The sequence below is a fragment of the Methylophaga sp. F-2 genome (assembly GCF_056859315.1).
Genome location: NZ_JBSXOF010000018.1, coordinates 230,687 through 346,029, shown reverse-complemented (window position 1 = coordinate 346,029; position 115,343 = coordinate 230,687). Strand labels below are relative to the sequence as shown.

Annotated in this window: 113 protein-coding genes, 1 tRNA gene, 1 other RNA gene and 1 riboswitch (2 of these 116 running past the window's edge); of the genes, 49 read left to right on the top strand and 66 right to left on the bottom strand. The window is 43.9% G+C overall.

The window, feature by feature from the left end; translation table 11 throughout:
* A protein-coding gene (locus tag AC13DA_RS08685; protein ID WP_007146710.1) for a PhoH family protein crosses the window boundary here: on the bottom strand, positions 1–982 show its 5' portion. Its footprint begins 428 nt before the window's first position; only the first 982 of its 1,410 coding nucleotides appear in the window; it begins with the start codon at positions 980–982; its stop codon lies off the left edge, out of view.
* Positions 983–1,562: 580 nt separating this feature from the next.
* Between AC13DA_RS08685 and AC13DA_RS08680 the strand changes: the two genes are divergently transcribed.
* Positions 1,563–1,994 carry a hypothetical protein gene (locus tag AC13DA_RS08680; RefSeq protein WP_284451033.1) on the top strand — a complete coding sequence of 144 codons (432 nt, stop codon included), beginning with the start codon at positions 1,563–1,565 and terminating at the stop codon, positions 1,992–1,994.
* Between the two features lie 324 nt (positions 1,995–2,318).
* On the top strand, positions 2,319–4,670 hold the full coding sequence (locus AC13DA_RS08675) for a putative bifunctional diguanylate cyclase/phosphodiesterase (RefSeq protein WP_284451034.1): 2,352 nt from the start codon (positions 2,319–2,321) through the stop codon (positions 4,668–4,670).
* 79 nt (positions 4,671–4,749) lie between these two features.
* Here the strand turns inward: AC13DA_RS08675 and AC13DA_RS08670 are convergent, their stop codons facing one another.
* Positions 4,750–5,463, bottom strand: coding sequence for a matrixin family metalloprotease (locus AC13DA_RS08670; RefSeq protein ID WP_284451035.1), 714 nt, complete (start codon positions 5,461–5,463; stop codon positions 4,750–4,752).
* A gap of 209 nt (positions 5,464–5,672) precedes the next feature.
* Here AC13DA_RS08670 and AC13DA_RS08665 point away from each other — a divergent pair, with 209 nt between their 5' ends.
* Together AC13DA_RS08665 and rarD are read left to right on the top strand one after the other, a co-directional pair.
* The gene (locus AC13DA_RS08665) at positions 5,673–5,915 is read left to right on the top strand and encodes an MGMT family protein (RefSeq protein ID WP_237701234.1); all 243 of its coding nucleotides are present in this window, start codon (positions 5,673–5,675) and stop codon (positions 5,913–5,915) included.
* Positions 5,916–6,012: 97 nt separating this feature from the next.
* Positions 6,013–6,894 carry an EamA family transporter RarD gene (gene rarD, locus AC13DA_RS08660; protein WP_284451036.1) on the top strand — a complete coding sequence of 294 codons (882 nt, stop codon included), beginning with the start codon at positions 6,013–6,015 and terminating at the stop codon, positions 6,892–6,894.
* Positions 6,895–6,922: 28 nt separating this feature from the next.
* Here rarD and AC13DA_RS08655 read toward each other — a convergent pair whose 3' ends face one another.
* Positions 6,923–7,393, bottom strand: coding sequence for an Lrp/AsnC family transcriptional regulator (locus AC13DA_RS08655; RefSeq protein WP_284451037.1), 471 nt, complete (start codon positions 7,391–7,393; stop codon positions 6,923–6,925).
* A 312-nt stretch (positions 7,394–7,705) separates the two neighbouring features.
* Here AC13DA_RS08655 and leuA point away from each other — a divergent pair, with 312 nt between their 5' ends.
* The 8 genes from leuA (at position 7,706) to AC13DA_RS08615 (ending at position 20,776) form a co-directional block, all read left to right on the top strand.
* A complete protein-coding gene (leuA, locus tag AC13DA_RS08650; RefSeq protein ID WP_284451038.1) occupies positions 7,706–9,403 on the top strand; it encodes a 2-isopropylmalate synthase in 1,698 nt (565 codons plus the stop codon).
* A 226-nt stretch (positions 9,404–9,629) separates the two neighbouring features.
* Positions 9,630–9,899, top strand: a complete 270-nt coding sequence (locus AC13DA_RS08645) for a hypothetical protein (protein WP_007146698.1) — start codon at positions 9,630–9,632, stop codon at positions 9,897–9,899.
* Positions 9,900–10,078: 179 nt separating this feature from the next.
* A complete protein-coding gene (locus AC13DA_RS08640; protein WP_284451039.1) occupies positions 10,079–10,555 on the top strand; it encodes an LEA/WHy family protein in 477 nt (158 codons plus the stop codon).
* A 75-nt stretch (positions 10,556–10,630) separates the two neighbouring features.
* The gene (locus AC13DA_RS08635) at positions 10,631–12,340 is read left to right on the top strand and encodes a potassium/proton antiporter (RefSeq protein ID WP_284451040.1); all 1,710 of its coding nucleotides are present in this window, start codon (positions 10,631–10,633) and stop codon (positions 12,338–12,340) included.
* A gap of 261 nt (positions 12,341–12,601) precedes the next feature.
* Positions 12,602–14,710 carry a methyl-accepting chemotaxis protein gene (locus AC13DA_RS08630; RefSeq protein ID WP_284451041.1) on the top strand — a complete coding sequence of 703 codons (2,109 nt, stop codon included), beginning with the start codon at positions 12,602–12,604 and terminating at the stop codon, positions 14,708–14,710.
* A gap of 125 nt (positions 14,711–14,835) precedes the next feature.
* A complete protein-coding gene (gene metH, locus AC13DA_RS08625) occupies positions 14,836–18,534 on the top strand; it encodes a methionine synthase (protein WP_284451042.1) in 3,699 nt (1,232 codons plus the stop codon).
* A complete protein-coding gene (locus AC13DA_RS08620; RefSeq protein WP_007146693.1) occupies positions 18,534–18,737 on the top strand; it encodes a SlyX family protein in 204 nt (67 codons plus the stop codon). Before metH ends, AC13DA_RS08620 begins: the two co-directional genes overlap by 1 nt.
* A 17-nt stretch (positions 18,738–18,754) precedes the next feature.
* Positions 18,755–20,776, top strand: coding sequence for a tRNA(Met) cytidine acetyltransferase TmcA (locus AC13DA_RS08615; RefSeq protein ID WP_284451043.1), 2,022 nt, complete (start codon positions 18,755–18,757; stop codon positions 20,774–20,776).
* On the opposite strand, the gene AC13DA_RS08610 is transcribed toward AC13DA_RS08615, so the two are convergent.
* From AC13DA_RS08610 to rluC, 9 genes are read right to left on the bottom strand one after another with little or no spacing between them, the layout of a single operon-like run.
* Positions 20,773–21,981 carry a permease gene (locus tag AC13DA_RS08610; protein ID WP_284451044.1) on the bottom strand — a complete coding sequence of 403 codons (1,209 nt, stop codon included), beginning with the start codon at positions 21,979–21,981 and terminating at the stop codon, positions 20,773–20,775. The genes AC13DA_RS08615 and AC13DA_RS08610 overlap by 4 nt on opposite strands.
* Before the next feature lie 41 nt (positions 21,982–22,022).
* Entirely contained in the window at positions 22,023–22,370 is a 348-nt protein-coding gene (locus tag AC13DA_RS08605) for a Rieske (2Fe-2S) protein (protein ID WP_284451045.1), read from the bottom strand.
* Positions 22,367–23,227: a PfkB family carbohydrate kinase gene (locus AC13DA_RS08600; RefSeq protein WP_284451046.1), complete on the bottom strand. Its 861-nt coding sequence runs from the start codon at positions 23,225–23,227 to the stop codon at positions 22,367–22,369. Before AC13DA_RS08600 ends, AC13DA_RS08605 begins: the two co-directional genes overlap by 4 nt.
* A 45-nt stretch (positions 23,228–23,272) precedes the next feature.
* On the bottom strand, positions 23,273–23,920 hold the full coding sequence (locus tag AC13DA_RS08595; RefSeq protein ID WP_284451047.1) for an adenylate kinase: 648 nt from the start codon (positions 23,918–23,920) through the stop codon (positions 23,273–23,275).
* 37 nt (positions 23,921–23,957) lie between these two features.
* Complete coding sequence (locus AC13DA_RS08590; RefSeq protein WP_007146687.1) at positions 23,958–24,809, bottom strand: HDOD domain-containing protein; 852 nt, start codon at positions 24,807–24,809, stop codon at positions 23,958–23,960.
* Complete coding sequence (locus tag AC13DA_RS08585; protein WP_284451048.1) at positions 24,806–24,949, bottom strand: hypothetical protein; 144 nt, start codon at positions 24,947–24,949, stop codon at positions 24,806–24,808. The genes AC13DA_RS08590 and AC13DA_RS08585 overlap by 4 nt, the downstream gene beginning before the upstream one ends.
* 1 nt (position 24,950) lies before the next feature.
* Entirely contained in the window at positions 24,951–25,934 is a 984-nt protein-coding gene (locus AC13DA_RS08580; protein WP_284451049.1) for a S49 family peptidase, read from the bottom strand.
* Between the two features lie 40 nt (positions 25,935–25,974).
* Complete coding sequence (locus AC13DA_RS08575) at positions 25,975–26,637, bottom strand: HAD-IA family hydrolase (protein WP_284451050.1); 663 nt, start codon at positions 26,635–26,637, stop codon at positions 25,975–25,977.
* Positions 26,634–27,590: a 23S rRNA pseudouridine(955/2504/2580) synthase RluC gene (gene rluC / locus AC13DA_RS08570; protein ID WP_284451051.1), complete on the bottom strand. Its 957-nt coding sequence runs from the start codon at positions 27,588–27,590 to the stop codon at positions 26,634–26,636. The genes AC13DA_RS08575 and rluC overlap by 4 nt, the downstream gene beginning before the upstream one ends.
* Positions 27,591–28,147: 557 nt before the next feature.
* Here rluC and AC13DA_RS08565 point away from each other — a divergent pair.
* Complete coding sequence (locus AC13DA_RS08565) at positions 28,148–30,628, top strand: Rne/Rng family ribonuclease (protein ID WP_284451052.1); 2,481 nt, start codon at positions 28,148–28,150, stop codon at positions 30,626–30,628.
* Positions 30,612–30,887 carry a hypothetical protein gene (locus AC13DA_RS08560; RefSeq protein ID WP_007146681.1) on the top strand — a complete coding sequence of 92 codons (276 nt, stop codon included), beginning with the start codon at positions 30,612–30,614 and terminating at the stop codon, positions 30,885–30,887. The genes AC13DA_RS08565 and AC13DA_RS08560 overlap by 17 nt, the downstream gene beginning before the upstream one ends.
* On the opposite strand, the gene kdsB is transcribed toward AC13DA_RS08560, so the two are convergent.
* From kdsB to AC13DA_RS08525, 7 genes are read right to left on the bottom strand one after another with little or no spacing between them, the layout of a single operon-like run.
* Positions 30,873–31,625 carry a 3-deoxy-manno-octulosonate cytidylyltransferase gene (gene kdsB, locus AC13DA_RS08555; RefSeq protein WP_284451053.1) on the bottom strand — a complete coding sequence of 251 codons (753 nt, stop codon included), beginning with the start codon at positions 31,623–31,625 and terminating at the stop codon, positions 30,873–30,875. The genes AC13DA_RS08560 and kdsB overlap by 15 nt on opposite strands.
* Positions 31,626–31,805, bottom strand: coding sequence for a Trm112 family protein (locus tag AC13DA_RS08550; protein WP_284451054.1), 180 nt, complete (start codon positions 31,803–31,805; stop codon positions 31,626–31,628).
* On the bottom strand, positions 31,798–32,784 hold the full coding sequence (gene lpxK, locus AC13DA_RS08545; RefSeq protein ID WP_284451055.1) for a tetraacyldisaccharide 4'-kinase: 987 nt from the start codon (positions 32,782–32,784) through the stop codon (positions 31,798–31,800). Before lpxK ends, AC13DA_RS08550 begins: the two co-directional genes overlap by 8 nt.
* 5 nt (positions 32,785–32,789) lie before the next feature.
* Positions 32,790–34,544 (bottom strand): lipid A export permease/ATP-binding protein MsbA, encoded by a 1,755-nt coding sequence (gene msbA, locus AC13DA_RS08540; RefSeq protein ID WP_007146677.1) that lies wholly within the window; start codon positions 34,542–34,544, stop codon positions 32,790–32,792.
* A 3-nt stretch (positions 34,545–34,547) separates the two neighbouring features.
* Positions 34,548–34,967 (bottom strand): ExbD/TolR family protein, encoded by a 420-nt coding sequence (locus AC13DA_RS08535; RefSeq protein WP_007146676.1) that lies wholly within the window; start codon positions 34,965–34,967, stop codon positions 34,548–34,550.
* On the bottom strand, positions 34,942–35,598 hold the full coding sequence (locus tag AC13DA_RS08530) for a MotA/TolQ/ExbB proton channel family protein (protein WP_007146675.1): 657 nt from the start codon (positions 35,596–35,598) through the stop codon (positions 34,942–34,944). The genes AC13DA_RS08535 and AC13DA_RS08530 overlap by 26 nt, the downstream gene beginning before the upstream one ends.
* Positions 35,599–35,654: 56 nt before the next feature.
* Positions 35,655–37,901, bottom strand: a complete 2,247-nt coding sequence (locus tag AC13DA_RS08525; RefSeq protein WP_284451056.1) for a DNA internalization-related competence protein ComEC/Rec2 — start codon at positions 37,899–37,901, stop codon at positions 35,655–35,657.
* Between the two features lie 44 nt (positions 37,902–37,945).
* On the opposite strand from AC13DA_RS08525, the gene AC13DA_RS08520 reads away from it, so the two are divergent.
* Complete coding sequence (locus AC13DA_RS08520) at positions 37,946–38,482, top strand: DUF2062 domain-containing protein (RefSeq protein ID WP_273179775.1); 537 nt, start codon at positions 37,946–37,948, stop codon at positions 38,480–38,482.
* Here AC13DA_RS08520 and lolD read toward each other — a convergent pair.
* The 3 genes from lolD to rpiA all read right to left on the bottom strand — a co-directional run bounded on the left by lolD (position 38,465) and on the right by rpiA (position 41,124).
* A complete protein-coding gene (gene lolD / locus AC13DA_RS08515) occupies positions 38,465–39,151 on the bottom strand; it encodes a lipoprotein-releasing ABC transporter ATP-binding protein LolD (RefSeq protein WP_273179778.1) in 687 nt (228 codons plus the stop codon). The two genes, AC13DA_RS08520 and lolD, sit on opposite strands and share 18 nt — an antisense overlap.
* Positions 39,144–40,391 (bottom strand): lipoprotein-releasing ABC transporter permease subunit, encoded by a 1,248-nt coding sequence (locus AC13DA_RS08510; protein ID WP_284451057.1) that lies wholly within the window; start codon positions 40,389–40,391, stop codon positions 39,144–39,146. Before AC13DA_RS08510 ends, lolD begins: the two co-directional genes overlap by 8 nt.
* Before the next feature lie 67 nt (positions 40,392–40,458).
* Positions 40,459–41,124, bottom strand: a complete 666-nt coding sequence (gene rpiA, locus AC13DA_RS08505) for a ribose-5-phosphate isomerase RpiA (protein ID WP_273179782.1) — start codon at positions 41,122–41,124, stop codon at positions 40,459–40,461.
* 162 nt (positions 41,125–41,286) lie between these two features.
* Here rpiA and ilvA point away from each other — a divergent pair, with 162 nt between their 5' ends.
* Positions 41,287–42,801 carry a threonine ammonia-lyase, biosynthetic gene (gene ilvA, locus AC13DA_RS08500; RefSeq protein ID WP_284451059.1) on the top strand — a complete coding sequence of 505 codons (1,515 nt, stop codon included), beginning with the start codon at positions 41,287–41,289 and terminating at the stop codon, positions 42,799–42,801.
* Between the two features lie 48 nt (positions 42,802–42,849).
* Here ilvA and AC13DA_RS08495 read toward each other — a convergent pair whose 3' ends face one another.
* On the bottom strand, positions 42,850–43,539 hold the full coding sequence (locus AC13DA_RS08495) for an SIMPL domain-containing protein (protein ID WP_284451060.1): 690 nt from the start codon (positions 43,537–43,539) through the stop codon (positions 42,850–42,852).
* Positions 43,540–43,696: 157 nt separating this feature from the next.
* Here AC13DA_RS08495 and pgl point away from each other — a divergent pair, with 157 nt between their 5' ends.
* The 4 genes from pgl to AC13DA_RS08475 are packed head-to-tail and all read left to right on the top strand — an operon-like array spanning position 43,697 to position 46,417.
* A complete protein-coding gene (pgl, locus tag AC13DA_RS08490) occupies positions 43,697–44,407 on the top strand; it encodes a 6-phosphogluconolactonase (protein ID WP_007146667.1) in 711 nt (236 codons plus the stop codon).
* Between the two features lie 2 nt (positions 44,408–44,409).
* On the top strand, positions 44,410–45,396 hold the full coding sequence (gene glk / locus AC13DA_RS08485) for a glucokinase (protein WP_284451061.1): 987 nt from the start codon (positions 44,410–44,412) through the stop codon (positions 45,394–45,396).
* A 3-nt stretch (positions 45,397–45,399) separates the two neighbouring features.
* Positions 45,400–45,780, top strand: a complete 381-nt coding sequence (gene apaG / locus AC13DA_RS08480) for a Co2+/Mg2+ efflux protein ApaG (protein ID WP_007146665.1) — start codon at positions 45,400–45,402, stop codon at positions 45,778–45,780.
* A 16-nt stretch (positions 45,781–45,796) separates the two neighbouring features.
* Positions 45,797–46,417: a DUF2238 domain-containing protein gene (locus AC13DA_RS08475; protein WP_284451062.1), complete on the top strand. Its 621-nt coding sequence runs from the start codon at positions 45,797–45,799 to the stop codon at positions 46,415–46,417.
* Here AC13DA_RS08475 and AC13DA_RS08470 read toward each other — a convergent pair.
* Entirely contained in the window at positions 46,406–47,287 is an 882-nt protein-coding gene (locus tag AC13DA_RS08470; protein ID WP_007146663.1) for a pentapeptide repeat-containing protein, read from the bottom strand. The two genes, AC13DA_RS08475 and AC13DA_RS08470, sit on opposite strands and share 12 nt — an antisense overlap.
* Before the next feature lie 65 nt (positions 47,288–47,352).
* Between AC13DA_RS08470 and fliK the strand changes: the two genes are divergently transcribed.
* The 3 genes from fliK to AC13DA_RS08455 all read left to right on the top strand — a co-directional run bounded on the left by fliK (position 47,353) and on the right by AC13DA_RS08455 (position 51,332).
* Entirely contained in the window at positions 47,353–49,038 is a 1,686-nt protein-coding gene (fliK, locus tag AC13DA_RS08465) for a flagellar hook-length control protein FliK (protein ID WP_284451063.1), read from the top strand.
* Positions 49,035–49,328 (top strand): EscU/YscU/HrcU family type III secretion system export apparatus switch protein, encoded by a 294-nt coding sequence (locus AC13DA_RS08460; RefSeq protein ID WP_007146661.1) that lies wholly within the window; start codon positions 49,035–49,037, stop codon positions 49,326–49,328. Before fliK ends, AC13DA_RS08460 begins: the two co-directional genes overlap by 4 nt.
* A gap of 186 nt (positions 49,329–49,514) precedes the next feature.
* Entirely contained in the window at positions 49,515–51,332 is a 1,818-nt protein-coding gene (locus AC13DA_RS08455; protein ID WP_007146660.1) for a putative bifunctional diguanylate cyclase/phosphodiesterase, read from the top strand.
* Here AC13DA_RS08455 and AC13DA_RS08450 read toward each other — a convergent pair.
* The 24 genes from AC13DA_RS08450 to AC13DA_RS08335 form a co-directional block, all read right to left on the bottom strand.
* Positions 51,329–51,700: a DUF2802 domain-containing protein gene (locus AC13DA_RS08450; protein ID WP_007146659.1), complete on the bottom strand. Its 372-nt coding sequence runs from the start codon at positions 51,698–51,700 to the stop codon at positions 51,329–51,331. The genes AC13DA_RS08455 and AC13DA_RS08450 overlap by 4 nt on opposite strands.
* 29 nt (positions 51,701–51,729) lie before the next feature.
* Positions 51,730–51,912: a hypothetical protein gene (locus AC13DA_RS08445; protein ID WP_273179807.1), complete on the bottom strand. Its 183-nt coding sequence runs from the start codon at positions 51,910–51,912 to the stop codon at positions 51,730–51,732.
* Positions 51,913–51,924: 12 nt separating this feature from the next.
* Complete coding sequence (locus AC13DA_RS08440; protein WP_007146657.1) at positions 51,925–52,398, bottom strand: chemotaxis protein CheW; 474 nt, start codon at positions 52,396–52,398, stop codon at positions 51,925–51,927.
* Between the two features lie 83 nt (positions 52,399–52,481).
* Positions 52,482–53,243 carry a chemotaxis protein CheW gene (locus tag AC13DA_RS08435; protein ID WP_007146656.1) on the bottom strand — a complete coding sequence of 254 codons (762 nt, stop codon included), beginning with the start codon at positions 53,241–53,243 and terminating at the stop codon, positions 52,482–52,484.
* Positions 53,236–54,024, bottom strand: coding sequence for a ParA family protein (locus tag AC13DA_RS08430; RefSeq protein WP_284451064.1), 789 nt, complete (start codon positions 54,022–54,024; stop codon positions 53,236–53,238). The genes AC13DA_RS08435 and AC13DA_RS08430 overlap by 8 nt, the downstream gene beginning before the upstream one ends.
* A gap of 2 nt (positions 54,025–54,026) precedes the next feature.
* Positions 54,027–54,920, bottom strand: a complete 894-nt coding sequence (motD, locus tag AC13DA_RS08425) for a flagellar motor protein MotD (protein ID WP_284451065.1) — start codon at positions 54,918–54,920, stop codon at positions 54,027–54,029.
* 10 nt (positions 54,921–54,930) lie between these two features.
* Positions 54,931–55,671: a flagellar motor protein gene (locus AC13DA_RS08420; protein ID WP_273179812.1), complete on the bottom strand. Its 741-nt coding sequence runs from the start codon at positions 55,669–55,671 to the stop codon at positions 54,931–54,933.
* Position 55,672: 1 nt separating this feature from the next.
* A complete protein-coding gene (locus AC13DA_RS08415) occupies positions 55,673–56,728 on the bottom strand; it encodes a protein-glutamate methylesterase/protein-glutamine glutaminase (protein ID WP_007146652.1) in 1,056 nt (351 codons plus the stop codon).
* 8 nt (positions 56,729–56,736) lie between these two features.
* On the bottom strand, positions 56,737–58,755 hold the full coding sequence (locus AC13DA_RS08410) for a chemotaxis protein CheA (RefSeq protein ID WP_273179815.1): 2,019 nt from the start codon (positions 58,753–58,755) through the stop codon (positions 56,737–56,739).
* A gap of 11 nt (positions 58,756–58,766) precedes the next feature.
* Complete coding sequence (locus AC13DA_RS08405) at positions 58,767–59,498, bottom strand: protein phosphatase CheZ (protein WP_007146650.1); 732 nt, start codon at positions 59,496–59,498, stop codon at positions 58,767–58,769.
* A 14-nt stretch (positions 59,499–59,512) separates the two neighbouring features.
* Positions 59,513–59,890, bottom strand: a complete 378-nt coding sequence (cheY, locus tag AC13DA_RS08400; protein ID WP_040576613.1) for a chemotaxis response regulator CheY — start codon at positions 59,888–59,890, stop codon at positions 59,513–59,515.
* Between the two features lie 28 nt (positions 59,891–59,918).
* A complete protein-coding gene (locus AC13DA_RS08395) occupies positions 59,919–60,641 on the bottom strand; it encodes an RNA polymerase sigma factor FliA (RefSeq protein WP_284723096.1) in 723 nt (240 codons plus the stop codon).
* Complete coding sequence (locus tag AC13DA_RS08390) at positions 60,638–61,510, bottom strand: MinD/ParA family protein (RefSeq protein WP_330110278.1); 873 nt, start codon at positions 61,508–61,510, stop codon at positions 60,638–60,640. Before AC13DA_RS08390 ends, AC13DA_RS08395 begins: the two co-directional genes overlap by 4 nt.
* Positions 61,503–62,711 carry a flagellar biosynthesis GTPase FlhF gene (gene flhF, locus AC13DA_RS08385; protein ID WP_482945902.1) on the bottom strand — a complete coding sequence of 403 codons (1,209 nt, stop codon included), beginning with the start codon at positions 62,709–62,711 and terminating at the stop codon, positions 61,503–61,505. The genes AC13DA_RS08390 and flhF overlap by 8 nt, the downstream gene beginning before the upstream one ends.
* Positions 62,712–62,732: 21 nt before the next feature.
* On the bottom strand, positions 62,733–64,820 hold the full coding sequence (gene flhA / locus AC13DA_RS08380; RefSeq protein WP_330110276.1) for a flagellar biosynthesis protein FlhA: 2,088 nt from the start codon (positions 64,818–64,820) through the stop codon (positions 62,733–62,735).
* A 6-nt stretch (positions 64,821–64,826) separates the two neighbouring features.
* Positions 64,827–65,960: a flagellar biosynthesis protein FlhB gene (flhB, locus tag AC13DA_RS08375; RefSeq protein WP_284451067.1), complete on the bottom strand. Its 1,134-nt coding sequence runs from the start codon at positions 65,958–65,960 to the stop codon at positions 64,827–64,829.
* Positions 65,953–66,735 (bottom strand): flagellar biosynthetic protein FliR, encoded by a 783-nt coding sequence (fliR, locus tag AC13DA_RS08370; RefSeq protein WP_482945901.1) that lies wholly within the window; start codon positions 66,733–66,735, stop codon positions 65,953–65,955. The genes flhB and fliR overlap by 8 nt, the downstream gene beginning before the upstream one ends.
* A 2-nt stretch (positions 66,736–66,737) precedes the next feature.
* Positions 66,738–67,007, bottom strand: coding sequence for a flagellar biosynthesis protein FliQ (gene fliQ / locus AC13DA_RS08365; protein WP_007146641.1), 270 nt, complete (start codon positions 67,005–67,007; stop codon positions 66,738–66,740).
* A gap of 2 nt (positions 67,008–67,009) precedes the next feature.
* Positions 67,010–67,744, bottom strand: a complete 735-nt coding sequence (fliP, locus tag AC13DA_RS08360; protein ID WP_482945900.1) for a flagellar type III secretion system pore protein FliP — start codon at positions 67,742–67,744, stop codon at positions 67,010–67,012.
* Complete coding sequence (fliO, locus tag AC13DA_RS08355) at positions 67,741–68,163, bottom strand: flagellar biosynthetic protein FliO (protein WP_482945899.1); 423 nt, start codon at positions 68,161–68,163, stop codon at positions 67,741–67,743. Before fliO ends, fliP begins: the two co-directional genes overlap by 4 nt.
* Positions 68,163–68,621: a flagellar motor switch protein FliN gene (gene fliN, locus AC13DA_RS08350; protein ID WP_473797613.1), complete on the bottom strand. Its 459-nt coding sequence runs from the start codon at positions 68,619–68,621 to the stop codon at positions 68,163–68,165. Before fliN ends, fliO begins: the two co-directional genes overlap by 1 nt.
* Positions 68,618–69,640: a flagellar motor switch protein FliM gene (fliM, locus tag AC13DA_RS08345; protein ID WP_007146637.1), complete on the bottom strand. Its 1,023-nt coding sequence runs from the start codon at positions 69,638–69,640 to the stop codon at positions 68,618–68,620. The genes fliN and fliM overlap by 4 nt, the downstream gene beginning before the upstream one ends.
* A gap of 2 nt (positions 69,641–69,642) precedes the next feature.
* Complete coding sequence (locus AC13DA_RS08340; RefSeq protein WP_482945898.1) at positions 69,643–70,140, bottom strand: flagellar basal body-associated FliL family protein; 498 nt, start codon at positions 70,138–70,140, stop codon at positions 69,643–69,645.
* A gap of 50 nt (positions 70,141–70,190) precedes the next feature.
* Entirely contained in the window at positions 70,191–70,601 is a 411-nt protein-coding gene (locus AC13DA_RS08335; RefSeq protein WP_482945897.1) for a flagellar basal body-associated FliL family protein, read from the bottom strand.
* 83 nt (positions 70,602–70,684) lie between these two features.
* Here AC13DA_RS08335 and asd point away from each other — a divergent pair, with 83 nt between their 5' ends.
* The gene (gene asd, locus AC13DA_RS08330; protein WP_482945896.1) at positions 70,685–71,575 is read left to right on the top strand and encodes an archaetidylserine decarboxylase; all 891 of its coding nucleotides are present in this window, start codon (positions 70,685–70,687) and stop codon (positions 71,573–71,575) included.
* A gap of 61 nt (positions 71,576–71,636) precedes the next feature.
* Here asd and zwf read toward each other — a convergent pair whose 3' ends face one another.
* Positions 71,637–73,106, bottom strand: a complete 1,470-nt coding sequence (gene zwf, locus AC13DA_RS08325; protein WP_482945895.1) for a glucose-6-phosphate dehydrogenase — start codon at positions 73,104–73,106, stop codon at positions 71,637–71,639.
* Positions 73,107–73,185: 79 nt separating this feature from the next.
* Here zwf and glgA point away from each other — a divergent pair, with 79 nt between their 5' ends.
* Together glgA and ppc are read left to right on the top strand one after the other, a co-directional pair.
* Positions 73,186–74,649 (top strand): glycogen synthase GlgA, encoded by a 1,464-nt coding sequence (gene glgA, locus AC13DA_RS08320; protein WP_482945894.1) that lies wholly within the window; start codon positions 73,186–73,188, stop codon positions 74,647–74,649.
* 4 nt (positions 74,650–74,653) lie between these two features.
* On the top strand, positions 74,654–77,497 hold the full coding sequence (gene ppc / locus AC13DA_RS08315; protein WP_482945893.1) for a phosphoenolpyruvate carboxylase: 2,844 nt from the start codon (positions 74,654–74,656) through the stop codon (positions 77,495–77,497).
* On the opposite strand, the gene AC13DA_RS08310 is transcribed toward ppc, so the two are convergent.
* The 9 genes from AC13DA_RS08310 to trxA form a co-directional block, all read right to left on the bottom strand.
* A complete protein-coding gene (locus tag AC13DA_RS08310) occupies positions 77,494–77,985 on the bottom strand; it encodes a paraquat-inducible protein A (RefSeq protein ID WP_284451071.1) in 492 nt (163 codons plus the stop codon). The genes ppc and AC13DA_RS08310 overlap by 4 nt on opposite strands.
* Positions 77,972–79,183 carry a DEAD/DEAH box helicase gene (locus AC13DA_RS08305; protein WP_284451072.1) on the bottom strand — a complete coding sequence of 404 codons (1,212 nt, stop codon included), beginning with the start codon at positions 79,181–79,183 and terminating at the stop codon, positions 77,972–77,974. Before AC13DA_RS08305 ends, AC13DA_RS08310 begins: the two co-directional genes overlap by 14 nt.
* Complete coding sequence (locus tag AC13DA_RS08300; RefSeq protein ID WP_273179850.1) at positions 79,184–80,053, bottom strand: SMP-30/gluconolactonase/LRE family protein; 870 nt, start codon at positions 80,051–80,053, stop codon at positions 79,184–79,186. It lies immediately after the preceding gene.
* A gap of 54 nt (positions 80,054–80,107) precedes the next feature.
* Positions 80,108–80,977, bottom strand: coding sequence for a DMT family transporter (locus tag AC13DA_RS08295; protein WP_284451073.1), 870 nt, complete (start codon positions 80,975–80,977; stop codon positions 80,108–80,110).
* Positions 80,978–80,979: 2 nt separating this feature from the next.
* Complete coding sequence (locus AC13DA_RS08290) at positions 80,980–81,489, bottom strand: DUF411 domain-containing protein (RefSeq protein WP_007146626.1); 510 nt, start codon at positions 81,487–81,489, stop codon at positions 80,980–80,982.
* Entirely contained in the window at positions 81,490–81,741 is a 252-nt protein-coding gene (locus AC13DA_RS08285) for a hypothetical protein (RefSeq protein WP_284451074.1), read from the bottom strand.
* Complete coding sequence (locus AC13DA_RS08280) at positions 81,738–82,847, bottom strand: TRAP transporter substrate-binding protein (RefSeq protein ID WP_273179862.1); 1,110 nt, start codon at positions 82,845–82,847, stop codon at positions 81,738–81,740. The genes AC13DA_RS08285 and AC13DA_RS08280 overlap by 4 nt, the downstream gene beginning before the upstream one ends.
* A 15-nt stretch (positions 82,848–82,862) precedes the next feature.
* Positions 82,863–85,031: a DNA helicase II gene (gene uvrD / locus AC13DA_RS08275; RefSeq protein ID WP_284451103.1), complete on the bottom strand. Its 2,169-nt coding sequence runs from the start codon at positions 85,029–85,031 to the stop codon at positions 82,863–82,865.
* Between the two features lie 179 nt (positions 85,032–85,210).
* Positions 85,211–85,537: a thioredoxin TrxA gene (trxA, locus tag AC13DA_RS08270; protein ID WP_007146622.1), complete on the bottom strand. Its 327-nt coding sequence runs from the start codon at positions 85,535–85,537 to the stop codon at positions 85,211–85,213.
* Positions 85,538–85,635: 98 nt separating this feature from the next.
* On the opposite strand from trxA, the gene rhlB reads away from it, so the two are divergent.
* From rhlB to AC13DA_RS08255, 3 genes are read left to right on the top strand one after another with little or no spacing between them, the layout of a single operon-like run.
* Positions 85,636–86,940 carry an ATP-dependent RNA helicase RhlB gene (gene rhlB / locus AC13DA_RS08265; protein WP_482945892.1) on the top strand — a complete coding sequence of 435 codons (1,305 nt, stop codon included), beginning with the start codon at positions 85,636–85,638 and terminating at the stop codon, positions 86,938–86,940.
* Positions 86,924–87,268: a hypothetical protein gene (locus AC13DA_RS08260; RefSeq protein ID WP_284451076.1), complete on the top strand. Its 345-nt coding sequence runs from the start codon at positions 86,924–86,926 to the stop codon at positions 87,266–87,268. The genes rhlB and AC13DA_RS08260 overlap by 17 nt, the downstream gene beginning before the upstream one ends.
* Positions 87,255–87,947, top strand: a complete 693-nt coding sequence (locus AC13DA_RS08255; protein WP_284451077.1) for a hypothetical protein — start codon at positions 87,255–87,257, stop codon at positions 87,945–87,947. Before AC13DA_RS08260 ends, AC13DA_RS08255 begins: the two co-directional genes overlap by 14 nt.
* On the opposite strand, the gene AC13DA_RS08250 is transcribed toward AC13DA_RS08255, so the two are convergent.
* From AC13DA_RS08250 to AC13DA_RS08230, 5 genes are all read right to left on the bottom strand, one after another.
* The gene (locus AC13DA_RS08250) at positions 87,940–88,533 is read right to left on the bottom strand and encodes a DUF502 domain-containing protein (RefSeq protein WP_007146618.1); all 594 of its coding nucleotides are present in this window, start codon (positions 88,531–88,533) and stop codon (positions 87,940–87,942) included. The genes AC13DA_RS08255 and AC13DA_RS08250 overlap by 8 nt on opposite strands.
* A gap of 65 nt (positions 88,534–88,598) precedes the next feature.
* Complete coding sequence (locus tag AC13DA_RS08245; protein ID WP_284451078.1) at positions 88,599–89,813, bottom strand: UbiH/UbiF/VisC/COQ6 family ubiquinone biosynthesis hydroxylase; 1,215 nt, start codon at positions 89,811–89,813, stop codon at positions 88,599–88,601.
* Positions 89,810–91,015 (bottom strand): 2-octaprenyl-6-methoxyphenyl hydroxylase, encoded by a 1,206-nt coding sequence (gene ubiH / locus AC13DA_RS08240; protein ID WP_284451079.1) that lies wholly within the window; start codon positions 91,013–91,015, stop codon positions 89,810–89,812. The genes AC13DA_RS08245 and ubiH overlap by 4 nt, the downstream gene beginning before the upstream one ends.
* A gap of 4 nt (positions 91,016–91,019) precedes the next feature.
* Positions 91,020–92,330: a Xaa-Pro aminopeptidase gene (gene pepP / locus AC13DA_RS08235; protein WP_007146615.1), complete on the bottom strand. Its 1,311-nt coding sequence runs from the start codon at positions 92,328–92,330 to the stop codon at positions 91,020–91,022.
* Positions 92,330–92,878: a UPF0149 family protein gene (locus tag AC13DA_RS08230; protein WP_007146614.1), complete on the bottom strand. Its 549-nt coding sequence runs from the start codon at positions 92,876–92,878 to the stop codon at positions 92,330–92,332. Before AC13DA_RS08230 ends, pepP begins: the two co-directional genes overlap by 1 nt.
* Before the next feature lie 152 nt (positions 92,879–93,030).
* On the opposite strand from AC13DA_RS08230, the gene AC13DA_RS08225 reads away from it, so the two are divergent.
* From AC13DA_RS08225 to AC13DA_RS08210, 4 genes are all read left to right on the top strand, one after another.
* On the top strand, positions 93,031–93,240 hold the full coding sequence (locus AC13DA_RS08225) for a TIGR02449 family protein (protein ID WP_284451080.1): 210 nt from the start codon (positions 93,031–93,033) through the stop codon (positions 93,238–93,240).
* Positions 93,237–93,542 (top strand): cell division protein ZapA, encoded by a 306-nt coding sequence (locus tag AC13DA_RS08220; RefSeq protein ID WP_273179884.1) that lies wholly within the window; start codon positions 93,237–93,239, stop codon positions 93,540–93,542. Before AC13DA_RS08225 ends, AC13DA_RS08220 begins: the two co-directional genes overlap by 4 nt.
* 41 nt (positions 93,543–93,583) lie before the next feature.
* Positions 93,584–93,766: non-coding RNA, 6S RNA (gene ssrS, locus AC13DA_RS08215), on the top strand.
* A gap of 209 nt (positions 93,767–93,975) precedes the next feature.
* Positions 93,976–95,715: an OFA family MFS transporter gene (locus tag AC13DA_RS08210; RefSeq protein ID WP_284451081.1), complete on the top strand. Its 1,740-nt coding sequence runs from the start codon at positions 93,976–93,978 to the stop codon at positions 95,713–95,715.
* Positions 95,716–95,781: 66 nt separating this feature from the next.
* On the opposite strand, the gene aroE is transcribed toward AC13DA_RS08210, so the two are convergent.
* Together aroE and hemB are read right to left on the bottom strand one after the other, a co-directional pair.
* Positions 95,782–96,609, bottom strand: coding sequence for a shikimate dehydrogenase (aroE, locus tag AC13DA_RS08205; protein ID WP_284451082.1), 828 nt, complete (start codon positions 96,607–96,609; stop codon positions 95,782–95,784).
* Positions 96,610–96,636: 27 nt separating this feature from the next.
* Positions 96,637–97,650 carry a porphobilinogen synthase gene (hemB, locus tag AC13DA_RS08200; RefSeq protein ID WP_284451083.1) on the bottom strand — a complete coding sequence of 338 codons (1,014 nt, stop codon included), beginning with the start codon at positions 97,648–97,650 and terminating at the stop codon, positions 96,637–96,639.
* Positions 97,651–97,809: 159 nt separating this feature from the next.
* Between hemB and AC13DA_RS08195 the strand changes: the two genes are divergently transcribed.
* From AC13DA_RS08195 to AC13DA_RS08130, 14 genes are all read left to right on the top strand, one after another.
* Entirely contained in the window at positions 97,810–98,622 is an 813-nt protein-coding gene (locus tag AC13DA_RS08195; protein ID WP_284451084.1) for a carbon-nitrogen hydrolase family protein, read from the top strand.
* A 163-nt stretch (positions 98,623–98,785) separates the two neighbouring features.
* Positions 98,786–99,916 carry a glutamine-hydrolyzing carbamoyl-phosphate synthase small subunit gene (gene carA / locus AC13DA_RS08190; protein ID WP_284451085.1) on the top strand — a complete coding sequence of 377 codons (1,131 nt, stop codon included), beginning with the start codon at positions 98,786–98,788 and terminating at the stop codon, positions 99,914–99,916.
* 6 nt (positions 99,917–99,922) lie between these two features.
* Entirely contained in the window at positions 99,923–103,141 is a 3,219-nt protein-coding gene (gene carB / locus AC13DA_RS08185; RefSeq protein WP_284451086.1) for a carbamoyl-phosphate synthase large subunit, read from the top strand.
* On the top strand, positions 103,141–103,617 hold the full coding sequence (greA, locus tag AC13DA_RS08180) for a transcription elongation factor GreA (protein WP_007146603.1): 477 nt from the start codon (positions 103,141–103,143) through the stop codon (positions 103,615–103,617). Before carB ends, greA begins: the two co-directional genes overlap by 1 nt.
* Before the next feature lies 1 nt (position 103,618).
* The gene (locus AC13DA_RS08175) at positions 103,619–104,083 is read left to right on the top strand and encodes a DUF4149 domain-containing protein (RefSeq protein ID WP_284451087.1); all 465 of its coding nucleotides are present in this window, start codon (positions 103,619–103,621) and stop codon (positions 104,081–104,083) included.
* A gap of 1 nt (position 104,084) precedes the next feature.
* A complete protein-coding gene (gene rlmE, locus AC13DA_RS08170; protein ID WP_007146601.1) occupies positions 104,085–104,702 on the top strand; it encodes a 23S rRNA (uridine(2552)-2'-O)-methyltransferase RlmE in 618 nt (205 codons plus the stop codon).
* Positions 104,703–104,740: 38 nt separating this feature from the next.
* Complete coding sequence (ftsH, locus tag AC13DA_RS08165; RefSeq protein WP_040576611.1) at positions 104,741–106,642, top strand: ATP-dependent zinc metalloprotease FtsH; 1,902 nt, start codon at positions 104,741–104,743, stop codon at positions 106,640–106,642.
* Positions 106,643–106,660: 18 nt separating this feature from the next.
* Complete coding sequence (gene folP, locus AC13DA_RS08160) at positions 106,661–107,500, top strand: dihydropteroate synthase (protein WP_459076685.1); 840 nt, start codon at positions 106,661–106,663, stop codon at positions 107,498–107,500.
* Entirely contained in the window at positions 107,493–108,839 is a 1,347-nt protein-coding gene (gene glmM, locus AC13DA_RS08155; RefSeq protein ID WP_284451088.1) for a phosphoglucosamine mutase, read from the top strand. The genes folP and glmM overlap by 8 nt, the downstream gene beginning before the upstream one ends.
* A 127-nt stretch (positions 108,840–108,966) precedes the next feature.
* Positions 108,967–109,752 carry a triose-phosphate isomerase gene (gene tpiA, locus AC13DA_RS08150; protein ID WP_273179903.1) on the top strand — a complete coding sequence of 262 codons (786 nt, stop codon included), beginning with the start codon at positions 108,967–108,969 and terminating at the stop codon, positions 109,750–109,752.
* Between the two features lie 6 nt (positions 109,753–109,758).
* Complete coding sequence (secG, locus tag AC13DA_RS08145) at positions 109,759–110,088, top strand: preprotein translocase subunit SecG (RefSeq protein WP_007146596.1); 330 nt, start codon at positions 109,759–109,761, stop codon at positions 110,086–110,088.
* Between the two features lie 23 nt (positions 110,089–110,111).
* Positions 110,112–110,196, top strand: a tRNA-Leu gene (locus AC13DA_RS08140).
* 156 nt (positions 110,197–110,352) lie between these two features.
* The gene (gene cysC, locus AC13DA_RS08135; protein WP_482945891.1) at positions 110,353–110,943 is read left to right on the top strand and encodes an adenylyl-sulfate kinase; all 591 of its coding nucleotides are present in this window, start codon (positions 110,353–110,355) and stop codon (positions 110,941–110,943) included.
* Positions 110,944–110,953: 10 nt separating this feature from the next.
* Positions 110,954–111,916, top strand: coding sequence for a DHHA1 domain-containing protein (locus tag AC13DA_RS08130; protein WP_482945890.1), 963 nt, complete (start codon positions 110,954–110,956; stop codon positions 111,914–111,916).
* 33 nt (positions 111,917–111,949) lie between these two features.
* On the opposite strand, the gene AC13DA_RS08125 is transcribed toward AC13DA_RS08130, so the two are convergent.
* Positions 111,950–112,987, bottom strand: coding sequence for an acyltransferase family protein (locus tag AC13DA_RS08125; protein ID WP_482945889.1), 1,038 nt, complete (start codon positions 112,985–112,987; stop codon positions 111,950–111,952).
* Between the two features lie 176 nt (positions 112,988–113,163).
* On the opposite strand from AC13DA_RS08125, the gene AC13DA_RS08120 reads away from it, so the two are divergent.
* Positions 113,164–114,573 carry an undecaprenyl-phosphate glucose phosphotransferase gene (locus AC13DA_RS08120; protein ID WP_417542104.1) on the top strand — a complete coding sequence of 470 codons (1,410 nt, stop codon included), beginning with the start codon at positions 113,164–113,166 and terminating at the stop codon, positions 114,571–114,573.
* A 230-nt stretch (positions 114,574–114,803) separates the two neighbouring features.
* Positions 114,804–114,889: riboswitch (cyclic di-GMP riboswitch) on the top strand.
* 37 nt (positions 114,890–114,926) lie between these two features.
* Positions 114,927–115,343: the 5' portion of a hypothetical protein gene (locus tag AC13DA_RS08115; RefSeq protein WP_482945888.1), read on the top strand. The gene runs 72 nt beyond the window's last position; 417 of the gene's 489 nt are visible here — the first part of the coding sequence; the start codon lies at positions 114,927–114,929; its stop codon lies off the right edge, out of view.

The window sequence follows — 115,343 nt, the reverse complement described above, 5'->3', positions numbered from 1 at the left end:
GTAAGAAACCAATGTCTTCACCGACAGGCACGGTAACCCGTGTCATGATGATTTCACTGTAACGTTTATGTTCGACAGTTTGTGTTAATGCTGCTGCCAATGTCAGCAACGTTTTACCGGTACCAGCCTGACCCAGTAAGCTGACGAAATCAACGTCAGGATCCATTAATAAATTCAGTGCGAAATTTTGTTCGCGATTGCGCGCTGTAATTCCCCAGATGGCATGATTATCTTTACGGTAATCGTTGATAAGCTGGATATCAGCACTGGTTTCAGTGACCGAGCGCACTACCGCTTCAATATTGTGATCTTCACCGGGCGAGTAAATGAGCTGATTGGGATACCAGTCTTTAACCACATCGCCTTCAACTTCATAAAAGGTCTGACCATCAGCCGTCCACGATTCCAGACGATTTAAGTCATCCCAAAAGTCCGCATTCAGTTCGCTTGCACCGCGATAAAGCAGATCGACATCATCCAGGACTTTATCGTTGTAATAGTCTTCGGCACAGATACCTAAAACGGTGGCTTTGATGCGTAAGTTAATGTCTTTTGAAACGAGAATAATCGTGTGATCTTTAATCGCTGCCTGTAATGCAATTGCCACACTTAAAATGGCATTGTCACCTTGATGACTCGGCAACTCTTTAGGTAATTCCTGCTCCATTTGAGTGGTCTGGAAAAACAAGCGACCACTAGCATTAGGCATATCACCGCTATTCACGCTGGGCAGAGGTATGCCTTTGCTAATGGCTTCATTATCTTCAGCCTGTAACAATAAATCATCGAGGAACCGACTAACTTGACGGACATTGCGGGACACTTCAGATAAGCCTTTTTTACCGCGGTCAAGTTCTTCTAATACCACCATCGGTAAATAGATATCATGCTCATCAAAACGGAATAGAGCCGTTGGGTCATGCATTAACACATTGGTGTCCAGAATAAACAGACGTTTACCTTCGGCGGGACGTTTGATCATTGGTTCGAGATCCTCTTTGGTTAGTTGGAGACCTGAGGTTGATTATGGTGCAAGAAATCATTACTGCAAAGAGTGAGCAACGATTATTTTCCCAATGCTATTCATATCAACCGCAAGCCACTTCACAACTGCTTATTTAGTGTTAATATGAAAAGCCTTCCCCAAATGATTTATCTTCGAACGTTTCGCCATTATTCTGCTTTTCTGGGTCGGTATTCCTTTTGGCTTGATCGCATTATCTCGTTGATTCATAAGCAATCGATATTGTTTTTATCCGATATGACTGAATTGCTGAACCCATAATGATTGACCGCGTTGCTCTGACTTAAAGGCGGTTTTCTCCTCCCTAAATAACGGCAAAATTTTTCTGTTTTCCCAGCAAGCTGATATCAAAAACAGAGGCTTTTGCGATATCTCTACATCACCGCATTAGGAGTCAGTCACAATTATCACTAGGACATCTTGTTCTGTCTTACCAGCAAGATTAGTGTTATCGAACGAGTTAGGCGGGTGTTATGAATATTGATGAAGTAATGAATCCTCCTATATCTATGTAGACATCTAAGGAGGGTGATTCCCCATGAAATTAAAAACAATGTTGGCAGTACTGGCTGGTCTATCTATATCAAGCATGGCTGTTGCGGAAGTAAGATTCGATGATTTAATTGGCACCTGGTATGCCGAAACCGATCATGACGGTGAAACTATGAAATGGTTGGTCAAACGTGAAGCGGATCAGAGTTACGCCGCATTGTTTCTGGTCTGTGACGGTGAAAATCTTTCCTGGGTGCAAAAAGAGCGAGGTCAGTGGAAGATGGAGGGCAAAGAGTTACATACGGTCATTGCGGCTTTTCAGGATATGAATGGAAATTCTTCTGATCAGATTGGTAAGCAAATTCATTATGAGAATCTGGAATTAGTTAATGACGAGTTGAACTATGAACAGAAAGGTAATGACAACACTTACAGCTTTAAGCGCGTCAAAGATGGCTATCAAGTCAGTTGTCAATAATCGAGGAAGGTCAGCCTGATTCAGGCTGGCCTTTTTTATAATTTCAATGATTCATCGTCGGCGTTTCCTTCGCTGACATTGTGGTCGTCATTTTCAATCAGCAAAAAGGGGCGAGGGTTCGCCCCTTTTTTTATTTCTAATCGGCTCCAGACAGTGGTTCCAGGCGAATAATGACGAAGCTTTTTATAACGACAGTACTACTTTCACACTCACATCACTGCACAATTAATTTACTACTCAAATGAAGCAAAGCGCTAATATAAACATGTGATTATACAAATCAGTTCAAGGAAACTAATTTGTTTGTTGATGGAGTAAACAACGATGTTTGTAAGGCCATTTAAATTAAGCAGACGGGTCAAAGCATTAACCACAAGAACACGTTTGGAATTATTTTTGTTTACTCTGATGATCTCTGTTGGTATTGCTAGCAGTCTGATTTTTTTTAAACACCATATAGAACACGTCAATACTGAAGTATCCGATACGCACAAAACGACAGTTAAACTGTTTAGGCAATTTCTTGAAGCAGATGCGGTAGGTCTGGCCAGAGCAATTACTGCACTTTCCGGTAATCAAACATTACTCGAAAAAATGCAATCAGGGCAGCGCGATGCGATCTATACTGAATTTGAAGATGATTTTGAGCGCTTAAAAAATCAAACAAAAATCACCCACGCCTATTTTATCGGTCCCAATGGCGATGTTATTTTGAGAGCTCACAAGCCCGACCAGTTTGGTGACCGTTTATCTCGCACTACCTATCTTAAATCTGCCAGAACACAGAAACTTGCCTGTGGCATTGAAATGGGCATGAATTTTTATTCTCTCCGTTGTGTTCAGCCGGTTTATCTAGGAGAGTCACAGGAATTCATAGGTTATATTGAGTTAGCCGAAGAAATCGACCATATCTTTCACGAATTAAAAGAGGCCACGGGTAATGATCTTGCCATTTTATTAGTGGATGACTTTATTACTTTCAGTGAGGCTGATATCCAAGGTCAGGCGTTTAGTCATTACCAGCTGATTTATTCAACTGATTCATCGCTGATGGAGACTCTTTTGCCCAAAGTCGACCTAGATGCTGGATTTATCTCTACAGCAAATAATTTCATTACTGATAAAGAGGAGAAATATGGTATCGGTGTAAGCCCGTTTGAAGATATTACTGGGCAGATATCCGGCGTACTAGTGTCGGTTGAGAACATCACTCGCCTTTATAAAAGTGCAATAAACGAGCTGTGGATCAATGTCGTCGGGGCACTGCTTATTATTTTGCTCACTATCATATTGTTTAGCATCGCCATTAAACGTGCTTTTAAAGCTATGGAAGAGGCGCTGGACGAACGCACGCGCCAGATTGAGTTTATGGCTTTGCATGACGAGCTTACTCAACTTCCCAATCGTGCGATGTTCTGCAAAATGGTACAACATCAGATTAATGAAGCTAAGCGCTATGATCGTCAGTTCTCGCTGTTATTCATGGATTTAGATGGCTTCAAGGCGGTGAATGATAATTTGGGTCATGATGCTGGCGATGAATTACTCAGACAAGTGGCTGAACGATTAAACTTGAGTATTCGTGACAGTGACGTAGCCAGTCGTATTGGTGGTGATGAATTTATTGTTCTACTACCCGAAGTATCTGGTGAGGAAGAACATAAACATGTAGATGTGGTTGCTGGCCGAATTCTGAATGCTATTGCTGACCCATTTATGCTTAAGGACCAAGTCATTCACATCACCGCAAGTATTGGTATCAGCTGTTATCCGGAGCATGGTGATAATGAAGATGAGCTGACTAAACATGCCGATGCCGCTATGTATGCTGCAAAAGAGTCAGGTAAAAATGGAATTCAGCGTTATTCAGCAGAGCTTCACAAGCAATCTTTTGAGCGCAGGGCATTGGAAGCCGACTTAAAGAACGCCCTACATAACCATGAGTTCGAGATGTTTTACCAGGCCAAGCTGGATTCACAGAGCATTGAAATTATAGGTATGGAGGCACTCATCCGCTGGCATCATCCTAATTTAGGCTTGGTAGAACCTGCTGACTTTATCAGTATTGCAGAAGATACCGGGCTGATTATTCCTATCGGTAAATGGGTGCTTGAAACCGCATGCCGCCAAAATATGCAATGGCAGGAAAATGGTAATACATTATTACCCATAGCCGTTAACTTATCGCCAAAACAATTTAATGATGAACATTTATTGGAAGATATTCTAAGGATTCTCTCTGAAACAGAAATGCCTGCACAGTTTTTAGTGATTGAAATTACTGAACGTGTAGTGGTGGAGGATGCTGTAAAAGCCAATAAAGTTCTCAGAGCCTTGAAAGAGCTTGGAGTCGGATTGGCTATTGATGATCTAGGTGTCGGCTATTCATCATTCAGTAGCTTAGAAATTTTCCCTGTCGATAGCGTCAAGATTGATCGATCATTTATCCATGGACTGCCGGAAAATCAGAGCAATAGTGCCATCACGGAGGCGATCATTAACATGGCTGATAGATTAGGGCTTAATGTGATTGCAGAAGGCGTTGAAACCATTGAGCAACTTGAGTTTTTAAGAAAATATCAATGCCCGCAACTTCAGGGATTTTATTTTAATAAACCGATGCCAGCAGATGAGTTTGAGAAATACTTGAATAATTCAAAGCAGAGCTTAGCTTGATGGCCGTTCGAGATACTGTGGTATTGGCAAATAAAGATGTTGAGCCTCTCACTCACATAGAGTGAGAGGCTGATTCATATTAATTTTTAGAAGATGTTTTTCTTCTTAATCCACACAAGCCTACCAAGGCTGAACTTAATAACCAGAATGCTGCCGGAACTGGGACGGCTGAAATATTGGCACCATAGAGATATTGAATACCAGCGATATCATCAGCTTGAAGACCTGTCAGAACAGGGTTGTAATAAGGCCCCATGATAGCGTTAGATTCGTTTGAATGACCCAAGCCCAGGGAGTGGCCAATTTCGTGTAAGGCTACCCAGAAGATGCTGATGCCATCAACCAGATTATCAATACTCCATGTTTCTGATGTATCAAAATGCAGGTCACCTCCAGCAGAAAAATACCAATGGGTATCGGGATAAAATGCATGAGCTAATACGCCGCTCGGCCCATCAATCGTTTCACCACCAATGCGAATATCGCCTGAGGTGGTTAATGTATTAAAGTTAGCGCCATCGTCTGCAACTTCAATAAAATTGAGGTTGGCGACACTGCTCCAGGTATTAAATGCTTTTTTGATTTCTTGCTGAAACCCCAATGGCATAAAGCTATCTAACGCAGAGCAAGTAGATGTATCGCATTGTTCTCCACCCATCATAAAGCTGTAACTGATCGTTGCCCCCGTGCCGAGCGTGGGATCTCCCCATTTCTGTATTGGGCCGGAAGATAGGGTGTAAGCATTGGCTGTTGATAAGAAAAATAAACAGAGTAAGGCTGTGAATGTTTTCACTAAAGTCATCCTTGTCTTGAGTTGATAAAGTAGCGTTCTAGCTAATGTGAAATTTATCACATTTTTTAGCCTTATCGCTTGGCTGAATAACACAAAAAAGTCCCTTGTTTATCGACAAAATAAATCAATCAACGTCTATACTCAGGACAATGAACGAACTTGATACCATGATATGGCAAACCGTTGCCGATATACCTTTCGGAAAAGTGATGACATACGGACAAATTGCTAAGCGTTGTGGCTATCCAGGATATGCTCGTTATGTCGGGACGGTACTGAAAAATTTACCGGCAAATACGTTATTGCCCTGGCATAGAGTCATTAATGCCCAGGGGCGTTCATCTTTTCCTGAAGGCAGCGATAAATACGCTATGCAGATACAGTGCCTTCGCGCAGAAGGCATTGTCATTCATAACGGGAAAATACAATTATCGGTTTACCAGCACCATTAATATGCACCGTAACTCTCTGATAAGGGAAGCTAGCTGATAAAAGTTTATAGCCGTTTGTGTCACTGATACCATATGTATTTAAATTTCTGAGAACACCATGCAAGGTCTAATCTTAGCCATTCTGGCTTATACCATCTGGGGTACTTTTCCACTCTTTTTCAGTTACCTGAGCCACGTGTCACCAATCGAAGTGACCGCGCATCGGATTATCTGGTCACTGGTGGCGACTTTAACAGTGGGCTTGTTGCTAAAGCGCGGTAAGCACCTATGGGAAGCATTGCATAATAAAACGACCTTATTGTGGCTGGGCGCATCAGCGGTATTTATTGCCATTAACTGGTTGGTGTATATCTGGGCCGTTGGTCAACATCGGGTGCTTGAGGCCAGTTTAGGCTATTTCATCATGCCTTTGGTCAGCTTGCTGATGGGGCGACTCTTACTAAAAGAGTCTTTGCATCCGTTGCAAGCCATCGCAGGGGGGATTGCGTTTCTGGCAGTGCTTTGGGAACTGTGGTCATTTGGCAGCTTGCCATGGGTGGGCGTAATTTTGTCATTTGCTTTTGCCTTCTACGGACTTATCCGTAAAGTTCATCCGATTGATGGTATTAACGGACTCACCATAGAAGCTTTGTGGTTAATGCCTTTTGTTATGCTGTGGATTGGCTGGCAGGCCAAAGCTGAGCCGTCAATATTACAATTTGGCGAGGATACAACGACAACTGTGTTGTTGATTAGCTCAGGCTTTTTGACGGCATTACCTTTGGTTTTATTTGCTATGGCAACCCGACGTATCAATTTATCGATTGTCGGTTTTATTATGTATATCAATCCAACCATACAATTTCTGATTGGTGTGTTTGTATTGGATGAGCACTTTCCTCAAGCCAGATTAGTGACGTTTATTATTGTTTGGTTAGCGATGCTGCTGTTTATGGCTGGGATGTGGCAGCTGCAAAAGCAGAAACGACCTGCTGTATGATTTAACTTCAGCTGATGCACTAATTGCATCAGCCAACAGGCAAAGCCGTGGTTTTAATTGGCGACTTCATCACAAAGGAAGTGTGAACACCGGTTACACCTTCAATCCGAGTTAATTTATTGAGCAGAAATTGTTGATAGGCATCCATATCTTTCACAATGACTTTTAATAAATAATCTGCCGATTGGCCGGTGATCAGATGACATTCGAGGACTTCAGGGTAGCTGGCCAGGGTCGATTCAAGTGCTTCGAATCGTTCCGGTGTATGTTTATCCATGCTAATGCCAATAAACGCCATTAAGGTCAGGCCTAATTTTTTGGCGTTGAGTAAAGCAACATAACCATCAATTAAGCCTTTTTCTTCCATTTGTTTAACCCGGCGCAGACAGGGCGAGGGTGAAAGTTTGATGGCTTCGGCTAATTCCTGGTTGGTGATACGTCCGTCAGTCTGTAATTTTTGCAAGATCATGACATCGTATTTATTAAGTTGCTCAGACATGAAATATTCCTGTTGATTTATATTGTGGTTATATATTTCAATATTTCATAAATATAAGCAATATTATTCTTTTATCGTTTGATTTTGTGCAAACTTAGCAATTTAATTCTATTAGCACTTCTTTATACTATTTCACATGGCTGGAACTGATAGCCCATGCGCCAAAAGCGCGGCTGGCACGATGCACGGACATGATCAAAAGTCATGAACGGCACATCGGAAAAGTATCAATTAACCCGATTGATATGGTGAGTCAGGCAAATTTGTTTCAGCATCTTTTGTGTCATTAATGTGTATTGTCAGGAGTCAGACATGATTAGTCAGCCCGCTCAGAAGTATCGCCGCTTTGATGCTATCCAATTGCCGGATCGGCAATGGCCCAATGTGGTACTGGATAAAGCCCCCATTTGGATGAGCACCGATTTACGTGACGGTAATCAGGCTTTGATTGATCCGATGTCTGTCGACACTAAAATGCGGTTTTTTCTGGCCCTTGTGGATATGGGTTTCAAAGAAATTGAAGTTGGCTTTCCATCAGCTTCGGAGACGGACTTTAATTTCGTACGCCGGCTGATTGAAGAAAATCGTATTCCTGATGATGTCACCATTGAAGTGTTAACTCAGGCCAGAGAAGACTTAATTGCCCGAACAGTGGAATCCTTAAAAGGCGCGAAGCGTGCCATTTTGCATATGTACAATCCGATTGCACCGGCATTTCGTGAGATTGTTTACCGTACAGACAAGGCAGGGGTCAAAGAGATTGCTGAACGTGGCACTCGCTGGGTCAAAGAAATGACGGCAAAGCAACCCGAAACTGAGTGGATTTATCAATATTCACCGGAGACATTTTCCAGTGCTGAAATTGAGTTTGCTAAAGAAGTCTGTGATGCAGTGACGGCGATCTGGCAGCCGACTCCAGACCATAAAATGATTATTAACTTGCCGGCAACCGTGGAAATGGCTACGCCGAATACTTATGCCGATCAGGTTGAATGGATGCATCGCCATTTAAACAATCGCGACAGTATTATTTTGAGTGTGCATCCGCACAATGATCGCGGTACAGCGGTGGCAGCAGCTGAATTAGCGGTAATGGCAGGTGCAGATCGTGTGGAAGGCTGTTTATTTGGTAACGGTGAGCGTACCGGTAATGTGGACTTGATCACTTTGGCAATGAACTTGTACTCACAAGGGCTCCATCCTGGTGTTGATTTCACCCAGATGGATCAGATCCGTCAGTTGTTTGAAGAAACTACACAATTGCCTGTACATCCTCGCCACCCGTATGCAGGAGAGTTGGTGTTTACCGCATTTTCAGGTTCACACCAGGATGCGATTAAAAAAGGTTTGGCCGTGCAAAAAGCCGATGATTACTGGCAAGTACCTTATTTGCCGATCGATCCGGCCGATGTAAATCGTAGTTATGATGACGTGGTTCGGGTAAACAGTCAGTCGGGTAAAGGTGGTGTGAGTTTCTTGTTACAGCAGCATGCTGGATTTGAATTACCACGACGTTTGCAGATTGAATTCAGCAAAGTGGTACAGAAAGTCAGTGATAGCAGCGGGCGTGAAATCAATGCTGACAATATCGCGACCTTGTTTGATAAAGAATATGTTCAGGTGAATAGTCCATATCAATACATGGGTAGCCATATTGTCGATGAAGAGAGTCATCAGGTGTTGAGCCATGTGGTGGTGAAATATCAGCAACAACGTATTGAATTAAAAGGTCAGGGAAATGGTCCTTTGGATGCGGTGGCAAAAGCGATATCTGAGCATATTGGTGAAACGGTGACCGTTGCTGATTATCACGAGCATGGAATGAGCGCTGGGTCTGATGCGACGGCTGTCAGTTATGTTGAGGTTAAGGTCGGTGAACATGCCACCGTGTTTGGTGTTGGTCAGGATCAAAATATCACCACCTCGGCGATAAAAGCCTTATTAAATGGCGTGAATCGTTTTATTAACGGTACTAACCCTGAGATAGTTGAGAACGTGGCGGCAGGATAATCAGTCATTTCCCGAGTAAGTGTTAAGGATTATCTGACATGATGCTCGGGATTGTGCCTGATCTAGTGTGATGATTTTTAGTTATTGATTATTAAAGGAAAAATATTTTTTCGTGATTTGAATTCTACTCAATAATTCGTTAGGGTAGGAAACAGTCCTGAATATATAGATATCTGTTCAGGTTCTTCTCACCGATGTTTGACGGAATCAAACAAAGGAGAAAATCATGTTAAAAACACAACTAACAACTTTATTATCGGTTGTAATGCTGGTTTTATTTAGTTCAGGTGCAGCCTTTGCAAATGAACATGAGTCGTCCCATGAGGGTGCAAAACACCCGGCTCATGAAATGGGTGAAGAGCTGGATACCATCAAAGATAAAAAACACAGCGAAGAATATAAAGAAAATATGGAGGAAGCAGAGGATTCTGCTAACTCACCGCATCCGGCATATGAGATGGATGAAAATGAAGAAGTTCAGGAACGCGGTCAATAATCTGAGTTTCTGAATGGACACTGCGTCCATAAGCTTTAACAGGCGCCGTGCTTTTGAAAGAAAGTGCGGCGCTTTTTTTGTGACCTTTCAATTTAATCTGTCTGATAAGCTTGAATTAAGCCTCTGAGGGCATCATTTGTTGTGGGTTACTCGATTCTAAATCATCACAGGAGCATTCAATGCGACACTTTCGTTGGGTCATTCTTTTTATCATGACTTATACCTTATCAGCATGCGCTACATTGTCTCCTCAGTTCGAACAGCCACAGGTCAATATCACCTCCTTTACTCTGGCGCCTCAATCAACAGCTTCAACACCGACATTTCTTGTTGGCTTAAAAGTTATTAATCCCAACTGGAGTGCACTGCCATTGAAAGGTATGAGCTATTCCGTTGAAGTTGATGGCTATCGTATTTTAAGTGGTGCTGAACCTGACTTGCCTCGGGTCGCAGGCTACGGCACGGAGGAGTTTACAATCAGGGCTGTGCCAGACTTGATTGACGGTGCGAAGTTAATCAGTCAATTGATGAGTAATAACAAAGATTCATTTGATTATCGATTTAAGGCACGTCTGGATGTCGGCAGCCTTTTACCTTTTATTGATATTGAAGAGGCCGGGACATTTAGTTTAAAAAATCCCTCATCACCCCGATAAATTCACTGTCATTTCGTGCTCTTCCGAGCATTTGTTGCTATGTTTATGACATAGCTCATATTTAAAAGCGCCCCTATGAATTCGATAAGTATGTTGTTTCTGTTAAGTGGTTCCCTGATTGCTCTCAGCATTCTGGCCAGCCGCTTATCGTCATTATTTGGTCTGCCTCTGCTGATTATCTTCCTGGCTTTAGGTATGTTGGCTGGGGAAGACGGTGTTTTAGGTATTCAGTTTGATAATTATTCTGTGGCCTTTGTCATCGGTCATCTGGCATTAGCGATGATTTTGCTTGATGGTGGTATGCGTACTCGCCTCAAAACATTCCGTGTTGGTTTTAAACCCGCCTTATCTATGGCAACCGTTGGCGTATTTATTACCAGTGGCGTCGTTGGTTTAATCGCAATGTGGATTTTTGATCTGACATTGGTTGAAGGGCTGTTGATTGGTGCTATTGTCGGGTCAACCGATGCGGCCGCCGTATTTTCCATGTTGCGTGGCCAAGGGATTAATATCAACGAGCGGGTTGGTGCTACCCTGGAAATTGAATCCGGTACTAACGACCCGATGGCTATTTTCCTCACCTTGATGTTTATTCAGTTATTGATCAGTGATGAAAATACGGTTTTAGGCAATGTCTTATTTTTCCTACAACAATTTGGTTTTGGCATTGGTATTGGTCTTTTAGGAGGTTGGTTAGTCAAACGTTTATTGAACAAATTAGAGTTGGTACCAGGCCTGTATTCTCTGCTGGCTTTAGCACTGGGGTTTACTATTTTTGGGTTGGCTTCCTGGGTGGGGGGCAGTGGTTTTCTGGCGATCTATCTTTGCGGCTTAATGATAGGCAGTGAAAACACGCGTCAGTTACAACACATTTTACCTGTGTATGACGGCCTGGCCTGGTTAAGTCAAATTGGCTTATTCCTGGTGCTGGGTATGTTGGTCACGCCAACTGAATTGATGAAATATGCTTTACCGTCACTGGTTATTGCCTTAGCCCTTATTTTTGTTGCCAGACCGCTGGCTGTCGTGCTCTCAGTAAAACCGTTCTTTAAGTTCCGCTGGCGGGAAATCGGCTTTATTTCCTGGGTTGGATTGCGTGGTGCTGTACCGATTGTGTTAGCGATTTTCCCTGTTATCGGCGGAGTAGATAATTCGTCAATGTATTTCAATGTGGCGTTTGCTGTGGTCTTGCTATCGCTATTGATTCAGGGGGGAACATTATTGCCGATGGCAAAATGGATGCGGGTACAGATCCCTAAAAAAGCCAGCCCAAGACAGCGTGGATCTCTGGGGATTTTGCCCGAGCGTGATTATGAAATGTTTGTCTATAAAGTAGAAAATCATCGCCTTGATGAGCAACCTATTCGGTTATTACGCTTTCCATCAGGAGCAATGATTTCTGCCTTATTCCGCAATGAGGAAATGATTCATCCCAAAGGCAGTACCCGCTTAAAGCTTGGCGACATTTTATGTGTGATTAGTCGCGAAGAAGATTTAGATAATTTAAATGAGTTATTTAATGGCGATAACCAACTTAATCAGAAACAGTTAGCCTTTTTTGGTTCTTTTGTACTCAATGGTGATGCAATGTTAGTGGATGTGGCTAAGGCCTATGGCTTAACCATCAGTCCTCAGGAAGTCGGCGTCAGTCTGGGGGAATTTATTGCCCGCCGTGTAGGTGGACACCCTGTAGTGGGCGATGATATTGACTGGCATGGTATTCATTGGGTGGTGAATGAAGTTGATGGCGATACCGTGAAAAAAGTCGGCATGAGACTGTATTGAGAAAGAGATATGTGACTGAATCCATGTTTCCTCTCATTAAACATTGTTTTCTATTTCGCTTTCTGTCATATTTTGCACATCATCATTTCTTTGGTGACTTGTCATAACTTATAGAACACGTTTGAGCACTGTTTAATGGAGAACAGTAGCCTGAATTTGTCGTCTGTTTGTGTACATTTTTATAGTGGCGCTTTAGCTTTATTCATCAGCTAACAAACAGGATACAGTTTTGACGGGTGGCTGTATTTCTACGGAGTTAAAATGAATTTATCTATTCAGCAACGCTTTAGCGTTTGGGCTGGGCTGAGTCTGCTGTCTGTTGTGTTGGTAACGGCACTTGTTGTGGTATACAACTTTGGCAAAATTAACGATTCACTAGCAGATTACAGCAGTGAAATAACAAAAGAGCAGGCAGAAAACTATCTCGATCTGCTGGCCAGTGATACCAGTGCCAGCCTACTTGTGCCTCTTGAAAAAGCGTTAAATGTAGCCACTACCACATCGATGTCTATGCAGACACTCGCCGATGCCTCGAATAGCATTGATAAACGTCAACTAGCACTTGATATCCTGAAAAAGACCTTAAATCTGAGCCCTAATTTCTTAGGGACCTATGTCGCTTTTGAACCGAATCAACTCGATTTTTCTGATGGTTTATATCGTTCAACAACGGGTAGTGATGAAAATGGTCGTTTCCTACCTTATGTCATTCACGGTAATGATGAGGGTTTTACTATTGAGAATCTGGTTGGACTTGAAGACCAGAGCCGTGACGAAAATGGTGTCAGAGCTGGCGAATATTACCTATGCCCGAAAGATTCCAACAAAAGTTGTGTCATTGACCCTTATATTTATCCTATTAATGGTAAGGATGTTTTATTAACCAGTATGGTCGTCCCCATTAACAACAACGGACAGTTTATTGGCATGACCGGTGTGGATATCAGTGCTGACTTCCTGCAATCCAAAGTCATAGATGTTGATAAACGGCTTTATGATGGCGCTGGTCAGATGCTGTTATTAAGCCCCAAGGGGGTCATCGTTGCTGATAGCGAGCATCCTGAATTAGTGGGCAAAAACCTGAAGTCTATCGATGCTGATCTGGTCGAAAAAATTAAAGCCGTATCTGCTTCGGGTGAGGGCAAAATATTTGCTGACGACTCTGCATTGAGAGTTTTAAAACCGTTCACTCTAGCTCAAGCTGATAAGCCATGGATTGTCTATATTTCAGTGCCTGAAGCGGTTATCTATGCTGATATTGAGAAGCAGCAGTCATTCATGGATAAACAGCAGTCACGATTTATCACCCAGACAACGTTACTCGGCATCTTATTCGCGATCATCGGAATGGTTATTGTCTGGTTCGTCGCGAAAAGTAGTGTGAAACCCTTACATGATATGACGGGGATTGTGGGTAAATTGGCCGGTGGAGAAGGTGATCTCACACAACGCATTAATATCACTCGCCAGGATGAAACCAGCAAATTGGCTGGTTTGTTGAATACATTTATTGAGAAGTTACAGACGCTCATTAAAAAGATGCTGCCTATCGGTAACCGCATAAGTGAATTGTCCGCACAAGGTAAGCAAATTAGTCAGCAAACCAGTGAGCAGATGAATGAACAAAGCAGTTTATTAGATCAGATGGTGTCTGCAGTTACTGAAATGTCGGCCTCAGCTCAGCAAATTGCCGGTAATGCTGAGCGTACAGCGACACTTGTCAGTGATGCACATCAATCAACCGAAGCCGGTGCCGATCTTGTCAGTCAGAATGCACAGTCAATCAGTGATGTGAAAAACAGTGTTCAACTTTCTGAAGCAGCGTTGGATCAACTGGTCAAAAACAGCGGCGCTATTGCCGAGATTTTGGTTGAAATTCAGGGCATCGCCGAACAAACCAATTTATTAGCATTGAATGCCGCGATTGAAGCTGCCAGAGCAGGTGAAAAAGGACGTGGTTTTGCTGTAGTGGCAGATGAAGTACGTGCATTGGCTAACCGCTCGCAGTCAGCGACCGTAGAAATTCAGAATCGTCTTTCATTATTGAATCAGGGTAATAAAGAAGCCTCTGAAGCGATGAAGAAAAGCGGTCAGCAGGTAGAGCATAGCGTGGAATTAGCGCATTCAGCTGCCAGTGCCTTAATGAAAATTAAAACCGCCATTGATGAAGTCTCTGAAATGACTTTACAGATTGCTTCAGCCACTGAAGAGCAGAGTAATGTCTGTGAAAACGTCAGTGAGAACTTAACCCGTATTTCTGATCTGGTTCAGCAAACGGCGGAAGGCGCAAAACAATTGAGTCAGGTCGGTAGCGATTTGGATGCCACAGCCAATGAGTTGCAAACCGGCTTATCGTCATTCAAGGTGTAAATCGTTAATCAGCCAGCAGCAATGCTGGCTGAACTACATCGATCAGAGTTAAAAAGTCATGGTGAGTATCTGGTATAATCGTGCGATTTTTATAATCGCTTTACCAGATGGGAAATCTGCTTTAAATGACTGTGCTTCAACAAATTAAATCCTTACTCGAACAACGTATCCTGATTCTTGATGGTGGCATGGGCACGTTGATTCAAAGCTACAAGTTGGAAGAGAAAGATTTCCGTGGAGCACGGTTTGCTGATCATCCTTGTGATGTTAAAGGCAATAATGATCTTTTGTCTCTGACCCAACCGCAGATTATTCGCGATATCCACCGCGCTTATTTTGAAGCGGGTGCGGATATTGTCGAAACCAATACCTTTAACGGCACCTCTATTGCTATGGCTGATTACCAGATGGAAGATCTGGTGTATGAGTTAAACAAAGTCTCCGCTGAACTTGCCAAAGAAGTGGCTGCTGAGTTTACAGCGAAAAATCCGGATAAACCGCGTTTTGTCACTGGGGTGTTAGGCCCAACTAACCGCACGGCCAGTATTTCTCCTGACGTAAATAACCCTGGCTTTCGTAATGTCAGTTTTGATGAACTGGTTGAAGCGTATCTGGAAGCCATTCGTGGTTTGGTTGATGGCGGTGCGGATTTATTGCTGGTTGAAACCGTTTTTGACACATTAAATGCCAAAGCTGCTCTGTTTGCGATTGATCAGTTCTGCGAGCAAAACAATGTGCATATCCCGGTCATGATTTCCGGCACCATCACCGATGCCAGTGGCCGCACGCTTTCTGGCCAAACCGCCGAAGCGTTCTGGAACTCACTGGCACATATCCAGCCGTTGAGTATTGGTCTGAACTGTGCGCTGGGTGCGGAGCAATTACGTCAATACGTAGAAGAATTATCCAATGTGGTGACTTGCCACGTCAGTGCTCACCCTAATGCGGGTTTGCCAAATGAGTTTGGTGAATATGATGAGTCACCAGAAGTCATGGCGGCGCAAATTAAAGAATGGGCACAATCTGGTTTCTTAAATATTGTTGGTGGCTGCTGTGGTACAGCACCTGCACATATTAAAGCCATTGCCGATGCAGTGGCAGGCATTAAGCCACGTCAGCCAAAAGCTAATTTACATCATTGCCGTTTAAGTGGTTTAGAACCACTGAATATCACCCCTGACAGCCTGTTTGTGAACGTCGGTGAACGAACTAACGTCACGGGTTCTGCCCGCTTTGCCAAGTTGATTAAAGAAGGTGACTACGACACTGCTTTAGAAGTCGCTCGTCAGCAAGTGGAGAATGGTGCTCAAATCATCGATATCAACATGGATGAAGGCATGTTGGACTCGAAAGAGGCCATGGTTACCTTCCTCAATTTACTGGCTGCTGAGCCAGATATCAGTCGCGTTCCGGTGATGATTGACTCATCCAAATGGGAAGTTATCGAGGCCGGTCTGAAATGCATTCAGGGTAAAGGCATTGTTAACTCCATCAGCCTGAAAGAAGGCGAAGAAAAATTCATCGAACAGGCCAAGCTGGTTCGTCGCTATGGTGCGGCAGTGATTGTAATGGCGTTTGACGAAGTTGGTCAGGCTGATACCCGCCAACGTAAGCTGGAAATCTGCAGACGCTCTTATGAAGTGTTAACTGAAAAAGTGCATTTCCCACCAGAAGACATCATTTTCGATCCGAATATTTTTGCCGTGGCTACAGGTATTGAAGAACACAATAACTATGCCGTCGATTTTATCGAGGCGGTGCATGATATTAAACAGAGTCTGCCACATGCGCTGATCAGTGGTGGTGTGTCGAATGTCTCGTTTTCATTCCGTGGTAATAATCCGGTTCGTGAAGCGATTCATGCGGTTTTCCTTTACCACGCCATTAAAGCCGGTATGGATATGGGTATTGTTAATGCCGGCCAGTTGGCGATTTATGATGATTTGCCAGAAGAATTGCGTGAAGCCGTAGAAGACGTCGTGCAAAACCGTCGTGACGATTCCACTGACCGCCTGCTGGAACTGGCAGAAAAATACAAAGGTGAAGGCGGCAGTGTCGCTAAGCAGGAAGACCTGGCCTGGCGTGAACTGCCGGTGATAAAACGTCTGGAACATGCTTTGGTTAAAGGCATTGCCGATTACGTTGAAGACGATACGGAAGAAGCGCGTCAGCAATATGCCAAACCACTGGAAGTGATTGAAGGGCCATTAATGGATGGCATGAATGTGGTTGGTGACTTATTTGGTGAAGGTAAGATGTTTTTACCTCAGGTGGTCAAGTCTGCCCGCGTGATGAAAAAAGCCGTCGCCTATTTGATGCCCTTTATCGAAGCGGCGAAAGAAGAGGGTGACACCAGCAAAAATAACGGCAAGATCCTGATGGCCACGGTCAAAGGTGACGTACATGATATTGGTAAAAATATCGTTGGCGTGGTGCTGCAATGTAATAACTTCGAAGTCATTGATCTCGGTGTCATGGTGCCAGCACAGAAAATTCTGGATACAGCACGAGAAGAAAATGTCGACATTATTGGCTTGTCTGGCCTGATTACGCCATCACTGGATGAAATGGTGCACGTCGCTAAAGAAATGGAGCGACTGGGTATGGAGACGCCGTTAATGATTGGCGGTGCAACGACCTCATTAATCCATACGGCTGTGAAAATCGAACCGAACTATCATGGCTGCAGTATTTATGTAAAAGATGCGTCACGTGCGGTGGGTGTGGCCCAGCGTTTAGTCACCAAAGACACTCGTGATGCCTTTATTGCGGATCTGAAAAAAGATTATGAAGAGAAGCGTTCAAGACATAAAGGACGTAAGAGCAGTCGCCGTCAATTAAGTATTGCTGAAGCACGAGCGAATAAAACCAAGATTGACTGGGCCGCTTATCAACCTACCAAACCCGCTAAATTAGGTTTGGAAGTGTTTGATGATTATCCATTGGCTGAACTGGTTGATCGTATTGACTGGACGCCATTTTTCCAATCATGGGAACTGGCGGGTAAATTCCCACGTATCTTGACTGATGAAGTGGTGGGTGAACATGCCACGCACTTATTTGAAGATGCGAAAAAAATGCTGCAGCAAATTGTCGATGAAAAATGGCTGACAGCGAAAGCGGTGATAGGTCTGTTCGCAGCCAACAGCATTAATGACGATGATATTGAAGTCTATCGTGATGATAATCGTGATGAGGTGTTGATGATGCTGCATAGCTTACGTCAACAAACCGAACGTCCACCTGGTCGCCCTAATGCTGCTTTAGCTGATTTTATCGCACCAAAAGAAACCGGCGTGAATGATTATATCGGCGCTTTTGCGGTCACTGCGGGTATTGGCATTGATGAACACGTCGCCCGTTTTGAAGAAGATCATGATGATTACCACAGCATTATGCTGAAAGCGCTGGCGGATCGTCTGGCAGAAGCCTTTGCTGAACGTATGCATGAACGGGTGCGTAAAGAGTTCTGGGGGTATGCCAAACAAGAGCAATTAGATAATGAAGCGCTGATTGACGAGAAGTACCAAGGCATTCGTCCTGCGCCAGGTTATCCGGCCTGCCCGGACCACACTGAGAAAGGCTTGTTATGGGATCTGATTGATCCTGTCACACATGCCGGCATGACCATTACGGAAAGCTATGCCATGTTGCCGACAGCCGCTGTCAGTGGTTTCTATTTTGCACATCCTGAATCACGTTATTTTGGTCTGGGCAAAATCGATCAGGATCAGGTGGAAGACTATGCTCAGCGTAAAGGCTGGGATAAGCAAACAGCAGAGCGTTGGTTGGGGCCTGCCTTATCTTATGACGGAGATGATTAATGAATAATGACATTATTGATCTTCAAACCCGTTTAGCTTTTCAGGACGGTTTGCTGGAAGAGTTAAATCAGGTAGTCATCAATCAACAAAAACAGATTGATCGATTGGAACAACGTATGGCTGCTTTCAAAGCGCAAATGGAAAGCATGCAACAGATGCAACTCATGCGGCCGAGCGATGAGCCACCGCCACCGCACTATTAAGCTTTAAATGATAAATGATGTCTTTGCCACAGCGTCACTGTTGGATATTACAAGGCGATTTTGATTGGCTTAATAAACAGGCACAGATTTTTTATCAATCAGTACCCCCGTCTACTTGCTTTTGGCTAACTGACAATACTGCTTCAGATGAAGCAGTATCGGTTAAAAAGGCGCATCAGCATTTAGGACAAGAGTGTGAGCTGCTCATTTTTCAGGTAACAGCGCAGTTTGACGCGGATGCATTTGGTGCTTTGATCGGTTGTGTCAAAGCCGGTGGTACAGTGTTGGTCTTGCTCAACACGGCATTAAAACCGACGCGCTGGTTGACACGATTTTTGGCTATTGCTACTACCTTCCCCGCGATTCAATGCTTTACTCAGCAGCAAACCTTGCCTGATTTAATTCCTTTGGAAGCAGCAAATCCTCCGTCTCCCATTATCCCGACACCGACGGAAGAACAAGGTCTTGCGATAGCTGCTGTGACGAAAGTTGTAAACGGACATCGTCGCCGTCCATTGGTGTTAACGGCAGATCGGGGACGGGGCAAAACGGCTTTATTAGGCATGGCCGCTGCTGAACTTCTGAAATCAGGTAAGCAACATATTCTGGTGACAGCTCCCAGTCCGGCAAGTATCCAAACTTTACTGCTACATGCTCATCAGCAATTAGCAGAGAGTAAACTGGGTAAAACATCTGTTCGCTGGCATGATGCCATCATTGAGTTTATGGCACCCGATGCTATTTTGCAGAGCCAACCAGCCACCGATTTGTTGATCATTGATGAAGCCGCGGCCATTCCGGCCAGTATGCTGGAGCAATATCTGATCAACTATTCCCGCTTAGTATTCAGCTCCACTATCCATGGTTATGAAGGGACCGGACGCGGCTTTGTAATGCGTTTTTATAAAACCTTGGATAGATTAGCTCCAGGCTGGCGGGCATATGTGTTGGAGAAACCCGTTCGCTGGGCTGAGAATGATGTGGTTGAGCAATTTAGTTTTGCCGCATTGCTGTTAGAAGCTGAGCCGGTTGATGGACAAGTAATCTCTGCTGCTGAGCAAAACCAGCTGATTTTTGAAACGCTTGAGCAACAGCAACTGTTGAATGATGAACGTTTACTCAGGCAGGTATTTGGTTTGATGGCACTGGCCCATTACCGAACACGTCCAGCTGATGTGCAGATGTTATTGGATCATCCTGATATGCAGGTCAGTGTTTTGCGTTTCCAGGGGAATGTCGTTGCCACACTATGGACGATTGCTGAGTCAGCACTGGACGGTGAGTTAGCACAACAAGTTTATGATGGTACGCGTCGTCTACAAGGACATTTATTACCGCAATCCTTACTAGTGCACGCCGGAATTGAAGATGCTGGGCAATACCTTTATCAGCGAATAAGCCGTATCGCTGTGCATCCTGATTGCCAACAACGAGGCTGGGGTCAGCTTTTATTACAGCATTATCTTGCTAGTCTTAATGGGGTTGATACGGTGGGTGTCAGCTTTGCACTGTCGGTCGAGTTACTCCGTTTCTGGTCAAAAGCCGGGTTTAAAATTGTGCGTATCGGCCAACACCGGGACGAGGTCTCTGGCAGTCTATCGGTGATGATGTTAAAAGCCATCAATGCTGATGGAGAAAAGCTGGTCAAAAGGGCACATCAAACGCTGGCCCAGCAGTGGACTTTTTTACTGGAAAGGCAGTGGCAAGAACTGGATGTGGAAGCAGTCATGCAAATCAGTCAGTCTTTTGATGATGAAACGTTGATGCTTGATTATCAGCAGCAAGTAAACAGTTTTGCTTTTAAACAACGCCCTTATGAGTCTTCGGAATGGGCATTGTGGCAGTGGCTTGGCGATCAGCTTTCTCAGCCATGTTTTAAGCAACTGCCATTAAAGCAACAGCATCTATTGATTATGCTGATTTTGCAGGGCAGATCATTTGATGCTGTTGCTGAACAACTCAAGCTGACAGGACGTAAACATATCGTTAATGAGCTAAGAGAAGCAGTGAGACATATACTTAGCGCTGAAACAGATTAATTCAGCACTAATTTCACTAATACGCCGCCTGCTAACCAAACCCCTGACAGTATCGTTAGTGAATTCATCACAATGTCAGTCCATGACATGGTTTTGTTATGGTCATGATGATGACTGGATTGCGCGTTTCTCCATGTCAAAAAAAGATAGGCTGAAATAAGTAAGAAACCAATATTCAAAAAGAAATTGTAGTTAAGTTTAAAGTGATCTTGTTCCGCCGGTGATGACCAGTCTTGTGGATTGGGAAGTAAATCGAATACCTGGAAACCATAATGCAGTAACAGAGAGGTCATCACTAAACAGGTGAACAGCATCATTAAAATAAATAATGCCATCTTCCAACCATAATATTTCGCATTGATTCGAAGTACAGGCAAAACAACCATATCTGAGAAGATGAACGCCATCACACCGGCAAATGCTACACCTTGACCATACAACACAGCTGCAAGTGGAATATTACCCATAGAACCGATAAAGGTGAAAAAAGCGGCTATTGGACCCACTAATGTTTGCTGTAATACTGACCAAAAGTCTGGATTTTCTGTGCCTGCACCGATAAATAGCCATTTAAAAAAAGCGTCAGGGACAAACGCAGAGATAATGCCTGCCACAGTAAAGCCAATAAGCACGTCCTTCCATACCATTTGCCATTCCATGACATATTTTTGGCTGATTTTTTGCCAAATTTCTTTACTGAATAAACGTGACCACTTATATCCGTCTGATTCGTTGGCATTCATATCATCAGGTTTATTTTCGCGAGCCTGTTTTATCAGGGACTTAGGATTGGTCAAATAGATAAACAACCAGGCAATCAGGATTAATAAAACGGCACCTATGTATTCTCCAATAACAAATTGCCAGCCGAGAAAGATGGCGATGACAAAGCCGAGTTCAATAACAAGATTAGTGGAAGCAAGCATATAGGCCATGGAGGCAGCAAAAGTAGCCCCTTTCTGGAATAAGGCCCGGGTGGTCGATAATGCGGCAAAACTACATGAGCTGGAGATAAAACCGAACAAGGTACCTGTTGATATGGATTTGAGATCATCACCTCCCATTAGGTCACGCATTTCTTTTCTGGAGACCATCACCTGAATGATACTGCTGAGGATATAGCCAAAAATAAATGCCCATAGCGCCATCCAGAAAAAGCTCAGACTAGTTACCGCAGCTTCGGACCATTTCTCCAATATTTGCACAATAGTCTCCTCTATCGAGTAGTGGTATATAACCTACCCTATCAGGAGGTAGAGATAAGGTAAATCTCGCCTGATGGTAAAACCTTGATATTCAGTGGGGTCAAACTTTCGCCTCGGCATGGCCCGGAAAAGCAGTAACCATCTTCCAGTTGAAACAAAGCGCCATGTGTTGAGCATTGAATATGGGTGCCTTCCAGCGACATAAACTGATCAGGTTGCCAATTAAGCGGAATACCCAGATGAGGACAAAAATTTAAATAAGCTCGAACTTCGCCATCCTGTTTTAGCAGGAAAAAATCCAGTGTTTTATCACCGCCTAGTTCAATATCGAAGCCGCGGGTTTGATATTCCTCAAGCTCGTTTTGATTGCATAGATAGATTTCTGTCATGGTATCGTTAAATTAGTAAGTCCATCGTGACCGCATTTGTGTCCGGCCAGACGACATGCATACTCAAGTGTCTCTTGGTGAGAAAGCTGCTGAGCCAGTCCTGAAATAATGCCTGCATTAAATGTATCACCAGCAGCCAGCGTATCAACTACCTGCCGTGGAGGGAAGGCGGGGCAGTGGATGATTTTATCGTTGGCCTTAAGCCAAGCGCCTGCCTCTCCCCAGCTGCAGGTCATGATATTTTCCTTTGTTAAACTCTGAAGAAAACATTGTGCTGAGCTAAACCCCTGACTGATTGCATAAGGTTTTGAGAACAGGAGTACATCCGCTAAAGAAAACAGCTGCTCTATTCCTTCACGCGGTTTCTCAATTTCCAAAGAGCAAGGTAAATGAGGATAGTGTGTTTTTAACCAACTCAGCATTTGCTTTAATTCAGCTACATTTCGGCCTTCAAAATGCACCCAGTCAAATGTGTTTAAATTGAGTTGCGAAAAAAACGCAAAATCCAGTTCCGGGCAGTCCCGGTAATGCACAATCGTTCTGCTTCCGGTACTTTCGCTGACATTAATATAAGAGGTTGGTAATTTGCCCCGAGAAATGACTTTGCAGTAGTTAAAGTCAATCTGATGCTCAGCTAGTTCATTTTTGACAATGGCAGCATCGGTCTCGTCTATTAATACACCAGACCAAGCACATTGGTGACCTAACTGACTGAGTACAACCAGTGTATTGGTGGCATTACCACCGCGCCGAATGGTCTGACTGACAGCCCGAACTTCGTCATCTTCTTTTGGATAGCGACTCACACGATTGATAATATCAATGGTGGCGATCCCAACAGCTAAAATATTGGCCATAAAGTAAAACCGGCCCAAATGTGGGCCGGTATATGATGCTTGCAGTTAGATAGTGTCGAAGACAGCGCCAACGGCATTGGTGATTTCATCGATGTCACCTGTGCCTGGGATAGCGTGCAGTTTGTGTTGTCTCTGATAATAACCAATCAATGGCGCTGTTTGCTCTTCATAGACTTTCAGACGATTACCAATGGTTTCTTCATTATCGTCAGCGCGTTGAAATAATTCACCACCACAGCTATCACATTGGCCTTCTTTTTTAGGCGGTGACAAGTGAATATTGTAGATAGCACCACAGTCTTTACAGGTGCGACGACCTGTTAAACGTTGCATCAATTCTTCAAATGGTACGTCCAGTAACACAACCCCTTGTAATGGCTGGCCTAATTGCTCAAGCATACTGTCTAACGCTTCAGCCTGAGCGATATTACGTGGGAAACCATCAAGAATGTAGCCATCTAAAGCATCTTCTTCTGACAAACGCTCGCGGATCAGGCCGATAACGATATCATCAGAAACCAGAGCACCGGAATCCATCGCACTTTTAGCTTGTTTACCTAACTCTGTGCCAGCTTTCACTGCGGCACGCAGTAAGTCACCTGTTGAGATTTGAGGGATATTGAATTTCTTTGATAACACAACACCTTGTGTACCTTTACCGGAGCCTGGTGCACCGAGAAGAACCGTTCTCATTGTAAGCCTCTTGAATAGATTAGTCTTATTTCGAAATTTAATGTTCAGTCATCATAACCGATTCCAAACGTTCGATTTGCTTGGCAACTTGTCTGAGCAAATCCGGAATCTGATATTCATTTAAACCCAGTAAGTCCCATGCTGCTGGGTCTAATGGGGGAACATGGCTATCACCACTGTGTCCGAAGGGCACGGAAGATACCAAGATGTCAGCAATATGTACAACTGCTGCATCAATCATATACTCATCAGCTTGCGACGGTGAGTGATGGTAGCGTGCTACTTCCTGCAGTGATTTTGGCAGTCGCCATGCTTTGGTGAGAGCTTCACCCACATGGGTATGATCAAAGCCCATCGCACGTTGTTCTGCTTCATAAATCACTTCATGACCAAACTCGGCACTATTAATGGCTTCGCGTGCCAGTTCAGGCACCGTTTGATATATCACTAAGCTACCAATATTATGCAGAAGTCCAGCAATAAAAAAGCGTTCGCTTGCACGTTGACCACATTCTTCCGCCAACATTTTACTGGCAATAGCACTGGCAAAACTATGACGCCAGAACTCATTCATATTAATGAGTGACGTCGGAATTCCCTTGAAGGAATTGAGTACGGATGTGGCCAGAATGAGGTTGGTCAACTCACGAGTACCAATGATGGTGATGGCACGTGAAATGGTATTGATTTGCGATGGAAAGCCGTAAAAAGGGCTATTCACAATTTTTAATAAACGTGTGGCTAAGGCTGGATCGGTATTAATGACAGCACTGATATCATCAATACTACTGTCTGGATCTTCCATTAGCTCGTTGAGTTGAGTGTAGGTAGTGGGAGGAGAAACCAGTTCCAGTGATTTATTGACTAGGGATTCGGCGGAAAGCGTCATATTTGCTCCTCCTGCTCGTTCTCTAAGTCTAGCTGCATTTCATACAACGCCTTCATTAGCGGATGCGTCAGATCAACATAACGAAAACGCTCATCACGTTCTTGTCGTTGGGCTTCGGTTAATTCAATGGTATCTGCCATATCAGTTCACACTCCATGATGCCTTCTCACTGACAAATTGAGAAATTGATGCGCCGAGCTTTCCTGCAAACTGGTCAAGATAGTTGGGACGTGGGGTGTAATCAACAATATCTTCGGCACCCAACATATCACGAGCAACCGTACTGGTATTGGCTAAACCGTCAATCAAACCAAGATTGGCCGCTTGCTCACCTGACCAGAACAAACCTGAAAATAGATTATCATCCTTCGCCAGTCTGTCTCCACGACCTGCTTTTACTACGTCAATAAATTGTTGATGAATGGTATCCAGCATTTGGTGAGCATGTTTGAGATCCGATTCTTTCATCGGCAGGAATGGATCTAAAAAGGCTTTATGTTCTCCAGCCGTTAAAGAACGGCGTTCAACGCCCACTTTATCAATCAAACCGGTGAAGCCAAAACCATCCATTCTGACGCCAATTGAACCTACAATACTGGCTTTATCTGCATAAATTTTATCGGCCGCTACAGCGATGTAATAACCACCAGAAGCACAGACATCCTGGATCACAGCATAAACTGGAAAATCAGGACGTGTTTTTTTCAGACGTTGAATTTCGTCATTCACAATGCCAGATTGGACAGGGCTGCCGCCCGGGGTATTCATTCGCAGGATCAAGCCTTTCGCTGACTGGTCTTCGAAGGCATTACGAATACCGGTCACAATACTGTCAGCATTGGCTTCTGAGTCACTGGCAATAGGTCCACTGATTTCGACCATGGCGGTATGAGGACCAGTGGCTGAAGAGAGTTTACTTGGAGAGTAGCTCAGTATTAAAAAAGCGATAAGGTAGAGAAAAAGCAGACCTTTAAAGACATAACCCCAGCGACGTTTATTACGTTGTTCTCTGATGGCTGCAAAAGCTAAATCTCTCAGAACATTACGCTCCCAGCTATGATCTTCCTTGTCGTTGCCCTTATTTTCCGAATTATTATTAGATGGGAAATCGCCGAATGTTGCCATATTGATCTATTCCTGAAAAAAACATAAGTATGCCATCATATCAAAACTCTGTGTCAGGACGAGTTAACCATTTCTCGACTTGATAAAGATTATGGACAATAGCTTTGGGCTTAGCTGCTTTTAGTGTTGTTTCTGAGTGGGCACCATGTGTGATACCTAAACTATGCGCGCCGGCATTATGAGCCATTATTAAGTCGAATTCAGTATCACCAATCATCAGTGTTTGTTCGGCATCAACACCGACAAAATCCATCAGTTCCATTAACATCTGAGGATGGGGTTTGGAATGACATTCATCCGCGCATCGGGTTGAGATAAATAACTCACCCAGCCCCGTTTCCTTTAGGGCTCTGTCCAGACCCCGACGGCTTTTTCCTGTGGCTACACCCAAAAATATCTCTTGCTCATTAAGTTGCTTAAGCAGGTTTTCCGCATGTTCAAACAGCGGTGTCGATTCTGGGGTGCTGATCCAGGTTTGTCGATAACAATCAGCTAATGCATTCCAAGTCGTGGTATCCGCATCAGGGTAGAGCGTTTGAACCGCTTCGTTTAATCCCAGCCCGATAATATGACTCACCTGGCTGTCGCTCAAGGGCTCAAGTGATAATGTGGCAATGGCTTGATGCATACAAGCCGTGATATGACCTGTTGAATCCATTAAGGTCCCATCCCAGTCGAACACAATGAGTTGGTATGGACTCATGCTTGCTCCAGCTGTTTTATGACCTGCTGCAATTTTTCTGGAAGTGGTGCTTCAAGTGAGAGTGGTTCCTTAGTGATAGGGTGGTGAATACCCAGTCGCCAGGCATGTAGAAATAAACGTTTAAGTCCAAACGTTTTCATTTGTTTATTAAATTCACGATCGCCATATTTATCGTCGCCTGCTACCGGATGACCAGACCAGGCAGAGTGAACACGAATTTGATGTGTTCTTCCAGTAAACAGTTTGACTTCGCTCAGTTGAGCGATGCCATAACTTTGTCTTTTTATGAATAGTGTCTTTGCCGATTTACCTTCCGGGTCGACTTTAACCATACGTTCACCCGAAGACACGGTGTTTTTTTGTAAAGGTTGCTCTATATAGACTTCATCGCTATTCATTTCACCTTTGAGCAATGTCAGGTAGCGTTTATCGATTTGATCCGAAAGCATCTGTTGCTGAAGATTGAGCAGGCTTTCACGACTTTTCGCTATTAGTAAACAGCCCGATGTATCACGATCCAGACGGTGAACTAATTCGATAAATTCTAATTCGGGTTTTATTAGCCGAAAAGCTTCAATGACACCAACCTGAATTTGGGTTCCGGCGTGTACAGCAAGTCCTGAGGGTTTATTCAACACCAGCATGGCATCATCTTCAAAAATGATACTGGCCAGTAATTGCTGCTGCAGTGATTCATTAATCTCGGTCGGTGCTGTTTTTTCAGAAACTTGCAGTGGTGGCACACGAATGACGTCACCGGCTTCGATTTTATAGGTTTGTTTGATGCGTCCTTTATTGACCCGAACTTCACCTTTACGGATAGCTCGATAAATGCGACTTTTGGGCACGCCTTTTTCAAGAGTGAGTAAAAAATTATCGATACGTTGCCCGGCTTGAGAAGCACTTATTTCGATAAATTGCACTTTTTGTGACTGTGGTTTGTGAGCTGCCATAGAATAGGTTTAATTTTTCAGTTGCTGAGATGGCAATAGACTGCTATATTCGATCGTTGGTCCGTGCGTAAAATGAGGTCAGTATACCTACTTTTGCCCACGTTGACTGATTTTTGCTTCGCGCCCTCCACAAATGAGGTTGATGCGGCGCCCGGTAAACAAATATATCTTGGCTGAACAGGGGTTCAGCAGGTGGACTCATAGGGAGTCCTTGTAAGAATATCAGGTTCCCATGTCTTGATTGCCATCAAAACGAGTAGAAAGACGCATCAGGCAGGACGACAATTTAAAGTAATTAATATAAGAAGAACGGTTCAGATACATAAAGCTTAACTTAAGCTGAGAAACCAATGAAAGTTGCAGAACCTTATTGCAACACGAAAAAGATACAAAGATGGATCATGCATGCCTTGATGGGAGGGCACATGAAGAAACAATACGATTTACAATTAATTACTGAATAACAGACATCGTCGCTCTGTAAAGCCCGATTGGCTAACGCGTCCGCTACGGTGGTGTGCGTCAGGATATGCGGACCTCAACATTGAGGTTAGTGCATGAAACGAATTTTAATTAACGCAACGCACGAAGAAGAGTTGCGTGTGGCAATGGTCGATGGCCAACGCCTGTTTGATCTGGATATCGATACACCTTCCAGAGAACAAAAGAAAGGTAATATTTATAAGGGAAAAATCACTCGTGTAGAACCGAGTTTAGAAGCTGTCTTTGTTGACTATGGTGCAGAAAGACAAGGCTTCTTACCACTGAAAGAAATTTCAAAAACCTACTTCAAAAAGCGTGATGACAATGACGACAATAATGGTCGTCTGAATGTTCAGGACGTGCTTTCTGTTGGCCAGGAACTGGTTGTCCAAATTGAAAAAGAAGAGCGTGGTAATAAAGGTGCTGCGCTGACTACCTTCATCAGCCTGGCTGGTCGCTATTTAGTCTTAATGCCAAACAGCCCTCGTGCTGGTGGTATTTCTCGTCGTATCGAAGGTGATGACCGTGCAGAGCTGCAAGAAGCCCTGCGCTCACTTGAAGTGCCAGATGGTATGGGTATGATTGTGCGTACCGCCGGTGTGGGTAAGCAACCTGAAGAACTACAGTGGGATCTTGAATACCTTATCCAGTTGTGGACGGCGATTGATGTGGCTGTAAAAGATCGCAGCGCGCCATTCCTTGTTTACCAGGAAAGCAACATTATCATCCGCGCACTACGTGATTATCTGCGTAAAGATATCGGTGAGATTCTGGTTGATTCGCCTGAAGTTTACCAAACAGGCTATGACTTCATGCGTATGGTAATGCCGCATGAGCTGAGTAAATTTAAGCTATATCAAGACAAAGTTCCGCTATTTACCCGCTATCAGGTTGAAAGCCAGATTGAGAGTGCTTTCCGTCATGAAGTTCGTCTGCCATCTGGTGGTGCACTAGTGATTGATCCGACCGAAGCGTTGATTTCTATCGATGTGAACTCAGCACGCGCTAACAAAGGCGGTGATATTGAGGAAACAGCTCTAAACACTAATCTTGAAGCGGCAGAAGAAATTGCCCGTCAGTTAAGGTTGCGTGATCTAGGCGGTTTGGTGGTAATTGATTTCATTGATATGGGGCCAAGCCGTAATCAGCGTGAAGTCGAAAACCGTTTACGTGAACATTTGAAAGCAGATCGTGCCCGTGTTCAGGTTGGCCGCATCTCTCGCTTTGGTTTGTTAGAAATGTCACGTCAGCGTTTACGTCCAGCTTTAGGTGATGCGCATCAGGAAATCTGTCCTCGCTGTGCGGGTCTGGGTCATGTTCGTGGTGTTGAATCACTGGGCTTAGCGGTATTACGACTCATTGAAGAAGAAGCCACCAAAGACAAAGTCACGCAATTAATCGTTCAGTTACCTGTTCCTGTGGCGACATTCATTCTTAATGATAAGCGCACACAGGTCGATATCATTGAGAAGCGACACGGTGTGAAGTTGGTTCTAATTCCAAACCCACATCTGGATACGCCTCATTATGATATCGAGCGCATTAAGGATGGCAGCGAGCGTAATGAAGTCAGCCATCAATTAATTTCTCCGCCAGAACAGGAAGTACCAGTTGTTTTACGTGACAAACCTGTCATGGAACAACCTGCGGTGAAAGGCATTTCGCCTGCAGCACCTGCTCCTGTGATTGTTCGTGAGAAAGAGCCTGAACAAAAACCAAGCCTGCTTAAACGTCTGTTGAATGTGTTGACAGGAAAAAGTGAGCCAGAAAAGGAAGAAAAGTCCGTAGTGGATACTAAAAAAGAAAAAAGCTCACAGGAACAACGTTCGCAGAATCGTCGTGGACGTAGCCGTCCCAAAAATAATGCAGCGAATAATCAAGAGTCTGCTGAAAAAAATGGTGAACGTAAGAATCCGCGACGCAGGAATGATAAAAACGTCGATAACACTGAACAGAAAAAGGCTGACATGCCTACTCCACCAGTGAAAGAGGAGTCGGCATCAGACAATAACGATGATAAACAGCCTCGTAATAGTAATGGTCGTCGTTCACGTCGCGGTGGTCGCCGTCGTCGTCCAGCGCGCGCTGAAAACGGTTCAACTGACAACAATGCAGTCAATCCTGCTGAGGTGGATAAAGGCAATATAGCGCCACCACCGCCACCAGAGGTGAATGGAAATGCTATTCCTGAGCCAGAGCCTGAAGTGAATGGCAACGTCATCAAATCGGATAAAGAACCGGAAATAGATGGCAATAAAGTACCAGCCAACAAGCCTCGCCGACCTCGCTCATCAGGACCGACAAACAGACGTCGTCGTCCAAGTGATAAGGACAAAGCAGAAGCGGCAGCGGCTAATGCGGCAAAAGAGGGTGATTCAGCTAAACCGGTAGAAAAAGCAGAAGCAAGTGATAAGCCGGTTGAAAAACAAGCGGAAAAACACGCTGAAGACAAAAAAGCAGTGGTAGAAAAAAGTTCGACTTCGGATGATAATGGCTCTGAAAAGAAAACGAAGGCCAAATCTGAAGCGAGTGAGACGAATGCCACGCAAGAGTAATATTCTGCACGAAGAACTGCTGGCCTTAATTGGCCAGCAGGTTTCTTATCAACAACATCGTTGCGAGATTATTGAGCTGCTTGATGGGGCTGAGTTAATCCTGCAAGTATTAGAGTCGGGCCATAATATCCAGCCGAATCAATACGGCGAGGGCCACAGGCCAGTCCCCGTGACATATACCTTGCCTGTATTTGATGGTGAGGGAAATTTACATGCCGAACTCATTGCGGCAGGCTTGGATAAGCTACTCTGCCAGTAAACGTCTGACTTCAAGTAAGTCTGCTTCTGTATCTACCCCATGTCCGGCACTGATTAAAGCTTCTGACATGTGTATTCTTTTACCGTGAAACAATACCCGCAATTGCTCTAAAGATTCTTCTGTTTCAAGCAAACAGGGAGTCATTTCAGCGTAGTTTTTCAGAAAAGCAGCCCGATACCCATATAAACCAATATGGCGGTAGTGAGGGAGTTCTGGAGGCAACGGGGTTGTATGAAAATGATCACGCATCCAAGGAATCGGCGCGCGGCTGAAATATAAAGCATAGCCCTTACTGTCCATGACGACTTTGACCACATTAGGATCAAACACCTGTTTTTCCTGATGAATTCGACTGAACAGTGATGCCATATCTGCATCGGCATGTTGAGCAAGATCGGCCGCTACCTGATTAATTAATAAAGCGGGCAAGCAGGGTTCATCACCTTGCACATTAATGACAATCTCATCATCCTTAAACTGTCTCAGCTTGATAACCTCTGCTAGCCTGTCTGTGCCAGAACGATGATTGTCAGAAGTCATACAAACATCGGCATCAAAAGCTGTGGCTGCTTCAGCAATACGTTCATCATCGGTGGCAATGATAACGTTATCTGCATCACTTTCTAAGGCACGTTCATACACGTGCTGAATCATGGGTTTACCGGCGATGTCCAGTAAAGGTTTACCAGGCAAACGCGTTGACGCATATCGTGCAGGAATAACAATGCTAAAGCTCATTTATACCTCTTCATCCGCGGGCAGCTGACGTGCTTCTTCTATCAGCATGACAGGGATATCATCTTTCACAGGATAAGCAAGGCGACAGGCTGAACAAAATAATTCCTGATCCTCTTTTTTATAGTGCAATTTACCTTTACAGGCCGGGCAGGCAAGTATCTCTAAAAGTGCATTATCCATTAGAAAGTTCCTTTAATGTTTGGTGAATAGCGGGGAATACTGAGCTATCAATGGTGGCTTCAACGGGTAGATACCACATGTTTTTATGAGCAAAAGACTGACATTTTACGGCATCTTTCTCGGTCATTAGAATGGGCAAGTCATCATAAAATTCCAGATCTGTCGGTAGATAGTCATGATGATCAGTAAAGGCATGAGGATGAACAATAATCTCAGCTGCGGCTAATGAGTCAAAAAAACGTTTGGGGTGACCAATTCCAGCGACAGCATGGACTTCACTGTGACTGAAACTGTTCAATGCTTGTTTGAGGCTGGGATCCAGCAGATTTGTCCACGCTGAGCCGCTTAACTGCATTGAAATAGTATTATGCTCGTCACTCTTGCCGTTGTAGATAATGAAATCAACGCTATTAAGCCGGGAAAGCGGTTCACGCAGCGGCCCTGCAGGCAGACAATGTTTATTGCCGAACCGTCTGACACTATCAACAATGATAATTTCTATATCACGTTCTAAAGCATAGTGTTGCAAACCATCATCTGAAATAATCACATCACAATGGTTTTGGCTCAATAGATGAATAGCCGCTTGTGGCCGATCCGGATCAACCACCACCGGACAAGCTGTGCGTCTTGCCATCAGTAGCGGTTCATCTCCACAATGTTTTGCATCACTGTTTTTATCAACATCGAGTGGATATTTACGACTATTACCGCCATAACCACGGCTGATAATGCCGGGTTTATAGCCTGCGGCTAAAAGCTGCTCAGCCAGCCAGATAACAAATGGCGTCTTTCCAGTGCCGCCCACAGTAACATTTCCCACTACAATTACCGGCACGGGCATTTTGTGTGTGGTGAATATGCCTGAGCGGTAGGCCCATTTCCGCATGATAACAACAAGCCGATACAGCCAACTCAGAGGTAATAAGAACCAATATTGAGTTGATGACTGATACCAACTGTCAGTTAACCATCGCATTATGCTTAGTCATCCTGAAACTGTAGACGGTATAACTCTGCGTAATGTTTCCCGTTTGCCAGTAATTCCTGATGGGTACCGGTTTCAAGAATTTCGCCGTCATGCATAACAATAATTTTGTCGGCTTTTTCAATGGTGGATAAACGATGCGCGATGACCAGGGTAGTACGTTCACGCATCAGCTCTTCAAAGGCTGCCTGGATATGACGTTCTGCTTCGGTATCAAGTGCTGACGTGGCTTCATCAAGAATCAGGATGGGTGAATTACGTAACAGTGCTCGGGCAATAGCCAGACGTTGTCGCTGCCCCCCCGACAGAAGTACACCGTTTTCGCCCACTTCTGTTTGTAAGCCTTGCGGTAATTTTTGAATGAATTCCCAGGCATGAGCCGATTTTGCAGCTTTTATAATGGCTTCTTCACTCACTTCACCCGCTTGGCCATAACTAATATTGTTAGCTATGGTGTCATTGAATAATACAACCTGCTGATTGACCAGTGATAATTGTTTACGTAAATCTTTTAGCGTGAGTTGACTGATATCTACGCCATCAATCAGAATTTGACCTTTTTCAATATTGTAGAAACGAGCGAGTAAACTGACCAAGGTGGTCTTACCACTGCCAGAATGACCAACAAAAGCGATAGTTTGGCCCGGCTTAGCCATAAAACAAATATCATTCAGCACACTGCCTTTGCCTTCATCATAGCTAAAGCTGACATGACGATATTCAATTTCTCCCTTGGCACGATCCATGGTCAGTGTACCGGTGTCATGCTCTGGCTCTTCATCCAGTAAGGTGAAAATACTTTCTGCAGCGGCAATACCTGCCTGTAATTTAGAGTTCACTTTTGTCAGACGTTTAAGTGGTGTAAGCAGCATAAACATCGCCGTGATAAAGGAAATAAAGCTACCGACAGTAATCGAGTTCAGGACTTCTGGTAAGGTGGCCAGATAGATCACCACGGCAAGCCCTAAGACGGTAATCAGTTGAATGACAGGTTCACTGGAAGCATCGGTGGCAATTTTTTTCATTTGTTGGCCACGATTTTTTCTGTTTATACGGTCAAAACGTTCTGTTTCATAAGCCTGACTGCCAAATGTTTTGACTTCACGGTGTGCTTCAATAATTTCGCCACAGACATGACTGACATTGCCCATCGAGCCCTGAATTTCTTTACTGATCCGACGAAAACGGATACTGACAAAATAAACAAGAATGGCAACAAAGGGCACGGTCACTAAAATGATCAGAGATAGAAAACCATTCAGATAAATCATCCAGGCAATCAGACCGATAATCGTTAAGGTATCGCGGATAACCGTCAAAATCGCATCGGTGGCCGCTCCGGCAACTTGTTCAACGTCATAAAGTAACTTTGACATTAACTGTCCAGAGTTATTTCTATCGTAGAAACTGGCTGGTAGGGTAATGAGTTTTTCAAACATTTCTTCGCGCAAGGTCTTGATAACGTTGCGTGCAATCCAGCCAAGGCCATAGGTGGTCAGAAAGTTAGCCACGCCACGGATTAAAAATAAGCCGATCAGCATCAGTGGCACATACTTGATGGTGGTGGGATCTTTTTCTACAAAACTACCATCGAGCAGAGGTTTCATTAACGCCGCCATCCCGGTTTCTGTGCCGGCGAAAGCAATCATAGCAATAATGGATATTACAAAAGCCAGCCAGTATGGCTTAACGTAACTTAATAGACGTTTGTATAACTGGACTGCTGTCAGGCTGACAGGTGTTTGACTCATTGATTATTCCGCAGTTGTTTGACGTGTTGCCAGGGTCAGTTTGGTATAGCCTAATTGTTGTGCTGTATCCATGGCTGTGACGATAAGTTGATATTCAGCTTTGGCATCAGCACTGATAATGACATGAGGATCTTTTTGTTCCCCCACCACGCGTTTTAATACAGCGGCCAAGGCTTCAGATGTGACTGTAGCGAGTTCCTGATCATTTACCAGCACTTTACCATCTGCCTTGATCACGATATCAACAGGCTCAGCCTGTTCCGTCATTGCTTCACCGGTCGCTTCGGGCAAATCAACTTTTAGTGAGCTTTCACGAATGAAACTGGTGGAAACCATAAAAAACAATAAAAGCAGGAAAACGACGTCAATCATCGGTGTCAGATTGACATCTGGTTCCTCAGATCGTTTTGGTGATAGATTCACGTCTTGCTTCCTCATCTGGATCATACTGACGATCACCATGCAGAATCTCGATTAACTGCATGGCTTGTTCTTCCATCCCAACCACGAGCATATTGATTTTACCGCGGAAATAACGGTAAAAAATTAAGCTTGGAATGGCAACCACAAGGCCGGTAGCCGTGGTGATTAATGCTTCTGATATACCGCCAGCGAGCACTTCAGGGTTGCCTACACCTGCGGTGGTAATCACGGTAAACACTTTAATCATGCCAAGTACCGTACCCAATAAGCCAAGTAGCGGGGAGATTGCTGCAATGGTTCCTAACGTGTTGAGATTTCGTTCTAAAGCTACAGTGACATGACGACCAATGTCCTCAATACTCTCTTTGGTGATTTCCCGTGAACTATTACGGTTCAGCAGTCCGGCAGCCAGAATCTGGCCCAGAGGAGAATTGCTTTGCAGAGCTTTGATGCGATGTTCATCAACTTGATTAAACTTTAGCCATTGCCAGATTTGTGTGATTAATTCTTTAGGGGCAATGCGTTTTTTTTGAAGACTCCAAAAACGTTCTGCGATGATAGCAATGGCGATGACCGAACAGATAAATAGCGGGATCATCAACCAACCGCCTGCTTTAAACAATTCCAGCATGATGTCAGTCTCAGTTGTTTAAATGAAAATAGCGCTCATGATACGTGAAAATTGTCTTACTCAGTAGCTTTCGACGTCCACAATTGTTCTTCATGCTGACGCCATAAAATGGGAGCGTCGCTGTTGCGGAAGAGGATCGCTCCATTCCAGTCGGTTCGGAGAATCTCACTTTTTACGGTACTGTAGCGTTGGACAATGTCTTTCACCGGAAAACCATAGCGATTACGAAAGCCAACAGAAAAGACAGCGTATTTTGGCGATACGGCGTCGATAAAAGGCTGGCTTGAGGAAGTTCTGCTGCCATGATGAGGCACAAGTAAAATATCTGATTTCAGCGCTTCGCCATAGTGCTGAACTAATGCTTGTTCTCCGTGTTTCTCAATATCGCCTGGTAACAATGCGGATAGATTCTTGCCGTGTACTCGTAGTACGCAAGAACGTTCATTTTCTGAGCCAGCTTGAGTAGGAAATGGCTGTAATACGGTGAATTCAACCTCATCCCACTGCCAGTGTTGACCGGCTTTACATAGACGGGTGTCGATATTAGTGATGCTTTGGCTAACCATGACCTTATCTACAGCAATATTATTGATGACCCCCTGTAGTCCTCCTATATGGTCATTATCCCCGTGACTAATGAGTAATGTATCAATATGATCTATAGCGTGGTAGCGTAAGAAGGGAACAACAACAGCTTCTCCTGTGTTAAAACTCTCGCTGTATCGAGGACCCGTATCGAATATCAGTGTGTGATGTTTTGTTTCTATGACCGATGCTAAGCCTTGACCTACATCCAAAACGGTCAGATAAAAATCACCCGTATCCGGGCGTTCGGATTCGTAAAAAAGTACTGGTATTAAGAATACTAACGCGAGATATTTTCCAGGATGCCCTCTGGGTAGTAAAACGAATAAGATGGCCAATAAAAGCATGAATAACAGTGGCCAGGGATAAACAGACGTAGTCCAACTGGCAAAAGACAGATCACTTAAAAATGACAAAATATGCCAGAGTATATTGAGTAAAAAGTCAGCTGCATAAAGCAATATTGCAGCTAATGATGAGCTCATAGGTAAAACGATCATCGCCAAAATAATCAGCGGTACAACCAATACACTTACTAGTGGTATAGCAATCAGATTCGCTATTGGGGATATCAACGACACATCGTTAAAGAAAAGAATCAGTAATGGGATCAATCCCAAAGCCATTAAAAAGTGAATCTTTAACCAAGCAAGTCTGATAGCGGGAAAACGCTGGGTAAAACAAAGCAAGATAATGGCAACAGCAGCAAATGATAACCAAAATCCAGCACTTAACAAGGCAAAGGGATTAATTAGCAACACCAAAATACAAGCCAGTGACAAAATATGTGAAGGATAGACCGACCTTTTCAGAAACAGGGCTAACATGGCGAGGCTTATCATTACTAAAGCTCGTTGTGTTGGAATGGACAAGCCAGCAAGACAAGCATAAAAAATAGCCACTGTCAGTCCTCCCACCGCACCAATCCGATGTGCAGGTATGCGAAGAGTATTAAACGGTGTATAGCGCCATAAGCCACTTATCAGATAAAAGCCTAAGCCGGCGGCTAAACCAATATGTAGCCCGGAAATCGCCATCAGGTGACTAGTGCCGGTTTGCCGCAGAACTTGCCATTGCGACTGACTGATATCGTCACGTTGACCAATTGCCAATCCGAGAATCAATGGCAATTGGCTTGCTGTAGGAATAATGGATTGAATGTGTTGCTGAAGCTGAAAGCGCCAGTCATTAATTTGCCAGTATTTGGATTTAACCAGTCGTTGGTTATCTGCTGTTTTTTTGACATACCCCGTCGCGCCGATGCTTTGGCTGAATAACCATTTTTCGTAGTCAAAGCCACCAGGATTCATCATGCCAAAAGGCGGTTTTAGTTTGACCGTCAGTTGCCAGCGTTCTCCGGCTTTGGGTGTGTGTTCAGGAGGAAAATACCAACTTAACTTTATTTTTCTGGGTAGTGACGGGGCCTCTGGCAGAAATTCAAAGCTGATATGATCCGGATATGTTTCAGGGATAGAGGCGATAAGACCTTGTACCTGCGATACTTTTACAGGTGCGTCTGCGGCCAGTTTATTTTCAATGGCGAATTGTGCTTGATATGCACACCATAATAGTCCGACAATAAAACCCAATATCCATATTTTTCGATAGCAGATAAATGTCACTAAACACAGTAGTAACAAGCTTCCGGTTACTAAAGGATAGCTTACGTACAGACTAAGCAATGTGCCGAGCAAAAATGCAATGGCAGTTTTATTCATATATCCCTATAATGACGCCCGACTTAGCATGTTACTGAGACGCCATGCCTCGTAAATTCCTAAAACGCATCATGCCAGATCACAACACGATGCGCGAACATCCACATCTGCGTAAGTTTGGTCAGAGATTAACTGAACCACGTTTATGGCATACCAACCGTCGTTCCATCGCTGGTGGCGTGGCATTAGGTTTGTTTGTCGGATTTATGCCGATTCCGGGGCAGATGTTTGTTGCCGCGGCATTAGCCATACTATTTAGAGTTAATTTGCCGATTTCTGCGATGGGCGTTTGGATTACCAATCCTTTTACCATGGCCCCCATCTTTTTCTATGCTTATAAACTAGGTGCCTGGGTTTTGAACGAACCGATGGGCACACCTGCCTTTAGCCTGACCTGGGAATGGTTTTCACAAGAGTTTTTATCGATTTGGCAGCCCTTACTGCTCGGATGCACAATTTGTGGTGTGATAGCGGCAATAGCGGGCATTATTTTTGTAAGGTTGGGTTGGCGATTAGTTGTTATCCATACCTGGACACAACGTCAGCGCCAACACAAAAATAAATCAGGCTCCGGCAGCTAAGCAGCCGTCAATCAAGGTGAGTTGCTGATCCATTTTGGCTGCAAGCCCGGTATCGTGGGTGACAATCACCAGTGCAGTGCCAAAATCCTCATTTAATTTCAAAATAAGATCAAAGATGGCTTGAGCGGTACGATGATCTAAATTACCTGTAGGTTCATCAGCAAGTAAACACGCCGGTTCTGTGATTAAGGCTCTGGCAAGGGCTGCACGCTGACGTTCACCACCGGATAATTCGCTGGGTTTATGCTGAAAGCGGTGGCCAAGTCCGACTTTATCAAGCAGTTCAGTCGCACGTTGTTGTGCTGATGAGGGTGACATGCCACCAATCACTAACGGCATGGCGACATTTTCTACAGCGGTAAACTCTGGCAGCAAATGGTGAAACTGATACACAAAGCCCAATTGTTGATTTCGCAAGCGACTGGCCGCTTTATTTTTCATAGCATGGATATCATTCCCCTGAACCAGCACCTGACCTTCCGTAGGTGAATCAAGGCCGCCAAGGATATGTAAAAGTGTACTTTTACCCGAGCCAGAACTACCGACAATCGCAATACGGTCGGATCGGTTAACCGTTAAATTAATGTTATTAAGAACATCGGTTTTTAACTGGCCATCAGTAAAGGATTTTGATAACTGGCTGGCAGATAACACTGCTTGATTAGTCATAACGAAGCGCCTCGGCCGGTTTAATCTGTGATGCACGCCATGAAGGGTAAAGCGTGGAAAGAATAGATAATACAAATGCGGTAATAGCAATGACGCTGACATCACTCCATTCCAGCTGTGATGGCAAACTACTGATGTAGTAAACATCAGCAGGCATGAACTGATAGCCAATCAGTTTCTCTAAACTAGCGATTAAAGACTCGATATTCCAGGCCAGCAGCACACCACCGACAACACCCATGGCGGTACCAATTAAACCGATCAAAGTCCCTTGCACCATAAATATGCCCATCACGCTGCCAGGATTCATACCTAAGGTCCGTAATATAGCGATATCCGATTGTTTATCTGTGACCATCATTACTAAGGTTGACACAATATTAAATGCGGCAACGGCCACGATAAGCATCAAGATCACAAACATCACGGTTTTTTCCGTTTTTAATGCACGGAAGAAATTCGCATGTTGGAATGTCCAGTCAGCGGCACGGTAGTTAACAGGGACATCCTGCATTAACTTGCGTAATAGTTGCGGCGCTTTAAACACATCATCGAATTTTAAGCGTAAGCCGGTGACGCGACCGGGTATTTTGAATAATTTGGCGGCATCGTTAATATTCATCACGGCCAGCCCGCTGTCATATTCATACATGCCGATTTCAAAAATACCGACAACAGTCAGACGTTTCAGACGTGGTATCACACCAGCAGGTGTGGGGCTGACATGAGGCGTAATCATGGTGATTTTGTCGCCGGTAGTCACGCCCATGGCTGAGGCTAAGTCTTTACCCAGTACAATACCAAAGCTACCATCTGTTAAGTCGGCTAATTTACCCTGAATAATTTTATCGCCAATGGTCGATACTTTTTGTTCCAATTCAGCGTTAATTCCACGAACCAGGGTGCCACGTACGCGACTTCCCTGACTCAGCATGGCCTGACCTTCGACAAAAGGGGCTGAGGCAATCACATCCGGATCATGTTTGATCAGGGTTTGTAAGCCTTGCCAGTCTTTTAATGTGCCATCCTCGCCAGTAATAAAAGCATGGGAAGTCATACCCAGGATGCGATCTTTCAGTTCTTTTTCAAATCCGTTCATCACGGAAAGTACGGTGATTAATGCCGCAACACCCAGAGCCACACCGAGCATGGACGTTAGTGAAATAAAAGAAATGAAATGATTACGACGTTTGGCGCGTGTATAACGCATGCCGATATAGAGACTGAGCGGTCTGAACATAATGTCGCCAATGATGAGAAAAAAGAAAACTGATCCCGCTGAGCAGGATCAGTCCATATTTAGCCTTTTATGATTTCGCGAATACGGTTTTGGTTCCCTCTGGCGAACCCAGTAACAGAACATCCGCTGGACGCATCGCAAATAAACCATTTGTGACCACACCGACGATATCATTCAGGGTTTTTTCTAACTTAATCGGTTCCATGATATCTAAGCCATGCACATCTAGAATCACATTGCCGTTATCGGTGATAACACCTTCACGGTAAACAGGCTGACCACCTAGCTTAACGATTTCACGGGCAACGTAGCTGCGTGCCATCGGAATCACTTCAACAGGTAAAGGGAATTTACCTAAGACATCGACTAATTTTGAAGCATCAGCAATACAGACAAATTGTTTACTGGCTGCAGCAATGATTTTTTCACGTGTTAATGCGCCGCCACCGCCTTTTACCAGTTCCAGTAAGTGATTCGATTCATCTGCGCCATCGACATAGACTTCAATTTCATTGCAGTCATTTAGATCAAAGACTTTAATGCCGTTAGCTTCTAATTTTTGTGTAGAGGCTTCAGAACTTGATACTGCGCCTTCGATACGATCTTTAATCGTCGCCAGTGCATCAATGAAGTGATTAACTGTCGAACCGGTACCCACACCGACAATACCATCGCCTTTAATATACTCAAGCGCTGCCCACGCAGCTTGTTTTTTCATTTCATCAGCATTCATATGCAGCTTCCTTTGTTTCAAATCACTTAAAAATTATCCCGGCAATTATAGAGATAAATGACGGTCAATGGTAACGTAAGCGATTGCTTAGAAAATGATGGCTGAATTTAGCTGTCTATAACTAAGTCTTTTTTTAAACATAACTGACTGATTTGGGCTGAAATGCTAACTGGATACGTAGAAAAAATTCTTAAAGCTCGTGTTTATGATGTGGCGAATGAAACGCCTCTTGATGTCATGCCTCGTTTATCGAAAAGACTTAACAATACGATTTTACTCAAGCGGGAAGATCTTCAGCCGGTTTTTTCATTTAAATTGCGTGGTGCGTATAACCGCATGAGTCAGCTATCGGCTGATGAACGCGAACGCGGCGTGGTTTGTGCTTCGGCGGGAAATCATGCGCAAGGTGTGGCGCTGGCAGCCAGTAAAATGAATATTCCTGCTTTGATTGTCATGCCGAAAACGACGCCACCCATCAAGGTCGAATCTGTTCGTGCTTATGGTGCTGAAATTAAATTACATGGCAATAGTTATGATGATGCCAGCACTTATGCCCTAGCTGTTGCCGAGAAAGATGGCCGAACCTTTATTCATCCTTATGATGATCCGCAAGTCATTGCCGGGCAGGGCACGATTGCGATGGAAATTATCCGTCAGCATCCTGAACCTATTCACGCTGTTTTTGTTCCCGTTGGTGGTGGCGGTTTAATTTCCGGTGTATCGGCTTATATCAAAGCGTTTTGGCCAGAAATCAAAATCATTGCTGTCGAGCCGGCTGATGCGGCAAGTTTGAAAGCCGCACTGGAAGCTGATGAACGGGTCAAATTGGATCAGGTAGGCTTGTTTGCCGATGGCACGGCGGTCAGACAAGTGGGGGTCGAACCCTTCAGAATCTGTCGTGAAACAGTGGATGAAGTCGTCACCGTCAGTAGTGACGAACTATGCGCTGCTATTATGGATATATTCCAGGACACCCGTTCTATTGCTGAGCCATCGGGCGCGCTCGCTGTGGCCGGTGTGAAAAAATATCTAGCACAGAACCCGATGGAAAATCAGCAACTCGTTGCGATTAATAGCGGAGCCAATATTAACTTTGATCGCCTTCGTCATGTTGCTGAGCGTTCTGAGATTGGTGAGCGCAGGGAAGTCTTATTTGCCACCAAAATCGATGAACAGCCGGGTAGTTTCCAGAAATTCTGTAAAACACTGGGTGAACGAGGTATTACCGAATTTAACTATCGCTACGCAGATGAGCAAAAAGCGCAGGTATTTGTCGGCGTGCGGATGAATGGGCAGGAAGAAGAACGACAGCAGTTATTTTCTCAGCTGGATAATGCTGGCTATGACTGGGTTGATTTCACTGATAATGAAACTGCGAAACTACACGTTCGTTACATGGTGGGAGGGCATGCGCCTCAGATCGAGAATGAACGCTTAATTCGATTTGAATTTCCTGAGCGACCTGGCGCTTTACTGCGGTTTCTGACTCGAATTGGTCAGCGCTGGAATATCAGTCTTTTCCATTATCGCAACCATGGTGCTGATTATGGTCGCGTGCTGGTGGGTATTCAGGTTGGAGAAGACTATAAGCAGGAGTTTCAGACGTTTCTGGATACGCTGGGATATACCTACTGGGAAGAAACCGATAACCCGGCTTATGCACTGTTTTTGAAATAAGGGGATATCCGCGGTGATGTCCTTCTATCACCGCGGATATGACAGGATTTATTGATTCAGTTTGATACTGCCACGGACGTTGACGGAAATTTCGTTACTACCTCCGGCTAATGCGGCTGGTGCGCCTTTCATTTGCATATCAGCGGACATCATATTGGCGCGTTCCATCATCGGCATTGGGTTAAATGCATTACCATCAATGGATATAGACACGATTTCATAACCACTGCGATCAAATTCGCTGCTGATAAGTTTCGCTTTATCTCTAAATTTGCTGATCGCCTGTTTGAGCAAGTCGGTTTTCACTTGTTCAGCTCGGTCATCTGACACCATAAACTGCATAGATTGGATATTGGCCAAGGTATTGATATCAGCAATAAATTGGCTCATTTGGTCAAACTGGCGTGTTTCCAGAGTCAGTTGTTGACTGACGCGCCAACTGGCAATTTTGCCATCATCATAGATAGGCTGGGTGGAGTAGTTGGATGTTTCGGCTTTAATGGCGTTGAAATTTTTAACGGCATCCAGAACAAGGGCTGTTTTTTTATTCACCATATTGGTTAATTTGGCTGGATCTTTTCCTTGCTCAAAAACTTGCAAGCGGGTGATGAGTTCATCATTTTCAACGTCCATGCTGGCGCTGGTATCAAGGGTCACCATGCCTAGTTGTAGGACGTCTTCAGCAAAACTGAGCGGGCTGATGGCTAAAAGCGAAATGAGTGCCAAAGTTTTTTTCATAGATCCTTCCTTAATTGTATAAAAAATGCTGCGTATTTTAAGACTAGCTCAAAAGCGTTAAGTTTTGATATATCATGCTAAAAATTCATTTAGGAATTGTGGTGTTTAATCGCCACAATTTCAGCATAGTTTAAATAATCAGAAATTGAGGAACACAATGAAAGCAGAACAAAAAATCCTGCCTGATGCGACGAGTTTAATTACCGCTGCAGCAGAACATTTTGTCAGTACAGCGCGGTCAGCGATTGCAAAAAGGGGTGTTTTTTATGTGGCACTCGCAGGTGGTTCTACGCCAAAAGGTTTATATGAAAAATTAGCGACATCACCTTATATCGAACAGATTGACTGGGCGCGGGTACATTTATTTTTTGGTGATGAGCGATGTGTGCCTGCCACACATGATGACAGTAATTTTAAGATGGCCCGTCAGGCCATGATCGATTTAATACCGATCCCGGCAGAAAATGTGCATCGTATGCCAACAGAAAGTGGTGATGCAGCTGATGTAGCAGCACGATACGCCGATACTATGAAAATGATCATGGATGGTGCGCCGTTTGATTTAGTCTTGTTAGGCTTAGGGCCCGATGGGCATATTGCTTCATTGTTCCCTGAGACACCAGCTTTAGAGGTCACTGACACGCTCACGGCAAGCCTTTATGTGGAAAAATTTGATTCATGGCGAGTGACTATTACCTATCCCGTTATTAACGCCGCGCGTCAGGTAATTGTATTTATTGCTGGCGAAGCCAAAGCGGCGATCGTCAATGATATTACAACTGATGCTGTCTCTGGCCTACCAGTACAGCGTCTGGCGCCGGAGAATGATTATTACTGGTTTATGGATAAAGCTGCTGCGGGTCAGTAGTGATGTCACGTATGCTGGCCGTTGATGTAGGTGGAACAAAAACACTATTTGAGTTATCCGATGCTGATGGCCATGTTTTATCTAAGCTCAGATTAGATAGTCAGCGCTTTGATAGTTTTGATGCGATTCTGGCTGCTTTTATTGAACAGCTGCCACAAGCATATTCGATTGATTCAGCCTGTATTGCGCTTGCTGGCCCGGTCAGTGGTCAGTATGGACAAGTGACAAAATTACCCTGGAAGTTAGATGCGAGCTTGATTGAGAAGCAATTCTCAATCAAGCGTGTCACCCTCTGTAATGATTTTGAAGCGGTGGGTTACGGCATTGCCAGTCTTCAGTCAGCGGATTTTGAAACCATACAAATTGGAGAGCCTAGTGAAATTTCGCCCCGCGTTGTCTTAGGTGCAGGCACCGGACTAGGGCAGGCGATATTGATTCCTGACAATGGTGACTGGCGAGTTTTTCCGACAGAAGGCGGACACGTTGATTTCGCACCATTAGATCGGACGCAACAGCTTTTTCTGGAGCATCTACAACAACGTCATGGTCATGTGTCTTATGACCGTATTGTCTGTGGTAGCGGTCTTGTTAGTCTTTATCATTTCTTACGTGACTATAAACAAATTGACGAAAATAATGCTTTGCGATTAGCCATGGTTAATGGTGATGCGGCATCTGCTATTAGTCAGTTTGCGCTGAAACACAATGATGTTCTAGCAAATGAAGCCTTAGACATGTTTGTAGATATTTATGCGGCGCAAGCCGGGAATTTAGCGCTGACAACACTTGCTCGAGGTGGTGTTTATCTGGTTGGCAACATTCTGCTGAAGAATATGGCTAAGTTTAGATCCCCATCATTTATCAACAGCTTTGCTGAAAAAGGCCGTATGACGACGTTGATGAAGCAGATACCGATCCATATCGTACTTGATGAGGAAGTCGGTCTGAAAGGTGCGCGCTTATTGGCACAAAAAGCCATGTATAATTAAGCTATGAATGAACAAAATAACGATATTTTAGTTGATGTAGAAACGACCTATCTGGATGAAGAGTCAGATCCGGAAAAAGCACGCTATCTATTTGCCTATACCATCACTATCAAAAATCACAGCCAATCATCGGCACGGCTGTTATCGCGTTACTGGAAAATTACCGGTGGCGACGGTCATGAGCAAGAAGTTGAAGGCGATGGTGTCGTAGGACTTCACCCTTATCTCGCCCCTGAACAGGAATTCACCTATACCAGTGCGGCGATGCTAGATACGCCTGTTGGTATGATGCAAGGTCATTACAAAATGATGGGTGATAATGGCGAACGCTTTGAAGTGAATATTCCGGCATTCACCCTGGCTGCGCCACGTAAATTGCACTAAGCCCACGCTCTGCGTAATGCTGACAAGTCATAATATAGAAAAACTGATCTGGTTGGGATTCATTTCTATTGCCTTGCTTGTTTCTGCCATAGATCCGGTTGCTGATCGATTGACCTGGTTTATGGAAACCGTGCCGGTCATGGTTGCAATACCCCTATTGCTAGTGACTCATAGACGATTTCCACTGACTATTATTTCAATTCGCGCTATTGGCATCTTTGCTTTTATTCTGATTATTGGCGGTTTTTACACCTATGCAGAAAATCCCTTATTTAACTGGATTCAGCAAGAGTTCGACTTAGCCCGTAACCATTATGATCGTCTGGGCCATTTTATTCAGGGTGTTGTACCAGCATTATTAGCTCGTGAAATATTATTACGCACTTCTCCACTTCAGCGAGGCAAGTGGTTATTTTTTCTGGTCTGCTCTGTAAGTCTGGCTATCAGTGCCTGTTATGAGTTTGTCGAGTGGGCCGCTGCTGTAATTAATGCCCAGGCGGCTGAGGCTTTCCTGGGAACGCAAGGTGATAACTGGGATACACAGTGGGATATGTTCTTAGCCTTAAATGGCAGTATCGTTGCTCAATGTGTTTTTGCTAGAACTCAGGACCGCCAATTAGCCGAACTATTGCACTGATTGTCGGCAAATACCAATCGAGTTTTTACCGCATATTGCACCATTAATCCAGATGGCATTATCTAACTGAACGCCTTCCAGCTTGGCACCATTGATATTGGCCAGGGTTAAATCGGCGTAGGACAAATCTGCATAAGACAAATCGGCATCACCTAAATCTGCTTCTCTTAAGTTTGCACCTTTCAGATCAGCCTTCATTAATAGGGCGTAACTCAAATTCGCCTTACGCAGATCACTATAAGCCAAATCAGCTCCCGATAAGTCACTGTTCATCAGGTTAGCATTGCTAAGATTACTAGCACGCATTAACGCCATGGAGAGAGAGGTATTGGTAAGATTTTGGCCTGAAAGCTGACAGTTATTCCAATTGACCTTAGGTGTTGCTGGAGACTGGCAATCAGATTGTGGGGTTGGCAAAGGAGTTGGAAAGCGAACGGCTAAAATACTGACAATGACAAGGACAATTAAAATAGAGATGCTGGGCCATAATATGTTTTGGTTACGGTTTAAGTAACGATGCATTAGGATTCGACGCAGATATCGTCTTTTCAGCTCTATTTCCGCTTCCTCCTCGCGCCGTTCGCCTTGACGTTGTTGCAATACTGACTCATCGACTACAGTATCTGTTGAATTACGTCGATCCAAGCCTGTACGCTCATCTAAATAGCCTTTTACAGGCTGATCTTTTGAGGGAGCAATAGTGAAATCAGCAGAATCAGCAAAGCTATGCCAATGACGACGGTCACGTGAGACCTCATCATCCAAACTAAGCCGCCCTACTTTTAGGTGATTACTAATAACAGAAGCGGTAAACGGGCCTGAAATCTTGCCCTGTTTACGAATATACCATTGTCCATTTTTATGTTTCATTGCCATTGCTCTTAGCAATAACCAGATTGCTATACTAGCATTATGTCGAGTTATATAGTGACTTTATGCAGATAAATAGATCTCAACAAGCGAATACTGAAGTGATTGTAAATGCCTCTACAAAATTAGCGGATGCACTTCCTGTTGGCCAAAAAGTAGAGGCGACAGTGATTGGAAGAGTCAATCCCGAACAGATTAAACTTCAGCTTGGTGATAAGGTGTTTCAGGTCAATACGCAACAAGAGCTGATGCCTGGTCAAAAAGTCACTCTGCAGAAATCTATCGAAGCTGGCCAGCCAGTCATTCAATTAACGCCTGCCTCAGCACAAAAAATCGATATTGAGCCAATAACTATGGCAACACTACTAAAAGCGGGGCAAGTCATTGCTGCCGATGTTGTCAAAATGCTTGCACAAAATCGCTTATTAGTGGCACCTAAATTTATTACTGATGCGTCGGTAAATCAGCCTCAATCTAACCAGCTTGCTCAATTAAACAACGCTTTACCTAAGCTAATGGAAATTGATGTTAGTGGTATCAATCAGCTGTTTAAAACAGGCGATAAACTTGCTGTTGAGGTATTAAAAACACTGCCATTATCGGTGAAGATCATGCCGGATGCTGCGACTCGTGAACAGCGGGTGATGAATTACCAGCGAGAATTATTGCCATTATTACAGAACCTGATAGCTAAACCGGCGAGCATAAATTTATCGCCAGATACTACGCAATCTCTGCCTGAGCCCGTGCGACAAGCACTAACTGGTTTAATACAAAACCTGGTGGATAAGAGCAGCTTGCAGCAGCCGGAAAAGCTGCAACAAACGATTAATAACAGTGGGGTGTTTTTTGAAAATCAGCTGAAACAAACGACTGCGGAGACGAATTTACAACAGAACTTGAAAGGGAATTTATTACGATTAGCAGATGTGCTTAGAGCACAATTACAATCCCCATTATTACCTAAATTACTGGATAACCCAGAGTTGGTAAAACAACTACCGATCGAGGTGCAAACTGCTATCAGGCAGGTATTATCAACACCGCAGGATATGAGACCTCTGCCAGCACAAATATTGCCAGCTCTGGCAAATCGTGGGCAAACACCAACTCAGCTGTTATTCAGTTTATTGTCAGGATTAACAACAGCAAGCAATACAGATAAAACAGCACCACCAGTGACGACAAGTTCACCACCGGTCACGACTGCACCAGTTGTGAATGTGGCTGCAAATGCGCAACAGGCTGTTACACGAGCGATTGAGTTTCAAATGATGCGTGATTTATTGCAGGATGTTGAGTCAGTCACTGCGAAAATTCAGTTCAATCAATTGTCTATGGTCCAAGACAATGATCTCAATACCAACGCCAATGTTTGGCTATTTGATCTACCCGTTAAGGAAAAGCAGCAACTGGAAATGTTGCAGATGCGGATTGACCAACAATATACCGGGAAGAACAAAGATAAGGATTCAGCGATTTGGCAGGTCCAACTCAACCTTGAAACTCAGAATTTAGGTCCTATGCAAGCCAGAATCACACTGCACGCGCTTGATGTAAGTGTGGTGTTATTAGCGGAACGTCAGCAAAGTGCCACATTATTGACAACTTATTTAGAGCATTTAGATGGACGCTTAAATGATATTGGGCTTAATGTCAGTCACCTAAGTTGCAGACAAGGCATTGTAAAGCCTGTAACACCGATTGTGATGACAGAACGAAATGATCACCTGGTGGATATTTCCGTATGAGTAAAAAAGATATTTTGCATGCCATAGCACTTCAATATGATGGTGAGAATGCACCTATTGTCACCGCCACTGGTCAGGGTGATATTGCGGATGAAATTATTCGCATAGCACGCGAACACAATATCCCATTGCGTCAGGATGCGCTGTTGACCGAGTTATTGAGTGAACTCAAACTTGGTGAAGAAATTCCCCCGATACTCTACAGAGCGATTGCCGAGGTTATTGCGTATGCGTATCTGGTGTCAGGAAAAGTTCCTGTAAATAAAAGAGAAAATAAAAACCAAAGCTGAAACTCAGCATTTATATACATAAGCATTTTCTGTAAACATACTCATAAACTTTATAATCAGGATTATAAAAATAACATTAAGTGTTGATTTTAATATATATATCCGATATTGTCGGTGCATGTTTAATTTCTGGTCTACAGAATGTAGCTCCCCTAACTGATGAAAAATAAAATCAAGGAAACGTTGATGCGTGAGATAGCACTTGATCAGAAATCTGATCTACCTGCTAGCATAGCTTCAGTTACAGAACTCCTTGATGCAAAGATCATCATTGGCGGTCGCCATCCAGCCGAAACGGCATTTACAAAAACCTTACTTGAAATCAGTGGTTTTAAACGCATACAAAGTGCGACTGATACTGATGGGGTTATGCTGTTACTGCGGCAAAGTATCCAAAACGACTTATCCGATATCGACTTATTGATTTTAGATAATGATTTACCTGGAATTTCTACCAAAGATATTCGTATGGTGATGGATCAGTTTGATGAATGGCGTTTGATCCCCATTATTTCGTTATGCAGGCAATCTATTTGGGATCATGCTCAGTTACTTACTGATTTAGGCTATGGTGTGACTTCGCTCCTTTACCACCCGATGACAGCTGAATCATTACCTCCAGCGATTATGACGGCATTAGCAATTAAACGAGAGCGTGATAAAACGTTTAAACGACAAACAGAGCTTGAAGATGAACTTGCTAACCTGAAAGTGATGGAAGCACGCTTACAGTTTTCAGTGAATCATGATGATTTAACCGGCCTGGCTAATCGACGACGTCTAGAGAATGCACTGGATATGACCTTGAGTCAGGTGCGTAATTTCATGAGCGTCAGTGCACTTTTTTATATTGATTTAGATAGCTTTAAAGTGCTGAATGACGCCGAGGGACATGAAGCAGGCGATACTTTGCTGGTACAGGTGGCTAACTCGCTGAGGCGTTATTTTAATATTAACGATATTCTGGTGAGGATTGGTTCGGATGAGTTTGCTGTGCTGGTCAACAATACGGATAAAGAAACAGCCATCAAATTAGCTGAAGATCTACGCAATCTTTTTGATGGCTATGATTTTGAACATCATGGTCATCATTATCATCTGTCAGCCAGTATCGGTTTAAAAGTGATTGATGCGGACAATGCCACCACGGTAGGGGAAGTACTGTCACATTCGAATCAGGCTTGTTATACCGCCAAAACACGCGGACGCAACAGAGTGCATCTTTATAGTCCTGATGACCGAGAAATGCATACCTTGCGTCATAGTGTGGAATGGGCACCACGCATTCGCGCTGCGTTGAAGGAAGGTTTGTTTTTATTAGAGTTCCAACCGATTTATTCACTTGAATCCGAGCAGGTCTCACACTATGAGTGCCTGATTCGTATGCGTGGTGATGGTAACGTTATTTTTTATCCAAAAGAGTTCATTCCTGTTGCTGAAGCAATGGGGTTGATACATCAGATTGATTTCTGGGTAGTGGCGAAAGTCTTTGAGCTGATCGTCAATATGCCAGAAAATCTATCGTTTGCTATCAATCTTTCAGGCAATGTATTTCTGGATGAGAATTTATACAAGTTAGTACGGGATAAGCTGAGTCAGACCAAGATAGATCCGAATCGTATTGTTTTTGAAATTACCGAAACCTACGCCATTTCTAACTTTGAGCAGACAAGAAGAATGGTGTCAGATTTGCGTTCACTGGGATGCCGCTTTGCACTCGATGATTTTGGGGCAGGCTTTAATTCGTATAGTTATTTAAAACATTTCCCTGTCGACATTTTGAAAATTGACGGCGGATTTATTACTGATTTGGATAACGACCCGGTTGATCAGCAATTAGTGAAATCGATGATCGATATTGCTCATAGCCTTGGTAAAAAGACGGTGGCGGAGTTTGTCGAGAGAAGAAGTACCTTAGAATTGTTAAAGAGTTATGGTGTTGATATGGTTCAAGGCTTTTTAGTCGGTAAACCCAACGCCAAAATACCGAAACCAAAAGATTAATGTACATTACGCTGTCCATGTAATGTGGTAATCAGATGAGCCTCTTCATCGCTTAAATTACAGTTATTTATCAGCTGTTGAATATCTGCCCCTTTCTTAGCTAAACGAATCGCATGGTCGTAACCCGGTTGATGATTGGCACTGAGGTCGAGGCTGCGTTGATGATCACGCAGTTTACTCAGTGTTTGCTCGAACTTATGGATACGATCATCAGTACCAGCAGCACCCGAGCATAAGGCGGTGATTTGATTTTGAAGATCATGAATACGTTTAGTTTGCAATTGATACAGTTTCAGCAGACGCATGGTAGCGAGGCCAATGACCAGAAATACGGCACTCATCACGGTAAATACGACGAAAATAGTCATGGTTTTACTCCCCAGACAGCTGTCTGAACTTAAACGTACTCATCAATAAACTCGCCCTTATCATCTTCTTTTGGACGCGGTTTCTCTTCTTCTTCAGTCGTCTCTTGTTTCTTCTTGTGCTGATCCTGTTGCGCCGGTTTATCTTCATCTGAGACAGGATGAATAACCGGCAAGGGCGTGGTCGGCTGGATAGGATTAATATCATCAGCCATTGACGTTATCCCTTAAAAACCAGAAATGTCAGCAATCTCTTCATCGTTTAATAATTTATTGACGTCGACCAGAATCAACAAATATTTATCACGTTTGCAGACCCCTTGAATAAAGCGTGAACTGTCATCACTGACGTTCGGTGCAGTATCAATTTCTGACTGGCGTAAATAAACGACTTCTGCCACACAGTCGACCAACATACCAATAACATGGCCAGAGACTTCTACGATAATAATTCGAGCCCGATCATCAGGTTCAATCGCGTTTAAACCAAAACGCATTCGGGTATCGATGACAGTCACTACATTGCCACGTAAATTAATAATACCCAGTACATAAGAAGGCGCGCCTGGTACCGGTGCAATTTCAGTCATGCGTAATACTTCCTGCACCTGCATGACGTTAATACCATAGTATTCGTCTTCGAGTTGATACGTCACCCACTGTAAAATCGGGTTTTCGTTACTGTTATCTTTCTCGCTCATGTTTTATGACCTTCTGATATGGCTGTCATTTTTATGACAGCGAGCTGCTGATAAAGGATATGCAGACATCATGCCAGTTAACATCACTCTAAGGCATTAATGATGGCAGAGATATCCAAAATACTGTGCATTGTTTCGCTCAGTACGCCTGTAAACCATGGCCGCTGACTTGTATCATGGCGCCAGTTAATGTCGCCACTGTTTTTATTGATAATTTGCTCAATGTTATCGCATGCGATACCAGTGCGTCTGTCATTGACCAGAAGTATATAGTTTGCTTGTAATGCTGTTTCTTTATTGGGGGTATGTAATAGCGTTCTGATATCAATGACATTAGTATTTTGACCATTGTCACTGAAAAGACCGACTTCCCATGATTTACGTCCAGGAATTTGACTCAGCCCCTGCGTTGGCCAGCGAATAATATTATCAAGCGAATCAACTTTGATAGCGACTTTCATACCACCGATATCACACAATAATATTTTGAGAACAGTGTTCGGTATTTGTCGCTTGTCTGCTGTCGTTTCTGATGCGGCATCAGATTGGAGGGACTCTTCTACTATCGATTCTGTTTCGCTGCTCACGTCTTGAGGCGGTATGTCATCCTCGTTTTCTGGCGTCGGTGTCGATACCAGCGCGCTGGCTGGAACGACAATATCTTCATCAGACTGGATAATATCCTCTGTTGGAAATATGACAGTCTGTTTCAATGCGGGTTTGGTTATTGGTGGTTCTGAATGGCTTACAGCAGCATCGCTCGCGGTCTGCTCTGAATCCAATAACATATCATTGAAGTAAGCGGATAACGCATCCCGCTGTTCATAAATTTTTTTCTTAGCCATTGGAAACATTCACCTCTGGCTCATTTAACATATTCAACAATTGTTTATAGGCTCTTGTGCCTGCGCTATCGGGTGACATTTCTGGTAAAGGCAGTCCAAGCTTACTGGCTTCACGAAAGCCGATATCGATAGGAACAAAACTTTGCCAGACATTATCACCATAGCGTTTATGAAGTTCTGCCAGACAGTCAATAGCTGCTTTTGTTCGGCCATCATGCATGGTCGGAACAATAAAATAGGGCAGGGCGCTTCGTCGCGAATGATTAATCATCGACACGGTATGCAACATATGCTCAAGACCTTTGAGCGATAAAAACTCAGTCTGGACCGGAATAATCAGTTTATCGCAGGCTGCCAGCGCGTTGATCATTAACACCCCAAGCATTGGCGGGCAGTCAATAAGCACGTGTTTAAAGCGATCTTTGAAAAAGCTTAATGTTTTACGAATCACTAAGCCTTTCCCTTGTTGAGCACCTAACTGTCGGTCCAGCGTTGCCATCGCGGTGGAGGCGGGTAATAAGAAAATATTATCGTGACGAGTTTTTTTCAGACTTTTTAAAATGGCTTCTTTGGGGGTGTTGTCTAATTGCTGAAATAAGGTGTAAATACTGGTTTCAATGCTGTCAGGATCATAACCGAGATAGGTTGTCAGTGAGCCATGAGGATCAAGATCTAGCATCAGCACGGGCTCACCTTTCTGTGCAAGTAGGCTGGCAAGCGACACTACTGTTGTCGTTTTTGCGACCCCGCCTTTCTGATTACATACTGCCCAGACAGCCATGATTATTGTTCACCTGTATTATTTTGGCCAGACTGGCTTGTGTCAGAATTAACGGGGATTGACGATCTGGATGAAGGGGAGCCTGTGCTTGCATCATGGAAAACATTGATATCCCGACGGCTCATATCATTACCCAACACAACCAACACCACCCGGCGGTTTTTCTGCCGTCCTGCTTCAGTATCATTACTTGCAATCGGTTTATACTCACCATAGCCGATAGCTGACATACGGTCAGGTTGAATACCGTACCTGTCCAATAAATGGACAACACTGGCAGCACGTGCAGCCGATAATTCCCAGTTAGATGGAAAACGTGGCGTATTAATGGGGTTATTATCAGTAAATCCTTCAACCTGAATAGGATTAGCTGATTTTTGAAGGATACTAGCTATCTCCCCCAGAACAGGTATAGCAGGGCGGGCCAGCCTGGCTTCACCACTTTCAAATAACACTCGTGACTTTATTTCAAGTTCCAGCCAGTCTTCACCTTGTTTTATCATGACATCGTCAGATTTAATCCAATCAGATAAAGCAGAGCTGAATTGTTTGGATAGATCATTGATGGTACGGATATCATTATCTGTCGCTTTAGGTGGAAAAGTTGAAACAACCTCAGGTAGAGGCGTTTCCGGCACTACTGGGGCGAGAGGTTCAATCACTATCTCACCTTTTCCCCGACTGATTTCACCAATTTGTATTGGATCTTTACTACGAACAGGTTCTGAGAATACCGCTTCCAGAGTATCGGACAGCACACGGTATTTACCTTCATTGACGGAAGAGATCGAGTACATCACGACAAAAAAAGCAAATAAAAGGGTGATAAAGTCAGCATAGGAGACCAGCCAACGTTCGTGATTTTCATGTTCTTCATGTCTGTTTCGACGAGCCATAGAGCATCACTCAGTTTAAATAGGCCTGAAGGCGACTTTCGATATTTCTTGGGTTGTCACCATCAGCTACACCAATTAACCCTTCAATCAACATCATTTGAAGACGACTACGCTTATTAATCAACGCTTTTAGCTTATTACCGATTGGCAGGAATAATAGATTGGCAAGACCCACACCATAAATTGTAGCGACAAAGGCAACAGCAATACCTGAACCCAGTGAGGCAGGATCTGCCAGATTTCCCATCACATGAATCAGTCCCATCACAGCGCCAATAATACCAATAGTGGGTGAGTATCCACCCATGGCTTCAAACACTTTGGCTGCCTGAAAATCATCTGATTCCTGAATATCCAGGTCATTCTCCAACACTTCTCTGAGTACTTCCGGTTCAATGCCATCGGCAATCAATTGCAGGCCTTTTTGCGTGAAAAGATCGGTCTCTTCAATCGCCATAGATTCCAGTCTGATGAGTCCTTCTCGTCGTGCAACCTGATTCCATTCCAGTATTTTTTCTAATTGCAGGCGAGGTGATAACTTGGGTGGTTTGATGATCCATAAAGACATTCGCATGGCACGCAGAAATGTACTCATTGGCGTTTGTAGCATGACTGCACCAAGCGTGCCGCCCATCACAATCAACAGGGCGACAGCGTTCATAATGGTGTCAATATGACCGCCTTCAAGATACTGGCCTATCAGTATGGCCCCAAAACCAATAATGAGTCCGAGGATACTCAAAATATCCATATCAACTCAGTTCCGCCAGTTGTCGACCAATGTCGTTGATATCGAGAATTTTGTCAGCCAGGCCAGCTTTAGCGACAGCCATTGGCATGCCATAAATCGTACTGCTTTGTTGATCCTGAGCCCATACGGTGCCAGTTCTTTTCTTGATATTTTCACAGCCATTACGACCATCACTACCCATACCTGTCAAGATAACAGCTAAGGTTTTGGCTCCACATATATTGGCAATAGAATCAAATGTCAGATCCACACAGGGTTTATAGGTCTCATTAGCGTCACCGGCTTCGATACTGACATAGAGATGATTTGGGCGGCCTTTAAGTAACATTTGTTGGCCACCAGGTGCCAGATAGGCTGTACCCGCTTGCAACACTTCACCATTTTCTGCCTGTTTTACCCGAATTGCACATTGTGTATTCAAGCGTTCTGCAAATGAGGGTGTAAATGTGGCCGGCATGTGCTGAATTAATAAAATAGGACAAGGAAAATTCGCCGGCAATTGTGTTAATACTTTTTGTAGAGCAACCGGGCCACCTGTCGAGGTACCGATGGCAACCAGCTCAGGTGTCGTATTTGAGGACTTATCAGCTTTCACTGGAACAGATACTTGGCTTTTGACTATTCTGTTCGCCGCTGATAAATCTGAGTGATTGGCGTGAAAGCCACTGGACAGTTGATATATTCGCTGGCAAAGCTTGCGTTGAGCTTCAACTTTATCACTCGATAAATCTTCAAAACGCTTTGGTAAAAAATCTGTCGCACCGGCTTCCAGTGCATCCAGCGTCGATTTCGCTCCTTCCGTGGTCCAGGTCGACAACATAAGGACGGGTGTATTACGGATTGCTTTTATTTTACGTACGGCGGTAATGCCATCCATCACCGGCATTTCTAAGTCCATTGTGACCACATCGGGATGGTGACGTTGTACTTCCCTGATAGCTTCTTCGCCATTACTGGCAGTGGCAATGACTTGAAGTCGTGGATCGGTTGCTATGATTTCAGCAAGACGTTTACGGAAAAAACTTGAGTCATCGACTATCAGAACCTTAACCGTCACACCTACTCCTAATATCCACGGTTAGCATGGACTTTCATTAATTCTGGGAAATCCAGAATTAATGCAATGCGGCCGTCACCAGTAATAGTCGCGCCAGCAAACCCATGAGTTCCTTGTAACAAAGCTCCAAGTGGTTTAATAACAACTTCTTCTTGCCCCAGCAGGACATCGACCACAAAGCCGACACGCTGAGTACCTACATTTACGATAACAACATGTTCAATTTCAGGTTTTTTGCCATCAGTCCGACCTTTGGTCAGCCATTTGCTGAGATAAAATAAGGGTAAGGCTTTATTTCTCACCATAATGGTTTGTTGACCATCCACCACATTGGTTTTAGAAAGATCGAGATGGAATATCTCATTCACGTTAACCAACGGGAATGCAAAAATTTGTTCACCCAACATCACCATCAATGTCGGCATAATGGCTAATGTCAGCGGGACTTTAATAGATAGAGTTGTACCCACACCGACTTCAGACTGAATATCAATAACGCCATTCAGTTTCGATATGCTGGTTTTTACTACGTCCATACCGACACCACGGCCAGAAATATCTGATATTTCCTGTTTCATGGAAAAACCGGGAGAGAAGATCAGTGAAAAGCACTCGGATTCTGTGAGTCTTCCTGCTGTGTCTTCATCCATCATACCTTTTTCAACAGCTTTACGGCGCAGGGTTTCAGGGTTCATACCCGCACCATCATCAGCGATAGTCAGTAAGATATGATCACCTTCCTGAGCGGCAGAGAGGACGACTTTACCTTGACGAGGTTTACCAGCAGCTTCACGCACATCGGGCATTTCAATACCATGATCCACCGCATTTCTGACCAAATGCACAAGCGGATCGGCCAGTGCCTCAACTAAGTTTTTATCAAGATCGGTTTCCTCACCACGAAGCTCAAGATCAATATCTTTTTTAAGGCTTCTGGCTATATCCCGCACAACGCGAGGGAAGCGACCAAATACTTTTTTGATTGGCTGCATACGCGTTTTCATCACAGCCGTCTGTAAATCCCCTGTGACCACGCGCAGATTATTGACAGCCTTTGCCATCTCTTCATTTTCAAACGCTGATTCAAGCGTGCTTATACGGTTTCTTACCAGTACAAGTTCACCCACCATATTCATGATTTCATCAAGACGGCTTGTATCAACACGTACACTGGTATCCGCTGCTTGTTTGGCAGGAGCCGCTTTCGCTTCAACCTTTTCAGCAGCAGGGGCTTTTTCTACTGGTTTCGGTGCAGAAGCTTTGGTTTCTGCCGCTTTATCAGATGCTGGCGGGCTAGCTGGTTTGGGCACGGATGGCGTTGGGGCAGGGGGCTCAGCTTGTGCCTTTTTTGCCCCCTGTAATTCATCCAGAAGAGCCTCAAACTCTTCTTCAGTTATGTCATCACTACCTGTTGAAGTGGGTGTTGGGGTAGGAGCAGGTGTACTTGCTTTTTCTGTGTCTTTAATGCCTGGCGCAGAATTACCATGGAGCTGGTCTAATAAAGCTTCAAATTCATCATCCGTGATTTCATCATCTGCAGCTGCACTGGCTGATTCTGATCCTTGAGATGGCGCAACTTCCTCAACTTGTTCTTCAGGCGCGACTTCTGGTTCTGGCTCTGGCGCAGCCACGGCTGAATCATTATTGATGTATACAGATAATTGCTCAATAATTTCATTATCAGCAGGGCTTGGATATTGACCGGATTTAATTTCGGCAAACATCGTATTAAGAATATCGAGCACTTTGAGGAAGGTATCCATCATATCGGCATCGACAAAGCGTTCACCTTGTCTTAACAGATTGAATAAGTCCTCGCTCTTGTGGCAAAGATTGACCATCGCTTCCAGACTAAGAAAGCCTGCACCGCCTTTAATAGTATGAAAACCACGAAAGATGGAGTTAAGGAGATCGGCATCTTGCGGGCTATTTTCTAGCTCAACAAGTTGCTCATTCAGACCTTCTAATATTTCTTCTGCTTCAACAAGAAAGTCTTGCAGGATTTCATCATCTGTGTCCAGCGCCATGAATCATTTCCTCAGAAGCCGAGGCTAGATAACAAGTCATCCACATCATCCTGGTTATTCACCACGTTCGGGTTGTCTTGTGCATTTATCTGCGGACCTTCGGCTTTAATTGGGTCAATTTCTTTTTTATTCGGAGACTGTTTCGGTTTGCCAGCCACTTTGACTAACTGCACTAAACTGTCTTCCACTTCTTCTACCAAGCTAATAACCTGACGAATCACTTGTCCTGTTAAGTCCTGGAAGCCCTGAGCCAACATCATTTCAGATAAATTATGGTGAACCTGATCTGCATGTTGTTTCACTGTAGGTAAATACTCTTCTATTTCTTTTACCAACAAGCGAAACTCATCTGCATTCATTTCCTTTTTCCGAAAACGGTGCCAACTCTCATCTATCTTTTCGGCAGTATTTCGGAGTTCTTGAGCTAAAGGTAAGGTGTTATCGATGTAACCTAAGGTTTTGTGTGCCGCTTCTTCTGTCGTGGTGATGACATAGTTAAGCCGTTCACGTGTGTTAGGCATATTATTCTGGGTTAAATCGACCAGTTTTGCATCAAGATTGAAGTTATTCAAAGAATCATGAAGTTCACGTGTAAGCTTGCCTACTTCTTTGAATAAATGACTTTCCTGTGCTTTTGCCAGAATTGTCAGTTGTTCCTCAGCAGCGATCTCATCATTCTTTTCAAGCGCCTCGACGAGGGCTCGTGCTGCTTCTAATTGGGTTGCCTGATTTGCTGAAGCCATGAGCCGAGTGCTCCTTATTGTGCGTTGATGCGTTCAAAAATCTTTTCGATTTTTTCTTTAAGCGTTGCTGCAGTAAATGGCTTGACGATATAACCATTCACGCCAGCCTGTGCCGCTTCAATAATCTGCTCGCGTTTTGTTTCGGCGGTGACCATCAGAACCGGTAGTGATGAAAGTTTTTCATCGGCACGAACAGTTTTAAGCAGATCAATACCTTGCATGCCTGGCATATTCCAATCGGTGACCAGAAAATCAATTCCGCCTGCCTGAAGAATAGGCAAGGCCGTAAGACCATCATCAGCTTCTTGCGTATTGTTAAATCCCAGATCTCGTAACAGGTTTTTTATTATCCGACGCATTGTGGAAAAATCATCCACGATCAGGATCTTCATATTTTTATCCAAAGCACACCTCCAAAATTTACATAATCCAGTCACGAAGTTTGGCGCGAAGTCGAATCACAGTTTGGCTATGAATCTGACTGACCCTGGATTCACTGACTCCCAGAACCTCGCCTATCTCCTTTAAATTTAATTCGTCATTATAATACAGGCTCATTAATAAGCGCTCTCGCTCTGGTAGTGTGTCTATGGCTTGTGCCAATGCCTGTTGGAAATCATCATCCTGAACTTCATCATCGGGTCCGCTGGGGTCGACAGATATTGGATGAGCATGGGTTTCATCATTATCAGTAAACTCGTCAAGACTGAAAATCTGATAACCACTCGAATCATTTAACTGTTGATAGTATTCATTGATATCGATACCAAGTGCACTCGCTACTTCACTGTCTGAAGCATTTCGCCCTTTTTCTTGTTCTATTTTATGCATTTGTTCTGCAATTTCTCGGGCTTTTCTATGAACGGATCTCGGTGCCCAGTCATTACGTCGGATTTCATCCAGCATCGAACCACGAATACGGATACCGGCATAGGTTTCAAAACTGGCACCCTGAGCTGAGTTATACTGATGTGAAGCATCAAGTAAGCCAATCATACCTGCCTGGATCAAATCTTCTACATCAACCGATGCTGGCAGTCTGGCGATCATGTGATAAGCGATTCGCTTTACCAAAGGCGCGTGCTGTTCAATCAATTCTGATTTACTTTGACCCGATGTGTACATGACAGCTCTGTTGCTCATACCATTTCCATACTTGCCTGAATGAGTCTTTCAACAAAAAATTCCATGTGCCCACGTGGCTGCTTCTGTACTGGCCAATACTCTATTTTTTTAGCTAAATGATTAAACGCTGTAGCCGCTTTGCTACGTGGAAATGCTTCTACTACACTGCGTTGTTTCTTGACAGACCGTCTTAAATCCTCATCAAACGGTACTATACCCATAAAATCGAGGGTGACGTCGAGAAAGCGATCACAGACTAGCGAAATTTTATCAAACAGTTCACGACCTTCTTGTACACTTCTACACATATTAGTGACGATATGGAAGCGCTCTACTTGGTGTTCACGACTGAGTAATTTGATTAAAGCGTAAGCATCGGTGATGGAAGCGGGTTCATCACACACCACCACAATGACTTCTTGAGCAGCTTTACTAAAGCTGATAACACTATCAGCGATCCCGGCTGCACTATCGATAAGTAATACATCAATATGCTGATCCATTTCGCTGAAGGCTTGTATCATGCCAGCATGTTCAGCACTGCTTAGCTCGGCCATTTTTTTCACGCCAGAGGTCGCAGGAATGATTTTTAGACCAGAAGGGCCCTCAACCATAATTTCATTTAGTGTTTTAGTGCCATCCAAAACATGAAGCAGATTAAATTGAGGATGGAGCCCCAACATAACATCAATATTTGCCAAGCCTAAGTCAGCATCCAATAGAACGACTTCTTTGCCCAATGCAGCTAGTGCAACGCCTAGGTTAACAGTGACATTGGTTTTACCAACCCCACCTTTACCACTGGCAATAGCAATGACCTTCACTGGTCTGGCTGCTTGTGCCATTTTTCGAAGGCCAGCAGCTTGATCATGGGTATTTTCAGCCATAGGCGGCAAAACCTCCATAACTGGATACAGTTTGAGGATCCAGTTGTTGCTCATCATTCATCAACTCACTGGCCTGATTAACAAGTGTATTCGGCCGAGCAAGACTCAGATCCTCAGGAACCTGTTGACCATTAGCAATATAGGCCAGTGGTAAACGATGCCGAACTAAAGCTGAAACGGCACCACCAAGACTGCTGGCTTCATCTGTTTTTGTCAGGATACAGCCGCTCAAGTTCAAGTGAGAATAGGCATTAATAATATCATCCATAGCACTTGATTGAGTGTTCGCTGACATCGTTAAGTAAGTTTTGACACGAGGTGACTGCTGTTTAATCACGGCAAACTTCTCTGTCAGTTTTATATCACGTTGATTCATTCCCGCAGTATCTATCAGGATAAAGCGGCGATCAAGCAGGTCATTGAGTGTTTCAGTTAGCTCAGCATGGGTTCTGGCAACTCTGACGGGCACGCCTAGAATCCTGGCATAGGTGCGTAACTGCTCTTGTCCACCAATGCGATAGCAGTCAGTAGTGATGAGGGCAACCTGCCGGGCGCCATGCTTTAGAGCGCAACGAGCGGCCAGTTTAGCGATGGTAGTTGTTTTGCCAACACCGGTTGGTCCGACCAGTGCATAGATGCCGCCCTGCGATAAAATATCTTCTTCAGTGAGATGAATTTGAGAGGCTAACTGCCCAAGACAATGACGCCATGCTGTTTCTAAATCATCAATACCTTGTATTTTTGCGGTAATGGATTTGGCAAGTTCAACATCAATACCCATTTGCATAAAGCGCTTTAGTAGCTGTACCTGAGTTGGATTTTGACGTTCCATGTCTTTCCACGTCAGATCGGAAAGCTGGTTTTGCAGCATATTACGTAAGCCTGCAATTTCTTTACGCATCTGGACTAAAGTGGGTTCCTGAGACCAGATATTTTGTTTCGGAGCAGGCTGAGATGGCTCAAACGAATTACTCTCGACACTGGGATTAATTTCTACCCTTGGAGATACATGAGGTTGTGGCACTTCATCTACCTGAGACTGACGACGAAACTGCGATTCGTCATAATCAGTGGCTGCAACGATCTCAATCCCGCCATCAACACGTGTGTTGGAGAGAATGACTGCATCCGGACCGAGAACATCTCTTACTTCTCGGATAGCTTGACGTACATCAGCTGCTTGGAAACGTTTGATTTTCATACATCAACCTCAAACTCTAATTCATCGGCCGATATTGGCCACTATTCTTATTTGTTTGTCATCCGGTATTTCGTTATAGGACAACACGTTCAAACCGGGAATGGAGTGGCGAATAAAACGAGAAATCCAACTTCTCAAGCCTGCCTGAACTACCAGAATAGCCGAGTCCCCCGTCATTTCCTGTCTTTGAGTGGCTTCCTGCAAGTTCTTGTGCATATTCTCTGCCAGTCCTGGTTCCAGGCTGGCTCCACCTTCTCCCGATGCCTGTAAAGTTTTTAGCAATATCTGTTCCAGTTCTGGATCCAAGGTGATAATCGGCAAATCAGTGCGAGTCCCATTGATATGCTGAATAATAGAATGACTCAGTGCCATGCGTGTTGCGGCTGTAATAGCTTCAGGATCTGGATTACGACCTGCCTGTTCAGAAATCGCTTCGGTGATGGTGCGAATGTCACGGACAGGAATATTTTCTTCCAGCAGGTTTTGTAGGACTTTTTGCACCGTACCCAATGGCACCGTATCAGGCACCAGACCTTCAACCAGTTTAGGCGCAGATTTTCCAAGGTTATCAAGTAAGTGCTGGACTTCTTCGCGACCTAGCAGATCATGGGCATGGTTGTTTAGAATCTTACTCAAATGGGTAGCAATAACCGTGTCGACATCAACAACGGTGTAGCCTTGTGCTTGTGCATATTCTCGTTGACCGGTTTCGATCCACGTAGCATCAAGCCCAAAAGCAGGATCTTGTGTTTTGATACCTTCAAGCGCACCAAAAACCTGACCAGGGTTGATAGCCAACATTCTGTCTGGATGTACTTCTGCTTCACCAAATGTCACACCAAACAGGGTGATTTGATAGGCCGTTGGTGCTAGATCCAAATTATCGCGAATATGTACCGGCGGGATTAAAAAGCCCATTTCTTGTGATATTTTCTTACGTATACCCTTGATTCTGTTCATTAATTGTCCGCCCTGGTTTTTGTCTACCAGAGGAATAAGACGATAACCCACTTCCAGGCCGATGGGATCAACCGGGCTCAAATCATCCCAGCTGAGTTCACGTTGCTCACGGGAAGTCTCAGATGAAGGTTGTTGGGACGCCGTTAATTCATTCTGCGTGGCGACTTTTTGACGCTGATGAATCATAAATGCACTACCACCACCGATGGCGGCTAGAATCAGGAAGGGGATATTTGGCATACCTGGAATTAAGCCGAGTCCACCTACGATAATTGATGTCACCGCCAAGGTTTTAGGATTACTCAATAACTGACTGACAATCTGTTGCCCCATGTCCTGTTCTTTTGTGGAGCGTGTAATCAGCAGGCCGGCTGCTGATGCCAGTAATAATGAAGGTAACTGGGCAACCAGACCATCACCAATAGTTAATAGTGTGTAGTTCTGTGCGGCCTGAGAAAAACTCAAATCGTGTTGGGCAACGCCAATGATGAAACCGCCAATAATATTGATAAACAGGATTAATATACCGGCGACAGCATCACCACGGACAAATTTACTGGCACCATCCATAGAGCCGTAAAAATCTGATTCCTGCATAATTTCTTCACGACGGCGACGTGCTTCATCCTGATCGATAAGACCGGCGTTTAAATCGGCATCGATCGCCATTTGTTTGCCAGGCATAGAGTCCAGAGTGAAGCGGGCGCTAACTTCGGCAATACGTGTGGCACCTTTGGTGACCACGACAAAGTTAATAATCACGAGGATAGAAAACACCACAAAACCGACAGCATAGTTACCGCCAATAACGAACTCGCCAAAGGCTTCGATAACGTTACCAGCCGCCGCCGCTCCGGTGTGTCCTTCCAGCAGAATGATACGGGTTGAGGCGACATTTAATGCTAAGCGCAGTAGGGTTGCGATCAACAAAATACTGGGGAATGCAGCAAAGTGCAGCGGCTTAAGCATGTAAATACTGGCAAGTACAATCACCAGTGATAGGGCGATATTAAAGGTAAATAGCATATCCAGCATAAAAGCTGGTAAGGGAAGGATAACCATGGCCAGCAATGCCACCAGTAGCATTGGCGTGGCTAATTGACCGTTTACAACTGATTTAAAACGGGCAGCCAGTACGTTATTTTCCATGTAGCGTTAATCTCGTCTAAATTCTTCAGGTATTGGCAAATCTTCTGGATTCAAATGCGGTTTCTTGCCACCTTGTTTTCGGTAGCGACGCAATTGGAATACAAAAGCCAGTACCTGAGCTACTGCAATATATAGACCAGATGGAATTTCTTCGCCGATTTCTGTTGAATAATATACGGCACGAGTCAGTGGTGGTGCTGCCAGAATAGGAACTTCATTGTTTTGTGCAACCAGTCGAATTTGTTGTGAAATCAAATCTGCGCCTTTAGCCACAACAATAGGTGCGCCAGGACGAGATTGATCATAACGAAGTGCGACAGCATAATGAGTCGGGTTAGTAATAACGACATCCGCTGAGGGAATATCCTGCATCATTCGCTGCTGAGACATTTGAATCTGCATTCGTCTGATACGGCCTTTCACTTCAGGATTACCGTCAGTTTGTTTCATTTCATCTTTGACTTCTTGCTTGGTCATCCGCAGTTGACGGTTGTGATTCCATAATTGAAATGGCACGTCGATGAGTGCGATTAAAATCAAACTGGCTGTGATAGCAAGAAATACCCACAACGTTAAATAACCTAAATCGGTCATGGCAACGTTCACTTCCTGGCTGCCAAGCGTCAATAATTGGTCACGTATTCCCCACAAAATTGCAGTCGATATAGCACCAATAAGAATAAATTTACCTAATGCTTTTGCCAGCTCAGCTAAACCCTGGGGACCAAAAACGCGTTTAAGCCCCTTAATGGGATCCATTTTTTCAGGTTTAAACGCCATGGCTTGTGTGGAAAAATTCCAGCCACCTATCAATGCAGGCGCAGCTAACGCTGCAAAGACGGTTACAGCGAGGAACATGCCCAAATCAAAAGAAATGATTTCGATCATATGCATGAAATGATGCACCATCGCCATCGGATCAAATATTTGTTTTTGGGTCAGGGTAAGGGATTCATTCATAACCGCAGCCATGTCTGCAATCAGACTGCTTCCCATAAAAAAAAGAGCGATGGCACTGGCCACTAGAACCATCACCGTTGTTAATTCTTTTGAACGCGGAACCTGGCCTTTTTGTCGGGCGTCTTCTAAACGCTTGCCCGTAGGCTGTTCTGTTTTTTCTTGTCCAGTTTGCTCAGCCATCCTGAACCACCATTAGTCTTATTAGTTGTAATATGTGATCTGTCATCTCCAGTAAGTGATCAGCCACTAATGGCAAGGTCACAAACATAATGACAAACCCCATCACAATGGTCATCGGAAAGCCGATAGAGAATGGACTGATTTGCGGTGCTGCACGCGATAAGATACCAAACGCTAAATTGACCATCATAATGGAACCTATCGCAGGTAAAGCAATAATGACGCCAGCGGCAAACATCCAGCTTGCCTGAGCAGCAATATCTCGTAAATCAGTAGGGGTTAAGCCGCTTGCAGAAATCGGCATGGTGACAAAACTTTCGGATAGCACCTTAATTAGAATCAAATGCCCATCTACGGTGACAAACAGTAATGTGATAAAAATCAGATAAAACTGACTGATGACTGGGACCAGTACGCCGTTTTGTGGGTCAACCATGGAGGCAAAGCCCAAACCCATCTGCATCGCAATGATTTGCCCGGCAACAATAAAAGCATTGAACAGTAATTGCAGCATAAAGCCCATGCAGGCGCCAATCAGAATCTGCTGAGCGATGATCAATAAACCTTCGACACTTAACGGTTCAACGCTAGGCATACTAGTTGGGATATTCGGTACCAGAATAATACTGATGGCTAAGGCGATAATGATGCGTGTGCGGGTACTTAAAAAGTTACTACTAAAAATCGGGGCGACCATGATCATGGCTGCAATACGAATGAAGGGCCACATATAAAGCCCTAAGATACCGGTAATCTCAGCGGTGCTGATTTCCATCATTAACCGATAAGGAACGGTATTTCTTCATACAAACGACGAGTGAAGCCCAGCACCATTTCCAGCATCCATGGTCCGGCCATCACCAGGACAAGGAGGGTGATGAACAGTTTAGGAATAAAACTCAACGTTTGTTCATTGATTGAAGTCGCGGCCTGAAACATGCTGACCAGAAGACCAATCAATAACGCCGGCAATAAGATGGCAGCGATCAAAATCGAGATGATCTGTAAGGTTTGCTGCATTACGGTGAGAACTGTTTCTGGTGTCATAATTACACGTAAAAACTCGAAGCTAAGGTACCCATAAGTAGTGCCCATCCATCAATAAGTACAAATAGCATTAATTTAAAGGGTAGCGATATCAACATAGGGGAAAGCATCATCATCCCCATTGCCATCAGTACACTGGCAACCACTAAATCAATAATCAGAAATGGAATAAAAATCAGAAAACCAATCTGAAACGCAGTTTTAAGTTCACTGGTAACAAATGAGGGTAGTAACAAACTGTAAGGAATATCCTGCGGTGTTTGCATTTCTTTATAGCCGCCAATAGAAGCAAACAAAGCAATATCACTTTCCCTTGTCTGGGCAAGCATAAACTCTTTAAAAGGTTGCCCGGTTCGCTCAATAGCTTGGGTGAATTCGATGTCACCATTCATATATGGCGTAATACCATCGTTATAGGCATGATTAAACACCGGATGCATTATAAAAATAGTCAGAAATAAGGCTAAGCCAATCAATACCTGATTGGATGGCGTTGATTGCACACCAATCGCCTGACGTAATATTGCTAAGACAATAATAATCCGGGTGAAAGAGGTCATCATCATTAAAGCGGCAGGCAGTAATGTGAGTGCCGTCATTAATGCCAAAATTTGTAAGGTGACGCTATAGCTTTGGCCACCTTCACTATCAGTCACCGTCACAGCCGGAATGCCGGGAGCAGCGATGCTGATTAATGGAAATGCCAATAAGCATAGACTTAGCAACAGTCGCATCATGCATCACCTCGTTGCATTAACTGGCGCAGTTTATTGGCAAATTCATTAGGTGATGAAGATTCGGCCTCTGTTAACGGTGTTTCCAGTTTGTGTAGGGTATTAATCTGTTGGGCTGTCACTCCCAGTAATAATTGTTCTTCACCAATTTGAACCAAAATAACTCGTTCTCTGGTGCCAAGCGGAATGCCTGCAATGACCTTTAATTTACCGTTGGCGGCAGCATGGAAACGATTTGTCCGTTTCAACAGCCACGCAACGGCGACAATACAGGCCAGAACCAGTAACAAACCAAATAAGGTTTGCAATAAATTAAGGGCCGAAAGTGGTGATTGATTCAGGCTATGAGTCGCGGACTCGGTTGCAGCATAGCTTGATACTGAAAAGCTCAAGCCTAGTATGAGAAGCCAGAGTTGTTTCATCAGCGCAGTTTCTTGATACGTTCTGACGTGCTGATAATATCCGTCAAACGAATACCAAACTTATCGTTAACCACAACAACTTCACCATGAGCAATCAGGGTGTCGTTGACAAGCACATCCATCGGTTCACCCGCCAGTCTGTCTAGCTCAACCACTGAGCCCTGACTGAGCTGTAAAAGATTACGAATACTGATTTTGGTACGACCAATTTCCATTGAGATAGTGACAGGGATATCCATCACCATATCCAGATCAACATCTGATTTTGGTCTTCCTTCGTCATCAAGTTTGGCTACTGGGGCAGGATTTGCTTTTTGGCTGGCTTCCGATTCAGCTTGCTCTTCTAAAGCGGCTGCCCATGGATCCTCTTCAGCGCCAGCGGCATCACCTTGTTGTTCCAGTGCAGCCGCCCATTCGTCAGCTAACTCCTGATCTTGTGTCTGGGTGTCTTCACTCATAATTTTTTACCTTTTTTCAGGTGGATCGTTGAACTTGTATCGTGAGGATGTTCAATAATTTCCATAATTTTTAATGCCGTTTTTTCATGATGTTCACCAAATGTGGCACGAAACATGGGAATGTCTTCTACCATGGTCGTGACTTGCTTGGGCATATCAATCGGGATGATATCCCCCGGTTTTAATTTCATTATTTGTCCAAGTGATAATGTGGCTTGAGCTAAGTTTGCCCAGAGCTCTACATCAGCCAGCATAATTTCTTCACGCATGGATTTTTCCCAGCGTCCATCATCCATGCTGCGGTCACTTTGTAAGCCGGTGTCCAGCAACTCACGAATAGGTTCAAGCATAGAGTAGGGGAAAGTAATGTGGATATCGCCACTGCCACCGTCTAAATCGACATGGAAGGTAGAGATAACCACGACTTCACTTGGACTCACGATATTGGCAAATTGTGGATTGACTTCGTGGTTAACAAACTCGAATTCAACCGGCATCACTGGCGACCAGGCCTCAGTCAGGTCTTTGAAACACAGATTTAGCACCATGTTGATGACGCGTAGCTCGGTTGAGGTGAATTCCCTTCCTTCAATACGTGCTTGAAAACGACCGTCGCCACCAAAGAAATTATCTAAAAATGTAAAGACTAATTTGGGCTCAAACACCACCAAGCCCGTACCTCTGAGCGGATGCAAATGAATCAAGTTCAGACTGGTTGGTACAAATAAAGTGTGTATGTACTCAGAGAATTTCATCACCTGCACACCGCCCACTGAGATTTCAGCAGAGCGGCGCAGCATATTAAAAAGGCTGATCCTTAAATAACGACCAAAACGCTCATTAATCATTTCCAGGGTTGGCATCCGGCCACGGATGATACGTTCTTCATTGCCGAAGTCGTATGGTCGGGTGCCTACATTGGCATTATTGTCTGATGAATCAGTTTCAAGATCGCCATCACCCAAGCCATTAAGCAGCGCATCTACTTCATCTTGTGAAAGGATGTCATGAACAGCCATGATTATTGCATTATGAAGCTGGTAAAGTAGACGGCTTCCAGTTGTCCATCAACGGAAGATTCATTTTTCAAAATTTCATTTATGGTGTTTAAAGAAGCTTGTTGCAAGGCTTTGGTACCTTCGACAGTCTGAAGTTCGTCATAATTTTGACTAAAGAACAGCATATTTAGCTCATGTTGGATCGCTGGCAGGTTAAGCGTGACCGCATCAATCACATCCTGAGAGCGGGCTTTAACCTTGAGTTTGATCTGCATGTATTTCACTTCGCCTTTGCTTTGCTCAGAGAAATTCACAATGAAAGGTTCTTCAATGGCGTAATAAATAGGGGGTTGTTTGACTTCAACCTTCTCTTCTTCAGCCTGTTCGTCACCGCCACTCATTAGCAAAAATGCTGCTACACCGCCTCCGATCAGTACTAATGCAGCAATGATGATAATCAGCAGTTTTTTCTTACCACCTTTGCCTTCAGTAATTTCAATGTCTTCGCGTTCTTCAGCCATGGTATTGTTATTCCGTTTTGTTAGTTTAATTTAAGCAAAGAGCGTGCCGTTTATTGAAGAATAAAGCTCGTAAAATAGACTTTTTTAATATCACTGTTGCCTGTTTCTTCTTGCAGTACTTTTTGTACGCGTTCAGTTGCAAGAGCATCTAATTTTTCTCTGCCTTGTATCGTCGTCACAGACTCGTATGTTTGTTGTGAAAACAATGTTCTGAGCTCATCCTGAATCATCGGCAGATTGAGTACAGCACTATCCATAGCTTCCTGGCTTGAGGCCATTAAAGCAACTTTGATTTGCAGGTAACGGGCGCGTTTCTGACTCTGATTAACAAAGTTGATAGTGAAGGGTTCTTCGATTTTGTAATAAACGGGTGGTGTTTTCTCGCTTTCATCAGCAGCATGAATCGGCGTCACTAACATAGACATTAATAAGATGGTGATTAGCGACAGCGATTTCTTCATTGCTTGTTATACTCCATGATTTATTTCGATAAAGGTTTACACAGAATTATGACAAGCTTGGGCAATTGGTTAAAGAGGCAGGCATGAGTAAAACGCAAAAATACCAACAACCTTCTTGGTTCAGCAAACTATCTGATGTGATTTTGACGTTGCCGCAGTATGTGATTCCGCAGCATGGCTTATCTGTGATCATGCATGCGCTGACACGTAGTCAGCTGAGATGGTTTAAGAATGCATTTATCCGTTTTATTACTTGGAAGTTTGACGTTAATCTCAGTGAAGCTGCGGTGTCTGATCGTGATTTTTATCCAAGCTTCAATGCTTTCTTTACGCGTGAACTTCGGCAGGACATTCGTCCTGTTGCCGCAGGAAAGGATGTGGTTGTTTCACCCGTTGATGGGGCAGTGAGTCAAATAGGACCTATCGTTGAACAAACCATTGTTCAGGCTAAGGGCCGAAGTTATAGTGTTGAAGAATTATTGGGCGGCGATAAGGCGTTGGCGGAGCGCTACGATAATGGGCAATTTGCCACCATTTATTTATCACCTCGCGATTATCATCGTATCCACATGCCGGTCGCGGGAAAGTTAAAGGCAATGCGCTACGTGCCTGGAAAATTATTTTCAGTTAATCCTCGAACCGCGAGAGCCGTCCCCCGATTATTTGCTCGTAATGAACGTGTTATTTGTGTATTTGACACGGAATTTGGTGATGTTGTTTTGGTACTGGTGGGAGCTATTTTTGTTGGCAGTATGGAAACGGTATGGTCCGGTCAGATAACTCCGCCTTATGGTAAAACAATCGAAAACTGGACTTATGTAGGAGATGAAGCGCTATCATTTGAAAAAGGCCAGGAAATGGGCCGGTTTAATATGGGCTCGACGGTAGTGATGTTATTACCTGCTGGTATGAAACCCTTTAATCAAGAATGGCAGCCAGAGAAAAAAATTCAACTCGGGCAGGCGATGAATTAAGTTTGTATATAGGTGAAATAAAAAAGCCGGCTTGAAGCCGGCTTTTTTATTGTGGAACAGATTAGACATTATTACGCCATGCGTGGCATGAGTTGTCCTGAATTCGACTTACTTCTTCAGGTCCCCATGTACCAGCAGGGTAGGTGTGAACAAAGCTTTTATCTTTTGCCCATTTCTCGATGACAGGATCAACGACTTTCCATGCCAGATTGACTTCATCAGAGCGTAGGAACAATGAACGGTCGCCTAAAATAGCATCCAGAATCAATGCCTCATAGGCATCTAAGCGGTGTTTTGTGTCTTCGGTTTCAACTGTTTCAAGTGCCACTGTGTGGTTACTTAATTCTAAACCAGGTTGTTTGGCTTGCAGTTCAATACGTAAGGTATTGTCTGGTTGCAGACCCATGACGATCCAGTTGGCATGACTGTCACCAATCACAGTATCTTTAAATAATTCTTGAGGTGGTTTCTTAAAGCGGATAGCAATCATCGCTTTAGATTCAGGCATGCATTTACCCGTTCTTAAATAGAACGGTACACCGCGCCAACGCCAGTTATCGATATAAAGCTTCATAGCTGCGTAAGTTTCTGTCACGCTGTCATTAGGTACTTCATCATCTTCCAGATAACCAGGCTCTTTTTTACCATTGACTTCACCTGCCGCATATTGCGCGCGGAAGGCGTGATCATCAACGATATCTTCAGTAATAGGACGAATCGCTTTTAGGACTTTTACTTTTTCATCGCGTAATGATTCATCACCCAAATCTGCTGGCGGCTCCATTGCCACGAGTGCCATGACTTGCATCAAGTGACTTTGGATCATATCGCGCAGTGCGCCAGATGTATCGTAGTAACCAGCGCGACCACCGACGCCTTGTTGTTCAGCGTGGGTAATCTGGACGTGATCAATATAGTTACGGTTCCATAATGGCTCCAGCAACAAGTTAGCAAAGCGGAATACAAAAATATTCTGTACAGTGCCTTTACCCAGATAATGATCAATACGATAGGTTTGTTGTTCTGTGAAGTTTTTGCGCAAAATACCTTCTAATTCTTCCGCGCTCTTCTGGTCGTAACCAAAGGGTTTTTCAACCACTAAGTGACGCCAGCCATTATCTTCTTTATTCAGGCCAACGGCGGCTAACTGATCACCAACAACGCCGAATAGTGCGGGCGCGATAGAGAGATAGAAAACAATGTTTTGTGAGAAATTATTTTCTTCTGTAGTAATTAATGTATTCAATTCGTGATAGCTGAATGCATCATTAATGTCGCATTGGAAATAATGAATACGGTCCAGGAATGTGTTGAGAAGATCACTATTCACGCCGCCACGTGCTTTGGGGCTGACAAATTCTGTGACCTGTGCTTTCCAATCTTCTTGACTGGATTCGCGACGACCCATACAGATAATGCGTGTATCTGCCGTTAAACGCTTTTCCGCATCAAGATGGTATAAAGCAGGCAATAACTTTTTCTTAGATAAGTCGCCTGTGGCGCCAAAAATAACAATGGTACAAGATTGCATGATTTCTCCCGTTGCAGGCTATTACTCAGCCGTTGACCGTATATAATTTGGAGAATTGTACAATTTTTGGGAGATAAGCGTGCGAAAAATTCTTTTTGCCAGTAGTGAAGTTCATCCTTTAATGAAAACCGGCGGCTTGGCTGATGTTTCTGCCAGCTTACCGACTGCTCTGGCGCAACATGGACAAGATGTCAGAATTTTTATGCCTGCCTATCGCCAATGCCTGCAAAAAATTGAAAAGATTCAAATAGTCGCAAGATTGAAACTGGATGGTTACCACATGCCGGTAGAGATTATCGAAGCGCGATTACCTGGTACCGAAGTTATCGTATGGTTATTGAATTCACCGTATCACTTTGACAGAAATGGTGGTCCTTACAGCAACCCTGATGGTTACGACTGGGAGGATAATGCGGCTCGGTTTAGTCTGTTTTGTCGCGCCATTGTAGCCTTGGCCATGGATGAAGCTGGTCTGGACTGGAAACCGGATATTTTGCATTGTAATGATTGGCAAACGGGTTTGGCGCCGGCTCTGTTATCGCCGAGAGAAAATAAACCTGACACCATTTTCACTATCCATAATATGGCCTATCAGGGATTATTTGAACGCCCGGTGTTTGATGCGCTCGACTTACCTGAAACGCTCTGGTCTATTGAGGGGCTAGAGTTTTATGGGCTGATGTCATTTATGAAAGCAGGCCTGATTTTTAGTGATCAGATTACAACGGTGAGTCCAACTTATGCCAAAGAGATTTGTCATGCTGAATTTGGTTACGGTTTAGAAGGTTTATTATCTTATCGGGCTGAGCAGGGGCGTTTAAGCGGTATCTTAAACGGGATTGATTATGAAGAGTGGAATCCGGCCATTGATCCCTATTTGAATTATCACTATTCAGTAAAAACACCGAACCGTAAAAAGAAAAATAAGCAGGCATTGCAGCAAAAGTTTTATTTACCTCAATCTGAACAGACATTATTCATTGGCTTGATAAGCCGTTTGGTGTCACAAAAGGGCATTGATCTGTCGATAGAAGCCGTGACACGCTTACTGGAACAAGGACAGGATGTTCAGCTGATTTGTCTGGGCAGTGGTGAATCAGATTTTGAGCAAGCATTACGTGTACTTCGTGCACGTTTTCCTGATAAAGTGGCATTAACAATTGGCTATGACGAAAAGCTTTCGCATCAGATTGAGGCTGGCGTTGATGTATTTCTGATGCCGTCCCGTTTCGAGCCTTGTGGCCTGAATCAGATGTATAGTCTGCGTTATGGTACTCTGCCAGTTGTGCGTAATACCGGTGGCCTGGCTGATACCGTCGTTGATGCTAACGACGACAACCGTAAATCCGGCACCGCTAATGGATTTTGTTTTGACGAGGCTTCAGCAGAAGCTTTATATGAAACACTGGAACGCGCTATCGCACTGTTTCAGCATCCGCGGATATGGCGAAAACTGATGATCACCGCAATGGAGGGGGATTTCAGTTGGGAAAACAGCGCCAATATCTATATCGATCTCTATCACCATGTAAACGAACGTTGAAACTATGACAGATTATGTACCTGTACTAAGTACGGTCGAGCAATTATCTATGCTTGACGACAAAGAGCTGCGCCAACACGTCCGCTTTCTTGGCCATATCCTTGGTGAAGTCATTGATGAGCGTGCCGGCCGTGAGGTCTATGAGACGGTAGAGCGGTTACGTAAGGGCTTTATCAATCTTCGCAAGGACGATAACGCTTTATTACGAACAGAGTTATTAAGTTTTCTGAATACCCTTGATGCGACGACACTCCGTGAAGTGATTCGGGCGTTTAATTTGTATTTCAGTCTGCTAAATACGGCGGAAGAAGCGTTTAACTACCATAACCGACTGATCCAGCTTCGTAACGGTCGTGATTTATGGCACGGGTCCTATCTAGATACTCTGACCCAGTTTAAACAGGAAGGCGTCACCCTCGAGCAATTACAGCACATGATGGATACCATGGTGTATATGCCTGTATTTACGGCGCATCCGACCGAGTCAAAACGTCGTACCTTGATGGAAATCCTGCGTCGTATTTTCTTACTTGATGAAAAGCTGACCAATGATCCGTTAACGGCTTTTGAAGAAGAGCGCACACGGGCAGAGATAAAAAAACAGGTGCAACTACTGTGGTCAACGGATGAGGTTCGTGCAGTTAAACCCACTGTGCGTGATGAGATTAAGAATGGTCTTTATTATTTCAACGTGAGCCTGTTTGATGCGGTGCCCAGAAGTTATCGCAATATGGAAAATGCGATTCGCCGGGTTTATAAAGAGGAAATCGCGGCGGGTGCCACATTTAAAGTGCCGGGTTATATTCAGTTTGGTTCATGGATTGGTGGTGACCGTGATGGTAATCCTTTCGTGACCGCAGAAACAACTGATATGGCAATTCAATTACAGAAACGTACGGTGATCCGGCGTTATCTGGAAGATGTCACTAAATTGAGTTACCAACTCACGCATTCACAGCCTTTGTGCCAAATCAGTGACGAATTAGCGGCGAATATTGATGAATCCGAGCAGCGTTATGCCGGTGCCTTCAGAGCCAAACCAGATCGGTTCCTGAATGAACCTTACCGTCGAAAACTTTATATGATGCGGCATCGGCTGGAAGATAATTTACGTCTATTGCAGCAATATTTTCGTCCTGATCTTGAACCCACTTCATTGGGGCTGGCTTATCAGAATGAAGAGGAATTATTGCAGGATCTTCGCATTATTCATCACTCATTAGTCTCGCATGGTGATGCCGATCTGGCTGGCAGTGAACTGACTGATTTGATTCGACTGGTAGAAACGTTTGGTTTTTATTTATATCACCTGGATGTACGTCAGGAATCGACATTACACACTGAGGCAGTGGCTCAGGTTCTTCGTCAAACGGGCTTATGTGAAGATTATCAACAGTTGGATGAAACACAACGCCAGTCTTTACTTACCGATCTGCTGGCAAGGCATGAATTACCACCATTACCCGAATTAGAAGGACAAAATAAAGAGATATTGTCCGTGTTTCAACTGATGAATCGATTACAAAAAGAAGTCAGTGCGAATGCATTTGGCAGCTATGTGATATCGATGACACATCAGGCGAGCCATATTCTCGAAGTGTTAACACTGGGGCGCTTTGCGGGCTTATGTGGTTATCAGGAGAATGGGGAGACGTTCTGTCTGCTTCGGGTTTCACCGCTGTTTGAAACCATTGAAGATTTATCACACATTGAACCGGTGATGTCGGCCTTGCTGGAAAATGAACATTATCGTCGTTTATTAACGGCTTCGGGCAATTTACAGGAAGTCATGCTCGGCTATTCTGATTCCTGTAAAGATGGCGGTATTCTGGCTTCAGTATGGAATTTATATCAGGCGCAGCAGCGCATAAGCCATCTGGCAGAACAACATGGTGTGAAATGCCGAATGTTCCATGGCCGTGGTGGCACCATTGGTCGCGGTGGTGGCCCAACTCATGATGCTATTCTCTCTCAGCCTGTTGGTACGGTGCAGGGACAGATCAAGTTCACTGAGCAAGGCGAAGTGTTGTCGTTTAAGTATGGCAATATCGAAACAGCCGCCTATGAATTAGGTATGGGTGTGTCTGGATTAATGAAGGCTTCGCGTAGTCTGGTGGCCGAGACTGGTCATGATGAACCAGCATTTATGGACGTTATGCATCAACTCACCACCGTGGGTGAGCAGAGTTACCGTAAATTAACAGAAAATACAGCGGGTTTTCTGGATTACTTTTATGAGGTGTGTCCGGTCACAGAAATCGGCATGATGAATATTGGTTCCAGACCGTCGCACCGTAAACAGGGCGATCGTTCCAAAGCCTCAGTACGGGCTATCGGTTGGGTCTTCTCCTGGGCACAGTCACGACATACTTTACCGGCATGGTATGGCATCGGCACTGCGCTGGAACAATGGCATCAGAATGACCCTGAAAAAATTGAAACATTACGCAGAATGGTGAAGGAGTGGCGTTTCTTTAGTGCACTGTTGAGTAATACTCAAATGTCTCTGTCGAAGGCGGATATGAATATCGCTCGCCGTTATGCGGCGTTGTGTGAAGATGCATTTCAGGGGCAGCAGGTGTTTGAGGTGATTTCAGCCGAATATCATCGTACGGTGAAACAGGTGTTGCTGGTGGTGAATGAAGATAAACTCATGTCGGAAACCCCGGCACTGCGCTCCTCTCTGCGCAGACGCGAGCCGTATCTGGACCCGATTAACTATATCCAGATTCTGTTATTGCAGCGTTATCGTGAAAATGCCCTTTCCGAAGAAGAACGCGATAAATGGCTTGATCCGTTGTTACGAACCATTAGTGCAATTTCGGCAGGGATGCGAAATACGGGTTAGTCTGTCTGACTGCGTAATGCATTCACTGTCAGTTGCGTGGTCAGCATAATCAGTAATACGGCTGCGCCAAACACGTACAAGCCCGGGTGAATTTGAATACTGGCAATAGCGCCTAGTTTGACGGTGACAATTAGCATGGCAACCACCATAACGTCGAGCATCGCCCAGCGACCATAGTCATGCATGAGATTTAATAATTTCATTTTTACCGGTGTCGGATGCGAGTCTGCCTGTAATAAACGAAACAGCAGGCCGATTTTGGCTAATGGCATCACAATGCTAAAAATGCCGATTATAAAAAATAATACGTACTTTTGTGCTTTCCATAGTTCAGTGATACCGGAAATCACCGAGAAATCATCACTGATGACCAGAAATTGCGTAATCGTCAGCATGGGCATAAACAGCCCTGCCAACAACAACACGCTGCTTATGACTAATAAGCAGCGTAACAGATTGACTGACTTAGCTGATTTATTCCGGGGCACGATCTTTTTTAGCGATATAGCGATTGCTTGCTGATTTTTTGCTTTTTTGTTTGTTGGCTTTACCCTTTGGAGCCAGACCTTTCATTTTGACCACCGGCAGAGTTTGGCCTATATGATGCTGGATACGTTCCAGGTTTTTTTGATCGTGCGCTTCCACTAGATTGACAGCAATCCCTGACTGCCCGGCCCGACCGGTTCTGCCCACTCGGTGAATATAGATGTCGCCGCGGAATGGTACGTCATAATTAATGACATGGCTCACCTGCGGTAAATCCAGGCCGCGAGAGGCAACGTCAGTCGCCACTAATACTTTAGTTTTACCCTGGCGAAATTTGCGGGTGCGCTCGCGTCGATCTGCTTGTGAAAATTCACCATGCACAACCTGGGCAGAAATGTTTTGTGACTGCAGATAGTCAGCGACTTCATCAGCGCGTTCTTTTTTATTACAAAAGACTAAAGCACTTTTACAGGCATCTGAGTTGATAACGGCTGTTAATAAAGCCTGTTTATGCTCACGATTATCAGCCAGATAAACACGTTGTTGTACTTGTTCTGCGTACTGATTTGAGGCATTCACATCCACTCGTGTGGCATCAGGCAATAAGGTATTAGCAAAAATCTCGACACCAGCACCGGCCAGGGTGGCGGAAAATAAACAGGTTTGAAAAGCGGTTGTAATGGAGGCTAACAGTGTTGCCACATCCGGACCTTGGCCCATATCCAGCATACGATCAGCTTCATCAATCACCACAAATTCAATCAGTGATAAATCGGCCTGATCTTGTTCAACTAAATTTAATAGACGACCAGGTGTGGCGATAATGACATCACAACCTTCATCCAAAAACTTTTGCTGTGCTGCGGGCGCCTGACCGCCGGTAATCATCGCAATATCAATAGGATCTTGTTTACTAAATGTTTTTATCACGTGCTGGATCTGGAATGCCAGCTCACGTGTCGGCGCCAGAATTAAGGCAACAGGTTCATGCGAACGCTGCTTTCTATCCCACAGTTTTTGCAACAAAGGCAGCACAAAGGCCGCTGTTTTTCCGGTACCTGTCGCTGCACAGGCCAGCACATCCTGACCTGCCAGAATAAGCGGTATAGTTTCTGTTTGTATTGGGGTGGGTTCAGTATAGCCTTGAGCAGAAATTGCACTTAACAGGCTGTCTTCTAGTAAAAGATCTTCAAATGACATTTAACGATTTATCCGGAATGCGGTGATGACGTTATCCATCATCATCGGAACAATAACGAGGTCTTTCTCTGGCATCACGGTGTGATCAGCACTACCCTGATTAAACTCAATCAAGGTTTCACTGTGACCCTGAGGTGTAATTTTTAATAAACGACCATTAAGCCAGTCAGTGACCAGGTAGTTACCCTGGCCATCGGCTTCAATGCCATCAAGATTACCTGCAGGAGATTGATCTCCCAGGCTTTTCATTTGGTGAGTAATGAGATCAATGATTTTTAAATGACCTGGTGTTTCGGTTTCAAAGCCATTGGTCATATGACCCCAGCTGGCGACGATTAAATTATTGTGTTCTACCAGTAATCCGTTGGGAGCTTCCAGCGCTGGGTCTTCCATCCAGATATCAAATTTGTCATCAGCTAAACGATAGATGCGATCTGTCATCATATCGCTTACATAGACATTACCTTGTTTATCCACCGCAACATCATTTAGAAATTTTGCCCCTTCGGCAGGATAACGTTTAATAATCCGTTGCTCAGCAATATCAATGACGACTAACTCATTAATGTCAGAAACATAGAGATTATTGCCATTCAGTGCCAGGCCTTTGGGTGCATTGAGTTCATCCAGCCAGTGCAGTTTTTGTATCTTGCCGTCTACAGATAATTGGCTGATAAAGCCATTGCCATCAACATCAAGCGGGCTACCATTGACGTTCGAGACGTATAACAATTTTGTTATCGGATCGTAGATAACGGACTCAGGGTTCTTGAGTTCTGCCGGACTCGTCCATACTGGTGTCAGTATGGTGTTGGCAAAAACGTGCATTGACATGAACAGGCCGGTCAGCATGACAGTTAACCGTTTCATTGTATTCTCCATTAGCAATCTGAGTGCATGATAACAGGCGACGCCTGATCTCGCTCAAGCGTTTAACACCAGTAAACTGCCAGCAACCATCACCAGGCAGGCTGACAGACGCCGCCATATATATTGTTCATTAAAAATACGGTAGCCCAAGAAAACCTGTAACACCATACTTAACTGAAATAATGCCAGAGAATAAGCGACGAATAGGTGTGAAAATACCAGCATTGTCATGTATTGCATCAGAAAGATCAGACAACCCAGATAAATAAACGACTGAATATTTCCCTGTGCTTTTGTCATGTTTTCTTGCAGCTTGCCTTTGATGAAAAACCATTGGGTCATGGCAGCCAGTGGTAGTCCGAATAGACACCAGAAAACGGTTGTCGCTAAGGCGCCGCCATTAACCACAGCTGTTTTAAGAGGCAGGGTGCCGATAGAAAAAAGCAGAATAGATAAAAAACGGTATTGAACACCTTTATCTTTCAATAAGGTCTTGATGCGGCTCTGCTGAGTTGTTTTAGCTGGAAATAAAAAATAACTACCGGCAACGATAACAGCGACACCAAAGAAACCTTGCAGGTTTGGTATTTCACCAATAAAGATCATTGCCAAAATCATTGAAACAACGACTTTATAGGCATTCAATGGGCCGAATACAGATAAATCAGTTTTTGACAATGACATCACCAGATACACCGTACCGGCCATGTCGAGTAAAGCAGCAAAAAAAATATTGATCCAGAACGTGGGCGACAGCGAAAACGGATCAAATAAGAACAGTAATGGCAGACAAATTACAGCCAGAACAAGGTAAGCACTAAACACAATAAACAGTGAGTCAAAACCACGGTGAGTCAGCTGCTTTTGAAAAACATTAGAAAATGCCGAGAACAGTAACCTGCTCAGCACAACGAGCACTTCCATCGTTATTCCTCGGTTGTGCTGGCCTGATATTGGTGATTCTTATCAACTTGGTATGTTGTAAAAATAGAATATTGCTGTGCTTGATTAAATTCGATAACAGCAAAGTTATCTTTACGCAGTCCCATTTCCATTCCGGGTGTACCGACAGGCATTTGTGGGACGGCGAGTCCGGTGATATCCGGCTTTTGGGTTAATAAGCGCATAATGTCTTCTGCTGGTACATGGCCTTCAATAGCATAACCGTCTACCAAGGCAGTGTGGCAGGAGTGCATCGCACTGGGCACACCGAGCTTCTCTTTTATGGCATCAAGATTGTGTGTTGGTTGATCAATAACATGAAAACCGTGATCTTCCAGGTAAGTCATCCATTTGTGGCAGCATTGGCAATCAGGGTTACGGTAAACCTTGATATCAATCGGTTTATCCACTTGGACATCTGAGGCAGCCCACTCTGAGTCGGCAAATACAGACAAACTGATCAAACAAAAGACGATAAAAAGGACATTTTTCATTTATAAATATTCAACATAGATTTCATTGTCACGACTATTTTTTTCTACGTGACTTAAGGCATTTAATACCGCTTTCTCATTGCCTGCATCAACCTGTTCGGGTAGAAAATAACAATCACAACCTGCAGCGATAAACCCAGACAATTTATCATTTTCTTGTAGACCAGGATTCAGCCAGAGTGTGGCTTTCTCTGCTTTTATCTCTGCAGCGGCTTCTGCTAAGCCTTCAGCGGTAAAGATCAAAAAAATCATTGTGCCGGTTCAATATTAAGATAGCTACGCTCAGAGATTTCAGACCAGGCAGCATCTTTCTTACGAAATGCCTGATATGCCTCATACACACGTTTAAACTTAGGATTTTTCGCCGCTTCTTCGGCTAATGTCTCTTCAGATAAGGTTTTTAAACGTTGTAAAACATCATCAGGAAATGGTGCAATGGTGATGTCATCGCGGGCTTTTAAAATCTGTAATGCCTCGGCATTTTTGTGTTCCATTTCTGACAACATAGTCAGGTTTTCTGCTTGCGCGGCATTAGTGACGATTGCCTGTAGATCTGCCGGTAAGCTATTCCAAGCACGTTCATTGACGGTTAATTCGAGTACGGTGCCTGGTTCATGCCAGCCCGGATAATAATAATGCTGTGCAGCACGGTAAAGGCCTAAACGCTCATCATGGTATGGACCAATCCATTCAGTGGCATCAATGGTATTACGTTCAAGCGCACTATAAACTTCGCTACCGGCCAATAAAACCGGGTTACCGCCAGCTTTAGCCAATACTTTGCCGCCTAAGCCAGGAATACGCATTTTTAGACCTTGCAGATCATCAACTGAGTTGATTTCTTTATTAAACCAGCCACCCATCTGAACACCCGTATTACCAAGTGGGAAGGGGATGACATGAAACGGTTTATAGATTTCACGCCATAATTCGAGACCGCCGCCATCGTATAGCCATGAATTCATACCTAAAGCAGTCATACCAAAAGGTACGGTAGAAAAGAACTGGGCTTCAGGTACTTTACCGGCCCAGTAATAGGCACTGCCATGACCCATTTCAACCGTACCTTGTGACACGGCTTCAAATACCTGTAAAGCAGGAATCAGTTCACCACCTGCATAAACTTTGATTTCAAGACGACCATTGGACATCGCTTTGATATTAGCGGCAAAACGTTCAGCCCCTTCTTGTAAAACAGGGAAGCCTGGTGGCCATGTCGTGACCATTTTCCAGCGGTAGGTTTTATTGTTCGTTGTATTATCAGTGACGGACTGAGATTGATCACTTTGTCCACATGAGGTCAACATCAGGGCGAGAAAACCCACAATGAATGAACGTGATAAACATGATGCCAACATAGATAATATCCCTGATTAAAGTATGTCTAATTTAGCATAAGCAAGTACCAACCACTTACTTCCTGCATGCTTAAAGTTGACTTGTACCCGTGCATTTTTACCTGAACCTTCAGTATCTACCACAACACCGGGGCCAAATTTTTGATGATGTACTTGTTGTCCGGTTTTGATGCCGGTTTCATTTAATGTCTGACTTTCCCGACCTCGAACACTATTGATGCTTGGGCTGATGTGATTATTGCGAGCACGAACCTCTTCTGTACAGCTGCTGGGTAATTCGCTCAAAAAACGGGAAGGCCGTTGCATCATTTCCTGCCCGTAGAGAAAACGCGATTCTGTGAATAGCAGATATAACGTCTTTCTGGCACGTGTCATGCCGACGTAGCAAAGACGCCTTTCTTCAGCGAGTCGAACCGGATCATCACTAGATTTCTGTCCGGGGAAAAGGCCTTCTTCCATTCCCACCATAAAGACGATAGGAAACTCCAGACCTTTAGCCGAATGAAGCGTCATTAACTGCACACAGTCTTCCCAGCGATCGGCCTGATTCTCACCTGCCTCCAGTGCGGCATGGGCAAGAAACGCATCCAGATCGGACATATCTTCAGCTTCTTCAGGCTTGTGAAACTGTTTGGTGGCGGAGATTAATTCCTCTAGATTGTCTAACCGGCCCTGACCTTTTTCAGTTTTATCTTTCGCATAATGGGCTTTTAAACCACTTTCATCGATAACCAGTTGGGTGATTTCGTTTAAAGACATCACACCTTCTTGCTCAGGCGTTAGCGAATCAATCAAGGTGAGAAAAGCCGCTAATGCATTGCCAGCACGGGCAGCGAAAGTTTTAGCATTCAGCATTTCAATAGCGCTATGCCACATGGAAATACCGCGCTCACGGGCATATTGACGCAATTGTGTCAGCGTGGCCGCCCCTATGCCTCGGGTCGGGGTGTTAACGATACGTTCGAAGGCGGCATCGTCGAGACGATTTGATACCAGCCGTAAATAAGAAAGCACATCCTTGATTTCGGCTCGCTCGAAGAAGCGTAAGCCACCATAAACCCGATAGGGCATGGCTGCTTGTAATAAGGCTTCCTCAATGACACGTGATTGGGCGTTGGAGCGATACAGCACGGCAGCATCACTGCGTTTACCGCCATTTTCAACCCATTTGCGGATTTGTTCTACCAGATAAGAAGCTTCATCGCGCTCGTTATAAGCGTTGTAAATCTGGATGAGATCACCATCATCATCTTCTGTCCAGAGTTCTTTGCCTAAACGCTCACTATTATTGGCGATAACTGCATTCGCCGCTTTGAGAATATTACCGGTGGAGCGATAGTTTTGTTCCAGACGGATGGTGCTGGCACCTTGGTAGTCTTTATCAAACTGTTGGATATTTTCAATGCGAGCACCACGCCAGCCGTATATCGATTGGTCATCATCCCCGACGATGAAAAGGTGTCCGCTACTGCCAGCTAACATACGTAACCAGGCATATTGCAGGGTATTGGTATCCTGAAATTCGTCGACTAAAATTTGTTTAAACCGCTGCTGATATTGCGCCAGAATATCTGGACGTTTTAACCACAGTTCATGGCTTCTGAGTAATATTTCACCAAAATCAATCACACCAGCGCGCTGACAGGCCTGTTCGTAGGCACTATAAATCGCCAGCATATTTTTTGAATAAGGATCATGGCCGGCTTGAATGTCTTTAGCTCTGAGACCTTCGTCCTTCTGAGCATTGATGTACCACTGAGCCTGTTTGGGTGGCCATTGGGCTTCATCAAGTTCCATGGCTCGGATGATGCGTTTTAACATCCGCAGTTGGTCATCACTATCAAGAATCTGAAAGTTCTGTGGCAGTTCTGCCTCTTTCCAGTGAGATCGGAGTAAACGATGTGCCAGACCATGGAATGTGCCTACCCACATTCCGCCGGGTGGATAGCCCAGAATGTCTTCAATTCGACCACGCATTTCAGCGGCAGCTTTGTTGGTAAAGGTAACAGCAAGAATATTGCCCGCCGAGAAACCTTCAGCCTGAATCAGCCAGGCGATACGATGAACTAATACACGCGTTTTACCACTGCCGGCACCCGCTAATATTCTGGCGTGGCCCAACGGAGCAGCAACGGCTTCACGTTGTGGTTTATTTAGGTCATTTAAAAGTTCTGAGACATCCATTTTGTGATCATATAGTTCAGGCATAAAGAAACCAGCGCATTATCAGATGTGACTGAATGTACTGGTCGAGGGTGGTCATGCATTACCAGCCAGGCGGGGGGCTGATGAATAGCCGGCATAACTCACAAGCTTAAAAAGCAAACTCCCCGCTGAGGATATCCGGCGGGGAGTTCATTTTTTTAAATATTGCTGTCTAAAAATGCAGCTAATTGTGATTTCGTTAAAGCACCCACTTTTGTTGCTTCGACTTCACCGTCTTTAAATAGCATCAATGTTGGGATACCACGGATACCGTAACGTGGTGGAGTGTCCTGGTTTTCGTCAATATTCAGTTTGCAAACTTTCAATTTACCAGCGTACTCGGTCGCGATTTCATCCAATACAGGGGCGATCATTTTGCATGGACCACACCATTCAGCCCAGTAATCGACCAACACAGGCAGGTCAGACTGTAGTACTTGGCTATCAAAGTCGCCATCGGTCACGTGGGTGACGTTTTCGCTCATGTTTTATCTCCAGTGGTATATAAATTATCGTGGGTCTATACTCCCATACGATATAGCCTAACATTTTTTCCTATCATAAAAGGTAATGCAAGTATTCTATGAGTGCACATCTAACCGAGCAGGCCTTCTCATCCTTGCCACTCCACGCTTCACTAAAAGCCGGGCTGGCACAGGCCGGATTCGAATTTTGCACGCCGATCCAAGCATCTGCGCTGCCACTATTATTATCCGGGCGCGATGTCGCTGGTCAGGCACAGACAGGAACAGGAAAAACCATCGCTTTTTTACTGGCGACTTTCCAGTGTTTACTTGAAAAAGCCCCTGCGGAAAACTGGGATGGAAAACAACCCAGAGCACTAATCCTGGCGCCAACCCGCGAATTAGCCATTCAGATAGCCAAGGATGCGGAAAAACTGAATGTGGAATCAAATTTACGCATAGGCATCGCTCATGGTGGCAAAGATTACCAACGTCAGCGAGATATGATTACTGGTGGTCTGGATATTTTGATTGGTACACCCGGACGCTTGCTGGATTATCAGAAACAGCATGTTTTCAGTTTAAAATTTATTGATGTGGTGGTGCTGGATGAAGCGGATCGGATGTTTGATCTTGGCTTTATTAAAGATGTACGTTATTTCCTGCGACGCATTCCCAAACCCGAACAACGTTTAGGTATGTTGTTTTCCGCCACCTTGAGTTACAAAGTCAGTGAACTCGCCTATGAACATATGAATAACCCGGAAAAGGTTCAGGTTGAGCCTGAAAAAATGATGGGCGATCGTATTGAAGAATGGGTGTATTACCCGGCGAATGATGAAAAGATTCCATTATTACTTGCGTTGATTGCTCGGTTAAACCCAGAGCGAGGCATTATTTTTGTGAATACCAAACAAGCTGCTGAAGCAGTTTGGGGCTATTTAGAAGGAAATGGGTACAAAGCTTCATTACTTTCTGGCGATGTACCGCAAAAAAAACGCGAGCGTCTGTTACAGCATTTTCAGGATGGTGAGTTTCCTTTTCTTGTCGCCACCGATGTCGCTGCGCGAGGCCTGCATATTCCTGCAGTCAGTCACGTGTTTAATTATGACTTACCTCAAGATGTGGAAGATTATGTGCACAGAACAGGCCGTACAGCCCGTGCCGGCGCCAGTGGTGTGGCCATTAGTTTAGCTTGTGAAGAATATGTGTTTTCATTACCGGATATTGAGGCTTATATTAAGCATAAATTACCCTTGGCTTCGACGTCTGATGAACACTTAGAAACACCAAAACCGCGGGTAAAAAGAGAAAAAGAAGCGATACAGCAGCGAAAAAGACATGACGTGAATAAACCAGAAAAACCAAGACGCAGGCGTAACAAGCCGAGAAATGGCGTAAATTCACATGCAGATAAACAATAACAGACAAGCTAATTTCTATCCGCTGGTTCCCACTGAATCACGCAACAGCTCACGTTTACCTGTTACTTTTGATTCTGCTGTTGAAACCAGTTTAACGCTGGTTGACAAAGAACAAGCCGATACCTCCAATATTGTTACCCCTGTGGTATCAGCACAAGATAGCCAACAAGCACAGTTTATTCGTTATTTTATTAGCACTGAAAGTGAATCGTCTCAGTCTGAACAAAAATCGACGGTGTTACCAAAAACAGTGCAGCAGTATTTGTATATTGAGAATTTAGATAACACCAAGCCATCAGGAGGGCAAATAGTGGATGAGATGGTTTAGTGTTTTATGGCTTGTCTGCTTTTTAATGGGGTGCGCGACAAGCGGAAATAACGGACAGTCCGAGCCTGGCGTTTCTCGACTGGCTAAGAGCGATATAGATGAGGTGATAGAAGTTCACCAGCAAGCTGTTATGGCTCAGCTCAAAAGGTTGATGTTTAAGCTATATAAACGTAATCCAAATCTGCGCCATGACAGGGATGTCAGAACTATAAAAGAGAGTGTAGAGAGAACATTCTCCAGACAGGTCGACTTTATCTATCCCGAATGGGCCATCATCAGAAAACCCACCGATATTATCCGGCTTGCGTTGGATGAACGCTTTCAGGGAGACCGAGTGCTGGCCTATATTATCGGCTTAAGAAAAATGTTGATGGCGTCTTACGATAATCATAGCGAGTTTTTTTATCTGACTTCTATCGATCAGCAAAAACTATACAACAGTGCGCGTAACATCGAAATTGCTGCCTGGTTACTGGCAAAAAAACGTGACTCTGAGGGTAATTTACTCATGCTTAGTGACAGCCTTTCAGGGGAAGTACGTAATTTAAGCTATCAGCGTATATTTGGAAAAATGATAGCGACACAAGATAATCTTGCTCAACTCATAGCCCAGAAAAATGGCCGTATTATCAAAACTTTTGTCGTCAGAGCGGCCACATTAGCTTTCCTGCCTATTTAGGTTTTGTATGACCCGCGACACCAGCGGTTAATACAAAACGCATCGCTTGTTCCATGGTCATATCGACAGGTTTCAACAAGCGTCTTGGCATAATGACTGGGTAACCACCGATGTTGTAACTCATCGGAAAATAGACCAGCACGCGTTCTTCATCATCTTGTGTCGGCAAATGTTCGGCATTATCCAGTGTAATAAAACCAATCATTTCCATACCATTATCGAGTTTGACGGCGACAACTTGTTGAAACTCTGTTTCTCGACCGGGGGTGAAGTAATGGAAAAAATCATGCATGCTGCCATATATCGATTTGATAACAGGTAAGTGATAAAGCAAGCTTTCAGCAAATTTGAATAAGCGTTTGAAAACATAGAGCCGCATCATGATGCCGAGTGAAAAAATCAAGGCAATGGCAGCGAGAAATCCCATGCCAGGCCAATACATATAATCAGGCAGGATAAACTTGATGACGTGACTCAATGCCTGTTCAGTTGAGGAAATAACCCAGTAAATCAGATAGAGCGTTATGGTGATAGGCAGTATTGTGATAAGGCCGGTCAGAAACTGACGGGTAAGAAATCGAAACATACATGGCTCCGTGGAGTAGGGTAAGTCATCAAAAAACAGACAGGTCTGTCAGCCTGATTTTTCAACTAGTGATGATCATGAAGGCGATGAGCTAATTTGGGAGTGGCAAAGGATCGACTTGCCGCTTGCTGCATAAAAAGGTTTTTTAGTAAACGGCTTTTATTGACCTGGCGTAGACCCAATTGACGTAACCATTTTACTGGGGTCAGAGAGTTAGTGAATACACGCTTAAACATATCCATACTCATTTGCATCAGCAGATTATCCGCATGTCGTTGTCGCTGATATTTTTGTAATGTATGTAACTGGCCAATATCTCGGCCTTGCTGGGCTGCAGCAATAATGACTTCAGCCAAGGTTGCCGCATCTAATAGACCAATATTAACGCCTTGCCCAGCCAGTGGATGAATTGTATGAGCAGCATCACCGACAAGAACTAAACCTGGTTTGATATAGGTGTCAGCATGGCGTAACTGTAAAGGGAAAGCATTGCGATGACTGATTTTTGTGACTTTACCAAGACGTTCTTCAAAAGCGATATTGAGCTCGTTGATAAACTCATCATCAGGCAGAGCCAATAAATGATCGGCATTGTCAGAGCTCAAAGTCCAGACGATAGAACACTGGTGACTATCTGCGAGAGGCAGGAACGCAAGAGGGCCTTCCGGTAAAAAGCGTTGCCATGCCGTCTGTTGATGTGAGGCTGTTGTAGTGACGTTGCATACCAAGCCTTTTTGTTGATACGTCCAGCCTTTCGTTTCAATGTCAGCGAACGCTTTTATGGCGGAATGTGCGCCATCAGCAGCGATGATCAGTTTCGTTTTCAGTGTACGATCATTGTCGAGATGAAGGTGCTGATGTTCAATAGCGATCGGTTTTACCGGTGTAATCACATCAATATTGGGCTGTTGCTGACATAGAGAGAAACTGGTTTGCTGCAATTGTCGGTTTTCGATAATGTGGCCGAGGTTAGCTGCTCCCATATCCGCACTATTAAAATGCAGTTCACTGCCTGCAGTTTCCCAGACTTTCATATCAGAAAATGCCGATAAGCGGGACGGCGGTAACATTGACCAGATATTAAGAGCTTTTAAAATATTCTCACTGCCCTTGGTTAAGGCGCTAACCCGGATATCAAAAGGGGCATCTTCAGCTAAAGTTTCAAATGTCTGCGCTTCAATCAGGGCAATACTAAAGTCACTGTGGCGCGATAATGCTAAGGCCAGACAAGAGCCAACCATACCGCCACCGACAATCGCAATGTCATATTCTTGTTTCATGTTAGTGGAACACCTCTGGCTAATTTCGGCTGTGCCTGCGCCAAGCCCATACTTTTTGTGGCAAGCCAGTGTTTCATCACTGGCATGGCGTCAACTAATGTCAGGCCTGCGCCTCGCAGATGACCCAAAACAGGGATATTGTTACTGAATAATTTGACCAACTGATCAGTGGATTTGACCACTTGATTCTGGTCTTTTTGGCGTTGTTCCTGATAGTTTTTCAGTAGTTTTGCATCACCGCAGTCTTCTGCGTTAAACAGATGTTCTGCTAATACGGCAACATCACGCAGTCCGAGGTTAAACCCCTGTCCGGCAATAGGATGCAGACTGTGAGCAGCATTACCAATAAATACGATCCTTGGCTGAACAGGCATATCCGCTTGCATCAGAATTAAGGGATGACTATTTCGCTGGCCGACACGAGTAAAGCGACCGGCACGATAGCCAAATTCGCTCTGTAATTGTTTCAGAAACGCTTGTTCTGACATCGCCAGCAACGCCTCTTGCTCACCTGACTTAACAGTCCATACCAGACTACTTCGTTTGTCAGTCATTGGTAACAAAGCCATAGGACCAGAGGCTGTGAAACGTTCGTATGCCCATCCCTGATGAGGTTTATCCGTAGAGATATTGGCCGTGACAGCAACCTGATTGTAATCTTGTTCCCACGCCCCTAATTTCAGGCAATGGCGGATAGTAGAGTCGCGGCCATCAGCGGCGACAATCAATTTTGTCTCTAATACTGCTCCATCACCCAAGGTGACCTTAACTTTATCAGTCTCAGTTAAGACACTCGTCACCGTGGCAGGGCAGAATAATGTCAGATTACTAAGTTTCAGTAATTGGCGGTTAAGACTGTGACCTAAATGTCTGGCAGTGATAACTTGCCCTAAAGCGGGCACCTGTTCTTGTTCAGCAGATAAGCGGGTAACGCCGAATCGGCCGCGTTCAGACACATGAATATGATGAATGGGGCTGGCATGCTGAGCAATGTGAGACCAGATACCCATGGTGTCAAATATGCGCTGTGAGCCATAACTAAGCGCAATACCCCGATCATCGTAACTGGGTTGTGAATCAGTCTCTAATGATTTGGCTTCAATAAGACCAATTTTTAACTGACTATTTTTTAATGCGATAGCAAGGCTGGCTCCCGCCATGCCTCCCCCCACAATGAGCACATCAAATACGCCGTGATTCACGTTTTTATATTGCCTCCGCCATTAAAGCTTCAATTTCATCAATTTCTTTGGGTGCCGCCTCAGTTAGCACTTCGCAGCCGTCCTTTGTTACCAACACATCATCTTCTATGCGAATGCCGGTGAAGTGCCATTTTTTATCAACATGAGCCTGATCACGTATGTACAGACCGGGTTCAACAGTCAAGACCATGCCCGGTTCAAGCAGTCGCCATTCGCCACCTACTTTATAATCGCCGACATCATGAACGTCCATACCTAACCAATGACCGGTGCGATGCATATAAAATTCGCGATAGGCGGCGTCTTCAATAAGTTGAGCGACATCGCCTTTCAGAATACCCAGATCAACCAAGCCTTGTGTCAGCACTTCTACCGCCACTTCGTGAGGCTGATTCCAATGATTGCCAGGTTTGACGGCCGCTATAGCCGCTTTTTGCGCATCTAATACCACCTGGTATAAGGCCGCCTGAGCTGGGCTGAATTTGCCATTAACAGGGAACGTCCGGGTGATGTCACCTGCGTAACATTCATACTCTGCACCAGCGTCTATTAATAACAAGTCGTTATTTTTCAGTTTGGCGTTATTTTCGATGTAGTGAAGGATGCAGCCATTTTCACCACCACCGACGATAGAAGGGTAAGCCGGAGAACGGCAGCCATGTTTCATAAATTCATGAATAATCTCGGCTTCGACTTCATATTCCCATTTGCCTGGTTTAGTAAATTGCATTGCACGAATATGCGCTTGAACAGAGGCTTTTGCCGCCTGTTTCATCGCTTTGATTTCCTGACTGCTTTTGAATAAGCGAAGCTCATTGAGGCAATGCTCTAACTCAATAATTTCAGTTGGTGAATGTTTTCCTGAGCGAGAGGCCTGTCGTAGGTGGTTTAACCAAGACACCATATGCTGGTCAAAGCTGGGTTGGTTTCCCATGGTGTAATAGACTTTTTCTTTGTCTTCCAGCAGGCCCGGTAAAATATCATCGAGATCGCTGATAGGGTAGGAATCGTCCGCACCAAAGTTATTTATGGCGCCATCCTGACCAGCACGGTAACCATCCCAGATTTCCTTGTCCAAATCACGTTCACGGCAAAACAAGATATATTCACCATGTTCTCGGCCTGGAATCAGCACAAGCACTGATTCAGGTTCATCAAAACCGGTAAGGTAATGAAAATTACTGTCACTACGGTAAGGGTAGTCAACGTCACGGTTACGGTTGGCGACGGGAGCATTCGGTAGCACGGCTATCGTGTCAGGCCCCATAATATCCATCAGGTGTTGACGGCGTTTGGCGAATTCTTTCTTTTGCATTAGTGTTCGGTAGCTTCGTCTGTAGGATCGGCAGGTTGTAACTCTCCATATAATAAAAAGAGTCCCATGCGGATGTATTCAACTAACTCTTCAAAGTTAGCACGTTCTTCTTCTGTATCTTCCACGTTTTCAAAGTTTACCTGGCTGATTTTGATCACATCGGTGACGTATTCCTGACAATCATCAGATAACTCGGTCTCATTAGTCATACCTGATGTACCGAGGCCATAGACTAGTCCCTGACACCAATCAGCCATCGCAGATAAACGCGAAACTATCGGAGCATTATCATCCGGAAGTTCAATCTGAAAATCGAAGTCGAGGCTGTTTAATGACTGAATGGTCTCGTCAAATAAATGTGTTAAATCTTGTTTTTCTTCTTCGGCTGGCGAAAAGTCTTCAAACAGCCGTACATACCAGTTTTTTCGATCAGCTAATGCATCCATACACAGCAAACCGCATAATGCGCCCTGGAGTTCTGCCAGGCTTGCCGGGCCATCACCTGTCTGATTATCGGGAGATAAGGATGGAAAATAGAGTTGTGACATAAAGTTAAAACCTGAATAATGACTAAAAAGATATCTTGTTCAATGTGATGCATTGGAACACAAATTGTTCCTATTATGACAGTTGTTGACCGAGTCGGCAGCGCACGTCTATAGTTAGGCTTTATTCTCGCACAGCGAAAGAACTCATATTAATGGATAAAAACGCGATACAACAATTGGAACAACAAGTGGATGAGCTACTTCGTACCAGTCGTCGATTGCGGGAAGAGAACATGTTGTTACGCTCACAGCAGACAGCATGGCTTTCAGAACGTACGCAACTGATCGAAAAAACCGATGTTGCTCGAAGCCGGATTGAGAAAATGGTTAATCGTTTGAGAGAATTGGATAGCGAATTATGAGTTCACCGGTAACCGTCACCATTCTGGGTAAGGAATATCAAATTGCTTGTCCTGAGGAAGAAAAAGAAGCGTTGATTGCGTCCGCAAAAATGGTCCATGACAATATGGAAAAAATCCGCCAAACCGGAAAAGTCGTGGGTGTGGATCGCATTGCTGTGATGGCAGCATTAAATTTAGCGCATGAGTTGCTTATTTTTAAACATGACGAAGGTCATGACATGGAAAAAGTAAACAATAAAATTCTACAATTGAAAGAGCGTGTTAGCGCTTTTCTGGAAGAAGATAGACAGTTAGAGCTCTGAAAAACTTGAGCTAAGCCAAGTTATTTTGCGTATCATTAGTTATGTCCCTGCGGTGCTCGATAGCGACATGTGTGTCTTGAGCCGATAAGCAAATGCTTAAGGAAACTGAAAATTAGAAGTTGAAAAACAAGCCCGCTTGACGGGAAGTTTGCCATCTTCATGAAGTTTCCCTCTTGAATCTCATGGTTCAAGAACCCCCGTCGCACCGACACTGTGGGGCTCAATTTTCCCTTCATCCTCACCTGATCCTAATCATAAAAAAGAAGCCGGTCATTATCGGTGGGGATGTTTTTCTTAGTCTGTTTATACGCCACTGTAAATAATCTCTGAGTCGCTTTTTTCGGCTTTTTTGCTATGGCGGTTCCGTCTTGATGAATAGTTGTGATATGTTGCTGAAAAACATAATAACTATATCTAGAGAGGAATATTACTGATGTCATTGTTCGATAACCTAGCCGCTCGGCTATCCAAGAAACATATCATCGCCAACCCCGGATTTAATCGCTGGTTAATCGCACCAGCATCTGTTGCTATCCATTTATGTATTGGTTCAGTGTATGCGTGGAGTATTTTTAATCCTGCATTAACCAAACAATTTGGAGTTGTAGCGAGTGCCGCCGATGACTGGAGCTTTTCATCAGTAGTCTGGATTTTTTCAACGGCCATTGTTTTTTTGGGTTTAGCTGCTGCTATTGGCGGTAAATGGCTGGAAGAAGTCGGACCAAGAGCCACTGGATTTCTCGCTGCCTGTTTATGGGGCGGTGGTTTTCTTGTTGGTAGTATTGGTATTGCCACACATGAACTTTGGCTTATCTATTTAGGTTATGGTGCTATTGGTGGCTGTGGATTGGGTCTGGCTTATGTCACACCGGTAAGCACACTGATTCGCTGGTTCCCTGACCGACGAGGAATGGCAACGGGGATTGCCATTATGGGATTTGGCGGTGGCGCGATGATAGGCGCACCACTGATAACTTACCTACTGCGTTTGTATTATCAGATGCCGGAATATCTGGGCAAAGTGGCGGATGTTAACCTGATAACAGAGGCAGGCAGACGTTATGCTGACGTCGCTGGCCAACAAGTTGAAGTGGTTATTGCTTCTGCTGCCGATATGTTAAAAACCCCGATTCCAGGGCCAGAAGGGGTGTATGTCGTCGGTACTGGTGATACTGGTGCTACAAGCGTATTTATTACTCTTGGCATTGTTTACTTCATCGTGATGACAATAGCAGCGTTTAGCTTCCGCGTACCAGCAAAAGACTGGAAACCTGAAAACTGGACTCCTCCGGCTAAAAATGAATCAACAAAAAATCGTCTGATTACAGATAATCACGTTCATATTGATCAAGCATTAAAAACTCCTCAGTTTTATCAACTATGGATCGTCTTATGTTTTAACGTGACAGCAGGGATCGGGGTGATTGGTGTCGCAAAAACCATGATTACCGATATCTTTAGCCCTAGCTTGCCAGGTATCGTCGACGCCAGTTTTGCTGCCACCTATGTGTTGATGATCAGTGTCTTTAATATGTCAGGCCGTTTTTTATGGTCGACAGCGTCTGACTATATTGGCCGTAAGAATACCTATCATTGCTTTTTTGTTCTGGGCGCATTGCTGTATTTATCTATTCCTTATATTGCAACGCAAGCAAGTGTGAGCCCTAGTGTGACCGCATTAGTCATGTTTTATGCGGTAACCATGATTATCTTCACAATGTATGGTGGTGGTTTTGCCACTATTCCTGCTTATCTGGCTGATATTTTCGGTACGATGCATGTGGGTGGCATCCACGGTCGTTTATTAACCGCTTGGAGCACGGCAGGTATTTTGGGGCCTTATGTCATTACGCATTTACGCGAAAACTCGCTGAATAAAGTGCTACATGAATTAGCTGCCAAAGTGGATCCGGCAGCCTTTTTACAAAAATTCGGGGCGAGTATCGATAATCTTGATCAATTGATCGCGGCAAAAACGGTGTCTATTTCGCAGTTGATGGAAATTGCACCGGCAGGCACTTTGGATCCAACGCCTAGCTTGTATAACTCAACCATGTTCGCCATGGCAGGACTATTGATCATTGCCTTTATTGCAAATTTATCTATCCGTCCGGTAAGAGACAAACATCATGTTCACAATACGCATCCGGAATTAGCGCAAGAGCATAAATAGTTTTGAATGCTTTCAGAATAAATAAAGCCTGCTTTTGCAGGCTTTATTTTTTAGAGTAGGGTGCGCTCAGCTTGTTTGCATATCGTCTCGAAGTTTTTGCATGACTGAACCAGTGTCAGGTCTGATTTTTCGCCAGAGATAAAAAGCTTCGGCAGCTTGTTCAACAAGCATCCCTAAGCCATCTACTGTTTTACTGACATTATGTTTTTTAGCCCATGCAATGAAAGCGGTGTCGGTATTGGCATACATCATGTCGTAACAACAAGTTTGCTCAGTAAAAATGCTGGCAGGTAAATCAGGTACTTCCCCCTGTAAGCTTGCTGCTGTGGCATTGATAATCACGTCGAAGTGACTATTTACCTCACTAAAGCCACCTCCCTGAATCTGGCCTAAATCAGCAAATAGCTCTGCCAGTTTTTTCGCTTTGCTGGCGGTTCTATTGGCAATAAAAAGCTCAGCAGGCTGGTAGCTCATTAACGGCGCAATCACACCACGCGCTGCACCGCCTGCACCAATTAATAAAACCCGTTTATCTTTTAAGTTAACATCATGGTTTTCAAGATCACGACATAAACCAATGCCATCAGTATTGTCTCCAAACATCGAACCATTATTTTCAAACATCAGGGTGTTTATCGCACCGGCACGTTGAGCACGGTCCGATAAATTGTCTGCCAGCTCCCATGCCTGTTCCTTAAATGGAACGGTAATATTAATGCCTTTTAATTTCAGAACATCACGTAGTTGCTGAAGACTTGGAGCCAGCGAGTCCAGTGGCACTTCTATTGCGGTGTATTCAATATCCTGCTGACATTGTTTGGCAAACTCCGCATGAATAAAAGGTGATTTACTATGTTTAATCGGGTGGCCGATAACGGCATATTTATCTGTCATAGATATAGCTAATAAATTTCTTGAGAATCAGATCCCAGCTTTCAGCCGCTGAGCAACATCTTTGGCAAAATAGGTCAGAATGCCATCAGCACCAGCGCGCTTGAAGGCAAGCAGACTTTCCTCAATCACCGCATCTGATAACCAACCGTTTTGAATCGCCGCTTTTAACATGGCGTATTCACCGCTGACCTGATAAACATAGGTCGGCTTTTTAAAGGTCTCTTTGACACGGTATAAAACGTCAAGATAGGGCATTCCTGGTTTGACCATCACCATATCAGCCCCTTCCTGAATATCTAATGCGACTTCATGCAAGGCTTCATCACTGTTGGCCGGATCCATCTGGTAGGTAAATTTGTTACCACTGCCTAAATTACCTGAGCTGCCTACAGCATCACGAAATGGTCCATAAAAGCTGGAAGCATATTTGGCTGAGTAAGCCATGATGCGCGTATGAATGTGACTGTTGAATTCCAGTGCATCGCGAATGGCGCCAATTCTGCCATCCATCATATCGGAAGGTGCGACAATTTGAGCACCAGCTTCGGCATGAGACAGAGCTTGTTTAATCAGCACATCGACAGTGTGATCATTCACGATATAACCATCATCATCGAGTAAACCATCCTGGCCATGTGTTGTGAAAGGGTCTAATGCGACATCGGTCATAATACCAAGCTCAGGGAATTCTTTTCGTAATGCACGGACGGCTTGTTGAACAAGGCCGTCAGGATTATAGGCTTCACGTGCATCTTCTGTTTTTTTCTCAATAGGCGTGACAGGGAATAAGGCCATCACTGGCACACCAAGCGTATGAATGGTTTCAGCTTCTTTTAGAAGAAGATCAATACTAAGCCTATCCACGCCAGGCATCGATTTTACTTCTTCACGCTGATTAGAACCTTCCAGAACAAAACAGGGGTAGATTAAATCATTAACCGTCAGCACATTTTCCCGCATTAAACGTCGAGAAAAATCATCTTTACGCATTCTTCTGGGGCGTTGGTTGGGGAAACCACTATTGATTATTGATTGTGTCATGGCTGACCTCATTGATTACACATTAAACACTCCAATATACCCAAGCAATCCTAATGTCACCAGTGATTTTCTAATGTGTCTGGCATGAGTTTGTGTAGAGCGTATTTTTGTTATATTTTCGCTAAAGGGGATTAACCGTATAAAAGATAAGGTGATGTGATGGTAATTGATGTGGGCATCGTGCAGATGAATTCGTCCGAAAGCTATGAAGATAATCTGGCTTTTTCTGAGCATATGATTGCAGAAGCCGCTGAGCGAAAGCTCAATCTTTTAGCCTTTCCTGAAACCTTTCTCTATGTCGGTAATGACCATTCAGCGAAGCATGATGTGGCCGAGAAACTGGAAACGGATATCCTGCCTCGCTTTAGCCAGCTTGCCAAACAGAGTAACTGTGCTCTATTGCTGAGCAGTGTGTATGAAATCACTGATGAAAACAGTGGAAGGTTGTTCAATACGTCTATCTTCATCGATCGCGATGGCACTGAAAAAGCCCGCTATCAGAAAATTCATATGTGTGACGCCGTTCCACTGGGGTATATGGAATCAGCCGGCATAAAGCCGGGTAGTAAAACAGTGGTGATTGATCATGAGCTGGGTCGGCTGGGATTTAGCATTTGTTATGACTTACGTTTTCCGGACTTGTTTCGATCACTGTCAGACAAAGGCGCTGAAATTATTTTTGTTCCGGCGGCATTTTTTCTCCACACAGGCAAACATCACTGGTTACCGCTGTTAATTGCAAGGGCTATCGAAAATCAGGTCTATATTGTTGCGCCGAATCAGTGGGGGAAGCATTATGGTGATCGCATTTCATATGGTAGTAGCGTCATTATTGATCCCTGGGGAAGTATCCTGTGCTGTGCGCCTGAAAGAGTCGGTCTCACCCTGAGTCGAATTGATATTGAGTATCTGCGTCAGGTTCGGTCGAATATGCCGCTACACACACATCGCAGACCGGAACTTTATATATAGAATCCTAGATACACTTCAGGAAATTGAAATAGTTAGCACTAGCGCCAGAGGATAATCGTTTTTAGCGTGGACTCGACCGGCTGTTTTGCGATAAAATTGCAAAGATTTTGTCTGGGGAGAACGTCATGTTTGCCCCATTATTTTTATCTGGTGGAGGTTTCCCTTGCGAACGAGTGCGTTACTTGCTCTTGAAGACGGCACGGTTTATCACGGCGAATCGATTGGAGCCATTGGCCAGTCAGTCGGTGAAGTTGTTTTTAACACGTCAATGACTGGCTATCAGGAAATCCTGACCGATCCTTCTTATTGTCGACAAATAGTCACATTAACCTATCCTCATATCGGAAATACCGGTGTTAATGATGAGGATGAAGAATCTGACAACGTTTACGCAAGTGGACTTATTATTCGAGAACTTTCTCCTGTTGTAAGCAGCTGGAGAAGTGAACAAGCATTGGATGCTTACCTGGTCAAACACAATATCGTCGGCTTGGCAGGTATTGATACACGCTCACTAACACGTTTGATTCGTGAAAAAGGGGCGATGAAAGGCTGCATCGTCGCAGGTGATAACATTGACATTGAAGCGGCTATCGCTGCTGCAAAAGGCTTTCAAGGTTTAAAAGGGCTGGATCTTGCCAAAGAAGTCAGCACAAAAGAATCTTATGTCTGGGATGAGGCCTGCTGGCATATTGATGGTCAGTCTCAAGCGGCTGAACCGAAATATCATGTGGTGGCTTATGACTATGGTGCCAAGAAAAACATTCTGAGAATGTTGGTTGAGCGTGGTTGCAAGCTCACCGTTGTGCCGGCCCAAACCCCTGTTGAAGAAGTCTTGGCACTTAATCCGGATGGAGTATTCCTGTCGAATGGTCCTGGCGATCCTGAACCCTGTGATTATGCGATAAAAGCGATTCAAACGTTGCTGGAAAGAGATATCCCGACTTTTGGTATTTGCCTTGGTCACCAATTGTTAGGTCTCGCCTGTGGCGCCAAAACAGTCAAAATGAAGTTTGGTCATCATGGTGCTAACCATCCTGTGCAAGAGCTGCTGGCGGGATTGGTTATGATTACCAGCCAGAATCATGGCTTTGCCGTAGATGAAGAAACATTGCCAGACACATTAACAGCAACGCACAGATCATTATTCGATGGCACCTTGCAGGGTATCCACCACGTCAGCAAGCCAGCATTTAGTTTCCAGGGACATCCTGAAGCAAGTCCTGGTCCGCAAGATGCAGCTCCTCTTTTTGATCACTTCATCGATCTACTTGAACAAGCAACGGGTAAATAACACACGATGGCTAAACGTACTGATATTCAAAGTATTCTGATTCTGGGTGCAGGACCGATTGTTATCGGTCAAGCCTGTGAATTCGATTATTCTGGTGCACAAGCGTGTAAAGCGCTGCGAGAAGAAGGTTATCGTGTCATTCTGGTGAACTCGAATCCAGCCACGATCATGACTGACCCTAATATGGCTGATGCCACTTACATCGAACCGGTTACCTGGCAAGCTGTAAGCAAAGTCATTGAAGCAGAACGTCCAGATGCCATTTTGCCTACTATGGGCGGACAGACAGCGCTTAACTGTGCATTGGATCTGGAAAAACACGGTATTTTAGAACAATTCGGTGTCGAAATGATCGGTGCTGATAGTGAAGCTATTAACAAAGCTGAAGACCGTGACTTATTCCGTGAGGCCATGCGTAAAATTGGTCTGGATATGCCGCAGTCTGATATTGCGCACACGCTTGACGAAGCCTTACAGGTTCAAGAAAAATTTGGTTTCCCAGTGATTATCCGTCCTTCTTTTACTATGGGCGGTAGTGGCGGTGGTATCGCTTATAATAAGCAGGATTTTATTGAAATCTGTCAGCGTGGTTTATACCTCAGCCCAACATCTGAATTACTGATTGAAGAGTCAATCATTGGCTGGAAAGAGTATGAAATGGAAGTGGTGCGTGACCGTAAAGATAACGCCATCATTATCTGTTCCATTGAAAATCTGGATCCCATGGGCGTACACACAGGTGACTCAATCACCGTTGCCCCTGCTCAAACTCTGACAGATAAAGAATATCAAATCATGCGTAATGCCTCTCTGGCAGTATTGCGTGAAATTGGTGTGGATACCGGTGGTTCAAACGTACAGTTTGCTGTTAATCCAGAAACAGGTCGTCTGATTATCATTGAGATGAATCCACGTGTCTCGCGTTCTTCAGCCCTGGCTTCTAAAGCCACAGGTTTCCCTATTGCGAAAGTCGCTGCAAAACTGGCAGTAGGTTATACGCTGGACGAATTGCAAAACGAAATTACCGGTAACGCAACACCGGCTTCGTTTGAGCCAACAATCGATTACGTGGTGACAAAAGTACCGCGCTTTACGTTTGAAAAATTCCCACAGGCTGATAACCGTCTAAGTACGCAGATGAAGTCTGTCGGTGAGGTGATGGCTATTGGTCGTAACTTCCAGGAATCATTACAAAAGGCTTTACGTGGCCTTGAAATTGATCGTGATGGTTTGACAGAAGTGATTGACCTGACTGAGGAAAATATAGCAGAAACATTACGCCGTGAGCTGAGCTTACCGGGTTCAGATCGTTTATGGTACGTAGCAGATGCCTTCCGTTATGGTTTCAGTTTTGATGAGATTCAAAAGCTGACTCATATAGACCCATGGTTCCTGATTCAAATTGAAGAGTTGGTGACATTAGAAAATCAACTTAAAGAACGCTCGCTTAACGATATTGATCAGCAGGAAATGTATGCCTTAAAACGCAAAGGTTTCTCTGATTCACGATTGGCTAAACTGTTACAAAAAACAGAAAAACAGATCCGTGAGTATCGTCAGGCCATGCAAGTACGTCCTGTCTATAAACGTGTTGATACCTGTGGTGCTGAATTTGCTACTGGCACGGCGTATATGTATTCAACTTACGATATGGAATGTGAGGCCAACCCAAGTGATCGTGACAAAATCATGATTCTAGGTGGTGGTCCTAACCGTATCGGCCAGGGTATTGAGTTTGATTATTGCTGTGTTCATGCGGCATTGGCATTACGTGAAGATGGTTATGAAACCATCATGGTCAACTGTAACCCAGAAACAGTTTCAACAGATTACGACACTTCAGATCGTCTGTATTTTGAGTCTTTGACGCTGGAAGATGTATTAGAAATCGTTGAACTGGAAAAACCGAAAGGGGTGATCGTGCAGTTTGGTGGTCAAACACCGTTGAAACTGGCACGTGCGCTTGAAGCTGCGGGTGTTCCTATTATCGGAACATCACCAGATGCCATTGATCATGCAGAAGATCGTGAACGTTTCCAGCAAATGGTTGAAAAACTAAACTTGTTACAACCACCAAATAGACTGGCCCATTCTGTTGATACGGCTGTCGCATTAGCATCGGAAATTGGCTATCCCTTAGTGGTACGTCCCTCGTATGTATTGGGTGGACGCGCGATGGAAATCGTTTATAACGAAGAAGAATTACAACGTTATATGCTGAATGCGGTGAAAGTATCGAATGAATCACCCGTTTTATTAGACCGTTTCCTTGATGATGCTATTGAAGTCGATGTAGATGCTATCTGTGACGGTAAAGATGTGCTGATTGGCGGCATTATGGAACACATTGAACAAGCTGGTGTCCACTCTGGTGACTCTGCTTGTGCCTTACCGCCATATAGCCTGAGTCAGGCAACACAGGACCAGTTGCGTGAGCAAGTACGTCAAATGGCGTTAGAGCTCGGCGTAAAAGGTTTAATGAATACGCAGTTTGCCATCAAGGGTGATCAAATTTATATTCTTGAAGTCAATCCACGTGCGTCACGTACCGTGCCGTATGTGTCGAAATCCATTGGTGTGCCGTTGGCCAAGATTGCTGCGAGAGCCATGGCTGGTCGTTCACTAGTGGACCAAGGCGTAACGAAAGAGGTCATTCCTTCTTATTACTCTGTTAAAGAAGCGGTATTCCCATTCATTAAATTCCAAGGCGTTGATCCTATTCTTGGCCCTGAAATGAAATCTACGGGTGAAGTCATGGGGGTTGGCAGAACATTTGGTGAAGCTTTTGCAAAATCACAGTTAGCCGCTTCAGTTGTACTGCCTACTGGAGGCAAAGCCTTTATCAGTGTGCGTGAGGCTGATAAGGTAGCTGTTATACAAATTGCGAAAGACTTGTCCTCACTTGGTTTCGCATTGCTCGCTACACGAGGCACACAGCGTGTATTAGAAGAAGCGGGTGTGAATTGTGAGCCTGTGAACAAAGTCGCGGAAGGTCAACCTCATATCGTCGATATGATTAAAAATGATGAAATTGACTTGATTGTGAATACGACCGAAGGTCGCCAATCTGTTGCCGATTCAAGAGAAATTCGTCGTGCAGCACTGCAGCATCAAGTCAACTATACGACAACATTGGCAGCTGCTAGAGCCACTGTTCAAGCATTAAATAGCGAAGATATTGGCTCAGTAAACAGGCTGCAATCTTTGCATGGAGAGTTAAATTAATGGCTGTACCTATTACTTCACGTGGTGCTGAAGCACTTAAAGAAGAATTAAAACACCTGAAGATGGTGGCAAGGCCTGAAGTGGTTGCGGCTATTTCAGAAGCCCGCGCACATGGTGATTTAAAAGAAAATGCGGAGTACCACGCAGCAAAAGAGCAGCAAAGTTTTATCGAAGGTCGTATTCAGGAATTGGAGTCGGTATTGTCTAATGCTCAGATAATCGACCCGGCTACTTTGCCTAAAGAAGGTCGCGTGGTATTTGGGGTGACAGTAACCTTATTAAATATAGATACTGATCAGGAAGTGAAATATCAGATCGTAGGTGACTATGAATCTGATATTAAATTAAATCGTATTTCTGTATCTTCGCCTATTGCACGTGCACTGATTGGTAAAGAAATTGATGATGTAGCAACAGTGCAAGCGCCAGGCGGTAATATCGAATATGAAATTATTGATATAGGTTACGAGGCGTAGAATGCTGTCTGGCTATTCAGGTGAACGATTACTTTTGACCCTTTGGATTGGTTCATTATGGTCGATAGGATATTTAGCTGTACCAATGGCCTTTGCGAATTTAGAACTTACAATTGCTGGTGATTACGCCGGCAAATTGTTTTATGCCGTCAATATTCTAAGCCTTATAAGTGCTTGTATTTTGTTGATAAGCCGGTTATTTGTTTTTGGTGTCACCACATTTCATCGCTATTGGCGAAGCTGGCTTATTTTAGCCATGTTAATAATGAGTGTTGTCTTCCTGCTTTTTATTCAGCCTGATATGGCATCGATAAAATTATTAGACTGGCGTGCAGATCCTGTATTAACTGAACGGTTCAATACGCTGCATAAACTAAGTGAGAGTATATACATGTTAATGAGCTTACTTGGTTTGATGTTAGTATTGACTTCAGACAAGCGTGCAGAAGCAGAGCAAACATCCTGATATGGCTAGAAGTAAATCAAGTCAAAGCTGGTTAAAAGAACATTTTGATGATCAGTATGTCAAACAGGCTCAGAAAGAAGGCCATCGTTCACGTGCGACTTTCAAATTAAAAGAAATTGATGATAAAGATAAACTCATTCGTCCTGGTATGAGTGTCGTTGATCTTGGCTCAGCACCTGGCGGTTGGTCCGACTATGCCTTAGCTAAGGTTGGCGATAGTGGTAAAGTCATCGCACTAGATATATTAGAAATGACCCCTTTGACTGGAGTACATTTTATTCAAGGTGATTTCCGTGAAGACGATGTACTAGATGAATTGAATAAAGTATTGGATGGTCGGCAAATAGACCTTGTATTATCGGATATGGCCCCCAATATGACAGGTGTAGGGTCGATAGATCAGCCTTCAAGTATGTACTTGGTCGAGTTGGCTTTAGATTTTGCATTGAATAATTTAAGTAAAAGCGGCTGCTTTCTTGTCAAAGTGTTTCAAGGCGAAGGATTCGAAGCTTTTTTGAAAGAAATGAGAGACAACTTCACGAAAGTTGTTACCCGTAAGCCGGGGGCTTCTCGAGCGAGAAGTCGTGAAGTTTATTTGTTGGGGCGTGGTCTCAAATAACATTTAATGGTAACCAGAGGTACCTTACATTGAATGACATGATGAAAAATATTGTTTTGTGGGTAGTCATCGCCGTTGTGCTGATGTCTGTTTTTAATAATTTTGGTCCACAAAGTAATGATTCAGGCAGCATGGATTATTCTAGCTTTATCAGCAACGTGAAAAACGGGGCTGTAGCCAGAGTTGATATTCAGGGCAGAACCATTTCAGGTGAACTGACAGATGGTAGTAAATTCACGACATATAGTCCTGATTACGATCCCGGTTTGATTGGTGATTTATTAGATAATGGCGTCACCATCAAAGCGGAACCAGCAGAAAAAACCAGCTTACTGATGCAGATCTTTATCTCATGGTTCCCAATGCTTCTATTGATTGGTGTCTGGATTTTCTTTATGCGACAAATGCAGGGTGGTGGCGGTAAAAACCCCATGTCATTCGGTAAAAGCAAAGCGCGCATGCTTAACGAAGATCAAGTTAAAGTCACCTTCAAAGATGTCGCTGGTGTAGAAGAAGCCAAAGAAGAAGTGGCTGAACTGGTTGATTTTCTGCGCGATCCAAGCAAGTTCCAGAAACTGGGTGGTCGTATCCCTCGCGGTATTTTGATGGCCGGCTCACCAGGTACAGGTAAAACCTTACTGGCTAAAGCCATTGCAGGTGAAGCTAAAGTACCGTTTTTCTCTATTTCTGGTTCTGACTTCGTTGAAATGTTTGTTGGTGTGGGTGCGTCGCGTGTTCGTGATATGTTTGAACAAGCGAAAAAGCATGCACCATGTATCATTTTTATTGACGAAATTGATGCTGTAGGTCGTCACCGTGGCGCCGGTATGGGCGGAGGTAATGATGAACGTGAGCAAACACTTAACCAATTATTAGTAGAAATGGATGGTTTTGAAGGTAATGAAGGTGTCATCGTTATCGCGGCAACCAACCGTCCTGATGTACTTGACCCTGCATTATTACGTCCAGGCCGTTTTGACCGTCAGGTCGTGGTACCGCTGCCTGACATTCGTGGTCGTGAACAGATCCTCAATGTGCATCTGCGTAAAGTACCAGCCGCTGATGACGTCGACGCAAGAGTGATTGCTCGTGGTACACCAGGCTTTTCTGGTGCAGACTTAGCTAACTTGGTTAATGAAGCGGCATTATTCGCTGCTCGCGGTAATAAACGTCTGGTTGGCATGGAACAACTTGAATTGGCAAAAGATAAAATCATGATGGGTGCAGAACGACGCTCCATGGTGATGAATGAAAAAGAGAAAGAGTTAACGGCTTATCATGAGGCTGGCCATGCCATCATTGGTCGTTTAGTACCGGGGCATGATCCTGTCTATAAAGTCAGTATTATTCCAAGGGGTAGAGCATTGGGTGTGACGATGTTCTTACCGACAGAAGATAAATACAGTTACAGCAAACAGACCTTAGAAAGCCAAATTTCAAGTTTATATGGTGGTCGTTTAGCTGAAGAGCTTATCTTTGGTCAGGAAGCGGTGACTACCGGTGCGTCCAATGATATCCAACGTGCCACTGAGCTCGCTCATAATATGGTCACTAAATGGGGGCTTTCTGACAACATGGGACCATTGTCTTATGGTGAAGATGAAGGCGAAGTTTTCTTGGGCCGCAGTGTGACTCAGCATAAAGCGGTGTCTGATCTGACAGCGAAACAGATCGATGAAGATGTAAGACGTGTTATCAACCGTAACTATGATCGTGCAAAACAATTGCTGATTGATAATATGGATAAATTGCATACCATGGCTAAACTATTAATGAAATATGAAACCATTGATAGTGATCAGATTGATGCCATTATGGAAGGTCGTGAACCGGGTGAACCAAAAGATTGGACTGATCGTTCATCTACACCACCATCTGGTGATACAGAGTCTGATTCTTCAGAAACACCTTCTGGCAAACCAGCTGATCAGCTGCATTAAAAACCAGGAAGTAATTACGTGATTTTTGATTGCGCGGGCAAGTCCTTGGACTTGTCCGTTCCTCGTATTATGGGCATCGTAAATGTCACTCCTGATTCATTTTCAGATGGTGGCAAATTCCTTAATCGTGATGCAGCCCTCAAACAAGCTGAAAAGCTTATCGTCGAAGGCGCGGATATTCTAGATATCGGCGGTGAATCTACACGACCTGGCTCAGATATCGTGGCAGAGCAAGAAGAAATCGAACGAGTCGCACCGGTCATAGAAATGATAAGTGCGGAATTCGATATTCCTATCTCTATCGACACAATGAAGCCTGGAGTCATGAGAGCAGCGGTGAAGGCTGGTGCTGGGCTCATCAATGATGTGAATGCTTTGCGAACTGAAGGCGCACTGGCAGCCGCTGTTGAGCTAAATGTGCCAGTCTGTCTAATGCATATGCAAGGCACACCTCAAACCATGCAACATGAACCTCACTACACTGATGTGGTTGCTGAAGTGAAAGCGTTCTTGTTGGAACGCGTAGATACCTGTCTAAACGCAGGTATTAAAGCTGAACAGATCATGCTTGATCCTGGTTTTGGCTTCGGTAAACGTGCCCGCCATAATCTAAGGCTGATGAAACATTTATCCAGTCTGACGGATTTACCTTATCCGGTTTTAGTTGGCGTTTCACGTAAGTCTATAATTGGCGATATGTTAAAAGTCAGTGTAGATGAACGATTAGCGGGGAGTTTATCACTTGCTTCAATCGCGACATGGTTGGGTGCAAAGCTCATTAGAACTCACGATGTGAAAGAGACGCTCCAAGCCGTAAAATTAAGTCAGGCAGTTATGCAGGTAGAAGATTTTGACTAAACAAAGACGTTATTTTGGAACAGACGGCATCCGTGGTCGTGTTGGTGATGGTGCTGTCACGCCGGACTTTGTATTAAAACTCGGCTGGGCGGTTGGTAGAGTCCTGGCGAAAGAACGTAACAGCAGGGTCATCATTGGTAAAGATACCCGTATTTCGGGATATATGTTTGAGTCTGCCTTACAGGCTGGCCTATCTGCTGCAGGCGTTGATATTTATTTACTAGGGCCCATGCCTACTCCGGCAGTTGCTTATCTAACTCGTACTTTTCATGCTCAAGCTGGCATAGTCATCAGTGCTTCGCATAATCCTTATCATGATAATGGCATTAAGTTTTTTTCGGCGCAGGGGACAAAATTACCTGATGAAATAGAGCTGGAAATCGAGGCGATGCTGGAACAACCATTAAAAACGGTTGATTCTACCCGTTTGGGTAAAGCACATCGTATTGGTGATGCGGCAGGTCGTTATATTGAGTTTTGTAAAAGTACCATACCAAGTGGCATTGATTTAAGTGGACTAAAACTCGTTGTTGATTGTGCGCATGGTGCTACCTATCACGTTGCACCTGATGTCTTTAAAGAGTTGGGCGCTCAAGTCATTGTTATGGGCGCTGAGCCTGATGGATTTAACATCAATCTAAACTGTGGCTCGACCGAACCGCGACTTCTACAACAAGCTGTGCTTGAGAATAAAGCCGATCTGGGCCTTGCCTTAGATGGTGATGGTGACCGTATCATTATGGTCGATCATCGTGGCGAAATCGTCGATGGTGATGAATTATTATTTATCATTGCCAGAGCAAGACAACGTATTGGCGCAAGTATGCCTGATGTTGTTGGCACCCAGATGTCAAACCTTGGCTTAGAACATGCGCTGGCGAAATTCGATATGTCACTTCATCGGGCAAAAGTCGGTGATCGTTATGTCATGGAAAAACTGCAACAGGTCGGTGGTTTACTGGGTGGTGAAGCATCTGGTCACATCATTTGTCTGGACAAGACATCAACAGGCGATGGCATCGTTGCAGCACTGCAAGTGGTTGCAGAAATTCAGCAAACTAACAATAGTCTGCATGAGTTACGATCTGTCGTAACAAAATATCCTCAACATTTGATTAATGTCAGAGTCAATAAAATGATTGATCTGAATAAAAATGCTGAGATTAACCAAGCCATTGCATCGGTAGAGAAAAGACTGGGTGATGAGGGGCGGGTATTACTCAGAGCCTCAGGAACTGAACCGGTTATTCGTGTCATGGTCGAAGGCATTGATGCCACATTAACCAAACAACTGGCTGAGGAACTTGCCTCTGTAATTGAGCAGGAGCTGAAAAATTAAATGAGATGTTTTGATATTAGCTGAGTCTTATTCTGGTAATTGGTTAGCCAGAACTATTTCATACATTGCTTTATCCATAGTGGGTATGTAGTCTGATGTTTCATTTTATATTGAAAGAGAGTGTTAAGTGCGTAAACCACTAGTCGCTGGTAACTGGAAAATGAACGGCTCTAGTGAGAGTAATAAAGCACTACTTGAAGGCATACTCTCTAAAGCCGATACCTTTTCTGATATCGAAGTCGCGTTATTTCCGCCGTCTGTTTACCTGCAACAAGTACAATCTGCCCTTACAGGTACAGGTTTAGCTTGGGGGACGCAGAACCTGTCTCAGTTTGAGAAAGGGGCTTACACGGGCGAAATTTCGGCGAGCATGCTGGTAGATTTTGGCTGCAAATATGTATTAATAGGCCATTCAGAAAGACGCTGTTTATATGCTGAGTTAGACCTGGATCAATGTCTACTTGACCGTATTATCGCTGAAAAATATGAAATGGCAGTCAGAGCGGGCATTACACCAATTATATGCATTGGGGAAAGCCCTGACGAACATGCTGTTGGTCGTACCGAAGAAGTGGTGTTGCGATTACTCGATACTGTTATTGCGCATCAGGGCGTTGAAGGGCTCGCTCATACGGTTTTAGCATATGAACCGGTATGGGCTATCGGCACAGGCCGCTCAGCCACGCCAGAATGGGCGCAAGACGTACATAGTTTTATGCGACAACGTGTAGCAAAACACGATAAAGAGATAGCAAAAAATATAAGAATACTTTACGGAGGCAGCATAAAAGGTAATAATGCTGCGCCATTGTTTCTACAACCTGATATTGATGGTGGACTTGTCGGCGGGGGATCACTCGACGCCGATGAATTTGTTAAAATATGTCAGGCCGCAGTTTTAAAATTAGGTTAACAACACATGCACGCGATTATTCTCACAGTTCATATTATTGCCTGTCTTTTGCTGATTGGATTTGTTCTGATTCAGCACGGTAAAGGCGCTGATGCAGGTGCTGCATTTGGTGGCGGCGGTGGCGGTGCTTCAGGTAGTCTGTTCGGCAGTCAGGGATCAGCTTCATTTTTAAGCCGCGCCAGTGCGATCTTAGCGACTATTTTCTTTATCACCAGCCTGACACTTGCCTATTTTTCTGTGGAAACACCCGGAAAAGCAAAAAGTGTGACTGAGTCTGCGCCAACAACAGAACAAAAAGTCGATAAAACACCTGCAGATTTGCCTGAATTACCGTAGAATACGCAACCTTGATTACCCTTGCCGACGTGGTGGAATTGGTAGACACGCTATCTTGAGGGGGTAGTGCCTTCGGGTGTGCCGGTTCGACTCCGGCCGTCGGTACCATATTAAAAAGCCTGACTAATGTCAGGCTTTTTTTTGCCTATAAACTTTAGTAATAACGAAATAATAAACTTACATCAAGTGTACTAGGAATAATTGGTGAGGTCGGTAATATCTACTTCAATATATTACTTATTCGGATAAGGAATTTTTTTCATTATGAAAAATATCGTCTGGCATAAACACAAGGTAATAAAGTTAGATCGATCAAAACAAAAAAAACAAAAACCCTGTATTTTGTGGTTTACAGGCCTGAGTGGTGCAGGTAAATCTACGGTTGCAAATGCTGTAGAACAAAAGCTATTTGAGCTGGGACATCACACTTATTTACTTGATGGCGATAATGTCAGGCATGGGCTAAATAAAGATCTGGGATTTTCTGATGCTGATCGTGTTGAGAATATCAGACGAATTGGGGAAATGGCTAAGCTATTTGCTGATGCTGGTCTGATTGTCATGAGTGCTTTTATCTCACCGTTTCGCAGTGATAGGCAAATGGTTCGTGATCTTGTTGAAGAAAAAGAGTTTGTTGAAGTTTATATCTCTACACCTCTCAGTACATGCGAAGAGCGTGATCCCAAAGGTCTCTATAAAAAAGCCAGAAGTGGACAGATAAAAAATTTTACCGGCATTGATTCCGATTACGAAGTGCCACACCATCCTGAAGTAACACTCAATACAGCTGAACTCAATGTAAATGAATGCGTTGATATAGTCATTTCGTATTTAAAACAAAACGAGCTTATTTAAAGTAAAGCTAATGACAAACTTTGATGTTTTTAATGGTGATGCTGATGGGATTTGTGCGTTAGTTCAATTGCGATTAGCTAATCCCATTCGCTCTGAACTAATTACCGGGGTTAAACGAGATATAAAATTACTGAGTAGGGTCGATGTAGAAAAAGCCTCCCAAGTAACAGTATTAGATGTTTCAATGCAAAAAAATCATGATGCACTGCTGAATCTGCTATTACATGATGTCGATGTGTTTTATGCCGATCATCACAACCCAGGAGAGCAAATAAGTCATCCTCGTTTACAAGCACTGATTGATATGCATCCCAATAAATGTACTGCGTTGATAATCAATGAGTACTTAAATAATGCCTATGAATTATGGGCGATAACGGCGGCTTTTGGTGACAATCTCACAAGTGTTGCTGAAAATTATGCAAAAAAAATCCATCTTGATGAAAGTAAAATAATTAAACTCAAAACCTTGGGGCAGCATATTAATTACAATGGCTATGGTGCCAGTATTGATGATTTATTCTTCGCGCCTGATGAGTTGTATTCGTGTTGTGTTAACTACCGCTCACCTCTAGATTTTATTGATGACAATGCTGAGATAATTGAGACTCTGGACTCAGGCTACAACTCAGATTTGGCACAGGCAAAACAACAAAAGCTAAGCTATGAAAATGAGATGGTGGGAGTAATCACACTACCTGATGATAAATGGGCAAGGCGTATTAGTGGTACCTATAGTAATTATTTAAGCAATCAATTTCCTTCGCGGGCACATTTAATTCTCACTGAAATACCTGATTCATCTGCTTATGTGGTAAGCATAAGAGCACCCAAAATACGTCAAGAAGGAGCTGATTATATTGCAGGCCAATTTGACACTGGTGGAGGCAGGAAAGCTGCCGCGGGTATTAATTTCTTGAATGAAGATGAGTTACCAAGATTAATATCTCTCATAGAAAATTACTATAACTAGTCTCTATGAGAGCTAATTGAGTTAAACCCTGTTTCACCAGACAAATATACCAAAACTCAAACCAATCACTATCATGAGATAAGCGCTGATGGTTATCCATACTCCTCTTGCATGAGAGTAAAATTTTGACCTATGTTTTAAACATTGTTTATCTATCAACAGATACATTATTGCACTAAGTAAATAACCAATTAGGATCGCTAGAACTATACTGTAAAGCGTACCTCTGAAGCCGAAAATACCTGAGATACTGTTAGCAGCAAAGACGCCTATCCAATGGTTTAAATATAGGGGATAGGATATTCCTCCTAAGAATTCCCCGAAATCACTTTTCTCACCTTTAATAGCTAATAATAAAATGAGAGATATAGAAAATGCTGGGGAAAAATATTGATAATTACTATAGATTATTCCAAAAGTACTAGTGACCAAAATAGCAAAAAGAATAAATTTGACGAACGGTTTCTCATAGAAATTACCATATTTGTATGCACAAATCGCAGCAAATACACCAAGAAATATGGGGGCATAAAGATGTTGATGCCAAGCAATGACCGACAATAGTGCCCAAGTGATGGGGTGGCGACCAAATTTGCCAATTAGAACTAGTAAAATTGGTGCAAATAAATAGAACTGTTCTTCAGCATTGACACTCCAAAAATGATTTCCGGTTCCATCCAGAGGCATCATATCTTTGTATTCGAGTAGCTGCGGCGGTCCAAAGATATTATAGACAAAGGTGAGTTTGTATAGGATGAACTCAAACCATTTAATATTAACCGGATCTTTTAATAGACTAACAAGAATGATTAGTGATAGAGCAGCAAAATAAGGAATCCATATTCTGATTGCTCTATTGAAATAAAATCGAGGTAAGTCTTCCGTTTTACTTCTCAGTAAAATCCCCCCTATCAACCAACCACTCAAAGCAAAGAAAACATCAACAGCGATACTTCCACTTGGATCCCAATTGATTAGGCCATCATGGTAAAACATTACGATACTTGCAGCGATAAATCTTACATAGTCAAAATACGGATAATATGTTTTAAGTTTGGGATTTGTTCTCATTTATAAGTTCTTTATACTGTAATGATATGGAAGATGTAACTCGTCTAATAGTATTTAGATAAACAATTAGATGATACAACAAGTGACCAGCCAGAAAAGATTCAATATTTTGATATCAATACTCTGACGTAATTACTGTATTATTGCCAGCAGAATCTGGAATTGGAAAGGAACAAATGGCTCAAGGCAGGATCAGACAATACGATGCAAAAATTAATGCGATATCACGCCTGATTGATAGTGGCATTATCCTGCTTACCTTTTTGGCCTTATTTGATATTTTTAAGGCGGGATGGGATGTCCTTTACATATGGAGCCTCTTATTCGCTATTTTATTGTTTAATTTCTTTGCCGAATCTCAAGATGCCTATCGTTCATGGCGAGGTACTGCATTGCGAGAAGAAGTCTCGGCAGTTATGTTTTCATGGTTTACCAGTGTTTTCATTCTAGTAATGATTGATATCTTTTTCATTCACTCTGGTAGTTATCTTGATAGCTTTGTTTTTTTATGGTTTTTATTGACGCCAATTGAATTAATTTCCTGGCATGCCATTGTAAGAACATCATTGGCAATCCTCCGTGCACGTGGTGTAAATACCAGAAACGTTGCTATCGTTGGTGAAACAACATTAGGTAAACGCCTGGAGCGTGCATTTAATGAAATGGACTGGTCAGGATTCAGATTGGTCGGTTATTACGATGACCGATCACAAAAACGTGTTGAAACAGAGCCTAACTTAGTCGTCACCAACAAAAACGTGGGTGACTTCAACCAGCTGATTGAAGACTGTAAAGCAGGCAAAGTGGATACGGTATACATTACCCTTGCTATGTCAGCCGAGCATAGAATACGGCATATAACTGAGCTATTGGCAGATAGCACGGCATCAGTATACTTAGTACCAGACTTGTTCACGTTCAATCTTCTCAATTCACGTTGGGTGGATTATCAGGGCATCACGGCTATTTCAGTTTATGAAACGCCCTTTGCTGGTATCGACAGTATATTGAAACGATTAGAGGATATTATTCTCAGTATTATTATCCTGGCAATTATCGCTATACCCATGTTAATTATTGCAGCTGGGGTGAAGTTCACATCTAAAGGTCCTGTATTTTTCAAACAGACACGTTATGGCGTGGATGGTGAAAAAATTAAAGTATGGAAATTCCGTACAATGACTGTCACGGAAGATGGTGAAAAGGTCACACAAGCTCAGAAGAATGACAGCCGAATTACCCCTTTTGGTGGTTTCCTGCGTAGAACGTCTCTTGACGAGCTTCCACAATTTTTTAATTCTCTGGGTGGGTCGATGTCCATCGTTGGTCCACGGCCACATGCTGTAGCACATAATGAGCAATATCGTGCACAGATTCAGGGATATATGCTGAGACATAAAGTTAAACCGGGCATTACCGGATTAGCACAAATTAATGGTTTTAGAGGGGAAACAGATACGTTGGATAAAATGCAGGGACGTGTGCATTATGATCTCAAATATATTCAGAACTGGTCGCTATTACTAGATCTTGAGATTATTTTTTTAACACTGTTCAAAGGGTTTGTCGGTAAAAACGCCTACTAATTGTCTGTTTAGTTTTAATTAGTAATGTTACTTACTAAATATACTTGTTACTTACCTTGAGACACAGTATCATATCCATACTGTTAAGGTATCGGTGTAAAGCATATACACTAGATAATACTAGTTATCTTAAATATCTTAATAGCAATCAGAACAATAGACATCAACGGTGATGGCTTTGTAGCAAGATCATAATATGGTCTTACACAATGTCGGCGTGTTTGATGTTGTGTAATTAAAGCCAAACTCGCTGTGAGGCGGGGTCGGAAAGCCACAGATCTTTAAATCTACATTTAAAGATGGCTGGGTTGCATTGCTTGTTTTTTCGAATTCTTATGCATAAGGAAATTATTATGAAAAAAGCGATGCTATTTATCGTAGCTTTATTGTTTTCAGTAAGTGTTAACGCAGCGACGTTATCTCTGACTGAAGCTGGTTCAACTATCGCAAGTCAAAGTGCTGATGTTACCTCTGGGTCTGTTGTGTTAGGTAGTGGTACTGTTTCTTCAAAAAGTACTTGGAGTTCAGCATTTTCACTCACAACTGATACAGATACACCTGTTGTAATCGCATGGTCATTTAACCCTGCAATTAAAGGTGCAACATTAGTTTTTGGTACATTGGGTGACACTGTGTCATATGCAATTACTGAAGACTTCAGCTTCACAGCTATGTTGACAGCAGGTACTAGCTACATCCTGAGTATCATTGATGCGACATCAGGCGTAGTTAAATATGACGTTTCAGTATCTGCAGTACCTGTTCCAGCT

Excerpts from the sequence above, each read along its gene's own strand:
- AC13DA_RS08680 (WP_284451033.1), top strand. The coding sequence starts at position 1,563 with ATGAAATTAAAAACAATGTTGGCAGTACTGGCTGGTCTATCTATATCA.
- AC13DA_RS08675 (WP_284451034.1), top strand. The coding sequence starts at position 2,319 with ATGTTTGTAAGGCCATTTAAATTAAGCAGACGGGTCAAAGCATTAACC.
- AC13DA_RS08665 (WP_237701234.1), top strand. The coding sequence starts at position 5,673 with ATGACATACGGACAAATTGCTAAGCGTTGTGGCTATCCAGGATATGCT.
- rarD (WP_284451036.1), top strand. The coding sequence starts at position 6,013 with ATGCAAGGTCTAATCTTAGCCATTCTGGCTTATACCATCTGGGGTACT.
- AC13DA_RS08655 (WP_284451037.1), bottom strand. The coding sequence starts at position 7,393 with ATGTCTGAGCAACTTAATAAATACGATGTCATGATCTTGCAAAAATTA.
- leuA (WP_284451038.1), top strand. The coding sequence starts at position 7,706 with ATGATTAGTCAGCCCGCTCAGAAGTATCGCCGCTTTGATGCTATCCAA.
- AC13DA_RS08645 (WP_007146698.1), top strand. The coding sequence starts at position 9,630 with ATGTTAAAAACACAACTAACAACTTTATTATCGGTTGTAATGCTGGTT.
- AC13DA_RS08640 (WP_284451039.1), top strand. The coding sequence starts at position 10,079 with ATGCGACACTTTCGTTGGGTCATTCTTTTTATCATGACTTATACCTTA.
- AC13DA_RS08635 (WP_284451040.1), top strand. The coding sequence starts at position 10,631 with ATGAATTCGATAAGTATGTTGTTTCTGTTAAGTGGTTCCCTGATTGCT.
- AC13DA_RS08630 (WP_284451041.1), top strand. The coding sequence starts at position 12,602 with ATGAATTTATCTATTCAGCAACGCTTTAGCGTTTGGGCTGGGCTGAGT.
- metH (WP_284451042.1), top strand. The coding sequence starts at position 14,836 with ATGACTGTGCTTCAACAAATTAAATCCTTACTCGAACAACGTATCCTG.
- AC13DA_RS08620 (WP_007146693.1), top strand. The coding sequence starts at position 18,534 with ATGAATAATGACATTATTGATCTTCAAACCCGTTTAGCTTTTCAGGAC.
- AC13DA_RS08615 (WP_284451043.1), top strand. The coding sequence starts at position 18,755 with ATGTCTTTGCCACAGCGTCACTGTTGGATATTACAAGGCGATTTTGAT.
- AC13DA_RS08605 (WP_284451045.1), bottom strand. The coding sequence starts at position 22,370 with ATGACAGAAATCTATCTATGCAATCAAAACGAGCTTGAGGAATATCAA.
- AC13DA_RS08600 (WP_284451046.1), bottom strand. The coding sequence starts at position 23,227 with ATGGCCAATATTTTAGCTGTTGGGATCGCCACCATTGATATTATCAAT.
- AC13DA_RS08595 (WP_284451047.1), bottom strand. The coding sequence starts at position 23,920 with ATGAGAACGGTTCTTCTCGGTGCACCAGGCTCCGGTAAAGGTACACAA.
- AC13DA_RS08590 (WP_007146687.1), bottom strand. The coding sequence starts at position 24,809 with ATGACGCTTTCCGCCGAATCCCTAGTCAATAAATCACTGGAACTGGTT.
- AC13DA_RS08585 (WP_284451048.1), bottom strand. The coding sequence starts at position 24,949 with ATGGCAGATACCATTGAATTAACCGAAGCCCAACGACAAGAACGTGAT.
- AC13DA_RS08580 (WP_284451049.1), bottom strand. The coding sequence starts at position 25,934 with ATGGCAACATTCGGCGATTTCCCATCTAATAATAATTCGGAAAATAAG.
- AC13DA_RS08575 (WP_284451050.1), bottom strand. The coding sequence starts at position 26,637 with ATGAGTCCATACCAACTCATTGTGTTCGACTGGGATGGGACCTTAATG.
- rluC (WP_284451051.1), bottom strand. The coding sequence starts at position 27,590 with ATGGCAGCTCACAAACCACAGTCACAAAAAGTGCAATTTATCGAAATA.
- AC13DA_RS08565 (WP_284451052.1), top strand. The coding sequence starts at position 28,148 with ATGAAACGAATTTTAATTAACGCAACGCACGAAGAAGAGTTGCGTGTG.
- AC13DA_RS08560 (WP_007146681.1), top strand. The coding sequence starts at position 30,612 with ATGCCACGCAAGAGTAATATTCTGCACGAAGAACTGCTGGCCTTAATT.
- kdsB (WP_284451053.1), bottom strand. The coding sequence starts at position 31,625 with ATGAGCTTTAGCATTGTTATTCCTGCACGATATGCGTCAACGCGTTTG.
- AC13DA_RS08550 (WP_284451054.1), bottom strand. The coding sequence starts at position 31,805 with ATGGATAATGCACTTTTAGAGATACTTGCCTGCCCGGCCTGTAAAGGT.
- lpxK (WP_284451055.1), bottom strand. The coding sequence starts at position 32,784 with ATGCGATGGTTAACTGACAGTTGGTATCAGTCATCAACTCAATATTGG.
- msbA (WP_007146677.1), bottom strand. The coding sequence starts at position 34,544 with ATGAGTCAAACACCTGTCAGCCTGACAGCAGTCCAGTTATACAAACGT.
- AC13DA_RS08530 (WP_007146675.1), bottom strand. The coding sequence starts at position 35,598 with ATGCTGGAATTGTTTAAAGCAGGCGGTTGGTTGATGATCCCGCTATTT.
- AC13DA_RS08525 (WP_284451056.1), bottom strand. The coding sequence starts at position 37,901 with ATGAATAAAACTGCCATTGCATTTTTGCTCGGCACATTGCTTAGTCTG.
- AC13DA_RS08520 (WP_273179775.1), top strand. The coding sequence starts at position 37,946 with ATGCCTCGTAAATTCCTAAAACGCATCATGCCAGATCACAACACGATG.
- lolD (WP_273179778.1), bottom strand. The coding sequence starts at position 39,151 with ATGACTAATCAAGCAGTGTTATCTGCCAGCCAGTTATCAAAATCCTTT.
- AC13DA_RS08510 (WP_284451057.1), bottom strand. The coding sequence starts at position 40,391 with ATGTTCAGACCGCTCAGTCTCTATATCGGCATGCGTTATACACGCGCC.
- rpiA (WP_273179782.1), bottom strand. The coding sequence starts at position 41,124 with ATGAATGCTGATGAAATGAAAAAACAAGCTGCGTGGGCAGCGCTTGAG.
- ilvA (WP_284451059.1), top strand. The coding sequence starts at position 41,287 with ATGCTAACTGGATACGTAGAAAAAATTCTTAAAGCTCGTGTTTATGAT.
- AC13DA_RS08495 (WP_284451060.1), bottom strand. The coding sequence starts at position 43,539 with ATGAAAAAAACTTTGGCACTCATTTCGCTTTTAGCCATCAGCCCGCTC.
- pgl (WP_007146667.1), top strand. The coding sequence starts at position 43,697 with ATGAAAGCAGAACAAAAAATCCTGCCTGATGCGACGAGTTTAATTACC.
- glk (WP_284451061.1), top strand. The coding sequence starts at position 44,410 with ATGTCACGTATGCTGGCCGTTGATGTAGGTGGAACAAAAACACTATTT.
- apaG (WP_007146665.1), top strand. The coding sequence starts at position 45,400 with ATGAATGAACAAAATAACGATATTTTAGTTGATGTAGAAACGACCTAT.
- AC13DA_RS08475 (WP_284451062.1), top strand. The coding sequence starts at position 45,797 with ATGCTGACAAGTCATAATATAGAAAAACTGATCTGGTTGGGATTCATT.
- AC13DA_RS08470 (WP_007146663.1), bottom strand. The coding sequence starts at position 47,287 with ATGAAACATAAAAATGGACAATGGTATATTCGTAAACAGGGCAAGATT.
- fliK (WP_284451063.1), top strand. The coding sequence starts at position 47,353 with ATGCAGATAAATAGATCTCAACAAGCGAATACTGAAGTGATTGTAAAT.
- AC13DA_RS08460 (WP_007146661.1), top strand. The coding sequence starts at position 49,035 with ATGAGTAAAAAAGATATTTTGCATGCCATAGCACTTCAATATGATGGT.
- AC13DA_RS08455 (WP_007146660.1), top strand. The coding sequence starts at position 49,515 with ATGCGTGAGATAGCACTTGATCAGAAATCTGATCTACCTGCTAGCATA.
- AC13DA_RS08450 (WP_007146659.1), bottom strand. The coding sequence starts at position 51,700 with ATGACTATTTTCGTCGTATTTACCGTGATGAGTGCCGTATTTCTGGTC.
- AC13DA_RS08445 (WP_273179807.1), bottom strand. The coding sequence starts at position 51,912 with ATGGCTGATGATATTAATCCTATCCAGCCGACCACGCCCTTGCCGGTT.
- AC13DA_RS08440 (WP_007146657.1), bottom strand. The coding sequence starts at position 52,398 with ATGAGCGAGAAAGATAACAGTAACGAAAACCCGATTTTACAGTGGGTG.
- AC13DA_RS08435 (WP_007146656.1), bottom strand. The coding sequence starts at position 53,243 with ATGGCTAAGAAAAAAATTTATGAACAGCGGGATGCGTTATCCGCTTAC.
- AC13DA_RS08430 (WP_284451064.1), bottom strand. The coding sequence starts at position 54,024 with ATGGCTGTCTGGGCAGTATGTAATCAGAAAGGCGGGGTCGCAAAAACG.
- motD (WP_284451065.1), bottom strand. The coding sequence starts at position 54,920 with ATGGCTCGTCGAAACAGACATGAAGAACATGAAAATCACGAACGTTGG.
- AC13DA_RS08420 (WP_273179812.1), bottom strand. The coding sequence starts at position 55,671 with ATGGATATTTTGAGTATCCTCGGACTCATTATTGGTTTTGGGGCCATA.
- AC13DA_RS08410 (WP_273179815.1), bottom strand. The coding sequence starts at position 58,755 with ATGGCGCTGGACACAGATGATGAAATCCTGCAAGACTTTCTTGTTGAA.
- AC13DA_RS08405 (WP_007146650.1), bottom strand. The coding sequence starts at position 59,498 with ATGGCTTCAGCAAATCAGGCAACCCAATTAGAAGCAGCACGAGCCCTC.
- cheY (WP_040576613.1), bottom strand. The coding sequence starts at position 59,890 with ATGAAGATCCTGATCGTGGATGATTTTTCCACAATGCGTCGGATAATA.
- AC13DA_RS08395 (WP_284723096.1), bottom strand. The coding sequence starts at position 60,641 with ATGAGCAACAGAGCTGTCATGTACACATCGGGTCAAAGTAAATCAGAA.
- AC13DA_RS08390 (WP_330110278.1), bottom strand. The coding sequence starts at position 61,510 with ATGGCTGAAAATACCCATGATCAAGCTGCTGGCCTTCGAAAAATGGCA.
- flhF (WP_482945902.1), bottom strand. The coding sequence starts at position 62,711 with ATGAAAATCAAACGTTTCCAAGCAGCTGATGTACGTCAAGCTATCCGA.
- flhA (WP_330110276.1), bottom strand. The coding sequence starts at position 64,820 with ATGGAAAATAACGTACTGGCTGCCCGTTTTAAATCAGTTGTAAACGGT.
- flhB (WP_284451067.1), bottom strand. The coding sequence starts at position 65,960 with ATGGCTGAGCAAACTGGACAAGAAAAAACAGAACAGCCTACGGGCAAG.
- fliR (WP_482945901.1), bottom strand. The coding sequence starts at position 66,735 with ATGGAAATCAGCACCGCTGAGATTACCGGTATCTTAGGGCTTTATATG.
- fliQ (WP_007146641.1), bottom strand. The coding sequence starts at position 67,007 with ATGACACCAGAAACAGTTCTCACCGTAATGCAGCAAACCTTACAGATC.
- fliP (WP_482945900.1), bottom strand. The coding sequence starts at position 67,744 with ATGATGCGACTGTTGCTAAGTCTATGCTTATTGGCATTTCCATTAATC.
- fliO (WP_482945899.1), bottom strand. The coding sequence starts at position 68,163 with ATGAAACAACTCTGGCTTCTCATACTAGGCTTGAGCTTTTCAGTATCA.
- fliN (WP_473797613.1), bottom strand. The coding sequence starts at position 68,621 with ATGAGTGAAGACACCCAGACACAAGATCAGGAGTTAGCTGACGAATGG.
- fliM (WP_007146637.1), bottom strand. The coding sequence starts at position 69,640 with ATGGCTGTTCATGACATCCTTTCACAAGATGAAGTAGATGCGCTGCTT.
- AC13DA_RS08340 (WP_482945898.1), bottom strand. The coding sequence starts at position 70,140 with ATGGCTGAAGAACGCGAAGACATTGAAATTACTGAAGGCAAAGGTGGT.
- AC13DA_RS08335 (WP_482945897.1), bottom strand. The coding sequence starts at position 70,601 with ATGAAGAAATCGCTGTCGCTAATCACCATCTTATTAATGTCTATGTTA.
- asd (WP_482945896.1), top strand. The coding sequence starts at position 70,685 with ATGAGTAAAACGCAAAAATACCAACAACCTTCTTGGTTCAGCAAACTA.
- zwf (WP_482945895.1), bottom strand. The coding sequence starts at position 73,106 with ATGCAATCTTGTACCATTGTTATTTTTGGCGCCACAGGCGACTTATCT.
- ppc (WP_482945893.1), top strand. The coding sequence starts at position 74,654 with ATGACAGATTATGTACCTGTACTAAGTACGGTCGAGCAATTATCTATG.
- AC13DA_RS08305 (WP_284451072.1), bottom strand. The coding sequence starts at position 79,183 with ATGTCATTTGAAGATCTTTTACTAGAAGACAGCCTGTTAAGTGCAATT.
- AC13DA_RS08300 (WP_273179850.1), bottom strand. The coding sequence starts at position 80,053 with ATGAAACGGTTAACTGTCATGCTGACCGGCCTGTTCATGTCAATGCAC.
- AC13DA_RS08295 (WP_284451073.1), bottom strand. The coding sequence starts at position 80,977 with ATGGAAGTGCTCGTTGTGCTGAGCAGGTTACTGTTCTCGGCATTTTCT.
- AC13DA_RS08290 (WP_007146626.1), bottom strand. The coding sequence starts at position 81,489 with ATGAAAAATGTCCTTTTTATCGTCTTTTGTTTGATCAGTTTGTCTGTA.
- AC13DA_RS08285 (WP_284451074.1), bottom strand. The coding sequence starts at position 81,741 with ATGATTTTTTTGATCTTTACCGCTGAAGGCTTAGCAGAAGCCGCTGCA.
- AC13DA_RS08280 (WP_273179862.1), bottom strand. The coding sequence starts at position 82,847 with ATGTTGGCATCATGTTTATCACGTTCATTCATTGTGGGTTTTCTCGCC.
- uvrD (WP_284451103.1), bottom strand. The coding sequence starts at position 85,031 with ATGGATGTCTCAGAACTTTTAAATGACCTAAATAAACCACAACGTGAA.
- trxA (WP_007146622.1), bottom strand. The coding sequence starts at position 85,537 with ATGAGCGAAAACGTCACCCACGTGACCGATGGCGACTTTGATAGCCAA.
- rhlB (WP_482945892.1), top strand. The coding sequence starts at position 85,636 with ATGAGTGCACATCTAACCGAGCAGGCCTTCTCATCCTTGCCACTCCAC.
- AC13DA_RS08260 (WP_284451076.1), top strand. The coding sequence starts at position 86,924 with ATGCAGATAAACAATAACAGACAAGCTAATTTCTATCCGCTGGTTCCC.
- AC13DA_RS08255 (WP_284451077.1), top strand. The coding sequence starts at position 87,255 with ATGAGATGGTTTAGTGTTTTATGGCTTGTCTGCTTTTTAATGGGGTGC.
- AC13DA_RS08250 (WP_007146618.1), bottom strand. The coding sequence starts at position 88,533 with ATGTTTCGATTTCTTACCCGTCAGTTTCTGACCGGCCTTATCACAATA.
- AC13DA_RS08245 (WP_284451078.1), bottom strand. The coding sequence starts at position 89,813 with ATGAAACAAGAATATGACATTGCGATTGTCGGTGGCGGTATGGTTGGC.
- pepP (WP_007146615.1), bottom strand. The coding sequence starts at position 92,330 with ATGCAAAAGAAAGAATTCGCCAAACGCCGTCAACACCTGATGGATATT.
- AC13DA_RS08230 (WP_007146614.1), bottom strand. The coding sequence starts at position 92,878 with ATGTCACAACTCTATTTTCCATCCTTATCTCCCGATAATCAGACAGGT.
- AC13DA_RS08225 (WP_284451080.1), top strand. The coding sequence starts at position 93,031 with ATGGATAAAAACGCGATACAACAATTGGAACAACAAGTGGATGAGCTA.
- AC13DA_RS08220 (WP_273179884.1), top strand. The coding sequence starts at position 93,237 with ATGAGTTCACCGGTAACCGTCACCATTCTGGGTAAGGAATATCAAATT.
- AC13DA_RS08210 (WP_284451081.1), top strand. The coding sequence starts at position 93,976 with ATGTCATTGTTCGATAACCTAGCCGCTCGGCTATCCAAGAAACATATC.
- aroE (WP_284451082.1), bottom strand. The coding sequence starts at position 96,609 with ATGACAGATAAATATGCCGTTATCGGCCACCCGATTAAACATAGTAAA.
- hemB (WP_284451083.1), bottom strand. The coding sequence starts at position 97,650 with ATGACACAATCAATAATCAATAGTGGTTTCCCCAACCAACGCCCCAGA.
- AC13DA_RS08195 (WP_284451084.1), top strand. The coding sequence starts at position 97,810 with ATGGTAATTGATGTGGGCATCGTGCAGATGAATTCGTCCGAAAGCTAT.
- carB (WP_284451086.1), top strand. The coding sequence starts at position 99,923 with ATGGCTAAACGTACTGATATTCAAAGTATTCTGATTCTGGGTGCAGGA.
- greA (WP_007146603.1), top strand. The coding sequence starts at position 103,141 with ATGGCTGTACCTATTACTTCACGTGGTGCTGAAGCACTTAAAGAAGAA.
- AC13DA_RS08175 (WP_284451087.1), top strand. The coding sequence starts at position 103,619 with ATGCTGTCTGGCTATTCAGGTGAACGATTACTTTTGACCCTTTGGATT.
- rlmE (WP_007146601.1), top strand. The coding sequence starts at position 104,085 with ATGGCTAGAAGTAAATCAAGTCAAAGCTGGTTAAAAGAACATTTTGAT.
- ftsH (WP_040576611.1), top strand. The coding sequence starts at position 104,741 with ATGATGAAAAATATTGTTTTGTGGGTAGTCATCGCCGTTGTGCTGATG.
- secG (WP_007146596.1), top strand. The coding sequence starts at position 109,759 with ATGCACGCGATTATTCTCACAGTTCATATTATTGCCTGTCTTTTGCTG.
- cysC (WP_482945891.1), top strand. The coding sequence starts at position 110,353 with ATGAAAAATATCGTCTGGCATAAACACAAGGTAATAAAGTTAGATCGA.
- AC13DA_RS08130 (WP_482945890.1), top strand. The coding sequence starts at position 110,954 with ATGACAAACTTTGATGTTTTTAATGGTGATGCTGATGGGATTTGTGCG.
- AC13DA_RS08125 (WP_482945889.1), bottom strand. The coding sequence starts at position 112,987 with ATGAGAACAAATCCCAAACTTAAAACATATTATCCGTATTTTGACTAT.
- AC13DA_RS08120 (WP_417542104.1), top strand. The coding sequence starts at position 113,164 with ATGGCTCAAGGCAGGATCAGACAATACGATGCAAAAATTAATGCGATA.